Source organism: Caldicellulosiruptor bescii DSM 6725 (genome assembly GCF_000022325.1).
Lineage (GTDB): Bacteria > Bacillota > Thermoanaerobacteria > Caldicellulosiruptorales > Caldicellulosiruptoraceae > Caldicellulosiruptor > Caldicellulosiruptor bescii.
In genome coordinates this window covers 2257028-2372370 of sequence record NC_012034.1, presented here as the reverse complement: position 1 = coordinate 2372370, position 115343 = coordinate 2257028, and the positions used below count along the sequence as shown (strand labels likewise).

Genomic DNA, 115343 nt, shown 5'->3' with positions numbered 1-115343 from the left:
CTGCTGCAGCAGCTCAGCTTATGGCGGGGATTGAACAGTCAACTGCAGCTGTTGAAGAACTGAACAAAAATGTTGAGCAGCTTGCGGCTGCTGCAGAAGAGACAGCGGCTGCTGTTGAAGAATCAAAAACTGCAACAGATGAGATTAAAAAATCTGCAAACACAGCATTTCAAAATGCAATTGACCTTGTCGACAGGGCAAAGACGTTAAACATATCTGTTATGGACACAACTCGAAAAATTCAGGAAATTATTGAAGAAGTAAAGCTTTCTGCTTACAAAAAACTTCAGGCGAGCGAGTTTATGAAACAGCTGAACGAGTCTGCAAAGGATATAAATGATATTGTGATTTCGGTTGGAAAGATTGCTGACCAGATTAATCTGTTAGCGCTAAATGCTGCAATTGAAGCTGCAAGAGCTGGTGAGTATGGAAGAGGTTTTGCTGTTGTTGCTGATGAAATAAGAAATTTAGCTGAGGTTGTTGAAAAACTTACAGATTCAGTGAGAAAAAATGTCAATAAGATTAATGAAGAAATTCAGAATATAGATAATGAGATAAAAGAGTCTGTTGAATATGAAAATTCAAAAGCAGCAACAGGCGAGGAAATTCTCACAAAACTTTTGGAAACTACAAAGATTTTCGAAAAGGTTTTAACAAATGCGAATGAAATACAAAAATCTTCACAGAAAACTTCTAACTCTATGGATGAGTTTTTAAAACTTATGACAAATATTGCTTCAGCATCAGAACAAATAGGAGCTGCAATTGAAGAGATAAGCCAGACAGTAAATGAACAGGTGAAAGCATACAAGATTGCAAGTGAAAAAGCAGAAGATTTGAATCAGCTGGCAGAAGAGATGAGAGTTTCAACTGCTGTAGAAAAAGATGCAACAAAAATTTCAGCATCATCTGATGAGCTTTCCTCTGCTGTTGAAGAAATTTCTCAGTCTTTGAGCCAGATAGCCGAGGCATTTTCTCAGGTTGAGAGTGGTTCAAAAATTCAGGTTGAAAACGCTAACCTTGCAAGGAACAACATAAATGAAATAGTAGTAGAATCAAGAAAGAATAAAGACCTTTCAAATGAGTTAAATGATATAATCAATACATTTAATGACCAGATGGGTGAGGTAATTGAAAAAACTGTAGGTCTTATATCAGAGCTGTCAAATGTTTTAGAATCAAATAACAAGGTTTTGAAGTTTATTGAAAGTTTGGATAACTATATTGCTGATTTAGAAAAACTTATTGAGCAAATTTCTTTGGTAACTGTTCAGACAAATATGCTTTCTGTAAATGGATCAATTGAGGCAGCAAGAGCTGGAGAATATGGAAGAGGATTTTCTGTTGTTGCTAATGATGTGAGAAACTTAGCTTATGAATCTTCTGAAAATGCTCAAAAGATGAAAGATATAGTAAAAAGCACTCAAAGGAAGGTTTTAAGATTTACAAGCGATATAGAAAATTTAACTCTTTCGACATCAAATATGGTTGAAAGATCAAAACGAGACATAGGAGTTTTAGACCAAACAATGGGCATGATAAAGGACATGAAACAAGCAACAAATTCTATAAACATGGAGATACTGCAGATTCAATCTGCTTTAGAGCAGCTTACAAAAGGAATAGAGAATATTTCAGCAGCAGCACAAGAAAACCTTGCATCACTTGAAGAAGCAACAAGAGCTGTAAATGAACAAAGACTTGGTGCTGATGAACTACTTTCGGCTATACAGGATGTTGCAAGCTTGGCTGAAGAAATTTTAGCCATGTAGCGAAAGGATGATTGAGTATGAGCAAGATAGGAACACTTGACTTAAATGTAATTGTATTTCAGATAGGTAAGCAGAACTTTGCTTTTAGCCTTGACAATGTAAAGGAGATTATAAAGGTTCCATCTATCACTCCAGTTCCACTTACAAAAAGCCATGTTGCAGGACTTATAAATTTAAGAGGTGATGTTATTCCTGTTTTAAATTTAAGAGAAAAGTACAGAATAGAAAGTTACATTAAAAGTGAAGATGCAAGAATAATTATCATAGAAAAGAATAACGTAAAAATTGGTATGCTTGTTGACAAGGTTTTGAATATAAGCAGCATTGATCAATCGCAGGTAAACGAGTGTAAAGTTACAACACTTGAAGAGGTAAAGGCTGTTATTAAGCAGAAAGAAGAAGATAAGTTAATTACGTTCATTGACACTGATAAAATTCTTGAAGAGAACCTTGAACTTTCAGTTTTTCAGAAGATTAACATAGAATCGAGCATTTCAGAGACAGACGAGACTGAACAAAAAGTGTTAAAACAGGAAAGGTATATTTTAGTCCAGATTGATGGTCAAAACTATGCACTTAATATTGCCAATATTCAAGAAATAATACGATTTTCTGATTTTTCAACAGTTCCATCTGAGAGTGATGATGTTCTGGGTATTATAAATTTAAGAAACGAAATAATTCCTATTATTAACATTCAAAAACTTCTTAAAGCAGAAAGCAAAGAAATAGATGATGAAACAAAGATTATTATAGCATATAATTCAGGGTTTAAATTTGGATTTATAGTTGACAAAATTTTGTCTGTAATTTCAGTTAACGAATATGAAATAAAACCACTTCCAACAATTGCAAACTATAAAGATATTTTTACTGGAACAATTAAATCTGATGAAAGAATGTTTATTATTTTGAGTATAAACAAAATTTTTGAAAAAGTTAGCAGTGCTATTTATGAAGAGATTAAAAATCAGGGAGAAGAGGCTTTGGAAATGTTGAAGACCAGTGATGAAAAACAGGTTGTGCTGTTTGAAATAAATAATCAGAAGTTTGCAATAGACATTCAGAAGGTAAAAGAAATAAATCGAATACCAAGTATTGTTAAAGTGCCAAACGAAAAAGTGTATTTAAAAGGAATTGCAAATTTGCGCGGAGACATTATAGCTATTATTGACCTTGGCATACTTTTATACGGTGGAGAGACACAAATTAATGATTCATCCAGAGTAATAATTGTCGAGTTAAGAGGGGAAAGATTTGGAATTCTGGCAAAGAAGGTATTGAGTGTTTCAAAGGTTTCTGCAGAAAATATTATTGAAGTTGATAACTCTATTGAAAATGATCAAATGAAAGAAAAACTAAGCAACTTGGATATAAAATATATAAAAGCTATAATAAAACATAACGATGATTTAATTATCCAAATTGACCCTGAGATAATTCTTGATGAATAAAAAACTTGACAGGGGTTAAGGAGTAAGATTCATGATAAAAGTTTTAGTTGTTGACGACTCAGCTTTCATGCGAAAAAAGTTAACAGAGATTTTAGAAAGTGACCCTGAGATTGAAGTTATTGCAACTGCAAGGGATGGAGAGGATGCCATCAGAAAAGCTGAAGAGTATTTACCTGATGTGATAACTCTTGATATCAACATGCCAAGGATGGATGGGCTTACTGCACTGAGGATTCTGATGCAAAAAAAGATTGCACCAGTTGTGATGGTATCCTCTCTCACACAAGAAGGTGCTGAGATTACTTTAAAAGCTCTTGAAATGGGCGCATTTGATTTTGTTCCTAAACCTGGCGGAACTATTTCACTTGACATTGATAAGGTAAAAGAGGATATTATTGAAAAAGTCAAAGCTGCAGCAACATCTTCAAAAAAGTTTGTTGTCAGGAAAGAACTTGCCAAGAAAACCTTGTTTGATGTATCTGCAAGGCCGACAATATCAACTCAACATGAAGAACAAAAGCCATTTAAAGCTATTGTTATAGGTATTTCAACAGGTGGACCCAAAACAATTATGGATGTTTTGCCTTACCTTCCATCAAACTTGAACGCATGTGTATTTCTAATTCAACATATGCCGCCTACTTTTACTGCTCAGTATGCAAAAAGACTCAATGAAAACTGCCAGATTGAAGTTATTGAGGCATCAGCTGGTATGAAAGTAGAAAAGTCAAAATGTTATGTAGGAAAAGGCGGATACCATCTCACATTATACGGCACAAATATTGAAGATTTAAGGATAAGACTTACACAAAAACCAGAACATAGATTTATGCCATCTGTGGATGTATGTATGATGTCTGTGCTTGAGAAGTTTCAGGAAAATACAATTGGGGTACTTATGACGGGTATGGGTGATGATGGAGCTGATGCAATGGTGAAAATAAGACAAAGAGGCGGTATTACAATTGCAGAATCTGAGGAGACGGCAATTGTTTTTGGAATGCCGAGAGAGGCGATTTTGCGCGGTGGTGCTGATTATGTTCTTCCATCGTATAAAATAGCAGAAAAACTTATTGAGCTTGTTGGGCAAGAATATTAAAATAGGGAGGAGATAACAGTTATGAAAAGGATTATGATAGTTGATGATTCACCGATGATTCACAAACTTTTAAAAAAGGAGATAGAAAAATTAGGTCATGAAGTGTGTTTTTGTGCAACAAATGGGCAAGAAGCTGTTGAAAAGTATTTTGAACTAAAGCCAGACCTTATTTTCATGGACGTTACTATGCCAGTTTTAGAGGGTGATGCAGCGTACAATAAAATTATCGAAAAGGATAAATCATGTAAAGTTATATTTTTAAGTGCAATCGGGGATAAGGAACTTTTAAATGTGAATGACCCTTCAAATATAGTAGCAATTATAAGAAAGCCTTTCAAAAGTGAGGACATACAAAATGCTATAAATAAGGCGTTTGGGGGTTAGGCAAAAGTGATAGATGAAGCGTTGAATATAGCTGATGATGTTTTGAAAAAAATAATCTCAGAAAATTTTAATATTGAAGCAAATAACAAACAAGAGATTGTTCCTGAACTTGATGAATTTTGGCACTCTGGTGTTGTTGGAGTTTTGGGCATTATGGGGGAAGTTAAGGGGAGAGTAATAATAGGTATTGATTTTAAACTTTCTACATATTTTGTAAAAATGGTCTATGACCAGGATATTGTTACAAACAGTGATATCCTTGATGTTGCGTATGAGATTTTCAACATGATTGTAGGAAATACATTAGTTGAGTACAAAAAAAGCTATAATACTATCTTGCGACCAACTCCACCTTCAATTTTTCTTGGTGACAATATGTTGATTGTTTCACCCAAGATTCAAAGAAAGAAAATTGAGTATGCATTTGAGTATGGAAAAATGTTTATTGAGGTTGGTTTTGAAAGGGGTTTTAAATGGTGAATAAGAATATTATTGAAGCTGTAAAAAATGCAACCATTGCAATCCTGCAACAGTTTGGCGTAAGTGATATAAGGCTTTCTTATTATCAGCAAAAGGAAAATAATGAAAGTGACTATCCTGTAAATGTTACAATAGGATTTCTTGGGAAAATTAACGGATATGTGATAGTTGGATTGAATGAACACATAGCAGAAGAACTTGTTAGCATTATGACAGGTGGGTTTTTGAACACATTGGATGATCCCATGGCAAGAAGCACCATTTTGGAACTTGGTAATATGCTTTCTGCTTATATTGCAAATAATATGTCTGCTGAACTTGGTGGTGAAAAGGTGGATATAACACCACCCACACTTGTTATGGGGAATGAAGTCTATATAATGATGACAAGATATGAATCTGTTGACATAAAATTTTCGTCAGAAAAGGGTTCTATAGGTATTAATATAAGCATATGGGGGAAAGATTAGTATATGATACAAGATATTGATGCTGCTTCGATTGACAAAATAAAAAGGTTTATTCTTGATAAAACTGGGATATACTTAAACGACCAGAAAATTAGTATTGTATTGCAAAAGCTAAAAAAGCAAATAAATGAAGGTACTATAAAAGATTTGAATCATTTCTATTATAATCTTATGACAGATGAGAAAGTTCTTCAAGATTTTATAAATTTTTTGACAGTAAATGAAACATACTTTTTTAGAGAGTTTGAACAGTTAAAGGCTTTTGCAGAAGTGATACTACCTGAAGTTATAGAGTTTAAAAAGAAAAATGGAGAAGATAAAATAAAAATATGGGTTGCGGGATGTGCAACAGGTGATGAAGCATATACAATTTCTATAATTTTAAATGAATTTTTAGAAGATGGTATTAAGTTTGAGATTTTTGCATCTGACATTGATACAGAGGCATTAAAAATAGCAGAATTAGGCATCTATGAAATGAGAAATGTGAGATTTGTACATCATCATTATTTAAATAGGTACTTTGATATTACAAATGATGGTAAGTTCAAAGTTAAGGACCAAATAAAGAGAAATATAAAGTATATACATCACAATTTGATTGATTTTGCCAAATACTTTATTTTTTCAAAATCTGATTTTATATTTTGTCGAAATGTTCTTATATACTTTGGTGATGAGCAGAGAAAAAAAGTTATTGACAAGATGTATGAAATTTTAAACTGTGGAGGGTATCTTTTTTTAGGGCATTCAGAATCTGTTGGAAGGCTTTCTGACAAGTTCAATGTAAGAAGAATAAATGATTACTTTTTCTATTATAAAGAATGCGAAAGTGGATGGTGATTTGATGAAAGTTGTAGTAAAAGAAGATGAACTTGAGATATTGGATGATTTTTTATCTGAGTCGTGTGAGTATCTCAACAATATAGAAGCAGAAATTTTAGCATTGGAGGAAAGAGTTACCGATGAAGAGCTTGTGAATAGTTTATTTAGAAAATATCATTCTATAAAAGGATTGTCAGGATTTTTTGAAGGAATGAATGAATTTACAAAATTATGTCAGATTATTGAGGATGTGTTAGCAAAAATAAGAAACAGAACAATAAATGTTAGCAGTGACGTTATAGATTTTCTTCTTAAAGGAAGCGATGTCATAAAAAAGATTGTATTTGGTCTCAGTGAGATACGGAAAACCGGGAAGAGAAATATTGAGATTGAGGAAGAATTTAATTTAGAACTATTTGAAAAGGAAAAAGAAAGTCTTATAGAGACTGAAATTTTAAAGTCTAAGGTTGAAGAAAAAGAAACCAAGGATGAATATTTTGAAAAAGATTTTGAAGCAAAAGAGGAAGGCAAGGAGGAATTTTATGACAATATTGAAAGGAAAGATAATATTGAAAAGATTATCGAATCGACGACATCAGCACTTTCTTCTGAATTTAATGAGGTAAAAATTAGTTATGAAAAAATTGACGAAATGCTTGGGCTTGTTGGTGAGATTATAACAACTAAAAGCACGTTTTATTATCTTTCAAAAGAACTTGAAAAATATGATGCTGAACTTTCTAAAAAATTCAAAGAGCTTTTCCGTTTTATACATCGAACCTCTGAGATTCTTCAGGATAACATTATGAAGATAAGAATGATTCCTTTTGAGCTGGTTGTAAAAAGATTTAATAGACTTGTAAGAGAGACTGCTAAAAAGACAGGCAAGAAAGTTAAATTTATATTTACATGTAATGATGTGGTAATAGATAAAGGTGTTGCAGAAAAACTAAGCGAACCGCTTATGCACATAATCAGAAATTGTATAGACCATGGTATTGAAAGTGCTTCCGAAAGGAAAAAGATTGGCAAACCAGAGCATGGGAAAGTAGAGCTTATTTCATACTATAGGGGGCAGAACATTGTTATAGAGATAATTGATGATGGCAAAGGAATAGATGTTGAAAGAGTAACACGAAAAGCGATAGAAAAGGGAATTATATCTGATGAAAAGGCAAAAAGTCTCACAGCCGATGAAGTAATAAAATTAATTTTTGAACCTGGGTTTTCTACAAAGGATATTGCAGATGAAATTTCTGGCAGGGGAGTAGGAATGGATGTTGTAAAAAATACTGTTGAAGCGTTAAAAGGAAAGGTTGAAGTTAAAACAGAAAAAAGTAAAGGAAGTAAATTCATACTTGAAATTCCAACAACAGCTGCTGTTTCACAGGGTATTGTAGTTGTTTATAATTCGCAAAAGTTTATAATACCATTCGAATATATTGAAGAGACTGTAAAAATAAGTATGAAAAATGTATATGGGTATGTTGATAAACTTATTATTGATGTAAGAGATGAACCAATTCCCCTTTATCCCATTTCATATGTGCTTTATCAGGAAGATTCTTGTAGTGAAGATGTTGTTAAAAGATTTACAAAAGATGATGAAGTTTCAGTTGTAATTTTGAATATAAGGGGTGTAAAAATAGCTATATGTGTTGAAAAACTAATGCAAAATGAAGAATTTGTTTTAAAACCTCTTCCCAAGTTTCTGGAAAACAACAAACTTCTTTTAGGAACAACAATTGATTATGAAGGCAATGTGATACTTGTATTGAATCCAGAATATTTTAGGCTCTAAAAGAGAAAGAGCATTAAATTGTCCGCGTACAACTTTTTTTGCTCCTTCTCTTTTGTTCTTTTTGCATATATGATACTATATTTTTAAGAAACATGTATGCACAAGCAAAGGGGAAAAGGGGGATTTTTATGGCAAAGTTCAGTATAGGAATTGATTTTGGAACACAGTCAGGAAGGGCAGTGCTTGTTAATGTTGAGACAGGTGAAGAGGTTGCAACAAGTGTGAAAGAGTACACTCATGGAGTTATGGACGAGAGCTTGCCAGATGGTACAAAACTTCCTCATGACTGGGCACTTCAACATCCACAGGATTATATAGAAGTCTTGGCAACAACTGTTCCAGATGTCTTGAAAAAAGCAGGAGTTTCCAAAGACGATGTGATTGGAATAGGAATTGACTTTACAGCCTGTACAATGCTTCCTATCAAAAAGGATGGGACACCGCTTTGTGAGCTTCCCAAGTTCAAATCAAATCCTCATGCCTATGTTAAGCTGTGGAAACACCATGCTGCTCAAAAGTATGCAAATAGGCTAAATAGAATAGCTCAAGAAAGAGGAGAGAAGTTTTTACAAAGATATGGCGGAAAGATTTCATCCGAATGGCTATTCCCCAAAATCATGCAGATTTTAGAAGAAGCACCAGAAGTCTATGAAGAGGCAGACAAATTTATAGAAGCAGCTGACTGGATTGTGTTTAAGATGACAGGGGTTGAGAAGAGAAACTCATGTACAGCAGGATATAAAGCTATCTGGAGCAAGAGGGAAGGGTATCCTTCAAAAGAGTTTTTCAAAGCACTTCATCCAAGGCTTGAAAATGTTGTTGATGAAAAGCTATCACGCGAGATATACCCGATTGGGCAAAAAGCTGGTGAGCTCACAGAAGAGATGGCAAAGCTTATGGGATTAAATCCTGGGACAGCTGTTGCAATTGCAAATGTTGATGCTCATGTGTCAGTTCCTGCTGTTGGGATTACTGATATTGGCAAGATGCTGATGATAATTGGAACATCTACATGCCACATGCTTTTGTGGAATGAAGAGAAGATGGTACCAGGAATTTGCGGATATGTTGAAGATGGAATTTTACCTGGTTTTTATGGGTATGAGGCAGGACAGAGCTGTGTTGGAGATCATTTTGAGTGGTTTGTTGAAAACTGCGTGCCAGCTCAATATCACGATGAGGCAAAACAAAAAGGACTCAACATATATCAGCTACTCAAAGAAAAAGCAAAGGCTTTAAAGCCTGGCCAGAGCGGTCTTTTGGCGCTTGACTGGTGGAATGGCAACAGGTCAATTCTGGTTGATGCAGACCTCACTGGTATGATGCTTGGCATGACCTTGACTACAAAGCCAGAGGAGATGTACAGAGCACTGATTGAGGCAACGGCATATGGCACAAAGATAATAATTGATAACTTCAATGAGCACGGTGTTGAAGTAAGAGAGCTTTATGCGTGTGGAGGAATTGCTGAAAAAGATGAGCTTTTGATGCAGATTTATGCTGATGTGACAGGGCTTGAAATAAAGGTTTCTGCATCACCTCAAACACCGGCACTTGGTTCTGCAATGTTTGGTGCTGTTGCTGCAGGAAAAGAAAGAGGTGGTTATGATAGCATATTTGAAGCTGCAAAGAAAATGGCAAAACTTAAAGACTATTCTTATAAACCAAATCCGCAAAACCATGAGATTTACAAAAAGCTATACAGAGAATACAGAATACTTCATGACTATTTTGGAAGAGGAGCAAATGATGTAATGAAGAGATTAAAAGAGATAAAAGATGAAGTTTCGAAAATATAACAAATGCATTTAATTTGTAACTTGCAGGCTATTTTTAAAATTTTACAATTTCCGACAGCCTGCAGGTTATAATTATAGATTGATTTGAAAATTTAGAAATGGTATGATTAAAATAAACTTGTATATACAAGATGATGGTAAAATGAGTAAAACAAAATATGAATTGATAAAGGATTTCATAATTGAGGGTATTAATTCTGGTAAATTTAAAGAGGGAGAAAAGATTTATTCAGAGAATATGCTTGCAAGGAAGTTCAAAGTTTCGCGGCACACTGTAAGAAGAGCTATAATGGAGCTTGAATTTGAAGGGCTTTTGGTATCGCTAAAAGGAAGAGGCACGTTTGTTGCAAAAAAGAGTGCAGACAGTTCTAAATGCATTGCAGTTCTTACAACATTTATCTCTGACTATATCTTTCCACTAATTATAAGAGGAATTGAAAAGGTGATAGCACATGAAGGTTACGGACTTTTACTATTTTCAACAGACAATAGTTACGAGTTTGAAAGATACCACTTGGAAAGTATAATCAACAACCCCAATATTGATGCTGTTATAATAGAACCCACAAAAAGTGCGCTGCCTTCCAAAAATCTGGAACTTTACAAAAAGCTTATACAAAAAGACATACCTGTTATATTCATAAACACCATCTTAGAAGAAGTGGCTCAAAACTATATAATAACAAAAGACCAATCGGCTGTATATAAACTTACAACCAACCTTATAAAAAATGGGTGTAAAAGACTTTTTGGTGTGTTCAAAGGTGATGACCTGCAAGGAATAAAAAGGTACCGTGGGTTTGAAAAAGCCTGCAAAGAAGCCGATGTAGAATTTGATGTAATCTTTTTCACAAGTGAGGAATACAATTTTGTTCACAAAAGGGCAGCAGAGGTTATATCAAGAGGAAAGTTTGATGCAGCTGTCTGTTACAACGACAAGATTGCTCTTCCTCTTTGTGTAAAGCTAAAGGAAATGGGTTTTAGGATTCCCCATGATATATCTGTTACAGGGTTTGACAATTCACTTTTAGCAACATTAACAGATATAAAGCTCACAACAGTTGAACATCCTAAGGAAAAGCTTGGTGAGATGGCAGCAAAAGCCACTATTGCAATGATAAAGAAAAATAAAGTGCATGTAAGTGAAGAAATAGAGTGTGAGATTATTTACAGGAATTCCACAAGAGGAGGAATACAGGAATGCTTGAAAGCTTAAAAGAGATTGTTTGCAAATACAATCTTTATCTTCCAAAATTTGGTCTTGTCACATGGACATCTGGTAATGTCTCAGCACGCGACCCTGAGACAAACCTTGTTGTTATAAAACCCTCTGGTGTGATGTATGATGATTTGACACCTGACAAAATGGTTGTTGTTGACATGGACGGAAATGTTGTTGAAGGAGATTTAAAGCCGTCAACAGATACACTAACTCATCTTTATGTATACAAACACATGCCGCACATAAATGCTGTTGTTCATACACATTCAAACTATGCAACAGCGTTTGCAGCCTTGGGTCAGCCAATAAAGGTGTATTTGACAGCAATTGCTGATGAGTTCGGCTGTGAGATTCCGTGCGGACCGTATGCTCAGATTGGTGGTGAGGACATAGGCAAGGTGATAGTTGAGTATATAGGAGAAAGTCCGGCAATTCTTCTTCAGAACCATGGAGTTTTTACGATAGGCAAGACAGTTGATGAGGCTGTAAAAGCGGCTGTTATGGTAGAAGATGTGGCAAAAACAGTGTTTATTGCAAAGATGATGGGCGAGCCTATCGAGATTCCGCTTGATGAGGTAAAAAGAGCTCATGAGAGGTACATGACAAAATATGGGCAAAAATAAAAAATTACTTTTCCCCCAGCACAAGAAAGGGTTGTTAATACAACATAAGGCTGCCGTTTTCATGTGGCAGCCTTGCTTGTCTTTTACAGTCCAAATATTCTGGTTACAACCTCTTTTAGCTCTTCATCACTTATTGATGTATTTCTTCCATTTTCATATTGACTGTCTACCCACTCTTTGACCTTCTGAACCCTTGGGTCTTTTTTGTCAACCTGAATGTCAATGCCGCTATCTTTGAAATACCTATTTATCCAGATTACAATTCCTGCAATGCCTGAGTATGCATCTATAATCACCTTAGGAGGCTTCCCCAGAATCTTTCCTGTATCAAATATATTGTAAATCTCCTCATCTTTCATAAGTCCATCTGCATGAATTCCAGCCCGTGTTGCGTTAAAGTTCTCACCAACAAAAGGCGTCATTGGAGGAATTTCATACCCGATTTCTTTTTTGAAATACTCAGCAATCTCAGATATTACAGCAACATTCATGCCATCTGCGCTGCCTCTTATCTGAATGTATTCCATCACCATTGCCTCTAATGGGGTGTTACCCGTGCGCTCACCTATTCCCAAAAGTGATGTGTTTACCATTGAAGCACCGTACAGCCATGCCATTGTTGAGTTTATGACTGCCTTGTAAAAATCGTTGTGACCGTGCCACTCAAGCCACTCAGATGGCACTTCACCATAGTTGACAATACCATAGATTATTTGAGGCACACTTCTTGGGAGAGCCACACCCGGTATTGGTGATCCAAGCCCCAGCGTGTCACAGGCTCTGATTTTCACAGGCATATTTGCCTCTTTTGAAAGTTTCATAAGCTCATTAATAAACGGCAAGACAAATCCGTAAAAATCAGCTCTTGTGATGTCTTCAAAATGGCAGCGTGGTATGATTCCTGCCTCTAAAGCTGCCGACACAATTTCTAAGTATTGCTTCATTGCTTGACTTCTTGTCATCTTTAATTTTTTGAAGATATGATAGTCAGAACATGAAACCAAAATTCCTGTTTCCTTGATACCAAGGTTCTTTACAATCTCAAAATCCTCTTTTTTTGCCCGAATCCAAGCGGTGACTTTTGGAAAATCATAACCTTTTTCTAAACACTTTAAAACTGCTTCTTTATCCTGTTTTGAGTACACAAAAAACTCTGTGTGAAGAATAACGCCACTCCCATTGTCAAGTTCATGTAAGTAGTCATAAATTCTACAAATTTGATCAACAGTGTACGGTGAGCGTGATTGCTGGCCGTCTCTGAAAGTTGTGTCTGTGATGTAAAGCCGCTCAGGAACATTCATTGGCACAATTCTGTGGTTGAAAACAAGCCTTGGTACCTCATTGTAAGGATAGATGTTCCTGAAAAGATTTGGCTCTTCAACATCCCTGAACTGATACTCAATCTCAAGAATGTGAGTCTTTTGATTAAATTTTACATTCATAAAAAACAAACCTCCCTTTCAAAGCTTCGGGGGTTAGCTGACGGGTTCGGGCAGAAAGGGACGTTTGCCCTACAAGGCAAAAATGCCTTGATTCACCCCAAAAAATGGGTCCCCCCTATCCTGTGCTTTTTACACAGGAATTCAGCTTTTTTGATATTGTGATAACATTATGATACCAAAGAAAAAGAGAACTATCAAGAGATTCAAATTAATATCCTCAAATAGGTATGCAGAATATTTACCACAGCGAAAAAATGTGCGAAAATACTAAGGAGAAGGTTATAAAAAGAATTGAGGTTACCTCTATCCTGACATGAATATAATTAAAAAGTGTAATATACCATTCAAAAGAAACATTCATAAACTACCAGGATGGGAGGGTAGCCTACTATGAATATTTATATCTCATATCACGAAATAACAATCTGCTCAAAAAAGCTAAAGAATTAATTCGAAAAGTAACAGACCGCGAATAACAAAAACGTATCAGAAACTGCTAAAATATTAGGTGTATCAAGAGCTACTATAAGAAGAGCAATTTACGGTCCTCTTGAGGATAAATCCAGAAAGCCTAAAACTTGTCCAAGAAAACTTTCTTCTGAACTTGAAAATCTCATTATTGAGGAATCTAAATGAACTGGTATGAAAATACAGACGTCTTTCACTTTATTTGTTCAGAAAATATGGGGTTAAAATAAGCGAAAACACAATAAAGTCTATTCTCAAAAGAAATGCTGTTACCTAAGAAAAACAAGGAAGACAAAAAAGAGAAATTGGCTTTATGTTTATATCCTTGGTTGCTTTGTGACTAAGAACACATAGTGTGAGAACCCTAATAAAAATCCGATTGGATAATGGAGAAGAATTTTGTTGAGGAAGTGAAAGAAAGTTAAAGGAAGTAGTATAAGATTCTGTCACTTTTGGGAGTAGAATTAAACCCTATTGTAACAAAAGCAAAAAACTTAATGGGTATAATTGAAAATTCACATCGAGCAGATGACGAATATTTTTTAATGATTCATGCTGAGAGATGCAAAAACAAGGAAGAATTTATTCAGAGAGCTCAAACGTGGCAGGATACGTGGAACTTTTTTAGACTTCATAATGGTAAAGGAATGAGTGGGAAGACACCATTTGAAAAATTCATAGATTCGAAGTCTTTGGTCTCCTCTCATTTTTTTCAGTATTCTGCGTTACTTCTCAAAGAGATTCTGAAAAAAAATGAGTACTTTTTATTATCATTTCTGTAATAAATAATGTGGCAAATGTGTCTTCACTGAGTGTGATTTTAAATTAAAAAAATTTCAGTCTATATTACTTTTGTTGGAAATTGAACCAAAGTAGAGTAAATAATTTTTATAGGAGAATATCAGAAAGAGAGAAGTGGCAAGGCACTAACAATTAAATAAAAAATGTTATTGGGTGTTTATCGCTTTATATTATAATTTTTACTAATAAGTCGGTTTTATGCTTACACAGAATAATTTGAACTTTCTCAAAATAACACTATTATCCTGTAAATATATAGTTGACAGAAAAAAAATAAGAGTTATACTTGAGAAGAGATATATGAGTTATTATTTTTTGTTATTCAAGAGATATATGAAAGTATTTAAGTAAACATTAAAGTGAGAGGAGATTAGAAATAAAATGGTTACATTTACAAAATCTAAAGAATATGATGGTACTCCAATAGAAGGATTTATCTACGTTAATGGTATGGAGAATATTGGTGCCAATCTGCTCGATAGTGCAGCATATGGGCGTGCATTTACAATTATTCCATTAATAGTTGGGAAAATATATGAATGTGAATTTTATGAGTGGAACTACAGTGGACAAGCAGTTCATATTGGTGTCGGAATTAAAAACGAAAGTACAACAACTCCTGCATCAATTACAATTCTTAAAAAAGATGTACGAACAGGTAGTGGTTGCGGACCTATAATGACTACAGCTTTTATGCAAAGCAATTTCAATATCCCACTGAATATCCCTCCTCGAATAACAAGTAATCCTACCCAAGGATTCACAGATTTATTATCTACTCTTGTATCTAGTACAACGCTTGTAAATGGACGAGTTCGTTTTAAGGTAAATTCAGGAGAAAAGTTGTTTTTAAAAGTTTATGTTGTTAAAGATCAACCTAATTGGGAAAAATATGCAGGTTGGACAAATTTAATTTCCGCGGAAGATTTAAAAAAAATAGATCCAGCTACTGGCCAACCTTATGATAAAAGTTTGTCTCAAACGGGATTATATCAACACATTAGACGTCATGTGGATTTACCTGTTGGGAACAACACTGTGCGTTTTGCAATGGGGAAAATCGAAAATAACCAAGTAGTGGATAGATATAATATTGGTGAGTTTGAAAGTCCAATATATCCACTGCCGTTTTCAAATAATGGGAATCTAGGGAACTATGGAATTGTATATACCTTTTATTATCCTGAAGCTAATGCAAAATATGTTACAGTTACACCTCAGCAGGTAGATATACCTCAAAAATATACACTAAAAATTAATGGAATATGGCAAACAGTTACAGCCTCAAAATCAAATCCATTTTCCTTTGAGTTAATTGGCGGAAATTCTTTTTGGTTTGTATTACCAGGTGGATCATATGGTGATGTAGAAATATCATTTAAAACAACTTTGTGATAAATAGGTATTTGTTAAATAAATGAAATAAAGAGAAGTAATATAGTTTTATAGCACTTATCTTGAGCGTTGCTGAAAAAGATTAAGCTTTATCATAAAAAAGGATGATTTACAATGATGAGGATAATTAATAAAGAATTTGAAAAATTTACTATAATATTTACCATTTTTCTTCTGTTATTCTTTTATGGTGGAGTTGTAAATTATAATTGTAATGCAGCACAAAATGAAATTAGCAAATCAATAGCCTTGAGAATTGTCCCACAAGAGTTGAGGGGAGATTACCAAAAACCTATAACTCGGTTGGAGTTTTGTTACTTATTATGGAATCTTTTATGTTCTTTAGGTTTTGATTCAAACCAGATATTAAAGTCAAATTTTATACCAATTTTTTCTGATACGAATGATTATAAAGTAAGAGTATTAGCAACCTTAGGAGTAGTAAATGTAGAAGAAAAAGGAATGTTCTATCCAAATAAAACTATTACAAAACAAGAAGCTGCAAAAATGCTTTTTTCAACAGTCACTCTTTGTAAAAGAATACCGCAAATAAAACAATATTACAAGATTCAGCTTAAATGTCCCACCGAGACAGAAATTTTACCAGAAGATTTTTATGATGGTGTTAATATTCTGCCATCAGCAAGGGAAGCAATTAACTATCTTTATAGAATAGGTGTTTTTAACACCGATAGTAATGGATGTATTGAGCCAAATGAGAAATTAACGCGTGAAAAAGCAATTGAAGCAGTACTAAAATTATACAGAGCTGCTACTGGTGAAATAAAAAATCCAATTTCAGAAGAAAATCTCTATCCTTATATTTTTGCGAATAATAGGACAGATTCTAATATTGTATGGGGATATATAAATTCAAAAGGAGATTGGAAAATAAAACCACAATTTTATGAACCTTCTGGATTTAATTTTCAGGGATACGCCATTGCTCAGGATCCTAATTTTATTAAGGATTCATATATGGTTTTAGATAAGCAAGGTAAAATATATTTTAAATTTCAGCGCGTTGCAAGATTATATGGAAATCTTGCTGTTGTAGATGATGGAATTTATATATTGCCACAAAAGAAAAGATTATCCTCCAACATAGATGCGATAAGTGATGTTATTATTTACCCTCAAGGTGACTTTTTAGTGCCTGTAAAAGATGACAGAACAAATCTATATGGATATTATTCTTTTAATGGTAAGAAAATTATAGACTTTTACTACGATATGGCTTATGCTTTTCACAAAGGTAAAGCTGTTGTTAAAAAGAAAGGTAAATATTATTTGATAGATAAAACAGGAAAAGTATTAAAATTGTTCAAAATAGATGACAAGAAATATGATGTAAAATATTTTGTTGGTGAAAGTGGGTTGCTGTCATCCAGAGACAATAGCCAGTTTATCGGATATAATGCAAATACCGGTGCTCATTGTTTTAAAGCTCCACAAGCGATGTTAACAGAAGATGGATGGTTTATTGTAACAGATAATTCAGGTAGGAAGATTAAAAAGCTTTTTGATACAGATGGAAATATTGTAGCAAATGGAAAAGAAATCATTGATTTGGGTAATGGTTTTTATCAAGTGTGGGGAAATAATGATGAAAGATATATCATTACAAATACCAAAAAAGTAGTAATTCGATGTAATAATTCTAATATATACAATTGGGTGTATTGCAAAAGTGGCGGAGGGGTTGTAGCTATTTATTCTTCGGAAGATACTATTACCATTGTTGATGCATTTGGAACAATTTTTTCAAAAGTCAAGCTTCCTTCTAAAAATTGCAAAGTAGATTTTATCAATGGTCTTCTTCGAATCACAGATACTAAAACACTCATGCAATATTATTACAATCCTATAAATGGAAAGCAAGTTTTAAAATAATATTACTGCTAAAACAAGGGCCGCAAGTATAAAATTTTTTTGAATTAACCCCTGTCAAGTAGACAGAAAAAAATAATAAAAATTTTTTTCAGGTAACACTAACCGCAGTGGTTGGTGCTACCTATGTTATCGTGATATACCAGAAAAATAGTTGCAGGACTCCAAGGGTGACGAGCATTTTAATTGTTTTTGATACCTCTTTGTTGAGTTAAATTAAAGGGCACTAGAGGGATATAAATATAAAAAAGAAGAGTAAAGTTAAATATTATAAATTAGGTTGTTGAATAAAAAATATTACCAACAATACATAAAACAAACACAAATTATTGATTTCATTCATAAGGGGTGTGTAAATAATTTTGTGTATTTAAGATAAGCCGTCCTTCTTGGTAAGTAATCATTCAAAATTTAATTGCCAACTTTCTATTTTTTAGTATTTCCATTTTAATATTTTTTATGCATAAATTTTTAACTTCATGGAGAAAATTTAATACTGGGTTATATTATCTTTTTTTTTATTTGTTTTTTTAACTGCTTCTATAGAAGCAGTTAAAAAAACACGAACAAATGATTGCTTCTACTTTATATATTCTCTCAACCGCTCAGGATACATTATTAAAAGCTGGTTTAATATCATATCCCAGTTTCTGTATCTTTGCGTCCATTTTCTTACAACATTTTTAGTCGCAAGATAAAGCATCTTTTCTAAAGCTATATCATTTGGAAATACTGATTTTGACTTTGTAACTTTCCTAAACTGTCTGTGAACACCTTCTATAATGTTTGTTGTATAAATTATTCTTCTAATCTCTGGGGGAAACTTAAAAAACGAGGTCAGCATTTCCCAGTTGCTTTCCCAGCTTCTAAATGCATAAGGATATTGTTTCCCCCATTTCTCTTTTATTTGACAAAAATTCTCAAATGCCTCTTCTTCATTTGTTGCCTGGTATATTCTCTTGAAATCTTTTGAAAATTCTTTTATGTGTCTATACGAAACATACTTAAATGAATTTCTCAACTGGTGGATTATACATCTTTGAATATCACTCTTCGGAAACACTGCTTCTATTGCTTCTTTCAAACCAGTAAGACCATCAACACAAAACAGCAGGACTTCTTCTACTCCTCTTGTCTTTAAATCATTCAATCGACCTTGCCAGAATTTAGAACTTTCACTTTCTCCTATCCATATTCCTAAAACATCCTTATATCCCTCAATGTTAATCCCTAAAACAACATAGGTAGCTTTATTCACAATTTTACCCTCATCTTTTATCTTGTAGTGGATCGCGTCCATGAAAATAAACGGATATATCTTTTCCAATGGTCTGTTTTGCCATTCTCTTATTCTATGGTACTATTTTTCTGTAATTTTGCTTACCATCTCAGCAGATACTTCAATACCATAGATATCTTTTATTTGTTCATGAATATCTCTTGTTGTCATCCCTCTGGAATATAAAGCTATTATTTTATCTTCAATTTCAGAGATATCTCTTTTATATTTGGGAATTATCTTGGGTTCAAATTCACCTTCTCTGTCTCTTGGAATATCAATTTCCATCTCTCCAAATTTTGTTTTTACGGTTTTCTGAGTATATCCGTTTCGAGAGTTAGTAGTTTGTTTGTTTTTAATATCATATTTTTCATAACCCAGAGTTTCTTCAATTTCTGCTTCTAAAAAGCTTTGAAGTACATCTTTGAACAGGTCTTTTAAACTTTCGTAAATATCACTTACGCTCTGAATATTATTTTTTCTTATAAACTCTAAGAGCTGCTCTTTTGTTAAAACATTCTCCATAACAAAAAACCTCCTTCTTGGATATTTTTGTTATATTCTGATTCTTACCAAGAAGGAGGTTCTTATACTTTACACAAAATTATTTATAGTCTCTTCATAAGCGGAAGAAAACTTCTTGCCTTCTAACTTTCTGAGAGGTTGTTCAAATAGAAAAGTAATTAGTATCCAATCAATATACCTTTTATAATTTCTAAATCCCTTGAGCCTCACATTCTCAAGATTATATTCACCTTTTAATTTGCTAAATAACCTTTCAATCTTTGTTCTGTGCCTGTATAGCTTCTTACCTTCTTCAGTTTCTAAAAATCTTATATTCTTGCTTCTAAAACTATTGCTCACATTGTTTTTGTCTTTCATATTTCTTTTGTTTATCCCAGCAACAAACTTAACTTTAAGCTCATTTGCTATATTAAACCATCTGCTACAGTCGTATCCTGCATCTGCTAATACAATCTCACAGCCAAAGCCCCATGCCCTATACAAAAGCTCTTCTTGTCTTGAGTCATGTTCATTTGCCCCTGTTAAAATCCAGAAAAGTGGTATTACTTCTTCTTTACCTGCACACAAAAGATGTAATTTGTATCCCCTGAAAAATCCTATTGTAATATGTATATCTATTTTTGCTTCTGAATCATTTTTGGCACTTCTCAGCGGCGTAGAATCTACTATCGCTATACTAATATCAGGTTCTATTTCAGCTATTAGTATCTCTCTTATATCTTGCATGTATTTTTCTTCTATTTTTCTTAACAACTTTGCAAAATATGAATAGTTTGGACTTTCTTCTATACCTATTGCTCTTTTAAACTCTATGTCTTGATTTATTCGATATTCTAATTCTCTGAAACTTTTTATCCCCTTCTTAACTTTGTAAACCAGACAAGCTATTATTTGAAACAAATTAAATTTCCTTGAGCGTCCTCTTCTATTGTGCTTTATTCTCCTTGACAGAGCTTCAGCAACCTTTTTCACTACAAAAAGTAGCTTTAAAAATTTCTTATTTTGTGCTTTAATATTCATATGTATCTTTTCCCCCTTGTGTTTTGTTGTGGTTTTCTCTTAAATTAAATTATAATACAAGGTTTTTTTTCATTTGTTACTATGTTTACTTTATATGGTTATTTCTTTTATTCAACAACCTCGTTATAGGTTATCAAATACCAAAGTTATCATATAAAAACAAAAATGGAGTATGGGTTGCTGCACCAGATGTTATCCAGGGTAAGAGAACAATTGATATTATTCCTTCTGGATACGATAGTATTAGTGGTGCTGTTGAAGCATATTGTAGAGGTTATTCTGTTCCTCAACGCGCTACGGTAGATGGAATTCGCATATCCGGTCCAGAAAGCAAAGTTGTTCAAACTATCTATCCATGCAATCCACAGTTCCCTCTTCATTGTGAATAGAAGGGTGGCAAACAAAAATGAAAAAAATTCATTTGGTGATATTGGCGATATTGATTTTGGTGTTTGTGTTTATTACTATCATAAAGGGAAGTTTTTCAATTACGCTTTGGAGAGCAGGGTTCAGTTCTGCTAACATACAAACATTAGCGAGGAGTTTTGATGATAATGGCAATGAAATTAAAATCATAAAAACAAATTCGAAAAGGAGTGATATTGTGCTTGTTTATTTAGTTAAAAACAAATTTGGGTTTTGGAAGGTTGGATATTTTACACCATCTTCTTCTAATAAATTAGCAGTTATTGGATGGATGAGATGGAGTGCTGTGAGACGATTTAAGGCTGATGAGGATCATCTTTTTGAAGCTGAGTATCACAAAATTTATTATGGCAATAATGCCATAAAGCGTATAGAGTTTTTGCCAGGTCAAATTCCTGAAAACGTAGCCGTAAGTATTTGGCAAGCTGGTAAAGAATATTATATTCATCTTATTTGTTTTGGAACAGGTGATGCCAGTCCGTTAAATAGTATTGATATACATTCTCTATCACTTAAAAATAAATGTCTGGCAAATTAAAATAATTGAGAATGCATCCATATTTTATTTTCAGCTGCTATGTTCAAAAGTATTTATGAATCTTTCTTCAATAAAGTGGTTAAATAATATACACGTGAAACTCTACAAATTAAAAAGCTATATATTTTGTTAAAAAGGGGCTATCCATTCATTTTTTGGACAGCCCCTATTTTAACCTATTTTAATATGTTAGTTAAACATGTACCAGCTCATATTCTAAACTTCCAAGTCCAATCTCCTGAGCATGTTTTAGTGCTACTTGCCAGTCTGTGTCAGGATGAATACTCTTGAATCTGTCAATTTTACCGTCAATCTCAATATGTTTTGCCGTTTCAAATGCAGACCCAGCTGGTGTGAATGCAGAACTATTTACAAGGTCAACACATGCTTTGTCAAGTGCAACAGGGTCAAATGATGCTGCAATGCCAATGTCTGGTGCAATAGGAATATCATTATGTGACCAGCAGTCGCAATCAGGTGAAATGTTCATTATAAAGTTTATATGAAAATTGGGTTTGTCTTTTAAAACTGCATAGGTATACTCAGCAATCTTTTCACTTGCGATTGATGCTGCCTCATCCCATCTTACAGTTGCTGCGCCAAACTGACAAACTGCAACGCACTGACCACATCCAACACATTTTTCATAGTCAATGACAGCTTTTTTCTTCTCATTCAAAGTTATAGCAAGCTGAGCACAGCTTTTGACGCACATTCCGCAGCCAACACATTTTGATGTCTTTATAACCGGCTTTGAGGATGAGTGCATAAAAAGCTTTCCACCGCGAGAGCCTGAGCCCATTCCAATGTTCTTGATTGCACCTCCAAATCCTGTCATCTCATGACCTTTGAAGTGGTTCATTGAAATTATAATATCAGCATCTGCGATGGCAGAACCTATCTTTGCTTTTTGGGTGTGCTTGAGATTCACCTCAATCTCTCTGTACTCTGTACCTTTTAGCCCATCTGCAATTATTACATGACAGCCAAGCACAAGCGGGTTAAACCCATTTTCGTAAGCTGCTTGTAAATGGTCTAAAGCATTGCTCCTTCTTCCTGTGTAAAGTGTGTTTGCATCTGTTACAAAAGGCTTACCACCAAGACTTTTGATAAGTTTTACAATCCTTGCAACGTAGTTTGGTCTTATATACGCAAGATTGCCTGGTTCTCCAAAGTGGACCTTGATAGCAACAAACTTGTTTTTAAAATCTATTGTTTCAATTCCTGCTTTTTTCACAAGGTTTTCAAGCTTGTCAAGCATATTGTACCCCGGTTTGGTTTTAAAATCTGTGAAATATACCTTTGATTTTGCCATTTTCAATTTTCAACTCCTTTCAAAATTTTCAGGTAAGTAAAATTATAATCCTTTTTTGAAATTTGTGAATAGCTTTAATTTGGCAGAAGGTTGCAAAATATTGATGTGTGCCTTTGCAAGTTATAGTATAATAGTGAAAAGTAGAAGAGTACAAGAATGCACTTTTATGATATAAAGTATCAAAAAGGATACTGTGCAAAATGAGGTCTTTTTAAAAAAGAAGGGGTTACAATGAAAGTGCTGATTGTTGACAATTTTGATTCGTTTACGTATAATCTCTACAACTATTTTTTAAGACTCAAGGTGTCTACCACTGTGATAAACCGCGACAAGCTTACCATAGAAGATATTTACAAGCTAAACCCGACTCACATTGTTCTTTCTCCTGGACCAGGGCGGCCTTCCGACGATAAGATTTTGTTTGAGATCATAGAAAAGTTTAAAGATACAAAAAGTATTCTTGGTGTATGTCTTGGACATCAGGCAATTGGCATGTTCTTTGGGGCAAAACTTAAAAAGGCAAAAAGACCTATGCACGGGATAGTAGACACAGTATTTCATAACCAAAAAGGAGTATTTGAAAACCTCAAAAACCCTCTGCGCGTTGTGCGATACCACTCTCTTGTGATAGATGATGTTGACAGCACGCAGCTTACCATCACAGCAGTATCAAAAGAGGGAGAGGTTATGGGTATAAGACACAAAAGGTTTAAAATAGAAGGTGTGCAGTTTCATCCTGAGTCAATTGCAACTCAGCATGGACTTTTGATGCTTGCAAACTTTTTAAAAGGGTGAGAATTTAAAGTGCAGATTTTAGTTTATAACATAGTACCTGACCCATTTTTGATTTTTTGTCATTTGAAAAGTGATTTTTCAGTTTTGCTTGAGAGCAGTATGCTGAGCAAGAGGTATGGAAGATATTCTTTTTTGTTTTTAAAGCCCAAAGAAGTTTTTATCTGCAATGAAGATGATGATGTTTTTGAATATTTAAAGCAACTTTCAGACAAAGTAGAAAAAAATAAAGACACTTCTGATTTTGTTTTTAATGGTGGGTTTGCAGGATATTTTTCTTACAACTTTGGTGTTGACCTTTTTGAAATTGAAAGGAAAAAAGATACTTCTCCTATTCCCAAAGCGTATTTTGGATATTTTGAAGATTTTGTTGTTATTGACCACTTTGAAAAAAAGACATATGCTTCTTTTACATCTAAAGCTTTAGCACAAGAATTCGAAATGATCCTAATAAGTGAAAACCTTGCTCTGCCAAGCTTTAAAAGAACTTGCATTGAAAGAGCTTGGTGCAACTTTGAAAAGTCAGAATACATGCAAGCGGTGAAAAGAATAAAGAATTATATTTTTGAAGGTGATGTTTACCAAGTAAATCTTTCACAGCGCTTTTTTGTAAAAGGAGTATTTGACTCTGACTTTTTGTATTTTAACCTCAGAAAAAGAAACTATGGCTGTTACCATGCATATATAAAGCTTCCAAAAGCATCTGTAATATCAACATCGCCCGAACTTTTTTTAAGAAAAAGAGGGGATATCCTCATAACCAAACCAATAAAAGGTACATCTAAACGTGGAAAAACCCCAGAAGAAGATAGAATTTTAAAAAAGCAGTTATATAACGATATAAAGTGCAGGTCAGAGCTTTTGATGATTGTTGACCTTGAGAGAAACGATTTTGCAAAGATATGTTTGCCAGAGTCCATTGAGGTTGAAAAACTTTTTGATGTTGAAGAATACTCAACAGTTTTTCATCTTGTTTCAACTATAAAGGGAAAGCTTCTAAATGGTATGGATTTAAAAAGGATAATTGAAGCAACCTTTCCTGGCGGGTCAATAACAGGTGCACCAAAACTGAATGCTATAAAGATTATAGAGGAGCTTGAAAAGTGTCCGCGGGGGATATACTGTGGTTCTATTGGTTATATCTCAAACAATTTCAACATGGATTTTAACATTGCAATCAGAACGCTTGTTATAGAAGAGGACACAGTATACTTTAGTGTTGGGGGCGGAATTGTTTGGGACTCTCAAGAAGAGGAAGAGTGGTGGGAGACAATCCACAAAGGAAGACCATTTATAGAAATTTTAGGAATTAATTATTTTACATTTATGTAAAAAGGAGGCAAAAATTTTGGAAGAGTTTTTTCGGTCGTATAGCTTTGGATTGATTCCTTTTGAGACGGTTTATTTTGACAAAAAAGGTGTGCATTTTTTGTTTGAACACTTTAAAAGATTTAAAAGAGCCTTCTGGATACTTGGAGTTGAGTTTGATTTGGAGTTTGAAAAGTTCAAGGAAGCTATAGAAAGGTATATGGTTTTTTGTGGTAGAGATTATGGTGGGATAAGGGTTTTATATTTTGATGGCAATTTGATTTTGAAGCAAAAGGAAATAAGATATAGCAGAGCTCTTTTCCAAAAGGGATTTGAGCTGAAAATCGCACGCACAAGAAAGGATAAAGCCAATATACTTAACTACATAAAAACTACCAATATAGGTGTGAATTTGATAGAAGAAAAAAGTGCCAAAAAGAAAGGATTTGACAGCTGTCTTTTTCTCAATCAAGATGGTTTTATATGCGAGGCAGCGTTTGCCAATATCTTTTTTAGAAAAAATAATGTTATTTACACACCTCACATTTTGTGCGGACTGCTTCCTGGCATTGTAAGAAAACATGTGATAAGGGTATCTGAAAAATTAGGATATATAGTAAGAAAAGCTTTTTTGAAAGTAGATGATATCAAAGATATGGATGAGTGTTTTATTACAAGCAGCATAGCAGGTATTTTCCCTGTTTTGCGGATTGAAGATATAGAGTTTAAACAGCGAGGTTTTGCAGAGTATTTACTGAGCATGGATAAATTTAACCGTCCATGGGTGTGCTAAAAGATAAAAAACAACAAAAATGGGCTGCTAAACTTTCTTAATTTTGAGCAGCCCGTGTACTTTTAATTTTGTGCCCACAAAGGTTTCTTTTTGTCACAGAACAATCACCTCATTTGTCTTAATAATTCTGAAAGAGCTATCACACAGGGTAAACCTTTGTGCAAGCCCTGGTGTTATATATATTTCTCGAAAAGAAGTAGCAACCACTGCTTCAATAGTCTTGCTGTCCTGTATGAAATTTATGGCCTTTTTAAATCCCATTGCAAAAAGGGCAGTTGACATCGCATCTGCAAATGTTGAGTTTGTGTCAACAACGGTTATACTTGCAATGTCATCTTTTACAGGAAATCCTGTTTTTGGATTGATTATGTGTGAAAGTTTTTTGCCATCAATTGTAAAATACCTTTCATAACTTGCGGATGTTACAACTGAAGTACTACCAAGCTCTAAAAAACCCAGCACATCTTCTCTTGTTTTAAAAGGATGCCGAATTCCCACCTTCCAAAGGCTCTCATCATGTTTTTTCCCAACTGTCAGTATATGCCCGCCAAGGTCGACAATTGCTGAATTTATACCTTCCTGTTCAAAAATCTCACGTATTTTGTCTGCAAGAAAGCCTTTGGCAATAGCTCCAAAGTCAAGTTTGACTTTGTTTTTGAGCTTTACTCTATAGTTTGATAAAAGCTGTATGTTTTCTGAGCCTGAAAAAGTGAGAGCAAGTTCTATTTCTTCTTTTGACGGCATCTTATTTTTTTGTTTTGCTTCTTTCCACATATCTATAAGTCTTTTTACCGTTATATCAAAATAACCTTCTGAAAATAGGCTGTACTCAACCGACTTTTTTATAAGCTCATAAACCTCCGGGCAAACCTTTATGGGGATGTAATTTCCGTATCTATTTAATTTTGCTACTAAACTTTTTGGCTTGAAAACCGACAATTTATTTTCCATATCTAAAATGAGACTGTGGGCCCTGTCAAGTGCACTTTCAAAGTTTGATTGGTAAAAAATAAAATGAATGTCTGTGCCGAGTGCAAACATTGATTTTATAATCTTTGTCTCATTTGAAATCAAGGCTGTGTCCATCGCAGTTTTTTAAGCTCCTTCTGTGCAGTTTTTGTAATATCTATTATAAGGCAAAAAAAGAGATGGTGTGTGAACAAATTGTGAAAAGATTGTGAAAGGAGATTAAGAAATTGTGAAATTCAATTTTCAAGAATTTTTCGAATTGTGGACAAAAGAAGAGGTTTTACCTTTTCGATTGGAGCAGGCTCGTCATTTACAATACTTGAATAGGTGAGTGAGCTGACAAGTTCAAGTATCATAAAAACAACTATCTCAAGTTCTTCTTGGGTATAGTTTGTATTAAAATTTTTTAGGAACATTTCTTTTGCTCTTTTCAATTCTGCAAACTGTTCATTTTCGGTAATCTTTTTATAAAACACCCATGAAAAATCCTTTTTTAAGAATTTAAAAAGAACTCTGTTTCTACTTAAATAGTCAATAATATACTCAAGAAAATAAAGAAATTTGTCAACAGAAGACGAAAATTCTCTTGTAGATACCTCTTGCAATGCTTTTTTGACAATCTCACTACTTTTTTTGAGGATTAACTTTTCCAGGATATCCTCTTTATCTTTAAAATAAAGATAAAAAGTTCCCTTTGCAACGCCAGCTTTCTTAACTATTTCATCTATTGCAGTAGCTGTGATTCCTTTTTCAATAAAAAGATTGTATGCAGCCTCTAAAAGCCTGTTTTCTTTTATTATCTTTTTCTGTTCTCTTTTTCTTCCTTCTTTTCTAAGAAGCATTTGCAATCCCTTTCTTTTAAAGTTGAAAATGCGTTTTACTATCAAACATTATATCCTATAAACTCTATGCTTTCAAACCATTTTTCGCAGAGGTTTGTCCACTCTTTGACATATAAAGTCTCGCTGGCAAGACCAAGTCCGTGTCTTCCGTGAGGGAAAATGTGAAGCTCAAACGGTACCCCGTGTTTTTTTAGAGCCATTGCAAACAAAAGAGAGTTTTCTACAGGGACGCTACTATCATCGCTTGTATGCCACAAAAATGTTGGCGGTGTTTTGCTTGAAACCATGTTGTGGGATGAAAGTGTCCATACCAAAACTGGGTCGGGGTTTTCACCAAGCAGAGCTTTTTTACTGCCTTCGTGGGCATACTCAGCAAGGCTTATAACAGGATAGCACAGAACCATACAGTCGGGTCTGCTGGAAACTCTTTCAACAGGGTCGTTGTTTTTCTTGTCGCCACTGTCAAAATGTGTACCAACCAAGGATGCCAAGTGCCCGCCTGCAGAAAAGCCCAAAACACCAATTCTATTTGGGTCAATATTCCATTTTTTTGAAAAGTATCTTACAAGTCTAATTGATCTTTTGGCATCCAAAAGAGGAGCAGGGTGTTTGTAGGGCAAGACTCTATAATTTAGCAAAAAAGCTGAAATTCCTATGGAGTTTAACCATTTGCAGACAGGTTCGCCCTCATGCTGGGCTCTGTGGGTGTATCCACCTCCCGGAAATACAATTATACACGAGAGTTTGTTACTGCTTTCAAGTGTATAAGGTACAAGATGAGGAACAAACGGGTTTTCAGGATCGAAAAAAGGAATATCATCTTGGTTTTCCCAAAGAGGAATCATATTAATCATCCTTTCATATAAAGATATTTCAAAACACAAATTAATGTATTGCTCATGAGAAAATTATAATACTATTTTCTCTGTTTGAAAATTTTGATTGAAATTAAAGAACTTATTCATTATAATATAATTATATTCTTATACAATTATGAAAGGTGGAGAAAAATGAAAAGTATCATCAAAAACTTTTATCCGTCATGGTTTGTTGTTTGTATGGGAACTGGAATTATTACAAATCTTTTCAAAGCTGTTGGCTATAACTTTTTGTCTATTACTTTTGCCTTGATTAACATTGTATTTTTTGCAATAATCTTTTTAATCTGGTTTCTAAGATGGTTTATAGGATTTGAAAGTGTAAAAAAGGATATAGAAAATCCTCTTTTATCAAACTATTTTGCTACAATGCCAATTTCCCTTTTGATTGTAGGATTAAATATTTTAATTAACCAGCAGTTCTTTGGGAAAATTTTTTCAGCCGCTTTTGCAAGGTATTCATTCTATTTAGGAAGTTTTCTTATGATAATATTTTCAATAACAACATTTTTAGTTCATCTTTCTCACAGAGAAATACCAGGTTCACTCTTAAACTTTGCGTATTTTATGCCACCTGTTGGAAATATAATAGTACCTATACTTGGCAATGAAATCATAAACAGAAGTGTAGTTGATGGCAATGAAAAAAGCATAATAACCTTCATAAATTTGACTATGTTTGGAATAGGATTTATGCTATTTTTAAGTTATTTGCCGATTATCAAAGGAAGGTTTATTTTACAAGAACCTATTGAAAAAGGTCATTTTCCAACAATGTTTATTCTTCTTGCACCTGTTGGTGCCTCAATTGTTGCTCTAAAGGGCTTTGTGCAGAGCCTCAAACTTGCAGGGATAATTGATAATGCAGCTTTACCAGCTTTGATTAACGTACTGACAACAATACTCTGGGGATTTGGATTTTGGATATTAATGGCATTGGTTGTTTTACTGCTGAAAAATCTAAAAACAAAAATTCCATTTAGCCTTGCATACTGGGCATATATTTTCCCTGTTGGTATATTTGTTCTTGCAACTTTTAAAGTTAATTCAAGTTACAATTTTTTGTTGTTAAATCTTTTTGTAAAGTCTTTTGTCTGGATTTTGTTTGTTGTCTGGGTATATAACATTTTGCTGACTCTCAAAAATGTATTTAACAAGAAACTTTTAGTAAGATAAAAATAGTATACTGAATCTTATACAGAAAATAATTAGAGCCACAGGGGAAGATTTGAGCCCTGTGGCTATTTATACTCTTAGCAAATATTTTAGAAATTAATTGATACAAGTAAATTGCTTCCTATTATAATTAGAATTATAGAAAGTGTTATAGCAAAGTATATCAAATCTTTTTCAATCAAGAACATCAATAAAGACACAACGAGTCTTGCGAAGGGAGTAAGAAAAAGAATATAAAGCCCTGTTTTTATAATCAGGCTTCCTGCAGAAAGTTTTAGCACAATATGCAGAAAAAGTCCTGCACAGATAACAATTATACTCAGCAGCACTCCAGCTCTCAAAACAATACTTATTGTGTCTTCCATTGTGGTTATTTTTTTATTTTCCATCTAAAACAACCCCTTTTTTATCATCTCAATTGAGGTATAGATTAGAACTAAAGCAAATGCAACACGCAGATACTTTGATTTTATGTAAGGCATAACCTTTGCTCCCAGCAATGAACCGAAAAGCACACCTACTGCAACAGCTCCACATGCATCGTATACAATATCGCCTCTTGCAAGATATATGCTAATACTGGCCAGTGCAGTCACGCCCATCATGAAGTTGCTTGTTGCAGTTGATACTTTAAAAGGCAGTTTCATTATAGTGTCAAGTGCTAAAACCTTGAAAATCCCACTACCAATACCCAAAAGTCCAGAAAGTATTCCTGCAAAAATCATCATCGAAAAGCCACCTGCAATATTTTGTGCACTGTATTCTATTTCTCTGTTTTGGATTTTGTCAAAGTAGCTTCCGTAAAGTTTAAGCTTCTTTGCCCATTTGGAGATTTGAAGGCTTGATGGTTGTGGCTTTTCATCAGACTTTCTATTTTTTATCATCAAAAACGAGTTGTATAAAAGCAAAATTCCAAATATAAGTGACAAAACTTTTGCAGGCAGAATACCGCTCAAGATTGCTCCAAGTACACCTCCGATGACTGTTGCAAGCTGCAAGAACATTCCTATTCTGAGATGGGTAAGTTTATCTTTGACATATGCAGACGCAGCTCCAGACGATGTTGCAATGACTGACACAAGCCCGGCTGCAGCAGCCTGGTGCATATTGAACTTGAATACAATTGACAAAAAAGGGATGACAATAAGCCCCCCACCAATTCCCAGAAGTGAGCCTACAAAACCTGCAATTATTGATACAGCGAATATTTCGGCAATCACTGTATTCAGCTCCTTTGTCATTAGGTAGAACTTTTGGCTATAGAATATTTAAATATTATTATACCACAAATCTTAGACAATCTTTCTGTTACCAATGCATATATTTTGAGAAGTGAAGATTGCACGCCCCAAAAAATAGAAAATGGCGGAGAGAGTGGGATTCGAACCCACGGTACCGCTTTTGGCGGTACGCACGATTTCGAGTCGTGTGCCTTCGACCACTCGGCCATCTCTCCGCCTTTTTCATTTTGCAAAAACAATTATAATTCATCTTATCAGCATTTTCAAGTCAAACTTTTTCATATTATAATTGACAATTCCACAAAATAGAAGTAATATATTTATTAAAGCGTATATTGTGAACAAAATTGTGCACTATATAAGAATGTTTTAAATAGTATTCCAAATGCACAGCAGCATTCAAAGGAGGCGCATTCAAATTGAAAAAACCAGAACTTCAAGTTGGACTTAAATTTAAAATTGAGGAAGTAGTGAGCGATAACATGCTTGCTTCTCATTTTCAAAGCGGATTTTTGGATGTCTTTGCAACTCCTTCAATGATAGCGCTGATGGAAAATGCGGCACTTCTTTGTGTCGAAAATTATTTAGAAGAAGGTTATACCACAGTTGGAAGCAAAGTAGATGTTTTGCACTTAGCACCAACACCAAAGGGAATGAAAGTAAAAGCAGTTGCCCAGCTGATTGCCATTGAAGACAGAAAACTCACATTTAAAGTTGAGGCGTATGACAGCTTTGAGAAGATTGGAGAAGGGTTTCACGAAAGGTTTATTGTAAATCGCGAGAGATTTTTAAACAAAGCATATCAAAAGGTAAGGTGAGATTTGCTTATGAAGAGCATCTCAAAAGTAGAAGAAGTACTCGAACCCATATCCAAGATTGCAGAAAAAATAGGACTTGACGAAGATGAAATTGAGCTTTATGGAAAATACAAGGCAAAGATAAGTTTGGATATTCTTAAGAAAAAAGCACAATTACAAGAGGGCAAGGTTATTTTAGTGACATCTATTAACCCAACACCTTTTGGAGAGGGGAAGACGACAACTGCGATTGGTCTTTCTATGGCAATAAACAGGCTGGGGTTTAAATCTATCGTTACTTTAAGAGAACCTTCCTTAGGACCGTTTTTGGGTTTAAAAGGTGGGGCAACAGGTGGCGGCGCTTCTCAGATTTTGCCCTCAATTGATATAAATCTTCACTTTACAGGAGACATTCATGCAGTGACCTCTGCAAACAATCTTCTTTGCGCTGCTGTTGACAACCACATTTATCATGGAAATAGACTTGGAATAAATCCAAAGTCTATAACCATAAAAAGAGCAATGGATATGAATGATAGAAGTCTTCGGCACATTATAGTTGGACTTTCAAATGACCAGAAAGGTGCTATAAGAGAAGATGGGTTTGTTATCTCTGTTGCCTCTGAAGTGATGGCAGTTTTGTGTCTTTCAATGAGCTATGACGATCTAAAAGAAAAACTTGGAAATATATTAGTAGGTTTTACCTATGACAAAAAACCTGTGTATGCCAAGGATTTGAATGTCCATGGGAGTATGGCTCTTTTATTAAAAGATGCACTAAAACCAAACCTTGTTCAAACTTCTGAAAATACCGCTGCAATTGTTCATGGTGGTCCTTTTGCAAATATTGCACACGGGACAAATAGCATTGTTGCAACAAAAATTGCTCAAAAACTTTCTGAATATGTAGTTGTTGAGGCAGGTTTTGGGTCGGATTTAGGAGCAGAGAAGTTTATAAATATTGTTGCAAGAAAATCTGGAATATATCCACAAGCTGCTGTTCTTGTTGTGACAGTTAAAGCATTAAAACATCATGCGAAGATTGAAGAAAATAGTGGTTTACAAAGTGGTGTAAATTCTATTCAACAAGGACTTGAGAATTTAGAAAAACACATTGAAAATCTCAAAGTCATGGGGCTTGAGACAGTGGTGGCTTTAAATAAGTTTCCGGACGATAAAGATGAAGAGATTGAGCTTATCAGGTCTTTTTGTGAGGAAATGGGTGTAGAATTTTCAGTATCAAGTGCATATACTCACGGGTCAGAAGGTGTGCTTGAGCTTGCTGAAAAGGTTATAAGGTTGAGCGATAAAAGAAAAAGAATAAACTTTGTTTACCAAGACAGTGATTTTATCGAGGAGAAAATTAAAAAAGTTGCAACCATCATCTATGGCGCAAAAGATGTAAAGTTTTCTAAAGCAGCTTTGTCAAAACTTGAACTTATAAAAAACCTCAAGGTTGAACATTTTCCCATTTGTATGTCAAAAACTCAGTATTCGCTTTCTGATGACCCGAAATTACTTGGAAAACCAAAAGATTTTATATTAAATGTTACAGACATAGAAATAAAAAATGGGGCTGGATTTATAGTTGTCATGTGCGGTGATATAATTGCAATGCCAGGGCTTGGAAAAGACTTTGCAGCTCTTCATCTTGACATCGACAGTAGCGGAAATCCCATTTTTAAATAATTTTTTTAAGTTATATATGTACACAAAAATGTGTTCAGAAGGAGGTTGAAAAAAACATGATTGATACCACAAAATTTTCACTTGCTGATTTTATGAAGAGTGAAGATAAAAACATTATGGAGCTTGCAAAGGAGTTTTGGGAGTACAAGGAAGATTATGTAAGAAGAAGACATTATCAATACAGAAGAATTTCAATAACAGGGTCAGGACCAACAATGAAGATTATCGACCATTACACAGGACAGGTCAAAGAGATGATAAATCTTGCATCAAACGATTATCTCAATCTAACAAAACATCCAAGAACAATTAAAGCAGGGATTGAAGCTGTCAAAAAGTATGGTACAGGGGCTGGGTCTGTGCCACTTCTTGGTGGAACACTTGACATTCATGTAGAGCTTGAAAAGAAGCTTGCAAAGTTCAAAGGCTGTGAAGATGCTCTAATTTACACAAGCGGTTATGGATCCAATCTGGGGACAATTTCAGCAATTCTGCACGAAAAGGACGTTGCTATACTTGACATGTATGTGCACGCAAGCATAATTGATGGTTGTAGAAACACAAATGTAGAGTTTTTCAGACACAACAATATGGATTCTTTGGAAAAGGTATTGAAAAAGGTTAAGGATAAGTACAACACAAAACTTGTCATTGTTGATGGTGTGTATTCTATGGACGGTGACATTGCCCCGCTTGACCAGATTGTTGAAATAGCACATGCTTATGGCGCATTTGTCATGGTTGATGAAGCTCATGCTACAGGTGTAATTGGTAAAAATGGCAGAGGAACACCTGAACATTGCAATGTGGAAGGAAAGGTTGATATAGTTGCAGGAACTTTATCAAAAGCGCTTGGTGCTGTTGGTGGATTTATCGCAACAAACAAAGAGCTTGTAAACTATCTGCACTTTTATTCAAGAGCATACATGTTCTCAACAGCACCAACACCACAGGCAACAGCTTCTTTAATTGAAGCGTTGAATGTTATTGAAGAAGAACCAGAGCTTCGCCAAAGACTTTGGGACAATATCAGGTATTTTAGAGAAAACCTTCTAAAGCTTGGGTTTAATCTTGGTAATCAGCAAACTGCTATTTTTCCAATAATTATAGGGGATGATTACAAAGTAAAAGAGATGTGCAGAGAGCTTCATGAAGCAGGGATATATGTAAATCCTGTGTTTTATCCTGCTGTGCCAAGAAGACTTTCGCGAATTAGAATGTCTATTACAGCTGGGCATACAAAAGAGCATCTTGACAGAACATTAGATGTCCTTGAACACTTGGGTAAGAAATACGGTATAATTTAAATATGAGCTTTTAAATTACAAGAGGCTGCAAGGGGAGTGTGCAGCCTCTTAGAGTTTTTGGCAGAATTTTTGAGAGAAAGGAGATATAAAGAATGAAAGCAGTTGTGTTTGATGCAAATGTTGCAAAGTACATAAGAACTCTTTTGCTTGGTAAAATTTCCAAGAAGTTTTTTTACAATAGATTTTCATGTATTCAACTTAAAGACATTCCTGAACCTGAGCTTCCATCAGAGAACTATGTTAAAATAAAAACCACATACGCAGGAATTTGTGGTTCTGACTTAAATCTCATATTTTTACACGATTCACCCTCAACCTCACCTTTTGCTTCATTTCCTTTCGTCATAGGGCACGAGAATCTTGGAGTGATAGTTGAAAAGGGCAAAGCTGTTTCGGAGTTTGAAATAGGTGAGAGAGTCATTGTTGACCCGGTGCTTGACTGTGACGCACGAGAACTTCCAAGATGCAGCTCTTGTCAGGAAGAGGAATTTTCAACCTGTCTTAATATAACAGAAGGGAAGCTTTCACCTGGTACAATTATGGGAGCGTGCAGCACAACAGGTGGGTCGTGGGGAGAATATTTTGTTGCACACAAGTCGCAGGTTATAAAAGTACCTGCTACTGTCAAGGACCAAGAGGCGATACTGGTCGACCCATTAGCATCAGCTCTTCATCCTGTTATGAGAAATTTTCCAAAAGATAGCGAAAAGGTTTTGGTTTATGGAGCCGGAATAATTGGACTTTTAATTATTTGGAGCTTGAGAAAGCTTGGAAGCTCAGCAGATATTACGGCTATAGCAAAATATGATTTTCAAGCAGATTTGGCAAAAGAGTTTGGTGCAAACAGAGTGGTAAAGTCAAAAGAAGGATATTTAGATGAACTTGCCAAGATATCTGATGCTAAAATATTTAAACCAATGATTGGTGATAAAGTCTTGCTTGGGGGGTTTGACAAGGTCTTTGACTGTGTAGGGTCAAGAAAGACCATTAGGGATGGTATGTGGCTTACAAAACACCGAGGAAGCTATATTCTTGTGGGGCTTGCATCACTTGTAAAAGATTTGGATTTGACCCCTATTTGGTTTAAAGAACTGAATGTCAAAGGTGCTTACTGTTACAGCACAGAAAATATAAATGAATACAAGATGTCTACGTATCAGCTTGCACTGAGCCTTATTCAGCAGCACGGAATTCCGTATGAAAAGCTTATTACCCATTATTTTAGACTTGAGGATTATCAAAAAGCCATTGAAGTTGCGTCATCTAAGGGTAGAGAAAAGAGTATAAAGGTTGTGTTTAAATTTTTGTGAAATTTTACAATCAAAAAGTAGTTGCTAATACCGTTTAAATAATATTAAAATTGAATTAACATACAGGTATTTTGACAAAGAAGTACTAAACTTTTTGTGCATATATCTCAAAAATATGGGTATATATTTAAAAGAATACAAGAAAGGGATTGGCAGTTGGTGAGAAGTTTATGAAAGAAAAGTTTACAAGAGCGTATGGGATAGTCACATTTACAGAACTTCTGTTATTTTTTGGACTTGTTTTATATATTCAGCTTCAAACTCATACATATAGCATAGTTTCCTGGATTTTGATCTGTACAAGTTTAAGCTTGATTGTAGCTGCAGGATATGTTTTTGGGATTTTACCTATTGTAAATGAATTTGGTGGACGAGTTAAGAAGATAGAGGATGTTTTAAAGTTAATGGAGAGTAACTTTGAGTTTTTCAATGAAGATGATAAAAAATTTGAAAGTGCTGTGCAAACATTAAAGAATAAATTTCATTTAGTAAAAGAAGAAAGTGGGGCTGAAAACCAATTTATTTTTGATTACAAGGAAATGATAATAAGAAATATTCAGATTATATATGGAATAGCAGTTGAAAAAGGACAAAAGGAAATTGAAGGGTTAGCAAAGTCACTTTTAGACACCTTAGAAACAAGCGTGTATTCAAACCGCATATTTGTCCCGATGTGGTATGAGGTTACGTTATTTCAAACAATTCTTTCTGGTTGTGTTTATTCACTCAAGAACAATTTTGAAATAGTTGTAAACTTCCACGACGATAGTCTGAAAGAAAGATTTATACTTCATGGGACACTGAGTTTTATCGCAAAGCTTTTTACCAGTTGTTCAGAAAGACAGCTTCCAATTAAAAGTGTAATTCAGCTTTCAATATTTGAATTATCAGGAATGTTGAATATAAGAATATATTACAATGATGTCGTAAAAAACCGTGAGAAGATTGAAGAAGTGATGAATATTCTCAAAAACAAGTTTGCGCTATATTATCCTGAGGGTTCATATCTGATAAAATATTCAACTGGTGATAATCATTTTGTGATTGAGATGACATTGCCAGAAATAAAATCTTCTGAGAGCTAAAGGCAATCAAGCTTTTCAGTATAATTTGCAATTTTTCAGAATATTTGGTATTATTGAAATTAAACTTTAAGAGAATAAAGGTAAGAAAGAGTTGGGATGAGATTAAGATGGTAACTATTAAAGACATAGCAAGGGAAGCAGGTGTTTCACCTTCCACAGTGTCAAGAGTGTTATCTGGCAAAGCAAAAATTTCTCCCGAGACAACAAAAAGAGTGATGGAAGCGATAAAAAAACTTGGATATATCCCAAATGCAAGTGCGAAAAGTCTTGTTATGAAAAAGGCTTATTCGGTGGGCATTTTCATGCCAAGAAGGCTTGAGCAAACTCTGACTTCTACGTTTTTCGACCAAGTTGTATCTGGAATCTGCAGCTATATAAACAATACTGAATATGAAATAGTGCTTTCGATTGTGCCTCCAGAAAAGGAAAAAGAGAGTTTGGAGAGGCTTATTAAAAGCAAGAAAGTTGATGGGTTTATACTTCTGACGTCACGTATAAACGACTATGCAATAAAATACTTGCGAAATCTAAAATTTCCTTTTGTGCTGATAGGGTCGCCTGACAAGGATAAAGACTATGTAAACTGGGTTGACAACGACAACAAAAAAGCTGCGTTTGATGCAACAGAGTATCTAATTCGACTTGGACATACTCAAATAGGTTTTCTGGGTGGAATGGAAAATCTTGTTCTGACTCAAGATAGGCTTTCGGGTTACAAAAGTGCTCTTGCCAAATACAAAATTCCAGTTGAGAACCAATATATTATGTTTACTGAGTTTGATGAGCAAAGCTCGTATGAAAAGGCAAAACAGATGTTGCAATTACCCAACAGGCCAACGGCTATTGTGTGTATTGACGAGGTTGTTGCATATGCAGCAATAAGAGCGTGCAGGGAGCTTGATTTGAAAGTAGGGTATGACGTGTCTGTCATAGGGTTTAACGAATCAATTTTTTCTAAGCTATCTTCGCCAAGATTGACAACTGTAAATACCAATATATTTTATTTAGGATATTATGCAGCTGAGATGCTAATAAAAGAACTTGAGGAGCCTTACAAGACATACAAGAGACTAATTGTTGAGCACTCAATTGTTAAGGGGGAAACCTGCAGAGCAATATAAGAAGAAAATTTATTTGAATTTGATACAATTAAAGTAAATTAATTGGCGAGTATATTTTCTATTTATTAAATTATTAGCAACCCGTAAATTTATTTATAAGGAAATTTACTTAGATAAGAGAGCCTATAGTTTACTATTATGTAATGTAAAGGAATTATATAACTGTCAAGAGAAGCAGCACATATAATAAAGTTAATAGAATTAAGCTTTACTATAAAATAAAGAAAAGTAAACAATGTAAGTTAGTTTAAGTTGATAAAACAAATTGATCAATAAATAGAATTGATGCTAATATTTGCTACAATATCAAAATTAAAATGTGGATATAAATATTAGGATAAAAAGGATGTATTGAAGAAGAGGGGGAGATTACATGCCTGTCTTAAATGAAAAATTAAAATGGTTGCTTGAGAAACCAATTGCACATAGAGGACTTCATAGCAATAATGGCAAGTGTCCTGAAAACTCTATAAAAGCTTTTAAAAGAGCAATAGAGTATGGTTTTCCTATTGAGCTTGATGTTCGTTTAAGTAGAGATGAAAAGATAATTGTATTTCATGATAGCTCGTTAGAAAGGATGACAGGTGTTAGAAAGAGAATTTCAGATTGCGAATATAGTGAAATAAGAAAGTATAATCTGTACGATTCTGACCAAAAAATACCGCTTTTAACTGAAGTATTAGAAATTGTAAATAATAGGGTTCCTTTGTTAATTGAAATAAAAAATGAAAAATATCCTGGCAGATTGGAGAAAAATTTATGGGAAGTGTTAAGAGACTATGAAGGTCAGTATGCTATTCAATCTTTTAATCCTTTTACTATATTATGGTTTAAGAGAAAAGCTCCACACCTTGTTTGTGGAATTCTCTCATGTAGTTTTACAGAAGAAGACATGGTGTGGGTGAAAAAAATGATTCTAAAAAATATGTATCTAAATAAATTTATTTCCCCTGATTTTATTGCATATAATATTCATGATATGCCTAATAAAAGAATTATAAAATTCAAAGAAAAGGGATTTATAATTTTGGGTTGGACAGTAAAGAACAAAGAGGAAGAAAAATTTGCGAGAAAATACTGTGATAATATCATTTTCGAAGGGTACATGCCCTAAATTATTCTAATTATTTAAATTAAATGCGATTTTTAAAACATTAAACATTATAGATTCATATAAATTCGAAAAGTAGGCGTTTGCAAAATGGGTGGTGATTGAAGGTAAGAGATGCCAATACTAACATGAAATACAATCAAGATACAAAAAGAAAAGCAAAATGATAACCAAATATTATCAATACAAACAAAAATAATCAGTAAAAACATATGATAAAAATTAACAACTTTGAAAAAGACAATAGTATCCTAAGCCTTCTAAACTCTGAGCTTAGAAGGTTTCAGTAAAAACAAAACCATAAATTTTTTGTAAGAAATAGACTTAAAAAATAGTAGTTTTAAGCGATAAGTTTTTTGAGTTTGTTAAGCTTTTTGATAGTCAATAAAGAATCAATAGAGTTTGATATTGTGAGCGAGAATAAACAAGAGCGAAAAAGTAATGGCAGATAGCAAGAAATCAGAGAAAATAGAAATATGGTCATAAGGACAGAATAGTATCAGAGCCCATGTAGGATTTTAAGTGGAAAATAGTCTGCTCTACAGCGACACTTTTTTGTAGAGGTCTAAAAACTCTTGAGAATTTCTGCTCAGACCTGGGAAAGAGCGAAAATCGTCAGGATATATAAACTATTGCCCCCGATTTAGAGGTAGTACAAGGTTGAGGGCAAGAGCAGACACGTTTGCCATCTTTGTATTGCGACATAGGGCAAGTCCATTTAAGGCGCAAAGAGCGATTTTTACCCTGACATTTGCCTTTGGGTTTAAAAGGTTTATTGAACTTTTTGCAGATAGGGATACCATATCTTCAGATATAACGATATTAGGATCTGAAGTAGGTATAGTATTTTTAGAGGCTCTTGTATTTAGAGGAATAACTATTTTAGAGAAGTTGAAAGAATTTATTAAAGTGGAGTAGATGTTATGTGAATCCAAGGCGCTATCAGCGATGAAAGTAGAAAAATTTTTGGGAATATAAGAGAATAAAGTTTCGAGCGAAGGAATTAAAGCGGCAGAAGTCGGAGATAGCTTTTTCTTGATGTGGGTCAGAAAAAGTAGAATCAGAGTTAAACAGAGGAACTAATGCTAAAGGAATACCGAGAGCGCTTATGATGACAGCAAATTTCAAAGCCCAGCAGAAATGGTCATTTGTGAACATAAGGCGGATGTTAGGATTAGCGTTAGCACTTTTAGGCAAAGAAGAATAAACAGCAGAAGTAGATTTTATCAGAAGACAGCTCAGGATTAGCTTTTGATGTATTTTTCAGCAGTAGATGAATGAATTTTGGGTTATTTTCACGGACCTGTGGGACAATACCAGTTGTATCAAAGATTAAGATTGAAGAAGCTTGAGGGCATTGTTGGAGAGAAATATTGTGTGCGTGGATAGAGATATTTTGAAAGAGTTTGTGGATTTCACTGTTAAATAGTTTTCTGAAGCGAGAGAAAGTAGAAATAGAGGGGACATTGCCATTTAAGTTACAAAATAAACGGAGTTCATAAGAGTTAAGAAGAACAGCGCGAAGCGGTGTTAGGGTATTTAGTTTGAGTAATTTTTGGACAAGGAAGCACAGAAGCATAGATTCTAAGGAGAAGTATCTATGCTTGCCAAAGTGTTTATAGTAAGCATTTGTAGAAAGAAGAAGGTATATAATGTGACAAGTCGATAAATCTATTGAACAAGCCCAAGAGGGTATCAAGAGTTGTTAAGAAACCAAAGCCTTTAGGTGGGAAAATAAGTCTAAAAATGAAAGTTGTTTAGGTTTGGTGTTGAACATTTTGGAACCCTCCTCATAGTAGAAGATTTGTTTTATATAATCATATTTTACTACAATTATAAGGAAGGTGACCAGACTTTTTTGATTCTATGTAAAGCTTGATAACGCTCATCTTGAGCGTTTCTGCAAAAGGCTAATAAATTTGAAAAGTTTAAGGAGGTGCAGGATGCTAAGGTTTTTTTATACAATTTTTAAAGAGTATTTGATAAACATAGTATCGCAAGTAATAGTCACTATATTAATGTTTATATTTTTTAACAATAAAAATTTTAAAATTTGGTTTAGTAAAATAAAAAGAATACTTCTATATCAACTAAAGAAAAAAAAGTACGTATTAGTTTGGATTGATGACAGTAATAATATTGCTAAGAATATAATAACATCTTTAGAAACGAGTTGTCCAAATTATAATTATTATTTATTAAGGCATCCTAGAGAAATCCTCTGTTTTCCATTAAATCCTAAAGTATTACATATTGTAATTTTAATTGTAACTGATGTTACAAAATTATCAGAAAACGAAAATGAAAGAAATATTATACAAAACAAATTATGCGATTATGTAAAAAAAGGAGGATTTCTTTTAGGGACACATGACATAATTTATAGGCGAACCCGAAATAATGAATTAGAAGCGATATTTGGATGTACAATTACTAATTTTGAGAGATGCAAAGAAGCCGTAAGATATGAGATAAATCCTGAATATAGAAATCATCCATTGTTATCAAATTTGGAAGATACTTTTTATCTAGATGACGAAGAAATATGTTGGGGAGAATGGAATGAAGATGTTTTTGTGTTATGTAAAGGTAGAAACTCAAATTCTAAGGATGTACCGCTTTTTGTTTACAGGAATGTTGGGGAGGGGAAGGTTTTTTGGATAAATAGTGGAGACAAAAATGTAAATGTATGTAAGAGTATTTCAAAACCTCAGAAAGAGTTTGTAAAATTATTGACAAATATAATTAATTACGTTGGTGGAAACACAACTAATGTTAATATAAAGAGACCAGCTAATTAAAGTCAAGAGTTTTTTAAAAAATTTTTGATAACATTTTATGGTAAAAAATTCTTTTAAAAGGGTATAAGAAGGTAAGCCATCCATTAGAAGTTGACATAACATATGGAGGCTAGACACATATTATGGTTAACCAATGTTTCATTAATAAAACAATTATTTATACGCAATAAACAGCAGTCTTATTAAAGCATCTTTGAATATGTTCTTCAGGAGTTCTAAGTTCAAAAGGCTTTTTATCACGCATAACAGCAAAGATAATGCATATGAGCTTTCTCATAACAGCGAAAAATAGCAACTTTTTTGGGCTTTTGTTGGCACTTTTTCTGATAGTATTCGAATAGTACAGGATTACAAGGCTTAGAATCTCTTTTGGTTCTGATATTGGCAAGAGCAATTGTAAATAAGATTCTTCGCAAGATTTTAGAGCCACGTTTAGACATTTTGTTTGATGTAGAGACAAATTGCCCGGATTGATTTACGGAAGGATCAATGCCAAAGAAGGCAACAAGTTTATTAGGTTTTGAAAATTTTTCGAAGTCACCTATTTCAGCAAGGATAGTTGCAGCAGTGAGAAAACCTATGCCGGGGATAGATTGAAGAAGGTTAATATTTTCGGATATTGAAGGTTGAGTCTGTGAAGACTGCTGAACAAGCTGATTTATGGCTTCAAAAATTTTGTCGATGTTTTGTTGCAAAGTCAAGACCATGTTAATGTAGACTTTAAGCATAGTAACATTTGCCAAGTTGGAGATAGAAAAAGGCTTAAATTCTTTAGCTTTCGCGATGAGTAGATCATATTTTTCTTTAGCCCATTGGTAGCTTTTTTTAGAAGTTTGCTGAATGATGGAAATAAGTTTTTCACTGTCAGCGCTTAGGATATCGTTTGGAGTAGGGTAGTTTTCAAGTATAGCCAAAGATGTTTTAGAGCAAATGTCAGGGAAGACCTCTTTGAAGTTGAGCATAATTTGGTCGACGACAGAAGTAAGTCTGTATTTGTAAGAGGTCAACTCATCGCTGAGGTTGTAGTACTGACGGCATAGGTTTTTCAAGCAATCGAGGGTTTCAGATGAAGGTTGTGCTATAGCAGAGTTAGTAAGCCTGAAGGTTAAGGCAATCCACAGGGCATCATTTTTATCATTTTTTACTTTTACTTTCTCCCGCATTTTTGATAGAATTAGATTGTAGGGGTTTATAATAGAAACATCCCACCCCCGACAAGTAAAGAAGCGGGAGAGGATTTTGTGGTAATGCCCTGTGGCTTCCATGACGATGATAGGGCGAGCCGCGAAATCCTCTTCAACTTTTTTAAGGATTTCAATAGCCCTCTCAAAGTCAGCGGGATTATTGTGATGGATAGTCAAGCGTGCAAGTATTTCATTTGCAGGAGAGATAACCACCATTTCGCTGAAATATTTGGAGACATCAATCCCGGCAATAGGTTTTAAGTTCATAGCATAAGACCTCCTCGTAAGTAGTTTTAAAATCGAATTAGGGCTTGAGTTTTCCATTCCGAGCCAAGGTAAGTATACAACCTTGGGCAGTAGAACGAGGAACCAGCTTAAACTAAGATTTAAGCTGGCCTCAACCAGCTAAATAGTTTAGACTTACCTGGAATGGAATAATAGTCTCGTTTGCGGGTAAGCGGGATTTAAAAATCCGCACCCAGGGGGGTAAGGACATTAAATTCCATGCCCAGAAAGAAAGAATTATTCAAAGATAGCAAGGCTGGCAAGAGGCCAGCGTTAAAGATAGTGTTTTAAAAAGTGGCTAAAGATTAGAAGCCACAAGCAGCGAGAAGTGATTTTGCGCTGCTTTCCTCTCAAAGAGGAAGTATTGGAAATGTTATTTTAATAATGATACTCAAAATCTTATGTTAACCGAAACTTTGGTTGTTATTTTATTGGAATTTTTTTGATGTGTCTTACGAAAATAATTATACAAGCTGGGTATGGTAGAATAAAGCAATAATAACAATATCAAGAACAAAATTATTTGTTTCGATAGCGAAATTTAAAGAAATCGCGAGATATTTTGAGAAAATCAAAGGTATCTTGAGAGAGAAGGTATATCAATGTGCAGATATTTGTAATGGTTGTGAACATGGAAAAAATGCCATAAAGGTAAATGATATAAGAAGAGATTTGCTTTAGGACCGAGATTAGAGAATTGAAAGAAGAGGTAAGAGAAATATTATTGAGTAAAGGAGACAATTAGATTTAAGAAAAAGAAGTAGAAGTTGAGACATTATTTGGGATAATAAAGAACAATAAAGGATTTAGGAGGTTCCTACTCAGGGGTATGGAATATGTAAAGCTTAAAGTATAGCTTGGTTTGTATTGCCTATAACATAGAAAAATTAGTGAAGATAATAATAGAGGGCTAGGGGTAAAATGAACTGCCGCCCAATCCTCTTTTTGTGTGCCATATAGTACAATATTGGTATTTAATAACATTAAATACCCAATTATGGTTATTGAAAATTATTGTTTTGGGACAGCCACTTTTTTGTCACTCATATGTTTTCTAATGAATATAATAGAATAAAACCAGCTGTTGAAAGAATATATTTATGGTATGAGCAAGCATTTTTCGCACAAAAACAAAAAAAGGTTGGGTCTTGCACTGCTTCTCATTGGTATAGGGATTCTGATATCGCTACTGATGCCTCCATGGCTTTTAGCCTTTATAATCGCAGTCTTGTTAATAGGTGCAGGAATATATCTATTTTTGAAAGATGGGAGATGGAAGTAAAATGAGAATCATGGTGTTTAAAATGCCAAGGTTTTTGAGCAAGTTAATAAAAAAGCTGTTTAAAATAAGTGATGATAAATAAAGAAAAAAGTTCAAGATAAACTTTGATTGCTTATCTTGAACTTTTCTATTTTTAAGCACGGACAACCTTGCCAGCCTTTATACAACTTGTGCACACATATATTCTCTTTCTCTGACCATTCTGCAGAAGAACTTTTATTTTCTTTACATTTGGCTTCCATGTTCTTCTTGATTTCTTGTTTGAGTGGCTTACTTTATTTCCAAAAGCAACTTTTTTACCGCAAACTTCGCACATTGCCATCTCTGATTTCCCTCCCTTTTTCCAACAGAAGCTTAAAAACCACAAGATATTTTAACATAAAAAAGAGAAAAAGAGCAAGGATTAATTTTCCTTATAAAGTATAGCTTCGTTGTCTATATAAAGTTCACAATTAATAAATTCATTTTTAATGTCTACATCCTTTACAAGCTCAATCCTGTACATACTTGATGTGTACCAGTTGAGCTTTGGTTGAACATTTACAAAAGTAAGGCTACTCTCAAGCGATGGCAAGAGATAGTTCCAGTTTACATAATGATTGAAATTCTCAATGATGTCTGTAATAACCGCATTGAACTTGTTCAAAAGAAGTTTTTGAAATTCATGCCATTTTGAAAGTGAAGCTTCGATGTTTGTAAGACCAAAGTAGCCTGCACAGCCTGCACCTTTTAAGCTTGAAATTGTCCTTGTAAAGCAAAGGTCCAAAGCTTCAATTGTCTCAGGTGGATCTATTGTAAATGTGTCAAAGCTTTTTACAAAATCATCAGGAAGTTTGTTTCTAAAGTCATATTCAATAGCTTTGAGGTTTAAATTGTGTTCTTTTGCAGCCTGATTTATAAACTCAACAAGACGCTTATCTATCTCTAAAACTATGACCTCTTTTGGAAGTTTTGTTAGTGCTGCTGCGATTGACACAAGGTCATCGTCACCAAATACTATTAGCCTTTTTCCTACTAAATCGCCCTTCTTAATCATAAGAGCAATTCTTGAGAAAGCTGTCTCTTCTGTTACATAACCTTGGTCATATTCAACTATTGCATCAGGTCTTGTCTTGACAATCTCTTTAAACTTTTCATAAGCATCCTTGATTTCAGAAAAGACTATTCCTCTTCCTTCACAGTAGGAACAAGTGTAATTTTTTACAACGGGAATATTGTTAGCGCTTATAAATTCTTTTCCTTTTTCTGTTAATATCAAGTTACCCGATTCATCCGTCTTAACAAAATCTATTGAAATAAGATAGTTGATTGTTTCTCTTACCACAGCAAATGGTTTTTGTGAAAGGAAAATAACTTCCCAAAAATGGTTTGTGGAGTTCAGCGCCGACAATATTTTTTCTATATCTCTTTGGTTTACTTCAACCTTTGTCTTGTTCTGTACAAAATCAACAGCACCTTTTAATACATCCACTTCTACCACCTCCTCATAATATTTATTGTTACCCGATTTTTTCAGTAAAATAGTTTGTTGACAACAATATATAATGATATCATAATAAAATAAGGTGTCAATAAGAGTTTTGAAAAATTGTGGATTTTAAAGGGTGATAGTAGTTTGAAGATTAAGGTTTTACCAGAGGATTTTGTTGTGAGAGAAAAACTTAAGATTGAAATAAAACCGTCGGGCAAATACAAAATTTATCTTTTAACAAAAAGGCACTGGAACACTGTTGATGCTCTCAGGTTCATTTCAAAAGAAAACAAGATTCCACTTGAGAAGATTGGCTGTGCTGGGAGAAAAGATAGACACGCACTCACTTTTCAGTATATTTCTGTGCCAAGAGAATATACCATAAATTTTAACAAAGAAAATGTAAAGGCTCAGTTCATAGGGTATTCAGATGATTTTGTATCTCCTTTAATTCTCGAAGGAAATTTTTTTGAAATAACAATAAGAAAATTAAAAAATAAGGATGAAAAAATTTTACAAAGACTGAACGAAGTACAGCAGTTTGGTTTTCCCAACTACTTTGATGACCAGCGGTTTGGAAGCATCCAAAATGAAGATGAGTTCATAGGCGAAAAGATTGTTAAAAAACATTACAACGGTGCTCTCAAACTTTATTTTACAACCATTCATCCTGAAGATAAAAAAGAAGAAAAGGAGAGGAAGAAAAAAATTTCTGAGCTTTGGGGAGATTTCGAAAAGATACTGCCTCTTTGTAAAACGAAGGTAGAAAAGAATATTATAAAAACTCTCCTTAAAGGCAAGAGCAGACACTATTTAATTAGAGCGCTCAATCTTATTTCCAAAGAAGAGATGTCTATTTTTCTTTCTGCTTATCAGAGCTATATATGGAACAGGACATTGATTGCAGTTTTGCCCTATTATGTTGATTTGTTAAAACCTGTAAAGGGGAAAATTATGGACTATTTAATTTACCCTATACTTTCAACAAAGTCTTTAAATAACTTAAAAAACCTTCAGATTCCAACCGTCTCATCAAAAATACCATATGTGAGTGATATTGTAAATAACGCTATTTTAGAGATTTTAAATGAAAGAGGAGTAAAGCCTTCTGATTTTGATACCAAAAAGATCAGGAGCTGGTATTTTAAATCGTTTTTAAGACCTGCCATAGTCTTTCCAGAAAAGCTTGAAGTGTTCGACTTTGAAGAAGATGACTTTTATGAAGGGTATTATAAGCTTAGGATAAAATTCTATCTTCCTGCAGGTTCTTTTGCGACCATGCTTATGAAAAGTTTAACTGTTTAAAATTTGAAAAGTTATTTGTGAGGTGATTATAAATGATAATTCGCGAAATGAATCCAAATGATTGGTCAAAAGTCATATCTTTGTGGCAAAACACAGAAGGTATTGGCATTGGTAGAAGTGATACAAAAGAAGGTTTAGAAAAATTCCTCAATAGGAATAAAGGAATGAGCTTTGTGTGTGAAATTGACGGTAAAATAATAGCTACCATTATGTGTGGACATGATGGCCGGCGAGGCTTTATATATCATTTGACGGTTGCTGAAAATTTTAGATTACAAGGCATAGGGAAACGTTTGGTTGAGAAAGCTTTAGAAGAACTTAAAAACCAAGGAATACATAAATGTCATATTTTTGTAATGAAAAATAATGAAAAAGGGAAAAATTTTTGGTCAAAAATGGGTTTTCAGAAGAGGGATGATATAGAGGTATTTTCAATAGATATTTAACAAGAAAGAAGAGAGAGGTGTAAAAATGCACATTTCCATATAATTTCGAACATATAATCGCTATTGACTAACTGGACTGTTGCCTTTATAATATGATTTGCTTGTTAAAGAGGTGGTGGATATAGCTCAGTTGGTTAGAGCGCCAGGTTGTGGCCCTGGAGGTCATGGGTTCGAGTCCCATTATCCACCCCATTTAAATTATGTTGGGGTGTCGCCAAGCGGTAAGGCACAGGACTTTGACTCCTGCATTCCGGTGGTTCGAATCCACCCACCCCAGCCATTTTTGTTTTTAGAGAAGTATCATGGGTTACAACGCATTGTTAAAAATGTAAATTGGTAATTAAATCATCAAGTCCAGCAATGTTTTAAAGGAGCAGAACTTACAAAATGATATCAAAGCCACCGAACGCAAATGAGTGCGTGAGGTGGTTTTACTATGTCCAATAAGTTATCTTTCAATGTGCAGAGAAAACATATGAGAATTTAGGTTATTTGAGAGTTTAGAAGAAGTTTAAAATCCAAAAATTTAGGTTGTTTAAAAAACTTTCTTTGTGTCAATTCATTAATTGCATTTCACATATTTTTCCTTAGATTTATGGCTGTTATAGTAGTAAATAATTAGAATGCAAGAAATATACAAAAATAATCTACTTTCCCTAAGAAATATTGAAAAGAGAATTTTGTTGAGAAAAAAGATTCTCTTTTATTGCGCAGTTTAGGAATTTTTGATAAAATAATTCAAAGATACTTTGAATCACTATAGGAGAGAGTTGATAAAAAGTGAAACTCAAAAAAGGAGCACTCTCTTATCTACTGGGAGTTCTTATTATCTCATTTTTACTTATGTTTGTAATTGTGTTTGTATTTCAGCATTCTAACAGTCTTGGAACAGATTTTTTGTTGTCTTTGTTGGTTGCACATTATATCTGCAAGAGTATATTTTCGTTCGAAGATTAGTTGGTAAGTTATTGTATTACAATTTTTCTAAACTAAACTTAGAGGTAAGATGAGGGTAAAATAAAGTTTAAGTAGGATTAAAATTTAGTAATAGAAGGTGCTTAGAAAGTGATAAGAAGAAATAAAATTGATATTGATCATGCTAAAAAAGCTATTGAAGATTTGGAGGAATTTTTCAGCAGGTTTGGGAACAAGGTTGTTGCTGCTTATCTTTTTGGTTCATTTGCAATGGGCACATATACTCCACTTTCTGATATAGACATAGCAATTTTATTTGACAAGGAACTTTCCAAAACAATAGTGGAAGAACTTGAAAATGAGATTCTTGATGGGCTTATGAAAATATTTAAAACTGATGAAATTGATCTTGTTGTTCTCAATAGCGCACCTTTGTCTGTTAGATACGGAGTATTAAAAACTGGTAAGATAGTTTACTGTAGCAATACAGAAAAAACGGTTGACTTTCAAACAGAGGTCATTTCAAAGTATCTTGATATAAAGCCTTACAGGGAAGAATTTTATAGGGAATTTTTAAAATCTTTGTAAAGATTTATTGAAAGGAGTTTGTTTTTAGGATATGGACGAAAAAATATTATTTCATTTAAAGCTCTTGAAAAAATATACAGAGTTGTTGAAAGACATATCAAAAGTTGATTTTGAAGAATATATGGCAAATGAAATCTTAAAAGGTGCAGTGCAAAGGTATTTGCAAATTGTAATTGAAACATGTATCAACATTGGTAATCGAATAATTTCAATAGAACAAACAAAAGGAAAAAACATAAAAGCACCTGAAACGTATGCAGATATATTTTTAACATTGGCTCAATTAGATATTATTAATGACGAATTTAGCAGAAGGCTTTCTCAAATAGCAAGGTTTAGAAACAAACTGGTCCATCTTTATTGGGAAATTGATGATAGTTTGGTTTATAGGTTTATAAAAGAAAATATGCAAGATTTTGAAGAATATATTTGTTGTATAAAAAAGTATCTCCAAAATAATTGATATTTATTGTAAACTTTACAGCATAATCATTTTAAGTTAATTGTTCGTATATTGCGAACAAAAGTTTGGTATTGTAGAGTTAGCAGACATCAGCTATAATAACAATGCACCTTAAATATGGGCCATTAGCTCAGTAGGCAGAGCACCAGCCTTTTAAGCTGGGTGTCCCGCGTTCGAGTCGCGGATGGCTCACCATTTTCAAAAACATAAGCCCTTGAAAAAGGGCTTTTTTGTTTATTATTGAAAAAGAAATTAAGCTGTGATAAAGTTTTAATAAAAAAGGGAAAGGAAAAGCTATATAAAAAATGCTTGCAAAAGTTTTGACATCTTCTTACCTTGGCATAAAAGGTTATATTGTTACAGTTGAAACAGACATGTCAAATGGCCTTCCAAGTTTTGATATAGTCGGCCTTCCTGATGTGACTATTAAAGAGGCAAAAGAAAGAATAAGAGTAGCAATAAAGAACAGTGGCTTCGACTTTCCAAACAGAAAAATAATTGTAAACCTTGCACCTGCAAACACTAAAAAAGAGGGGTCATCTTTTGACCTGCCTGTAGCTATTTCTGTGCTAAAGTCGTCAGAACAGATAAACCCTAAAATTAGCCCTTATGAAATTGCTATAATTGGAGAGCTATCTCTTGATGGAAGTGTCAAAAGGGTAGATGGGGCTTTACTTATGACAATCTCAGCTTTGGAAAATGGTATCAAAAAGATTATTGTTCCTTATGAGAACAGGGCAGAATGTAGCATTGTGAAAGGAATTGATGTTTTCCCTGTAAAAACTTTAAAAGAAGCTGCTGAGATTTTAGATAATCCTCAAAATACTACACCTTATAAGGTTGAAATAGATGAGATGAATCTTCTTGATACATTTACATATGACGTTGATTTTTCAGAGGTAAAAGGTCAAGAATATGTCAAAAGAGCAGTTGAGGTAGCAGTGGCAGGAATGCACAACCTACTTTTGATTGGTCCACCAGGAAACGGCAAAACCATGATTGCTCAGCGCATACCCACAATCCTGCCTCCAATGACCTTTGAAGAGAGCTTAGAAGTGACAAAGATTTACAGCTGTGCAGGACTTTTGAAAGATGGTCAGGCGCTTATCACTGCAAGACCTTTTAGAAGTCCTCATCACACCTCTTCTTCGATTGCAATAATTGGTGGCGGTAGAGTTCCAAAACCTGGCGAGGTTTCTCTTGCACACAATGGAGTTTTGTTTTTGGATGAGTTTCCCGAATTTGATAAAAAGACAATAGAGGTTCTTCGTCAGCCCCTTGAAGATGGATATGTAACAATTTCGAGGGTCAACGCATCAATTGAATATCCTGCAAGGTTTATGCTTGTATGTAGCATGAACCCTTGCAAATGTGGTTATTTTTTGTCAGATGAAAGGGAGTGTACATGCACACCTGCTCAAATTAAGCAGTATCTGGGCAGGATTTCTGGTCCTATTTTGGACAGGATTGATGTTCAGGTTGAAGTAAAGCTTGTCAAGCTTGAAAACTTCAATTCCTCAATTTGCAAAGATTCAGCAGCTATGAGAAAAGAGGTAGAAAGAGCAAGACAAATTCAGCTTGAAAGGTTCAAAGGGCTTGGCATATTTTATAATTCTCAGATGAAAGGGTCGCTTGTGAATAAATTCTGTAAACTTTCGAAAAAAGAAAAGCAGCTGCTTGAAAGAGCATTTACTACTTTGGGGCTATCACTTAGAGGATATACCAAAATTTTGAAGGTTGCAAGAACAATTGCTGATTTGGAAGGAAGCGAAGAGATAAAGGCAGAGCACCTGCAAGAGGCAATCTCTTACAGGCTGTTGGAAAGAAGGCTTATTTGAAAGTTTTAACAAGCCTTCTTTTTCTTGCGATGTTAGTAATTTCAACTATAAAGAAAATTAATACAAATATCAAAACTGTTGATCCACCGGGAGGAATGTCAAAGTAATAAGAAGAAGTCAAACCACTTATTATAGCAATTAAAGATACTAAAAGTGAAACTACTTGAAGCATTCTAAAATTTTTTGAAAATCTTATCGCAATTGCTGTTGGGAAAACAATCAAGCTTGAGATTAAAAGACCGCCCACAATCTTGACCGAAACAGCAATTATTGTTGCTGAAATTATACCCAGCAAAAAATCAAGTAGTTTTGTGTTTATTCCTGAGACCATTGCGCTAACTTCATCAAATGTAGCAAGAATAAGTCTTTTTCTGAACATTGCTATAAAAGTGACTGTTACAAGGCATACTGCAAAGATAATCCATACATCTTCATTCCCAATTGTTACTATGCTTCCAAAAAGAAAGCTCATTAAATTGCTACTGCTTTTTAAAATTCCAAACAGAACTGAGGCAAGGCCAAGGGCGGTTATTGAAGTAAGAGCAAGGGATATTTCCTCAAACCTTTTAAATCTTGATTTGAAATACTCCATAGCCAAAGCAAATACAACTGTTGAGATAATTGCTCCAATGGTTGGACTAAAATTAAATAACAATGCTGCTGCAACACCAACAATTGCTGTATGTGAAAGAGAGTCTCCTATCTGTGAAAGTCTCTTTAAAACAAGAAAGTTTCCTGCAAGTGAAGTCATAATGCTAACCAGCACACCTGCTAAAAAAGCCCTTTGCATAAATTCATATTGAAGCATAATATCACATCCTGTTATTTTGTTATTTTTTAATATAAGAGTGCCTGTGCTCAATTTTCTTTATCTTATATTTGTACACACTTTCAAACTTTGAGGGGGAAAACTCTTTTGCTCTGCAAGCAGTGTAAATCATACCATCACCCATACAAATTATAGTATCAGCATGTTGAGTTACAGCATACACATCGTGTGTTACCATCAATATTGTGGTTCCTTCTTTCTTTTTCTCTCCAAGAATTTCAAAAAGAAGCTGCTCAGAGAGACTGTCTATCCCGACAGTTGGCTCATCTAAAAGAAGTATTTGTGGGTCGGATATGAGCGCGCGGGCTAAAAATACTCTTTGCTGCTGTCCGCCAGAAAGCTCACCAATGAGCCTGTTTTTGAGCTGCTTTATTTGAAGCTTTTCTAAAATGCTTTCGGCTTTTTCTAAGTCCTGTTTTGAAAATCTCTGGAGCAATCCCTTTTTTGGCACAAGTCCCAAAAGTACAGTTTCAAAAACGCTCAAAGGAAAGCTCTGGTTAAAATTTGTGACCTTTTGAGGAACAAAGGATATTTTCTGCCTATCCTGCAGCGTAAGATGCTGTTTGCCAAATATTAGTATTTTCCCACTTGTAGGGGTGTAAATCCCTGAGATTATATTCAAAAGTGTTGACTTACCAGAACCGTTTGGTCCGACTATGGCAGCAAACTCACCTTTTTGAACTTTGAGGTTTATGTCTTTTAGGATTCTTTTCTGATCAATATAAAAGTTTACATCTATAAGTTCAATCATTCTGGTTTTCTCTCCCACAACATTTATTTTAAAACCATCTCAAATGCTTTTATGTTCTTTTCCATAAGGCTGAGTATTGTCTCATTTTTTGCTTGAAATGAGTTTACAATTCCCATTCCATAGATGTTTACAATTTTGATACCAGTGTCTTTTGCGATTGTCTTTACAGCAGGCAAATTTTCATTTGGGTCAACAAGAATGTACTTTATGTTCTTTTCCTTTATAAGCTGAACAATCTCTTTCATTTTTTGAGCCGAGGGCTCTTCTTCTTCATTCACACCTGTAATTGAATACTGCTTGAGGCTGTAGTCTCTTGCTAAATATCCAAAAGAGGGATGGGCAATTAGAAATTCTTTTCTTTTTGAGTTTTTCACAACAGAAGAAAATTCCTTATTAAGTTTATCAAGACTTGCAATTAGCTTTGAAGCATTTTCTTGGTAATAACTTTTGTTTTTTGGATCTAAGCTTGTCAAGAAATTTTCAATGTTTCTTGCTATTTTCTTTAAAAGCCTCGGTGATGTCCATATGTGCGGGTCATTATCTACAAATCCTATACCTTCAGATGCTCTAAAGATTTTGACCTTTGTTCCCTCAAGAGGTTTTTTAACCCATTCGTCAACAAGCCCGAGATATATCACCGCCTTTGCTGATGTGATTTTGGCAATGTCACGTGAAGATGGTTCAAATGAGTGAATTTCCGCACCGTCCTTTACAAGCTTTTCAACTGTCAGTTTCTGCCCTGCTATAAGTTTTGTAATAGAATACAAAGGATAGATAGTAGTGTAGACTGTGCCTTTGGTGGTAGTTAAAGATTCATTTTTGCAGCTACTTAAGAAAACCATGAAGCTAATAAGAAGGGGTATAGTTAGCAGCTTTATCTTCTTCATTATTCTTTCCTCCCACAACATTTATCGCATATCCCATACACTTCCAAATTGTGATCCAGAATTTTGAAGTTCCTTTTATTTAGTTCCTCTTCAATTAGATTTATCTTACAGTCTACAATTTCGGCTTTTGCATTGCACTTTATACATACAAAATAGTGATGATGGCTACTTTTCTTTATCTCAAAAAAATGTTTTCTATTTATAGTAGATTTCACTGCAATTCCATTTTGAACAAAAAGTTCAAGATTTCTATATACAGTTGCGAGGTTAATTTTGAAATTTTTGTTTTTTAGCATATTGAGTATTTCATCAGCTGATAAACATTGATTTGAACTATTTAAAACCTTGTATATTTCAATCCTTTGCCAGGTAGCTTTGATATTGCGTAAATTTAAAATAGACTTAATGTCCTGGTTTATCATTCCTTCCACCTACTTGCAAATAGTTTGCAACTAAATATATTATACATAATATTTTAAGAAAAACAAGAGTTGACTAAGAGAAAGAAAGCAAAGTTTAAAAATATATTTGACAAATGAAGAACAAAAGCTTATAATAGTAATATCGCAAATATATCCAATAAGAGGTGATATGGTGCAAAAGAGGTATTTATCAGTTATAATAATTTTGATTGTATGTTGTGTATGTTTACTACCTTCATTTGCAAATACAAGTAGCTGGAGTTTTACAATGGATTATCGATACGTAAATGGAGCTGAAAATGGTATATATCATAAAATGGATGCTGGGGAAATGAGCATAAGTGGGAAAATATGGATTTATTCTAAAGATAGCTGGTTTGGTGAAACTCCAAATAGAATTAAGTATGAAGTTTGGAAATCAAGTTTTGGACTTGATGAAAATGTTGAAAGGGAGATGTTATACCACAATTACCTGAAGGAACAAAAGTCGAATTTTCCAAATCTTTTGGAGAACAAAAGTCAGGACAATATTATCTTGTATTTTACAAAATAGAAAATGATGGATACAATATAAAAGGTAGTGGAATTTTGAAGACAGAATAAACTATTGTTGGTGAAAGTGGTGGTACAGGATGTTAGACTTTGATATTTCTATATGGCTATTAGGAATACTCTTGTTGATAATGTACTGTGTTTATTTGAGAAAAAAAAGAAATGAGGAGTTCATCTCTGTTTTTTTCAATGCTTTGTTCTTTATATATATCTTACAGGTATTAAGATTTACTATATTCCCAATTCCTATCTTTTCACCAACCATTAGAGAAATATCTTCAAAAATAGATATTCTCTCAACAATAAATATAAAACCATTTGCTAATATTACTTTAAATAGACAATTTTATTATAACATTTTGCTTACAATTCCTTTTGGTTTTTTATTGCCACTATTAAGAAATAAATCAATAAAAAAGGTATTATTGAAAGGTATAACTTTTTCAATAAGTGTTGAATTACTTCAACTGCTTATTTCTTTTTTGATAAAATTCCCGTACAGAACATGTGATATAAATGATATTGTCTTAAATACCTTTGGTGTTTTTATGGGCTTTATTTTATGGAAACTGTTTACCGTTATTTTAAAAGCAATTACAAAAAAATCGAATTTGAAAAATGACAAGTTTATTAACTATATTTTGGGGCAAAAAATATTTAGATAAAAGTAGCTGACTAAAAATATTTTGAGTGCTTATTATTAATTATATTCAAACAAATATTATAAAGAAGGGACTACCCAACATCTTATTGGACAGTCCCTTTTTCTTTTTAATTTTAAAACTCGATTTTCAAATAATAATAAATAAAAAACTAAGTTGCAGAATAAAGTAACTTTAAATCATTCGCAAACATATCTACCTTTGCAAGGTCTTGAATGAGAGCTTTTAAAAATGGGTATTTTTCAAACACATCCTCTTTTATTGAATAGATTCTTTTTTGCGCATGGTTTCTGGCTTCTATAAGCCCAACATTTTTAAGATAAGCAAGGTGGCGAGACACTTTTGGCTGACTTTCCTGAATCAACTGAACAAGACTGCTTACATTTTGTTCGCGGTGGGCCAATATATTTAAAATTCTGAGCCTTGTTGTGTCTGAAAGAGCATACAGTATTTCATTCAGCCTTGTCATTTTTTGCTCCCCTTCGTTTAAGTTGTAGTTATGACAAGTATCATTATATCACGTTTTTGAAAAAAAATAAACATATTTATATACACATATGCATATATAACTATTGACACATTAGAAACAAGAGAGTTATAATTAAAGTCGAGCAAGAAAAAAGGGGTGATAAGTATATGGAACTTCCAAAGAAGATAATAGGTGAAGCTGTATTAAAGCAGGTAATAAGATATCTTGCGAACAATCCTGAAGAAAACATAGGCAAGATTTTAGACCTTACAGAAAAGATAGTAAGACGTGATAGAGACAAATGGTATATACAGAATGCTAAAAAGTATCTGCTTGACCCAAACAGCTCTTGGCATCACTATGCAATGAGGATTATTAAGGAGACAAATCCAAGAGTTCGAGAGAGGATTCTTATCAATTTCTTCCTGAATGCTGGTTTTATTGGTGTTCCAAAACAACTTGAACTCATTAAGAAATATGACATAAATATTCCATATGCAATTTTGATTGACCCGACAGCTGCTTGTAACCTGCACTGCAAAGGATGCTGGGCAGGAGAGTACCACAAAGCTGCAAAACTTGACTATGAAATACTTGACAGGGTTGTAAAAGAGGCTCAGGAGCTTGGAATTTACTTTATAATCTTCTCAGGTGGAGAGCCACTTCTGAGAAAAGATGATATCTTAAAGCTTTGTGAAAAGTACGAAGACACAGTATTCCTGTCATTTACAAATGCTACTTTGATTGACGATGATTTCATCGACAAGGTTGCAAAAGTGGGCAACTTGGCATTTGCAATTAGCATAGACGGATTTGAAAAGTCAACAGATGAAAGACGTGGCCAAGGTGTATTCAAGAAGGTTGTAACTGCAATGGAAAAGCTCAAAGAAGCAGGCGTTGTGTTTGGATTTTCAACCACGTATCACAGGTATAACGTTGAAGAGGTATCCTCTGATGAATATATAGACTTCTTGATAGAAAAAGGAGCAAAGTTTGGCTGGTACTTCACATATGTTCCTGTTGGCAAGGATGCGGATATATCATACATGGCAACACCAGAGCAAAGAGCTTACATGTATAGAAGAATAGAAGAAATAAGATGGTCAAAACCGATATTTGTGCTTGATTTCTGGAACGATGGTGAGCCTGCTGGTGGGTGTATTGCAGGCGGTAGAAGATATCTTCATATCAACGCAAACGGTGATGTTGAACCTTGCGCATTTATCCATTTTTCAAACGTCAATATAAAAGAATGTTCGCTTTTGGATGCTTTAAAATCTCCACTGTTTATGGCATACAGAAAGAATATTCCATTTAATGAGAACCATCTGCGACCATGTCCTATGATAGACAATCCACTCAAGCTCAAACAGATTGTTGAAGAATCTGGTGCGCACCCAACACAAATTGGTGGTGAGACAGAGACAGCTGAAGAACTTGCAAACAAACTTATTGAATATTCAGAGGCTTGGGGCAGGGTTGCAGATAAGCTTTGGGAGCAGAGAAAACAAGGTGTTCCTCAGAATAAGGTTGATTTGTCTGTTATTGAAGAGATTAAAAGATGAAATTGGTGAAAGAAATTTTAGTTAAAGCAAGCTATTTCCCCAGAAAGGAATGGCTTGCTTTTTTTATCGTATTTTTTATTGCCTTTATGATATCAATAGGAATAGACCGAGTCCTCAATTGACGATATGTTAAGAAGAGGCAAAGCATACTTAGAAATATTATGTCATTTGCATTGGTATTAAAAAGCACTGCAAAAAGTATTACAGACCATATTCCCAGGACTGTTCCTATGTTGTCTTTTCTGAACACCAAAAGTCCAAAAAAAGTGCCCAGACAGAAGAATATCACAGGCAAAACTCCATACAAAAATAGCAGGATTCCCATCGTGCTCGCGATTGATTTTCCCCCTTTTAGTTTAAGAAAAATTGAGTAAGCATGCCCTAACACCACCATGAAAGCACATACGTACACCGGTAATTTTTGGGGATAAAAGATTGTATTTGCGATGTATATGGTAAAGTAACCTTTTGAGATATCCAATATCAAAGATGGGATACCTGCTTTTATTCCTGCCACTCTGAATGCATTTGTGGCACCAGGATTATTATCATAAAAATGGGTAATGTCTTTATTAAAAAATTTCTTTGTGATAATATACGAAAAAGGAATACTTCCTATCAAAAAAGCAAAGAAGTAAAAAACAAACTCTTTCATTTTCAAAAATTGGTTTTCCCACAATAGTATTTAATAATATTTTAATGTATTTTGAGTTATCTATAAAGATTAAAAACCAAAACCGGTGGTGAAGTTTTTATGAAAAAGATAAGAGACGGTGTTTATACAAACGATTATGCCATATTCTTCATGACAGAAGAAATTTTAAAGGACCTTGACGAAGGGGTGCTCCAGCAGGCAAAAAACGCATCCCAAATTCCAAATGTAGAATTTTTGGGCTATACACCAGATGCACACATAGGCAAAGGTACTTCAATTGGCACAATAATCGTTTGGGACATGTCAAAGGCGTGGATTTCACCAACAATTGTTGGTGTTGACATAGGTTGTGGTATGAGACTGATTCTGACAGACAAGTTTGCAGATGATATAGATAAAGCACTTTTGAAGAAAATAATGGATGAGGTAGAAGATTTGATTCCAACAGGTGTTGGTAAGAAAAACAAAAAGATAGCTCTTTCCAAGACAAAGTATGAAGAGTATCTTCAAAATACAGAGATTGATAAGGACATTTCAGACAAGATGGTTCTCATTCATGAGTTTGACCTTGACACAATACCGGATGAGGCTCATGAGATTGGTAAAGAGCAATTTGCAACCTTGGGTGGAGGCAACCACTTTATAGAGTTTCAAAAACTTCATGTCATAGATAAAATTATTGCAGAAAAATGGGGACTTTTCGATGGGCAGTTTGTTGTGATGATACATTCTGGTTCGAGAAGGTTTGGAGCGGTCATTGGCGATTATTATCAAAAGAAATTTAAAGACGTTATGAAATCCAAGGGTATCACTACGCCAGACCCGCAGCTTACCTTTTTGCCAATTGACAACAAGGTTGCAAAAGATTATATTAAAGCTATGCAGTCAGCAGCTATTTATGCAAAAATAAATAGACATTATATGAGCAACTTTATAATATCAGTCTTAGAAAAACACTCAATTGACGCTTGGGTTTTATATGACGTTGCACATAACATTGCATACATGGAAAGATTTGCAAACAGAGAAAAGCTTGTTATAAGAAAAGGGGCAACAAGAGCATTACCGCCAAACCACTATTTGATTCCGAATCCTAAATTTGCTGAGACAGGACATCCTGTGATTTTACCTGGCAGTATGGGTTCAAGTTCATATCTTATGAGGGGAATTGAGGACAATATAATAAGTTATCATACAGTCAACCATGGAGCAGGCAGGGTTTTATCACGAACAAAGGCAAAAAAGACAATTTCCATTGAAGAATTTTCAAAAGCTTTAAAACAGGGGCAAAGCGGAGAGATTCTTATAAACACTAAAAACCTAAAAGATTTTTTAGATGAAAGTCCACAGAGTTATAAAGACATTGAACTTGTGATAAATTCAGTAATTACATCCAGGCTTGCTACTCCTGTTGCCAAAATGGAGCCGCTTGGGGTCATAAAAGGAAAAGATTAATAATATTACATGGTGTAGGATGAGGTAGAAAATGAACAGAGAAGAACTCATTTATTCTTTGTGGCTTTACAGCATAAAAGGGATAGGCCCTAAAAAGTTCAGGCAGATAAAGAATAAGTATAAAAGTCTAAAAGATGCTTATCTTAATAAAAAAGAGTTGGAAGTCGAAGGTATTATTGGCGCAGTAAAAGATGAAATAAAAAATTCTGACTTGCAGAGGGCTGAAAAAATTCTTGAATTTTGTGAGAAAAATAGTATAAATATAATACTTGAAGACGATGAGCTGTATCCAGATGAGTTCAAAGTTTTTGACCATGCACCAGTTATGCTCTTTGTAAAAGGGGATGCAAAGCTTCTTAAATTTCCGCGTAAAATATCAATGGTTGGAACACGAGAACCTACTTATTATGGCAAAAGAGTTGCAAAAGAGCTGGCAAGTCTGCTGGCTTCCTTAGGAATTTTGGTTGTTAGCGGAATGGCAAGGGGGATTGACAGTTTTTGCCATACAGGGGCACTTGAAAATGGGAAGACAGTAGCTGTTTTGGGTTGTGGAGTTGATATTGTATATCCAAAAGAAAATTTAAAGCTTTACCGTCAGATTATAGAAAATGGATGTGTTGTGTCTGAGTTTTTGCCAGGTACTCTGCCGGAGAAAATGAACTTTCCCCAGAGAAACAGAATTGTTGCGATGTTTTCACCTTGCTTGGTTGTAATTGAAGCATCAACCAAAAGTGGCACTTTTTCGACAGTTGACTTTGCTTTGGAGCAGGGGAAAGAGGTATTTGCTGTGCCTGGCAACATATTTTCGCAAAAGAGTAGTGGTACAAACAGGCTCATAAAAGAGGGTGCAAGGATTATATGTTCATATGAGGATTTTCTTGAGGACATAAAGGAGATTTATACTTTAAAACCTGCCCAGATAAGCTTTGATGCAAATGAAGATGAAGAAGAGCTGACAGATGATGAGAAAAGATTGATAAAGCTTTTAGATGAAAATGGTGAGATGCACGTAGAAAGTTTGATTGCGCTAACAGGATGGGAACCTGGCAAGCTTGCAAGTTTAATTACTTCGCTTGAGATAAAGTCCAAGGTTGTAAGAGGACGAGGAAACATAATTTCTAAACTTTAAAAGAATTCTGTTTACAGGGGGTAAAATTCTGTTGAAAAAACTTGTCATTGTAGAGTCACCTGCAAAGGCAAAAACAATTGCAAAGTATCTTGGTAAAGAGTTTAAAGTAGAAGCTTCAATGGGGCATGTAAGGGACCTTCCCAAGAGTGATTTGGGCGTTGATATAGAAAATGGTTTTGTCCCTAAGTATATAAACATCAGAGGTAAGGCAGATGTAATAAACAAGCTAAAAAAATATGCACAAGAAGCAGAGAAGGTATACCTTGCAACAGACCCCGACAGGGAAGGCGAGGCAATCTCATGGCATTTAGCAACTATTTTAGGGCTTGATACAAACGATAATGTGAGAATTACATTCAATGAGATAACAAAAAAGGCTGTACAGGAATCTTTGAAAAATGCAAGGCCAATTGACCAGAACTTAGTTAATGCCCAGCAAGCCAGAAGAATTTTAGACAGACTTGTCGGCTACAAGCTAAGTCCATTTTTGTGGGAAAAGGTCAAGGGTGGACTTTCTGCAGGAAGAGTTCAGTCTGTTGCAACAAGGCTTGTGGTTGAAAGAGAAGAAGAGATAGAAAATTTTAAGCCTGAAGAGTACTGGACCTTAGAAGCTGTATTTAAAAAAGATGTCCAAGAGTTTAAGGCAAAGTTCTATGGAGATAAGAAAGGGAAGATAGAGCTAAAAAATCAAGATCACGTTCAAAAAATTGAAGAAAAGATAAAAAATAAAGAATTCAAGGTTGTAAAGATAAAGGTGTCAGAGAAGAAGAAAAATCCGCCCCCACCTTTTATAACAAGCACACTTCAGCAGGAGGCATCAAGAAAACTGAGATTTACTCCTGCAAAGACAATGGCAGTTGCGCAGATGCTGTATGAAGGTGTTGAGATAAAAGGTGAGGGAAGTGTTGGACTTATAACATATATGAGAACAGATTCAACAAGGGTTTCTGAAGAGGCACAGCAGGCAGCAAGAAGTCTTATCGTACAGAAGTTTGGCAAAGAATATCTTCCTGAAAAGCCGAGGGTTTACAAGACAAAAAAAGATGCGCAGGACGCTCATGAGGCTATAAGACCTACTTATTTGGATATGGACCCTGAGAGTATAAAAGATTCTCTGACTCTTGATCAGTACAAGCTGTACAAACTCATTTATGACAGATTTTTAGCGTCGCAGATGGAAAGCAGCGTATATGAGGTTCTTTCAGCCGAGCTTGAAGTTGAGGGTTATATTTTTAAACTCACAGGTTCAAAGCTCAAGTTTGCAGGGTTTATGGAAGTATATGTTGAAGGTAAGGATACAGAAGATGAAGAGGAGGAAAATCAGCTTCCAGAAATTAGAGAAGGAGAGGCTTTAAAGCCCATAAAACTTGAGAGCAAACAGCATTTTACTCAACCGCCTTCTCGCTATACTGAAGCAACCTTAATAAAGGCTTTAGAAGAAAATGGGATAGGAAGACCCAGCACATACGCTCCAACAATCCAGACAATTCTGGAGAGAGGATATGTTGCCAAAGAAGATAGGTTTTTAAAACCAACCGAATTGGGCAGAATTGTAACAAATATACTTAAAGAATATTTCAAAGACATAATAGACATTGAATTTACTGCAGAGCTTGAGAGCAACCTTGACAAAATTGAGGAAGGAAAACTTGAGTGGACAGAGGTGGTAAAAAAATACTACCAGCCACTTGAAAAAGAACTTGAGATAGCACGAGCTACTTTGCTAAAGGTTAAGGTTGAGGATGAGGAGACAGACATTGTATGCGAAAACTGTGGAAGAAAAATGGTGATAAAAAAAGGTAGATACGGAAAGTTCTTGGCATGTCCAGGATATCCTGAATGCAAAAACACAAAACCTTATTACGATTACCTTGATGTGTTGTGTCCAAAGTGCGGCAAGAGGATAATAGAAAAGAAGTCCAAGAAGGGCAAGAGATATTACACGTGCGAGGGGTATCCTGACTGTGACCTAATTTTGTGGGAAAAACCAGTCAAAAACTGTCCGAAGTGTGGCAGTCTCATGTTTGAAAAGGGCAAGAAAGGGAATAAAAAGCTTGTATGTTCAAATGAAAACTGTGCTTACCAAGAAAAAACGGGGGAAAAAGGTGAGTAATTGATATGGAAATTGTAGTTATTGGAGCTGGGCTTGCAGGTGTTGAAGCAGCGAATGTAATCTCAAAGTTTGGAATAAAGGTAAAACTTTTTGAGATGAAACCCAAAAAGTTTTCGCCTGCGCACAAAATAGATAACTTTGCAGAGCTTGTATGCAGCAACTCTTTAAAATCTAAACTTTTGACAAATGCATCTGGGCTTTTAAAGGAAGAGATGAAGGTGTTCGGTTCGCTTGTGATGGAAGCAGCAGAGGCAACTTCAGTTGAGGCAGGACAGGCTTTGGCAGTTGACAGGTACAAGTTTTCAGAGTATATAACCCAAAGAATAAAACATAATGGGCTAATTAGCATAATTCATGAAGAGGTGACAGAAGTTCCAAGGGACAAGGTTGTAGTGGTCAGCACAGGACCTCTTACAACAGAAAGTCTTCTTTCTGATATTTCAAAGCTATGTAATAGCAAAAATCTTTATTTTTTTGATGCTGCAGCACCAATTGTGCTCAAAGACTCCATAGACTTTTCAAAAGCGTTTTTTGCCTCACGCTATAACAAAGGTTCAAATGACTATATAAACTGTCCAATGACCAAAGAAGAATATGAAAGGTTTTACTGGGAACTTGTAAATGCTGAAGTTATAGAAGTTAAAGATTTTGAAAAGGACCTGCTGTTTGAAGGCTGTATGCCGATTGAAGAGATGGCAAGACGTGGTATTGATACAATGAGGTATGGTCCGCTAAAGCCAGTTGGAATTATTGACCCAAGAACTGGTAAGATGCCTTACGCTGTTGTACAGCTGAGAAAAGACACCCAGGATGGAAAACTTTATAACATGGTAGGGTTTCAGACAAGACTTAAATGGAGTGAACAAAAAAGGGTTTTCAGGCTAATTCCCGGCCTTGAGAATGCTGAGTTTGTGAGATATGGTGTGATGCACAAAAATTCTTATATTAACTCACCTGAAGTGCTGACTAAATACCTTTTTCTCAAAAAATATCCAAACATATTCTTTGCAGGTCAAATAACAGGTGTTGAAGGGTATTTGGAGTCTGCATCAACTGGTATCATTGCAGGGATTAATGCAGCAAGACAGATTTTAGGGAAAGAGCCTATAAGTTTGCCACCAAACACTTGCATTGGAGCTCTTATAGAGTATATTACAACACCCAAAAAAGATTTTCAGCCCATGAACGCTAACTATGGTATAATATCAATTGATGATGAAATTTCAAAGATTAAAGACAAAGAGAAAAGAAAACTTTTGATTGCTCAAAAATCTTTAAACATTTGCAGAGAATTAGCCAACAAAATCTTTGAATAATTTAGAGTTTATGGAGGTTTGCTATGTTTCATGCAACAACAATAGTGGCTGTAAAAAAAGGCGAAAGTGTTGCCATCGCTGGTGATGGTCAGGTCACATTTTCCCAGAATATGATAATGAAATCTACAGCTAAGAAGGTCAGAAAACTTTACAATGGCAAGGTTTTGGTTGGTTTTGCAGGGTCTGTTGCAGACGCAATAACCCTGTGTGAAAAGTTTGAAGAAAAGCTTGAACAAAATAGCGGCAATTTGCAAAAGAGCGTTGTTGAGCTTGCAAAGGAGTGGCGGCAGGACAAAGTCCTAAGACGCTTAGAAGCCCTTATGGTTGTAGCAGACAAAGATCACCTTTTTGTGGTATCAGGAAGCGGCGAGGTTGTCGAGCCGGATGACAACATTGCTGCGATTGGTTCTGGTGGGCCATATGCCTTGGCAGCTGCAAGAGCACTTTTGCAGAGCACTGACCTTTCTGCCGCTGAAATTGCCAGAAAAGCTTTGGAGATTGCGGCATCCATTTGTGTGTATACAAACAACAATATTACAGTTTTGGAATTGTAGGTGATAAGATATGATGGAATTAACTCCTCAGGAGATTGTAAGAGAACTTGACAAGTATATAGTTGGGCAAGATAGGGCAAAAAAGTGTGTTGCCATTGCCCTTCGAAATAGGTACAGGCGCGCAAAGCTTCCTAAGGAGCTTCAGGATGAGATAACGCCAAAGAACATCTTGATGGTAGGGCCAACAGGTGTTGGTAAGACAGAGATTGCAAGAAGGCTTGCAAAGCTTGTAAATGCTCCGTTTGTGAAAGTTGAAGCAACAAAGTTTACTGAGGTTGGATATGTTGGAAGAGATGTAGATTCAATGGTTCGAGACCTTGTTGAAAATGCAATATCCTTAGTTAAAAGCGAGTACATGGAAAAAATGAAAGAAAGAGCAAAAGCTCTTGTTGAGGACAGAATTTTGGAGATATTAATTCCTGAACCTCAGGCAAGAAAAGCAGGATTTAAAAATCCGTTTGAAGCACTTTTTGGTGCCACCTCACAAGAGATGGAGCAAAGTTATCAGACAACAGATGATTACATTAGAACGCAAAGAGAGATTTTGCGTGAAAAACTTCGATCTGGTGAGCTTGAGGACAAGGTGATTGAGGTTGAGGTTGAAGATACTGTAAAACCTCCTTTTGAAATGATTATGGGGACAATTTCTGATGAGATGGGGATTTCTTTCCAGGATGTTATTGGGTCGCTCTTCCCAAAGAAGAAAAAAAAGAAAAAGATGACAATAAGGGAAGCACGAGAGGTTTTAGAACAGGAAGAGTACAACAAACTTATTGACATGGATGAGGTTATAAAGGAGGCTATCCAAAGAGCCGAGCAACATGGAATCATCTTTATTGATGAGATAGACAAGATTGCCGGAAAAGGTTCAAGTGTTGGTCCTGATGTGTCAAGAGAAGGTGTGCAAAGAGACATTCTTCCCATTGTTGAGGGAAGCACTGTTATGACAAAATATGGTCCTGTAAAGACAGACCATATTCTGTTTATTGCAGCTGGAGCTTTTCATGTTGCAAAGGTTTCTGACTTGATACCAGAACTTCAGGGAAGGTTTCCAGTTGTTGTAGAACTAAGTCCTTTGACAGAAGAGGATTTCAAAAAGATATTAACACAGCCAAAGAATGCAATTATAAAGCAATATATTGAGCTTATGAAAACAGAAGGTGTAAATATTACCTTTACAGATGATGCAATAGAGGCAATTGCAAAGGTTGCTGTGAAGATAAATGAGCAGAGCGAAAATATCGGTGCGCGAAGACTTCACACTGTTGTTGAAAAAATAATGGAAGACATTTCGTTTGAATATGCAAATGTTGAAAAACCAGTAGACCTTGTGATTGACAAGGATTATGTATATTCAAAAGTTTCGGATATTATAAAGGACAAAGATTTGAGCAGGTTCATAATATAAGCCAAGTATCTTCCATAGGAATTGGTGAAGGGAGATAAATGTGCCAATGCAACAGAGTCTTCTTGAAAAAGTTCGGAAACTCAACAGAGTTATCCAAAGTAAGGACAAAGAAGTCTTGGATTTTGAAAAGCTGTGCTCTGTTGTTGGTGATGTGACAGATTCGAGTGTATTTTTTATAGACAAGGATGGCAAAGTCATTTGCAAATACATCATGCCTTTTGTGAATGTGGATATAAAGCTTTCTGAAGAAAAAAAGATAGGTGATAATCTTCAAAAATTTTTCTGGTGGTTTGTGGATACAAGAGCCAATATGAAGTTTTCAGACATCACCAAGATTGCTGAAATTGAGAGCAAAGTTGGTAGCGAAAACGACCTGCTGTGTACATCTGTCCCTGTGATTGGCGGGGGCAGGAGATTCGGCACAGTTTTGGCGTTCAAAAGTTTTTCATCTTTTACAGAAGAGGATATAATTGTTCTTGAATATGCCTCTACTGTGCTTGGGCTTGAACTTTTGAATCTTTCCAAAGAAGAAGATGAAGAAGAAAAGAAAAAAAGAGAGATGATAAAATCTGCAATTGAGACACTTTCTATGTCTGAGCTTGAAGCACTTGTGCATATTTTTGATGAGTTAAAAGGAAACGAAGGGCTTTTGGTTGCAAGCAGAATTGCTGATAAAGTTGGAATTACACGTTCTGTCATTGTAAATGCTCTAAGAAAATTTGAGAGTGCAGGTCTTATAGAGACAAGGTCGCTTGGACTTAAGGGCACGTATATAAAGGTGTTAAATGAAATGATAAGGGATGAGATAGAAAAACAAAAAGAAAACCTAAAGTTAAAGTGAGGGGAAAGATGAGGATAGTAAGGGGATTTGTAAATTAAGTGCCTCTTGCTATCCTCTTTTTTTATGTAATTTTCAGTCTAAAAAATTTTGTATGGTATTTTTATCAAAAATTTTGTAAAATAAAATAAAAGATTGTCGAAAAATAGAGGGATAAAGAATGATAAATATGTTTGATAAAATTGACCTTTACAAAAAGGCACTTGACTGGGCGTGGGAGAGAAACAAAATAATCTCAAACAACATAGCAAATGCGGATACGCCTGGCTATAAGGCAAAAGACTTGAATTTTAGAGCGTTCTTGCAGAGAAGTTTGAACCAAGAAGAAAGTTTAGAACTTGTAACAACCAATGAAAGACATATAAAAGAAAGCAGTAGTAATCCAGACAATTCCTTAGAAGTGCTTGACAGCAGTCTGCAGATGAGACTTGACCAGAACACTGTGGACATAGAACAGGAGATGGGGAAACTTTTGCAAAATTCTCTGTATTTTGATGGTGTGTCACTTCAGCTTTCAAGGGAGATAAACAAGTGGAAGACGGTTATCAAGGAAGGAAGGTGATAAGGAATGGGAATGTTTGATGCAATAAATATTTCTTCGTCGGCTTTGAGTGCACAGCGTGTTAGAATGGATGTAATTGCCCAAAATATTGCAAACGCAAACACAACAAGAACAGAAAATGGTCAGCCGTACAGAAGAAAGGTTGTTGTTTTTGAGGAAAGAAAACTAAGCTTTGCTAACATATTAAGTCAGAAGATTGGTGAAGGCACAACTTCATTTTATGGTGGTGTTAGAGTAAAGGCTATTTTAGAAGACCCAAGCCCGTTTAAGAAGGTATATGACCCTACACACCCAGATGCTGACCAAAACGGTTATGTAAATTATCCAAATGTAGACATTGTCACAGAGATGGTTAATATGATTGAAGCATCGCGTTCGTATGAGGCAAATGTCACTGCTCTTAACATCACAAAGTCGATGATAACAAGAACGTTTGAAATAGGCAAATAATTAAGGGGGATTTGTTGACAATGGTGGGGAACATAAACTTTGATAGCATTACAAAAGCTTTTGAAAAGCAGTTTTCGAGCATAAATACAAACAGCGCAAGTACTCAAAATTCCCAGGTTTCGTTTGTTGATTTTCTCTACAAAGCGTTAGAAGGCGTGGATGGGCTTCAAAAAGAAGCAGATTATCAGAACAACCTATTTTTGCTGGGGCTTTCTACAAATCCGCAGGATGCAATAGTAGCCTCTGAAAAAGCTTCAATAGCATTGCAGCTTACCTTGCAGATTCGAAACAAGATTTTGGATGCATACAATGAGATTATGCGTATGCAGGTGTAACCCTTTTATTTCTTTGCGGGGAGGTATTATAGTTGCCTCAATTTTTAAATGATTATTTGAAAAGTATAAAAGAAAAATGGAGTAGCTTCTCCAAATCACAGAAGATAATGTTTGTTGTATCTTCTTCTATAATACTATTATCGGTCATTGTAGCCATTTACATTACTACAAGGCCTCACTATATCACAATCTTTTCTGGGCTTGACCCGAAAGAAGCAGCAGAGATTCAAAACATTTTAAGCGACCAAAAGATTGATTCAAAAGCTGCAAACGGTGGTACAACTATATTGGTAAGAGATACAGATGTTGACAGGGCAAAGATGGCAGCAGCTCAAGCAGGATATCCTAAAAATAGCAGTATCACATTTGAAGATGCGTTAAAACTTTCAAGCTCTATGACGGCAACAGAAGCCGATAAAAGAAGAACATTTATAAAACTTAAAGAAAGTGAAATTCAACAAGCTCTAAAACAAATGTCAGATTACATAGAGGACGCGGTTGTAAATTTGAGCATACCTGAGGACTACACTTTTGCGCTTAAAAGTGAAGCAGAAAAACCTACTGCAAGTGTAAAGCTCACTTTGAAAAAGAGTTTGAGCTCGGACCAAATAGAGGGTATTCAGAGGTTTGTTGCAGCTTCAGTTGAAGGACTTTTGCCAGAAAATGTAGTGATAATAGACAACAAAGGAAATTATCTTTCAGACAATTCGTCAGATACAACCGAAGGACTTTCAAGCAAGCAGCTTCAACTCAAGATTGCAACTAAAAATGAGATTGAGAAAAAGATAAAAGAGCTTTTAGGAAGCTATGTAAGTTCCCCTGAAGATGTGAAGGTGTCAGTGAATTTAGATATGAATTTTGATATGCAAAAAATAAGCGAAACAAAGTACTCACCTGTTTTAGAAGACAGTGGTATAGTTGTATCAAAAAAAACAACAAAAGAGGAAGCTCAGAGCACAAATTCTTCATCCAGCGGTGTTCCTGGGACTGATACTAATCCCACACAAAATGCACCACAGTATCCTATAACTTCTCAAGGAGGGCAGTCTACATATACAAAGACTGATGAGACTGTGAATTATCAAAATAATGAAAAAAAAATTGAGACTATAAAAGCACCTGGCACTATTAACTATGACAAATCTTCAATAGCAGTTGTGCTTTACAGATACGTTACATATACTCAGGAAGATTTTGAAAAGTCTGAGCAAGCAAAAAATATGAGCTGGGCACAGTTCAAACTCCAGAATCAGAACAATAAAAGGTCATTTTTGACAGACCAGAAAGAAGTGGAAACAATTATAAATCTTATAAAGAGTGCAACAGGTATACAAAACGTTACAGTAGAAGGGTATGAAATTCCAACCTTTGTTGACAAGCCTCAAAGACAAATTCCTGTTGATTACATTTACGTTGCGCTTGCGTTTTTGCTTTTGATGGTGTTTGCGGCAAGCGTCTTAATAAAGGCATCAAGGAGCAAGTCTAAAACTGTGGAACTTGCAGGAGTTGGGCCTTTAGAGATTTCAGAGGGAAAACCAACAGCTGAGGAAATTTTACACGAAGCTGAAAAAAGAAAAGAACCAGAAGTTGAAGAGATAAATGTTGAAGAGTTTGGTGTTAGCCAGTATGAAAAACAGATTGACAAACTCTTAAAAGAAAAACCTGAAATAGTTGCACAACTTCTCAGAAACTGGCTCAACGAAGATTGGGAGTGATGAATCTTAATGGCAAAAAGTAATATTTCAGGAAAGCAAAAGGCAGCTATGCTATTAATTGCGCTTGGACCTGAGAGGTCAGCAAAGATTTTTAAGCACTTAAAAGAAGAAGAGATTGAAGAACTGACATTAGAGATAGCCAATATAAGGACAGTATCGCCTGAGCAAAAACAGGCCATCTTAGAAGAATTTTATAACCTTTGTCTTGCGCAGGAATATATTGCCGAAGGTGGAATTGACTACGCAAAAGAGGTTTTAGAAAAGGCACTTGGTCCTGAAAAGGCAAGAGAGGTTATAGAGAAACTTACAGTCTCGCTGCAGGTAAGACCTTTTGACTTTATAAGAAAAGCTGATGCATCACAGATACTCAACTTTATTCAAAACGAACATCCGCAGACAATAGCACTTGTCATTTCGTATTTAAAGCCTCAACAGGCTGCTCAGGTGTTGGCCTCTCTGCCTCAGGAAAAACAGGCTGATGTTGCGCGAAGGATTGCGCTTATGGACAGAACCTCGCCTGATGTAATACGCGAGGTTGAAAAGGTGCTTGAAAAAAAACTTTCATCTGTTGTAATGCAGGATTACACAGTTGTTGGTGGTATTCAGGCTATTGTTGACATATTGAATGCTGTTGACAGAGGCACAGAAAAGAGGATTTTGGAAGCTTTAGAACTTGAAGATGTTGAGCTTGTTGAGGAGATTAGAAAACGCATGTTTGTATTTGAAGACATTGTTAAACTTGACAACAGGTCTATCCAGAGGATTTTGCGAGAGGTTGAGAACAATACATTGGCAATTGCACTAAAAGGCACGACTGAAGAGGTTCGAAAGGTTATCTTTAGTAATATGTCAAAACGTATGGCAGAGATGATTCAAGAAGATATGGAGTATATGGGACCTGTTAGAATACGTGATGTTGAAGAAGCTCAGCAGAAGATTGTCAATATTATAAGAAAGCTTGAAGATGCCGGCGAGATTGTAATTTCTCGTGGCGGGGGAGATGAGATAATTGTCTAATGTTATCAGAAATAACCAGGTACTGATTCAAAATCCAGTTGAAACAAACTACAAAGTGCTTCTCGAAAAGCTTATAAAGGCAAAGGCTGAGATTGAGCACTATGAAAGAAGATTAAAAGAGCAGGAAGAAGAGTTTGAAAAGCAAAAAAATAGAGCCGAGGTTCTTCAAAAAGAAGCTGAAGAGGTTTTAAAAAAAGCAAAGGAAGAAGCACAGAGAATAGTAGATGAAGCAAATGTTCGTGCACAGCTAATTTTGCAGCAGGCACAGGAAGATGGTTACAGAGAAGGGTTTGAAAAGGGTTTACTTGATGCTCAAAAAGAGTATGAAAAGATGCTTGAGGATATAGAAATTCAAAAGGCAATGATATTAAAAGAAAGAGAGAATATACTCAAAGACCTTGAGACCAAGGTTTTGCTCCTTGTACCTCAGATTTTAGAAAAGGTATTGGAAAGGGAGATAAAAGATAAAAGCTTTTTACAGCAGTATATTAAAAATGCTATTTTACAACTTTCTATTCGAAATAATTTAACTTTAAGAGTTAGCGAGGAAGATTTTGAATACGTAAATAGTAAACTTGATGAGATTTTACGGAGGATTGACGGGATTGACAAAGTAGATGTGAAAGTTGACAAAGCCTTGAGAAGTGGTGATGTAGTGGTTGAAACTCCATATGGTTTTGTCGAAACAGGTGTAAAGATGAGACTTGAAAAGATACAGGAAATAGTTTTATCTTTGATTGGTGATTGAGATGATTGAAAAACTAAAATCAAAGATTGAAAATACAAACTTTTACCAGTTCACAGGGTTTGTTAATCAGGTTATAGGTCTTACAATAGAATCACAGGGTCCGGCTGTTAGTATAGGGACTCTGTGCCGCATAAAAGCTGCAAAGACAGAGACCTTGGCAGAGGTTGTAGGGTTTAAAGAAAATAAAGTGCTTTTGATGCCGTACTCTGACCTTGTAGGTGTTTTTCCTGGCTGCAAGGTGATTGCACAGGACAGCATGTTTGAGGTGAAGGTGGGGAAAGAACTTTTGGGAAGAATCCTTGACGGTTTGGGTCAACCAATCGATGGCAAAGGCGAGATAAAATCTAAGATAAAATACCCTGTTGAAAACAGGGCGCCAAACCCCCTTGAAAGACCCAGAATAGACACCATAATGCCCCTTGGGATAAAGGCAATAGATACTCTTTTGACCATTGGCAAGGGACAGAGAGTTGGGATATTTGCAGGAAGCGGTGTTGGCAAAAGTACCCTTCTTGGCATGATTGCCCGAAATGCAAAGGCAGACGTCAATGTTCTTGCTTTGATTGGTGAAAGAGGAAGAGAGCTAAAAGAGTTTTTGGAAAAGGATTTGAAAGAAGAAGGGCTTAAAAGGTCTGTTGTAGTAGTTGCAACCTCTGACGAGTCGGCACTCAAAAGAGTTAAGGCAGCATATGTTGCAATGGCAATTGCAGAGTATTTTCGCGACCAAGGACTGGACGTTCTTTTTTTGATGGATTCACTTACAAGGTTTGCAATGGCCCAAAGGGAGATTGGTCTTGCAATTGGTGAGCCACCAGTGTCAAGAGGGTATACACCATCTGTGTTTTCCATCATGCCAAAACTTTTGGAGCGTGCAGGAAAGAACCAGAAAGGATCCATCACAGCTCTTTTTACTGTCCTTGTTGACGGTGATGATTTTAACGAACCTATTACTGACACAGCACGGGGTATTTTGGATGGTCACATTGTGCTGTCAAGAGCGATAGCTAATAAAAACCATTATCCAGCAATTGATGTGCTTGCAAGCATTAGCAGGGTGATGAACGACATTGTTGAGCCTTCTCACAGGGAGCTTGCGAACGAGACAAAACGAGTTTTAGCTGTGTACAGGGAAGCAGAGGATTTGATAAACATTGGTGCGTATACAAAAGGTTCAAATCCGGAGATTGATAGAGCAATTGAACTTGTGCCACGGATAAACCAGTTTTTAAGGCAGGATGTTGACGAGAGGTTCGAGTTTGAAGAGGAGATTGATATGCTAAAGGCTATAATTTCCTAACACACTTTTTGAAGGGTTGAAAAGAAAATGGAAAAGTTTAGATTTGACCAGCTTTTGAGAATAAAAACGCAGTTTGAAGAAATAAAAAAGAATGAGCTTGCCAAGCAAAATCAGATTTTGAATGAATACATTGAAAAAAAACTTGAACTGGAGGAAAATATAAAAAAGGCAAGAGAAGATCTAAAAAGTCTTTGTTTGAATGGTTTTTCGCCACAGCAGATGAAAGTCTATTCCCAGTTTCTCAGCATGCTAAAAAAGAGGATGGATGTTCAAAACCAGTTAATTTACTATCAGCAAATTAGAGTTGAGGAGAAGAAAAAAGAGGTAATAGAAAGCATGATTGAAAAGAAAAGGTTCGAAAAGTTAAAGGAAAAGTATTTGATAAATTTGATGAATGAGATAAAACAGCTTGAGAACAAGGAACTTGATAGAGTGGTATCATACAAAATCTACAAAGGTATAGGTGATAGAAGTGGCAGAGACTAAAGTTGTAGAGGATTTGACAGCTGAAAATAAGCCAAAAAAGAAAGAGAAGAAAAAGAGAAAGGGCTTATTAGTATTCTTGGCAATTTTTCTAATTTTTGCTGGAGCGTCATTTGCCACAGTGCATTTTAATCTTTTTGGTGCAAAGACCGCTTTAGATGGGATTTTAAAGAAGACTCCTTTTGCAAAAAGTACAAATAAGACACAGACTGTAGATATGCAAAAGGTTTATAAAAAGCAGATTGCTGACCTTCAAAAACAGAAAGAGGCTCTGCAATCAAAACTTTCTTTGCTGGAAAAACAAAATGCTGATTTGCAAAAGAGAATAGAAGATTTGACTATGAAAATCACAGACCTTACTTCAAAGCAGCAAGATATTCAAAACAGGACAAAATATTTTGCAAGTTTACTTCAAAATATGGACTCAAAAAAAGCTGCAAAGATAGTTGAGAACTTGTTAGACACAAATAGTCAGATGGCAAATGATGTGCTTTCAGCTATACCGTCTGAGACTGCATCGGAGATACTATCAAATATTGCACCTGAGAAGACGATAAAATTATTAGGGATTTCAAACTCAAATCAAAAGACAAATTCTGAAGATATCTCTATTTTGACAAACATCTATAAAAACATTGACCCGAAAGTTGCAGCGTCAATATTTGAAAATATGATGAGTGATAATACAAAATACACATTAGTGGTAAGAATATTAAAGTCACTTGATACAAAGACATCTTCGCAGATAATTAGTAATATGAGCGCTGAAAATGCTGCAAAGGTTACGTCCAGCCTTTCAGCGTTTAGATAATCTTAAAATTTGAAATTTTAATAAGAAAGGAGGGAGAAAAATAAGGTGGGCACACAGAACATTGTTAACACTAATATGCTGTTTTTAAAAACATTCTCTGCGACATCAAAGACAAAAGATAGGCAGGAAAACAGTATATCATTTAAAGATGTTTTCAAAAAGGCATCTGACATTGCAAAAGATACAGACAATAAAAGTAATAGTTTACAAAAAAATGCAGAAGAAAGCTACAGAGCAGCTATTGTAACTTCTAAAAGACAATTTCAAAATGAGAACCAAAACTTGCACGTAGATACACCTTTTTCTAAAGAATTGCCAGACGGTACAAACTCAGACTTAGAAAACAGGGCTGAAATTCAATCATTGCAAGCTCAGGTGATGGAATTTTTACAGCTAATTTTTAATTTGATACAAAGCGGTGAAAGCTTGGACAAGTTTAATTTAGACAAGCTTTTTCAGAATAGTAGCATCCAAGAGACAAACTTTTTAAATTCGCAGCTGCAATCACTAAAGATGGATGTGGATTTAGATCAATATTTAAATTTAAACATTAATCAAAGCAATAAAACAACAATTACGAAAATTTTACACAATATATTGCAAAAAATGGTTAAAGATACTCAAAATCAGCAAGTTCAAAATTTTATCTATGTGCAAGGAAGTGAAGTTAATCGAGAAAATATTTTTGAGTTGTTAAAAGAGGTCTTGCTTGAAAAAGAAGGGGAAAAACAGATATTTGATGTTAAATCGGATGATAGTTCATGGGTTAAAAGTTTTATAAATCTTTTTGCACAGGAAGGTCAAAGCTTCAAAGTTTTGTCTGAAGCAAGTGGTGGAAAAGAGATTTTAAAGAATGTTTTAAATGAGCTTGAGAATATTGCTAAAAGATTAAATGTGCAAAAAATAGTAGATAGTTTTAATATGGAGAGTCCAGAGAGAGTACAAATAGCCGAAAAAGGGAACAGCAATTTTAATGGTATAGGTTCAAATGATGGTGATTTTAACAAAGTTTTTTCAACCTTGTTGAAAAAAGATGAAGGCAGTAGCATAAATGACCAAAAAGGAGAAGTTAAAACCTTAGATTTGAGACAGCATGTTTTTGCTTTTCAGAACAAGGTAGAGAATATAGAGAACACAACACCTTCCCAAAATGACAGAATAATAAAAGATCTCAGAATGTCTATAATTAATCAGCTTGCAGAAAAAATTTCTGTAGTCAGTAGACAGAATTTGACTACATTGCAGGTGAGCATAAAACCTGAGTGGCTTGGAAGTGTTGTGATTGAACTGAGCAAAGATAGTAGCGGAAAGATTTTTGGGAATCTCATTGTAACAACGCCGCATGTTAAAGAAATCATAGAAGGGTCACTGAATACTCTTCTTACTATACTCAAAGACCAGGGAATAAATATATCACAACTTAATGTAAGCTTGGGAGGAAATTTTACTGGTCAGCAGAATCAAGAACAGCAGAGGTTTTCTCAAAGAAAAAATTTGATTGTTCAAGGTAATGAGGAGAGTATCAGAAGTATAGAGAGTTTGATTTATGAGATAAATGAAAGTATTCTTAACTTGAAAGCTTGAGGTGAAAAAGAGATGTCCAACTTAATTGTAAGTAATAATACAAATATATCAAATTCAACTCAAGGTTCAGCTACATCATTGGGTAAAAATGTTCTTGGCAAACAGGAGTTTTTAAATCTTTTAGTCACACAACTAAGGTATCAGGACCCATTAAAACCAATGGAGGACAAAGAATTTGTTGCTCAGCTTGCTCAGTTTTCTGCGCTTGAACAGATGCAAAACTTGAATGAGTCATTTGAATTTTTGAAAGCTCAGAGCATGATAGGAAGATATGTTGTAGCGACAAATCCGGCAGACACATCAAAGACCATAGAGGGGAGAATTGACAGTATAAGAGTAGATGGTAGCAAGGTATATTTAAAAGTAAACGGCACCGAAGTACTTTTTGATAATGTAAAAGAGGTTTATCATTCTTATTTTGAGGAGGTTATATCAAGTCTTCTAAGTAAAGTACCTTCAAAGGAAGACCTGCTTGAGATACTAAGCTCCTTGCAAAAGGGAGAATGAGAAGGATGACAGTAAATAATAATATAAAAGGTATTACTGGTGGGAAACTTGAAGGTTTTGTTTCAACTAATCCAAAGAAAGCAACAGAAAGTTTTGCAAGTATTTTTTCTCAAACGCTTAAAATCTCAAAACATGCAAGCGAAAGGTTAAAATTTCAGAATATAAATTTGGATGAGGTTACCTTAAGCAAGATTGAAGAGGCTGTGAAGAAGGCTGAGCAAAAAGGTCTTAAAAATGATGTACTGGTTTTAGATGGGAACAAGGCGTATATAGTAAATATTAAAAACAAGGTTGTTGTAACTGTAAAAGATATGTCAGGCTTGAAAGATAACATATTCACAAATATTGATGGTGTGCTGATGATTTAAAATTGACAATGGGGGATGGACCTGAAAATAGGAGGTCCCCCAATTAAAGGGCCTTTCTGACTGACAGAAGGAAGGCCCACAAAAAGGATGCAATTTCAGATGAAAAGGGGGATTTTATTAAAGCCATGATGAGGTCAATGTTTTCATCTATCTCTGCTCTCCGCGCTCACCAGACAAGAATGGACGTTATTGGTGATAACATCGCCAATGTAAATACAGTGGGGTTTAAGTCAAGCAGAGTGACATTTGCCTCTGTATTTGCTTCTGTTTTAAAGTCAGCGTCAGCACCAGATACAGCGTCAGGTCGAGGCGGGTCAAACCCTATGCAGATTGGTCTTGGTGTGTCGGTTGCCTCTGTTGATATGAACATGACAAGAGGAAGCCTTCAGAGAACAGATAATCCAACAGACCTTGCAATTGAAGGTGATGGATTTTTTGTTGTGGGAGGGGACGGAAAAGCTCCGCGATTCACCAGAGCGGGGAATTTCAGTTTAGACAAGATGGGGAATTTAGTGACCGCAACAGGATTAAATGTTCTGGGATGGATGTATGATCCTGTAAACAATCAAATTGATACAACAAAATCGCCTTCAAAGATCAACATACTTGCATTTCCAACTTTACCTCCAAAGGCAACAGATAAGATTAGTTTTGACGGGAACCTAAGCGCGGATACAAAAATATATTCAGGTCAAATAACAAAATTTGAAGATTTATTGAACGTGCCTGCCGATAGCAAATATTCAACAAGTTTTAAGATTTTCGATTCACAGGGCAAAGAACACACGTTACAGCTCACTTTTATAAAAACAGGCGATAACACATGGGAATGGTTTGTGGATGCTCCGAGGGTAAAGAAGAATATAGGTACTGCCCAAAATCCACAAGAAGCATATGTATATGTTGATGATATGATAGAGGCAAACAATGACTATGACAACTTTATTGCAAGAGGAACAATAACATTTGGACAAGCAGGAAAGGTGCTTGATGATGAAAATACACCTGATGTAGAAGGAATTGCTATAACGGGTGGAAGGTTTATTAATACACAAAACGGTACATTTACAATTAATTTCAAGAACAATGTTGTGAATCCTGTTACATTAAAAGTTAATAGTTCTCAGTTTGATGTGAATGATGCCACAAACATTGCCTTTTTCTTGAAGAATATAACTCAATTTGGTAATATGGAAAGTTCAATAAGAGTTGCGCAGATGACAGGGTACAGTGCAGGAAGTCTTCAAGGATTTAACGTTGATGCATCAGGTAAGATAACAGGTGTATATTCAAATGGTTTGAACCAGCTAATTGGTCAGATTGCGATTGCAACATTTGCAAACCCTGCAGGACTTCAGCGAATAGGCGATAATCTTTATATAAACACAGTAAACTCAGGTGACCCTGAGATTGGAACACCTGGGTCTGGCTCAAGAGGTACAATATCTCAGGGAACGCTTGAGATGTCAAATGTGGACTTAGCAAAAGAATTTACAGACATGATAGTAACTCAGAGAGGGTATCAGGCAAACGCAAGGGTGATAACTGCATCAGATGAACTTTTGCAGGATTTGGTCAATATTAAAAGGTAAATAAGTGAAAAGTAAGGGAAGGAGAAAAAGATACAGTGTAATATCTTTTCTCCTTCCCTTGCAAAAAGACAGATGTATTTTTTCATTTCAATATCTTTAAGAGGTTGATTGTGTATGATAAAATTGAGAAGGATAAACAACAAAGAGTTTGTGGTAAATGCAGATTTTATAGAGTTTGTGGAATCCACACCAGACACTGTTATAACTCTCACAAACGGTGTAAAACTTGTTGTGAAAGAGTCTGTAGATGAAGTTATTGAAAAGGTTATTGAATATAAAAAGAGAATTTTTGAGGGTATTATATTTAATATACAACCTATGCAAAAGGAGCATGAAGGATGAAAGGCGAAAAGATGAACTCAATAATTCTTATTTTACTTGTTCTGCTTCTTCTAATGATGGTGGGGATGGGAATAGGATTTTTGACTGTTGTGAAAAATCTATCACCTACTTCGTCAGCTGCAAAGACTACTACAGTTGAGAAAAAACCAGAAAAGCTTTATACATACGATGTTAACGATGGTAAAGCTCTTATGAGCAACCTGCAAGATACTCAAACAAATGCAGGAAGAATTATTAGAGTGACAGTCCAACTTGAGGTGACAGACAAGAAACTTCCTGAGACTATGAAAGAGAAAAACATAGTAATTGCTGATATAATCGACAGTGTTTTGAGAAGCAAGACAGCAGATGAGCTTTTAAAACCTGAGGGGAAAGAAAAGGTCAGAAAAGAAATTAAAGACAGGTTAAATGAGATATTTGGGAATAAGGTATACAATGTAAACTTTGGTGAGTTTATAATCCAGTAAATAAGGTGGTGAAAGTAAGAATATGGGCGATATACTGTCTCAGAGTGAAATAGATGAGCTTTTGCGTTCTCTTACATCTGGTGAACTTTCAATCGAAGAGATTCAAAAACCAAAACAAGAAAAGAATGTAAGGGTATATGATTTTAAAAGACCAAGTAAGTTTGCAAAAGACCATTTGAGGACCCTTCAAATGATATTTGAAAACTACGCCCGGATTGTCACCACCTTTTTATCTGGGTATTTAAGGACAGTTGTTCAGATGGACATTTTGTCGGTTGAACAACTGACATATTATGAATTCAGCAATTCTCTTTCCAATCCAGTTGTGATGGGTATTGTAAATTTTTCGCCATTAAAAGGAAGTATTGTATTTGAGATGGCACCAGAGATTGCGTTTGCCATGATAGATAGAGTCCTTGGAGGGTTTGGCAAAGGAATAGATAAAGTGAGAACTTTTACGGAGATCGAGCTTGCACTGATAGAAAGGCTACTTCAACAACTCATCAATTATTTCCAAGAAGCGTGGGAGAATATTGTTGATCTTAGACCACGGCTTGAAAAAATAGAAACAAATCCACAGTTTACCCAGATTGTATCACCTAATGAGACAGTAGCACTTGTTACAATTGCCATGAAAGTTGGCGAGGCAGAAGGGATGGCGAATATCTGTCTTCCGCATATGGTGATAGAGCCGATAATGCCAAGGCTTTCAACAAAGTTCTGGTTTTCAACATCTGCAAAAGAGTCATCAGAGGAGACAAAAGAGTATTTACAGAAAAAAATTGAAAGAACGAGGGTTACAGTGAAAGCGGTGCTTGGCAGAACACAGATTACAGTCAGAGAATTTTTAGAGCTTCAGGTGGGTGATGTACTGAGGCTTGACAGAAGAAAGAACCAGGAGATAGAAGTTTTTGTCGGGAACAAATTAAAATTTTATGGTGTTCCAGGACGAAAAGAAGGCAGGATTGCAGTAAAGATTACACGAGTAGAAGAGGGGGAGGATTTTAGATGAGCGATTTGCTCTCTCAGGATGAAATAGACGCTCTTTTGCGGGGAATGAGCGAAACATCACCATCATCACCTACAATATCTGACCAAGACAAAGATGTTTTAGGCGAAATTGGAAACATCTCAATGGGCACAGCAGCCACTACGTTAAGCATTTTACTGAACCAGAAGGTAAACATTACAACACCAGTTGTGAGCATTTTAAAATGGGATGAGCTTCCCAAGGAGTTTCCTGTACCGTATGTTGCAATAAAAGTTGTTTACAAGGAAGGGCTTGACGGCGTAAATCTCCTCATTCTTAAAAAAGAGGATGTTGAAATTATTGCAGACCTTATGATGGGCGGTACAGGTCAAATTGAGTTTACTGATGAGCTGACAGAACTTCAGCTTTCGGCAATACAGGAAGCAATGAACCAGATGGTGGGTTCTGCTTCCACATCGCTTTCTTCCATGCTAAATTTAAAGATTGACATAAATCCACCCGAAGCCTTTGTGATTGACTTTGCCCAGAATGCCGAAGAGATGATACCTGAGCTAAAAAGAGCTGACGAGATTGTCAAGGTAGCTTTTCGGATGACCATAGGAGATTTGATAGACAGCCAGATTATGCAGTTGATACCTGTTGACTTTGCAAAACAGCTTGTGGATGCTATGCTCAAAAATACACTTGGTACACCTGCGCAGTCAGAAACATCAACACAAACTCAGCAAGAGACTGTGAAGGAAGAAGTATTAAGACAAACTTCTTCTCAGACTACAAAGAGTCAGAAGAAAGCATCACAGCCTCCTTACACACCGCCACCACAGAGGAAAGAGCAGCCGCAACAAGTTTATAATGTTTCGCCTGTGCAGTTTGAAAGTTTTGATGAGGAAGAGGAAAGAAGGTATCCTGAGAACATTGAACTCATTTTGGATGTGCCGCTTGAGATAACTGTCGAGCTTGGAAGGACACAGAAACTTGTAAGAGAGATTTTGGAATTTTCAACAGGGTCAATTATTGAGCTTGAAAAGCTTGCAGGTGAGCCTGTTGACATTTTGGTAAACGGCAAAGTCATAGCAAAAGGCGAGGTTGTGGTAATTGATGAAAATTTTGGTGTGAGGATAACTGATATTGTCAACCCATCAAATAGATTATAAAATATAAATAAGTTATTTTTTCGTGTTCAAGATTTAAACTTTAAAACTACAATTAAAAAAAAGAACTACATTGAAAAGGAGAGAGATTGATGGCAAAAAGGATTCTGATAGTTGATGATGCAGCTTTTATGAGAATGATGTTAAAAGATATTATTACAAAAAACGGTTACGAGGTTGCAGGAGAGGCAGAAAACGGGGCTAAGGCTGTGGAGATGTACAAAGAACTAAAACCTGACCTTGTCATGATGGACATCACAATGCCTGAAATGGACGGGATTCAAGCTGTAAGAGAAATAAAAAAGATAGACCCACAAGCAAAAATAATCATGTGTTCTGCTATGGGTCAGCAGGCAATGGTTATAGAATCTATTCAAGCAGGTGCACGTGATTTTATAGTAAAACCGTTCCAGGCAGAGAGAATTGTTGAAGCAATCAAAAAAGTGCTTGGGTAAAAATAGATTTTTGAGGAGATAAAAATATAAAAATGGAACTTGGAATTAGGATAGTTTTTGCACTCGTAGTTATATGTGTTCTCATATACATTACCTACTATGTACTTAGGATTGTGAACAAAAAGATGCTTGGCAGGAAAGGGGAATACATTAAGATAGTTGACCTTCTTCCCCTTTCTCAAGATAGTATGCTTGTGCTTGTTGAGATTGGTGACAAGGTTATTTTGCTTGGTAAGACACAAAAGAGCATAACATTTTTGAAAGAGTTCAGCAAAGACCAACTGTTCAATTTAGGTGAACAACATCACAGTTTTAAAAACATAATTGATAATCAGATAAACTCTTCTTTTGACTTGAAGAACAAGGTATTAAACCTTTACAACCTAATTAAAGACAGTGAAGGTAAAGAGGATGATGAAAAAAAATAAATCTCTTTATATTATATCGACACTACTTTTAATTTTGATAACCACATGTGCAAAAAAAGAGATAGCCTTTGCAGCAGCAAGCCTTAATATAAATCTTGGTAATTCGCAAAATCCAAATGATGTATCGTCTGCCCTGCAACTTATAATATTTCTTACCATCCTAACCCTGGCACCGTCTATTCTGATAATGATGACATCATTTACGCGCATACTTATTGTTCTTGGATTTATTCGAAATGCGCTTGGTACCCAGCAAATGCCGCCGAACCAGATTTTGATTGGGCTTGCACTGTTTTTGACCTTTTTTGTAATGGCGCCTGTGACAGATAAAATTTATATTCAGGCTTATCAGCCATACATAAATGGAAGAATAACATCCCAAGAAGCTCTCAAAAGGGCAGAAGAGCCTTTAAAGGAGTTTATGTTAAAAAATACGCGCAAAAAAGACCTTGACCTTTTTGTAAAGCTTAGCAATGTAAATCCAAATACAAATGTAAAAGACCTTCCACTAAGAGTTGTAGTTCCTGCTTTCATAATAAGCGAGCTCAAAAGTGCGTTCGAAATGGGGTTTTTAATATATGTGCCATTTTTAATAATTGATATGGTTGTAGCAAGTATTCTGATGTCAATGGGAATGCTTATGATTCCACCTGTTATGATATCACTGCCATTCAAAATTTTGTTATTTATTTTAGTTGATGGTTGGAATTTGGTTATAGAGTCGCTTGTGAGAAGTTTTAAATGAAAGAAAAGTGAGAAGATGTAAAGATGGATACAACGGTTGTGCTTGAGATTGCAAGACAGGCAATTTTAACAGCATTTTATGTTGCGGGGCCTATTTTGCTTATATCAATGGTAGTAGGTATAGTTATATCAATTTTGCAGGCAACTACTCAGATAAACGAACAGACACTTACTTTTGTGCCAAAACTGATTGCAATTGCACTTTCGCTTTTGATTTTCGGACAGTGGATGCTCACAAAAGTGATAGAATTTACGAGATATTTGTGGACAAATATTAACCAGTTTGTAAAGTAAATCTTTTTAAGGAAGAACTCTTATGACAGATATTATTAACGCTTTTTTAAATAGTTCATATATATTTTTTCTTGTACTTGCAAGGATGAGTGGTCTTTTTATAGTCTCACCAATATTTGGTAGAAGAAATATACCTGCGTATTTTAAAATTGGTTTTGCTTTTTTCTTAAGCTTACTTGTTGTCTCAACTTACAGATTTTCTTACAGTGCACCTTCCAATTTGCTGGAGTATATATTTGTAGTGATTAAAGAATTCATTGTTGGGCTTTTGATAGGGTATATATCATACATGATATTTTCAGCTATACTTTTGGCGGGTCAAATCATTGACAATGCAATAGGTTTTGGTATGGCAAACGTCATTGACCCTATGAGTGAGGTTCAGGTTCCTCTTTTAGGAAACTTTTTATACCTTTATATGCTTGTTGTCTTTTTTGGAACAGACGCTCATCATCTTCTTATAAGAGCTGTAATTTATAGCTACAAGCTTGTACCTATTGGATATGAAGGTTTTAGAAGAGAATTTACTTGGAATTTTTTTAGATTTTTTTCAGAGCTTTTCTTGATAGGGGTTGAGATAAGCCTGCCAATTTTAATGAGCATGCTTATTGTGGACATAATTTTAGCTGTGTTGTCACGAGCAGTTCCACAGATGAATGTGTTCATGGTAGGGCTTCCTATAAAGATTGCAATTGGTTTTTTGGTGCTTGTTATAATTTTTCCTTTCATGAACAAGATGATATTTGTACTAATTGACAAAATAGCTGTATATACTTTTGAAACCTTGAGAGGGGGTATCAGGTGAAGTTAAAATTTGATATCCAGTTGTTTTCTGAAGCAAGTGCTAAAACTGAAAAGGCCACCCCCCGAAAACGTCAGGAAGCAAGAAAACGTGGTATGGTAGCAAAAAGCAGAGAGGTTACCTCTGCTTTTGCTTTATTGATAAGTGTACTTTTTTTAAAGTTTGGATATTCTTTAATTATCGTTCCATTGCAGCAAGGAAGCAAATATTTTTTTAGCAATTTGAATTATAGTTTAGAAGATATAAGCGATGCAAGCAAACTTTTGAGTTTTATAATTACAACTTCTTTGAAGATAGTTCTTCCATTCTGCGTTACAATTATGTTTGTGGCAGTAATTGTAGAGTGGGCACAAAGCAGTTTTCTCATTACAGGGCAGTCGCTTAAAATGAGTTTTCAAAAGATTAATCCTATTGAAGGATTTAAAAGAATATTTTCAATTAATTCGGTTGTTGAACTTATAAAGTCTGTACTAAAAGTTCTGATAATAGGATACACAGGTTATTTCTATACACAGACTTTTGCTAAAAAGCTTTTAGAGATGTATGAGATGAATGTGTTTACAATTGTCAGGTTTTCATTTGGTTCAGCTATTAATTTGATTTTATGGATGGCAGTAATGTTTTTTGGAATAGCTGTGATAGATTTTATTTTTCAGCGCCAGCAGTATGAAAAAAAGCTAATGATGACAAAGGAAGAGGTAAAGGAAGAGTTCAAACAGACAGAAGGGAATCCCCAGATAAAGTCCAAGATAAGAGAAAAGCAGAGAAGGATTTCTCTTCAGCGTATGTTTCAGCAGCTTCCCAAGGCAGATGTTGTTATAACTAACCCCACACACTATGCGGTTGCTCTTTTGTATGAACCTGAAAAATTTGACGCACCAAGAGTGATTGCAAAGGGTAAAGATTACATAGCCCAAAAGATAAAACAGGAGGCAATAAAACACAGGATTGAAATTGTTGAAAATAGAGAGCTTGCAAGGGCTCTTTACAATATGTGTGAGGTTGGCGATTTCATTCCGCCAGAACTTTATCAGGCAGTTGCAGAAGTCTTAGCATATGTATACAGTCTTAAAAATTACCAGAAGGTGAATACAAGATGAATTTTAAAGGTGCGACTTTTTCTGTATTTGCGATAGTAATAGTATTGTCGATGATACTTCCCATACCACCGAGTTTGCTTGACGTTTTGATTGCTGTCAACCTTTCACTTGCACTTGTTATATTCTTAAACAGCATAAACATAAAAGAAGCTTTAGATTTTTCAGTATTTCCATCACTTCTTCTATTTACAACATTGCTCAGGCTTGCTTTAAATATCTCCACAACAAGACAGATATTAACTGGGCAAGGTGAAAATGTTAGGATAGTATATACTTTTGGGAATTTTGTTATAGGTAGCAACATTGTTGTTGGTGTAATAATATTCTTTATTATAATCATCATCCAGTTTATAGTGATAACCAGAGGTGCTGAGAGGGTATCAGAGGTTGCTGCCAGATTTACACTTGATGCAATGCCGGGCAAACAAATGGCTGTGGATGCAGACCTCAATGCAGGGATAATAACTGAAGATGAAGCAAGAGAGAGGAGAAAAAAGATTCAAAAAGAGGCAGACTTTTATGGTGCAATGGACGGTGCGAGCAAGTTTGTCAAAGGTGACGCTATTGCGGCAATATTAATTACTTTTATCAACGCGCTTGGCGGACTTATAATTGGTGTTGCTATGAGAGGAGAAGATGTCACCGAGGCTATACAAAAATATCTTCTTTTATCTGTAGGGGATGGAATTGCAGCTCAGATACCCGCACTTCTTATTTCAACTGCTACAGGAATTGTTGTGACAAAAGCAGCAGATGAGAGCAAGCTCTCAGAAAGTCTTATAAAACAGTTGTTTGAGTTTCACCCAAAAGTGCTCTACACTGTGGGAGGTATTTTAGCAGTACTTGCTTTAATTCCAACAATGCCAAAACTTTCGTTATTTTTCTTATCTGGGGCTATGTTTGCTATGGGGTTTAGAATGAATAGTAGTCTGAAAAAGATAGAGAGTATTGAAGAAAAACAGGTTGAACAGAAAGAGGTTGAAGAACTAAAGAAACCTGAAAATGTTGTAAATCTTTTATATGTCGACCCTATTGAGGTTGAGTTTGGATATGGAATAATTCCTCTTGCTGACAAAGAACAGGGCGGAGACCTTTTAGAAAGGGTTGTTATGATAAGAAGACAACTTGCGCTTGAACTTGGGATTATTGTTCCCACAATCAGGCTCAGGGACAACATGGCACTAAAACCTTACGAGTACAGGATTAACATAAAAGGTGTTGAAGTGGCTAAAGCAGAACTTATGAGTGACAGTCTTCTTGCAATAAATCCTGGTTTTGTCACAGAACAGATAGAAGGTATACCAACAAAAGAGCCTGCGTTCGGGCTTGATGCACTATGGATTCCATCTTCAATTAAAGAAAGAGCCGAGATGGCAGGATACACTGTGGTTGATCTTCCATCTGTTATAGCAACTCACCTTACAGAGATAATAAGACGCTATGCTCATGAGCTTTTGACACGGCAGGATGTACAAAAGCTGATTGACAATGTCAAGGAAATAAATCCTATTGTAGTTGATGAACTCATTCCAAAACTAATGACAGTTGGGGAAGTTCAGAAGGTTTTGGCAAACCTTTTAAAAGAGCGGATTTCAATAAGGGATATGGTTACCATATTAGAGACACTTGCTGACTGGGCCCCAACGACAAAAGATACTGATATTTTGACAGAATATGTGCGTCAGGCAATGTCAAGGTATATCACTAAAAAGTATGTATCTGGTAATGTACTCGAAACGGTTACTCTTTCTCCTGAGGTTGAAGATATGATAATGAATTCTATCCAAAAGACTGAACAGGGAAGTTTTTTAAACCTTCCGCCTGATTATATTCAAAAACTTATAAACAATCTCAGCAATATTTTAGAAAAGCTGGTAAGCATGTCATCACAACCAATTGTTATTTGTTCGCCGATAGTTAGGATATATTTTAGGAGGCTTATAGAAAATATATTTCCTGATGTTGTAGTACTTTCGTACAATGAGATACTGCCCAGTGTGCAGATTAAAACAGTTGGGATGGTGGAAGTTTAAAGATGAGAATCAAGAGGTATTTGGCACATGATATGCAGGAAGCATTAATAAGAATAAAAGCAGATTTGGGTAAGGATGCAGTTATACTTTCAACCAAAAAGGTAAGACAGAAAGGTCTATTTGGTTTTTTCAAAAGACCCTTAATAGAGGTTACAGCTGCATGCGAGGATGAAAAGATAGTCAAAAAAGAGGAGGAATCTATAAAACAGGAAAGTTTGGCATTGGGCTTCCAACTGACCCAGATAAAAGAACTTGAAAGAAAGATTGATTCTCTTGAAAAGGTTTTAAAAGAGGTTATAAAGAAAGAGCAGGAAGAAGATATTAGTCAGACAAAAGAACTTAGTAAGAAAAATTTTATTGATGTTATGAGAGAAAATTTAATAAAAAATGGCGTGGAAAGTGAAATTATAAATATGCTGTTTTCAAACCTAAGCGGAGAAGCTTCAATAAACAACGTAGTAAACAATATATACAAGGGAATAAAGAATATGCTCGGAGTGGCAGCACCGCTTTCATTCAACTCAAAAATTCCAAAGATTGTGTTTTTTGTAGGGCCAACAGGTGTTGGCAAGACAACCACAATTGCCAAGATTGCTGCTAAACTCATGTTTGAGGATGGGAAAAAGGTAGGATTTATTACAGCAGATACATACAGAATTGCTGCGGTTGAACAGCTTAAGACATATGCTGAGATTATGAATATCAAGACCAAGGTGTGGTATGAGGTGGACGAGTATGATAGAATAATTGAAAACTTTTCTGACTCAGATGTAGTTCTTGTTGACACTGCGGGAAGAAGTCACAAGAATCAGGAACATATGGACGAACTAAAAGCGTTTGTCGCCAAAGCAAATCCAGATGAAGTGTTTTTGCTTCTTAGTGCAACAACCCAGCCGTCGGTGTTCAAAGAGGTGGTGAATACCTATTCATTTTTAAATGATTATAAAGTTATCGTAACCAAAGTAGATGAAGTATCAACTTATGGGAACATATTAAATATCCGCTACTTTACACAAAAGCCAATTGCGTATATAACGACTGGTCAAAATGTACCTGATGATATTGAACAGTTTAACCCTGAACAATTTGCAAAACTTATCATAGGGAGTAAGGTTTTATGAGAGACCAGGCACAGGGGCTGAGAAACCTTGTAAGAAAAGCTGAAATTAGTACAAATATTCCTGCCTATCAAGGTACGCAATCAAAGGTTGTGACCATTACAAGTGGTAAAGGCGGTGTTGGCAAGACAAATCTTACTGTTAACTTGGCAATTGCTTTGAAAAAGATGGGTAAAAGAGTGCTCATAATTGACGCTGATTTAGGACTTTCAAATGTTGAAGTTTTGCTTGGAACGTCTCCCAAATACAATGTAAAAGATGTCTTGGAAGGCAAGAAAGATATATTTTCAATTGTGGAAGAAGGGCCGCTGGGTATCAATTTTATATCAGGTGGTTCAGGGATAGTTGACCTTGCCAATTTGGATGAGGAGAGGCTTTTGAGGTTAATTGAGTGTGCCCAGCTGATAAATAAATCTTTTGACGTAGTTCTCATAGATACAGGTGCGGGGATTTCAAGAAATGTTATGGAGTTTGTAATGATGTCAGATGAGGTGATTGTAATTACAACTCCAGAACCTACCTCTATCACAGATGCTTATGCTATAATAAAGGCAATTATTGCGAGGGATTTTAATCATAAAATAAACCTTTTGGTAAACCGGGTAAATGGGGTCAAGGAAGCAGAAGAGATTTTTTTTAGACTAAATAGCGTGATTAAAAGGTTTTTGCAAAGAGAAGTAGAATATATAGGGTATATAGAAGAAAATAGTATTGTTTCAAAATCAGTTATCAAACAGGTACCATTTATGATATCATATGAAAAGAGCAACATTTCACGACAGGTTGAAAATGTGGCAATGAAACTTGTAAAATCTTCTGAGAATGTTGAGGAAAAAAATCGGGGTGGTTTTTCGCGGTTTATTGACTCAATTATCAAAAGACTTCGTGAAAAATAAAAGAGGGGGCTTTTTATGCAAAAGATTTTCAAAGTAGGTGATAAGATTGAAATTGTCAGAATAGACAGACGCACGTGGGAAGAAAAGGATGTGCAGTATATTTCCAAAATTGCCGATATAAAAGATGAGTATTTTTATATCTTCACGCCCATAAAAGAAGGAGTTTATGTAACATTTTACATTGATGAGATTTTGAGGGTGTACAAGGTTTCAAGCGACGGTGTGTGGATGTTTGATGGAATTGTTGAGGAGAGGTTTAAAGAACCAGAATACATAGTAAAAGTCAAGCAGATATCTGATGTTAGGAAAATCCAGAGAAGAATGTTTTTCAGACTTCCAATAAATTTAGATATATTTGTTAAGGTTTTAAACTCTGATAAAATATCAAAGGAAAATACACAAGAAGATTGGGCAGCAGATGACTTTTCAGAAGGGAAAATTGTAAAAGCCCTCACAAAGGATATCAGTGGTGGAGGTGTTTGTTTTATAGCACAAGAAGAGTTTGAAATAGGTGAGCTAATCTTGGCCAAGATACCAATTCAACAAGAAGAGCTTATCTTAAAAGCACAGATACTTAGAAAAGAAAGGGTGCAACACCCGACGTACAGGTTTATGTATGGTTGCAAGTTTGTTGAGGCAAGACAAAATGAAATAGACAAAATAGTGAGGTTTATTTTTGCTCAGCAACAAAAGATGAGACAAAAGGGTCTGCTTTAAGAATTAATACCCAAAAAAGCTTTTTGTGCAAAAGAAGGAGAGTGATGAAAAAATGGATATGTCTCAGTATCTTGGAATGTTTATAGAAGAGGCAAGAGACCACATTCAAAGCCTTAACGACAATATGCTAAAACTTGAAGAAAACCCGGAGGATTTGCAAATTGTAAATGAGATTTTCAGGTCAGCCCATACTTTAAAAGGCATGGCCGGCACAATGGGATTTGTCAATATGCAAAAGCTTACACATGCGATGGAAAATGTTCTTGCTGCTGCACGCGATGGCAAGTTAAAAGTAAATCCTAATATCATGGATATTCTTTTCAAGACAGTTGATGCGCTTGAATCATACTTAGATGTTATAATTGCAACAGGTACAGAAGGACAAGAGACAAATTTGCATCTTGTCAATGCTTTAAATGCTATTTTAGGGAAACCTGCCGAAGATGTGGCGGTGTCTTCAGCAACAAAAGCAGGTAAGAAATATGAATATGATGAGTTTGTTGTAAGAGCAATAGAACGTGCTTGGGACCAAGGGTTTAATGTTTACAGATTTGATGTTGAGCTTGACCAGAACTGTCTTTTAAAATCTGCACGTGCATACCTTGTTTTCAGAGCGGTTGAGGAACTTGGTGAAATTATTCATTCTAAACCCTCGGTTCAGGACATTGAGGATGAAAAGTTTGATTTTGAGTTTTCTATTACCGTTATAAGCAAGCAGCCGATTGAAAAAATAAGAGATAGAATTCTTTCAATTTCAGAGATAAGAGAAGTAAAAGCGCTTGAGATAAAGTCTGGCGAAGTAAGTATGGCAGAAGAAAAAGAGGAGATTGAAGAGGTACAGCAAGAGACACAAGTACAGGAAACTGTAAAGGTTGTAAGGCAGCAGAAACAAGAATCTTTGCAGAAGACAAGCAAAACAGTTAGAGTTGACATTGAAAGATTAGATGTTCTTATGAACTTGGTGAGCGAGCTTATTATAATCAAAAGCCGAATAGAAGGACTTGCAAAAAAGTATAACGATAGACAATACGAAGAGTCTATTGAGTATTTGGAAAGAATTACAACAAGTTTACACGATGCTGTAATGAAGGTACGAATGGTCCCGGTTGAAAGGGTATTTTCACGTTTTCCAAGGATGATGAGAGATTTAGCAAGAGAACTTGGAAAGGAATTTGAGCTTGTAATGTCTGGTGAGGATACTGAGGTTGACAGGACTATTGTGGACGAGCTTGGAGATCCTCTTATTCATCTTCTGAGAAATGCTGCCGACCATGGAATAGAAGACCCTGATGAGAGGGTCAAAAACGGCAAACCAAGAAGTGGGCTTATTAAACTTTCGGCTTATCATGACGGGAACAATGTTGTCATTGAGGTTGAAGATGATGGCAAAGGAATTGATTTAGAAAAGGTAAAGCAAAAAGCTATAGAAAAGGGGCTTTTGAAAGAGGACCAAATAGAATTGACAGAGCAGGAAATAATAGATTTTCTGTTTATGCCAAGCTTTTCAACAAAAGACAAGGTTACAAACCTTTCTGGACGTGGTGTTGGACTTGATGTTGTAAAGACCAAGATTGAACAGCTTGGTGGAATGGTTGAAGTGAAGACACAGAAAGGAAAAGGAACAAAGTTTGTTATACGACTTCCGTTAACTCTTGCTATCATTCAGGCATTGCTTGTCACTGTACATGATGAGATATATGCAATTCCTGTTGCATCAATCAGAGAGATTGTGGATGTTGCAAAAGAGGATATAAAGGTTGTTCAAAAAGGAAAGGAAATAATCATGCTGAGAAATCAGGTGATTCCAATAAAACATTTACATTCTATTGTGGGGTTAGAGCCAGTTCTTGACAAAAAGAAATTTACAGTTGTGATAGTAAGACGTGGCGAAAAACTGACAGGAATCATTGTTGACAAACTTTTAGGACAACAGGATATTGTTATAAAATCGCTTGGAAAGTATTTAGAGGGAGTTAGACTCATATCAGGTGCAACAATCCTTGGCGATGGGTCTGTTGCAATGATACTTGATCCTAACATGCTTACAGTGTAAAAGAAAAAAGTATAGAGGTGAAAAAAGATGGAACAATATTTAGTTTTCAGGCTTGCGGATGAGCATTATGGACTGAATGTGAACAATATAGAGAATATTGAAAAACTAATGCCAATAACCCGTGTACCTCACACAAAGCAGTATGTAAAAGGAGTAATAAATCTTCGTGGTGAGATTGTACCAGTGATAGACCTTCGTGAAAAGATTGGTGTTGAGAAAGAGGAGTTTGGTGAAGAGACAAGAATTTTGATTGTTAACTGGAAAGGTGAGTTCAAGGTAGGACTGATAATTGACGAGGTTTTAGATGTGGTATATCTTTCTAAAGAGGATTTTGACCAAGCAACGAGAGACAGGAATGAGTTTAAATTTTCGATTGCAAAGTACAATGGGATGCTCATAAACATCATAAACCTTGAAGATGTGCTTTTTGAGAAAGCCGAGGAGGTTTAATTTTTATGAATTTGTCAAATAACGAAATGAACGAAATGTATTTAGATGTATTAAAAGAGCTGGGGAACATAGGAACAGGTAACGCGGTGTCAGCTCTTGCCATGATGATAGGCAGGAAAATAAACATGAAGGTTCCTGTTGTAAAGATGGTAAACCTCCAAGAAGTTCCAGAAATACTTGGCGGGGCAGAGATTCCTGTAGTTGGAATCTTATTGAATGTAGAAGGCGATATAGAAGGATTTATCATGTTTGTTATGTCTCAATCATCTGCCCACCTTCTTGTAAACATGTTATTGGGCACAACTTTGAATGGGTACAGTGAATTTACCGATATAGAAAAGTCTGCTTTGATGGAGATAGGAAACATTTTAGCAGGGGCGTATTTAACAGCACTATCAACTCTCACAGGTTTTAAAATGATTCAGTCTGTTCCGCAGCTTGCTGAAGACATGGCAGGTGCAATTTTAAGTTTTCCAGCCATTCAGTTTGGTGAAACTGGTGATACTGCGCTTTATATCGAAACAGAGATTTTTGAGGAAAGCAATAGAATTGTTGCTGATTTTTTTCTTATACCAACAATAGAGTCATATCAAAAAATGTTAAAAGCACTGGGAGTAGCATAAAAGATGATGGAGATTATAAAGGTAGGCATGGCAGATTTGAATGTTACAGGCTATCCGAACGCTCTTACCACCCTTGGACTTGGTTCTTGCGTTGGGGTGTGTATATATGACACAAAGACAAAGATAATAGGTATGATACATATTATGCTTCCTTACAGCTGGGGTGTAAAAAATAATACCAATCCTGCAAAGTTTGCAGATACAGGTATACCACTACTAATAGAGAAGATGGAAGAACTTGGTGCTGCAAAAAAGAATATGTTTGCCAAACTTGCGGGCGGAGCTCAGATGTTTGAGGTAACACGTTCTGAGTTTATGAACATTGGAAAAAGAAATGTGGAGGCTGCTAAAAAAGTTTTACAGGAACAAAATATACCCATTGTGGCAGAAGATACTGGAGGAAATTATGGTAGAACAATCATATTTTACTCAGAAGATGGTAGGCTTGAAATAAAGACAATAGGCAAGGGAACAAAAACAATTTAAAGGAGAAGACTTGAAAGTTGAAAGGGGAGCAACTATTACCTGAGATTTTAGCACTTGTAGGTGGAAGTATTGTTCTTGTTGCATGTCTTGTTACAAGAAAATCTGGAGAGTACACATTTTTTGCAACTGCTTTAGTGTCGATTATAGGTTATGTGTTTGGAAGTATAGTTAAAGATATATTGAATGACAACAAGGACCATAATCCTTAAATAGCTGAGAGGTACGAATAGGTATGGATGATGCACTTTTGTGGGAAAAGTTTACAAAGACAAAAGACCCTAAAATAAAAGAACAACTTATAATAAAATACATGCCACTTGTAAAGCTTGTGGCTGGCAGGATGGCCATTTATTTTGGTGGTAATGTTGAGTATGATGACTTGGTAAGTTATGGTTCAATTGGTCTTCTTGATGCAATCGAAAAGTTTGATAGTCAAAAAGGAGTCAAATTTGAGACGTATGCATATACAAGAATAAAAGGAGCAATAATTGACTGTGTTAGAAGCCAGGACTTTTTGCCACGAAGCATTCGACAGAAAGCAAAAGAGATAGAAAGGGTTTACATTGAGATAGAAAAAGAAGGTAAAACCCCGACAAATCAAGAAGTTGCTAAGAGAATTGGAATTTCTGTAGAGGAACTTCAGAAACTGCAAGACAGGATATCCAGTGGGATGATTATTTCACTGGAAAGTTTTTTAGAACAAAATTATGAAAGCAAAATTGGCGGGCTTGAAGATTTTGTGTCCCAGCCAGAACATTTTATAGAGAATGAAGAGCTTAGAGAAGTGTTGAGGCAGCAGATAGATAATCTTTTGGAGAATGAAAGGATGGTGATAGTACTTTATTACTATGAAGAACTTAGCATAAAAGAGATAGCAAAAGTTCTGGGCGTATCTGAATCACGTGTAAGTCAGCTTCACACGCGAGCGCTTTTAAAACTCAGAAGTGCATTACAAAAGTATTTGGAAAAATAATATTTATTTTTTTGCGGGGAAAGGGGAAAGATTGAGATGTTAAGTGAACAAAAAGTTGATATAAAGGTTATGGTAACATCTGATAGGCTAAAAGCAAGTGTGGTGCTTGTACAAAATCAAAATGGTGTGGATTTGACGTTTGAAAATGTGATGAATAAATTGAGGGAAAATAAAATTACGTTTGGGATTGATGATGAAGCTATAAAAAAACTTGTTGAAAATCCCATTTTTGGAACACCTATTGTGGTTGCGCAAGGGAAACCACCTGGCAAACCTGTTGATGGAAAACTCATATATCATTTTGATATCAAACGTGAGATAAGGCCCAAAGAACTTCCTGATGGAAGAGTAGATTACAAAGACTTGGGAATTGTTCAGAATGTGCGAAAAGATGATGTTCTTGTTACAATGATAGACCCTGTTGATGGAGAAAATGGTATGGATGTTTTTGGAGGGGTGATAAGAGGGCAAAAAGGGAGAAAGTTAAATCTTCCAAGGGGAAAAAATACATACATAGATTCTGATGGGCATACATTAAAAGCTGCGTGCGATGGTCAGGTGTGCATCATTGAGGGCAAGGTAACAGTTTTAAATACATTGGAGATTAACTCTGACATAGACAATTCAACAGGTAACATAAACTTTGTTGGCAATGTTCATATAAAAGGGAGTGTGCTATCTGGTTTTAAGGTTGTTGCTGAAGGAAATGTAGAAGTAGATGGTATTGTTGAGGCAGCTGAAATTGAAGCAAAAGGGAATGTAGTGCTGCACAAAGGGATTACAGGTATGGGCAAAGGTAGAGTTGTTGCTGGCAAGAGCGTTTTTGCAAAGTTTATTGAGAATGCTACTATTGTTGCTGGTGAAGATGTTCAGGCAGAAGCAATTGTTCACAGTGACGTAAAGTGCGGGAATAAACTTATTCTTGTTGGCAGGAAAGCTTCTATTGTTGGTGGGTCTTGCAAGGTTGGCAAAGAGGTTGAAGCAAAGGTAATAGGTTCGTATCTTTCCACCGCTACTGAGATAGAAGTTGGGGTTGACCCTCTGATGGTGGAAAGATACAGAGAGATAAGGAGAGAGATGTCAGAGTTAAGAGAAAATATAAAAAAATGTGACCAGGGAATTGAGGTTTTGAGGAAGATAGAAGCAGCAGGTCTTTTGACAGACGAGAAAAGAGAAATGCTTCAAAAGTTTACAAGGTCAAAGATTACGGCATCAGAAAAATTAAAAGAATTGCAGAGTGAATTTGAGGAAATTGAAAAAAGACTTGAGGAGAGAAATGAGGGGATTGTTAAGGTTCAGGATACCATTTACCCCGGGGTTAAGATAACCATAGGAAATGTGTGCAAACTTATAAAGGAGCCAGTAAAATATTGCAAGATTTACAGAGAAGATGCTGATATAAAGATAGCGCCGTATGCTTAAAGTTGAGGATTTTTATTGCTTTTGTAGATAAGAAGGAGATGATGAAAGATGAATATAAGACCAATTGATGTAAAGATTTTGTATCCCAAATCGACAGAGGTGTCGCAGGTTGTGCTTGGTGAGCAGCAAAAAGAGAATATGCTAAGGCATATAAATAGCCAGAAAAACCAGGCAAAAGTAGATGAAGATTTGAGAAGAGTAAGGGAAAAGGACAATGCATCTGAGATTAGACTTTCTCAAAAACAAGAAAGAGAAAAACAGGAACCAAAAAAATCTAAAAAGCAACAGAAAGGGTTTGATATTAGAATATAAAGTTCTGTAGAGGAGAAGATAAGAAGAAAATGGACGCCTATGTAATTTTGTTTATATTTTTTGGGTTAATTATAGTATTGTGGTCGTTGAGGTCGATAAAAAAGGATATAGAAAGAGGCGGGAAGATTTTACATGAATCGGAAAAGGTTCAAAAAACTCTATCACAGCTTTTGAGTGAAGCCATTGAGACAGTTGAGGAATTGGACAGTTTTGGAGAATATATTATTGAAAGAATAGAAAACAAGGTAAGATGGGCAAAAGGTGAGATTTTAGATATTGAAAAAGCACCAGTCAAGGGAGATGCTGAACATCTAAACACTGAGGAAAAAGTTGAAAAGTCAGATCAGATAAAATCTTATGCAGGAAAAGAAGATTTTATTGAACCTGGCAAGGATATGCAAAGAGATGAAGGCAAGAAACATTCAAAAGAAGAACTTTACAGAAAGGCGGTTGAGCTTTACAAACAGGGGTATACAGTAGATGAGATTGCATCGAGCTTAAATATTGGCAAGGGAGAAGCAAAGCTTGCTATAAGGATAGTTGGGAGGGAGAGAAGCTGAAGTGGTATAAGTTTTTTCTATTGGGGATAGGAGTTGGATGGGTACTTGGTGTTTGTGCAATGTATTTTGTTACTATTTCAAATGCTAAAGAAGTTTTACCAAATCTCAATAATACGGTGGACATTTATATTGACAATATTGATAACATTGCAGATGTTCTTTACCAAAATGGAGTTGTTCAAGATAAAGAGTCGTTTGAAAGGTTTATAAAAAGCAAAAATGTGAATTCTAACTTATTGGTAGGTCAAAGGATAACATTTTCAAAAGCAATGACGTATGAAGAGATTTTTGAAGCAGTATATAAAAGTCATAAGTAGAACAAGCGGGGTTGGAAGATGATAGAAGCAATTAATAAAATTCTGCCCGTAATAGTAAAGACGCTTGAGAGAGTTCATGATAATAGTTGGAAAATGGATTACAATATTCATGATAGTTATGAACTTATATTCATAAAGAAAGGAAACATTGATTTTTGGGTAGAGGAAGAAAAAATTGATCTAAAAGCTGGTGACCTTTTGATAATAAAACCTTTTACAAAGCACAAGTTCGAGGTTATAGGTTCAACTAAGGCTGAGTTTATTGTAATTGGATTTTATTTAAATCCAGAGAACAAGGCAAAGGTAAATGATCTTAAAGAAATTTATGGTTTTTTAAAAGTTTTAGAAAACATAACAAATAAATTTTATTTTTTTCATGTTAGAAAAAGAAGCAATATTTTCTTTTGCTTAGAATCTATTCTCCGTGAGGCAAAAGAAAGCAAAAATAGTATTCTTCTTTATATAAAATGTTTAGAGCTTTTCATATATATAACACGAGAAGTTGATAGTCTTGAGATGATAAAAAATTACGATTATTCGCTGATTGCAAAACATATTAAAGAGTATATTGACAATAACTACATGGAAGACATAAAAATGGGTGATGTTGCAAAGAGATTTTTCATGTCTGAAAGTAGTCTTTCGAGGATATTTAAAAATCATTTTGGGATTTTGCCAAAAGAATACCTACTTTCAAAGCGTATAGAAAAGGCAAAAGAGTATCTAACCATCTCAAATCTAAAGATTAGCAATATTGCTATGATGTGTGGGTTTTCTTCACTTCAGCGGTTTAACGACATTTTCAAAAAGTACACAGGTCTGAGTCCTACCCAGTATCGAAAGCAAATTTTACAGGATTTTAAGTGAATAGCGGGATATAAAAATAAGAGCAGTAAAGAGAAAACGAGAGTTTGAAGAAGATATTTTAATATTTTCCCATCAAATTCAGCGAAAATTGAATATAGTGTGCTTTTTTTGGGTAAAATCAGACTTGATTAGAAAAGGAAGAATATACTATAGTATTTATTGTGATTAGCACTCATTGAAAGTGAGTGCTAACAAACTTGAAAAAGGAGGGGAAGTTCAATGAAGATAAGACCAATTGGCGATAGGATACTCATCAAATTCAAGGAAAGAGAAGAAGTAACAAAGAGTGGCATAGTTCTTCCAGATACTGTAAAGGAAAAACCACAGATTGCTGAAGTAATCGAGGTTGGTCCTGGTGGAATAGTAGATGGTGAGAAGGTTGAAATGGTTGTAAAGAAAGGTGACAAGGTAATTGTAAGCAAATATGCTGGAACAGAAATTAAGATTGATGGTGAAGAATACACAATAATCAGACAAGATGACGTCTTAGCAATTATTGAAGACTAATTTTGAATTGAAAAAAGGAGGTAGATGTAAAGATGGCAGCAAAGATGATATTATTTGACGAAGAGGCAAGAAGGGCTTTAGAGCGTGGTGTTAACAAGCTTGCAGATACAGTTAAAGTAACACTTGGGCCAAAAGGAAGAAACGTTGTTCTTGAAAAGAAATTTGGTTCACCACAGATTGTAAATGACGGTGTTACAATTGCAAAAGAGATAGAGCTTGAAGACCCATTTGAAAACATGGGTGCACAGATTGTAAGAGAGGTTGCATCCAAGACAAACGACATTGCAGGTGATGGTACAACAACTGCAACAGTTCTGGCACAGGCAATGATAAGAGAAGGTCTTAAGAACATTGCAGCTGGTGCAAACCCAATGATTTTAAGGAAAGGTATCCAGAAAGCAGTTGATGTTGTTGTAGAAGAAATTAGAAAAATGAGCAAGAAGGTAAGAGGAAAAGAAGACATCACATATGTTGCTTCAATCTCAGCAGGTGACGAAGAGATTGGCAAACTTGTTGCAGATGCAATGGAGAAAGTAACAAATGACGGTGTTATCACTGTTGAAGAGTCAAAGACAACAGAGACAACTCTTGAGATAGTTGAAGGTATGCAGTTTGACAGAGGTTACATCTCTGCATACATGGTAACAGACACAGAGAGAATGGAAGCGGTACTTGACGACCCGTACATCTTGATTACAGATAAGAAAATCTCAACAATCCAAGACATTCTGCCGCTTCTTGAACAGATAGTTCAGCAGGGAAGAAAACTTTTGATAATTGCTGAAGATGTTGAAGGCGAAGCATTGGCAACACTTGTAGTAAACAAGCTCAGAGGAACACTCCAGTGCGTTGCGGTAAAAGCACCAGGATTTGGTGACAGAAGAAAAGCAATGCTTCAAGACATTGCAATATTAACTGGTGGTCAAGTAATTTCTGAAGAGCTTGGTCTTGACTTAAGAGAGGTAAAACTCAGCCAGCTTGGTCGTGCAAGACAAGTAAAAGTTCAGAAAGAAAATACAATTATTGTTGACGGTGCAGGCGACCCAAGCGAAATCAAGGCGAGAATTCAGTCAATCAAAAAGCAGATTGAAGAGACAACATCTGACTTTGACAGAGAAAAACTTCAGGAAAGACTTGCAAAACTTGCTGGTGGTGTTGCAGTAATTCATGTTGGTGCTGCAACTGAGACTGAACTTAAAGAAAAGAAACTCAGAATTGAAGATGCTCTTGCTGCAACAAAGGCTGCAGTAGAAGAAGGAATTGTACCTGGCGGTGGTACAGCTTTAATTAATGCAATTCCAGCCCTTGATAAGCTTATTGAAAGCCTCACTGGCGATGAAAAGACAGGTGCAATGATTGTAAGAAAAGCTTTGGAAGAGCCACTCAGACAAATTGCTGAAAACGCAGGTTTAGATGGTTCAGTTATTGTTAACAAAGTAAAAGAAAGCCCAGCTGGTGTTGGATTTGACGCACTCAACGAGAGATTTGTTGACATGTTCGAGGCAGGTATTGTTGACCCAACAAAGGTTACAAGAACGGCTATTCAGAACGCTGCATCGGCTGCTGCTATGCTTCTGACAACAGAAGCAGTTGTTGCTGAAAAACCTGAAAAGGAAAAGAATCCACCAGCTCCAGCACCTGATATGTATTAATTCTGAAAATAAAGGCTGCCATGATTGGCAGCCTTTATTTTTTTTTGATATAATAAATTGTAACAAATTATCTTTAAAATTTATTAAAATAGGTGAAGGCAAAAGATGTATAAACTTATTGCAATTGACCTTGACATGACGCTTTTGGACAAAAATAAAAATATCTCTTCAAGAAACAAAAGGGCTATTGAACTTGTAAAACAAAAAGGTGTTCAGATTGTTTTGTGCTCAGGAAGAATCCTCAAAGGAGTGATGTATTTTGCAAAGGTTTTGGGCCTTTATGACCAAGTTATTGTTGCCTGCAACGGAGCGATTGTAAGAGACCTGAAGAAGAACAATGATATCTATTATATTGGACTTGAAAATTCAAAAAGTTTAGAGATTGCCAGAATTTGCAAAGAAAATGACATCTATTATCATTATTATTTTCAAGATACAATGATAGCAAGAAGGCTTGATTATTCCTCTAAATTTTACTACGAAAAGAATAAGGAACTTCCTGAAGAAGAGAGAATTAATATCATAATTGACGATTCTGAAAATACTATTAATGCTTGCGGTGATTTAATCACTAAATTTGTCATTATTGATAAAGACTTAGAAAAAGTAAATTATGTAAGAAAAATAATAGAAAGGGAGATTCCAGGTGTTGAGACCACAAAATCAGACATTAATATTTTAGAAGTTATGAAAGAAGGGGTTAACAAGAAGAGAGCACTTGAATTTGTAATATCATATTTGGGGATAGCACCTGAGGAAGTGATGGCAATAGGTGACAATGAAAATGACCTTGAGATGATAGAGTTTGCCGGGCTTGGCGTTGCAATGGGGAATGCTATTGAAGAGCTCAAAAAAATAGCCGATTATGTGACAAGCTCTTACGAAAACGACGGGGTGGCAAGAGCGATAGAAAAGTTTGTTCTGGGGGAAGCGGTAAATGTGTAAAGTAGCAATTGTAAAGTGTGATACATATGAAGTGCAGGATGTAAAAGAGGCAATTTTGAAGGGTATTAATCTAATAGGGTATGAAATTCCAAAAAAAGACTGCGTGCTTGTAAAACCTAATCTTCTTATGAAAAAAAACCCTGAGGATGCTGTTACCACTCATCCTGCTGTTGTTCAGGCAACTGTGGAAATCATTAAAGAAAAAGCAAGCAAGATTATAATAGCTGACAGTCCAGGTGGACCGTATACCAAAAAGAGGCTTGAAAGTATATATCAAGCTGCAGGAATTAAAGTGCTTGAAAAGCTTGAAAATGTTTATTTGAACTATGATACATCTTACAAAGACCTTAGTATTGAAACTACAACTTTTAAAAAACTTTCGTTGATATCCCCATACTTTGAAAGCCAGGGGATCATAAATCTTCCAAAACTTAAAACCCATCAGATGGCAGTCTATACAGGTGCTGTAAAGAACTTATTTGGGCTTATTCCAGGTGGGCAGAAAGCTGAGATGCATTTTAGATTCCAAGAAGTCAGAAGGTTTATGGAGATGCTACTTGAAATCTTAACGGTAGCAAAGCCAATGCTAAATATTATGGACGGCATTGTTGCAATGGAAGGGGAAGGACCGTCAGCAGGAAAACCCAAAGAGCTTGGTATTTTGCTAATATCCGAGGATGCAATTGCTTTGGATTATGTGGCTTGTAAGATCATTGGGCTTGACATAAAAGATGTTCCTCTTTTGGAGGTGGCAAATGAAAAAGGACTTTTAAATCCTGATAAGGTTGAGATTGTTGGTGAGAGGATTGAAGATGTTGCTCCATCAAATTTTGAACTTGTCTTAAGACCCGAGATATCTTTTGTGAAAGGAAGGCTTCCACAATTTTTGGCAAGGTTTTTGGATAATTTTCTTTCACCAAGACCAATTTTCGACATAAATATTTGTATAGGTTGTGCAGAGTGTTTCAATGCATGTCCTGCTCAGGCTATTGAGATGAGAAGCAGGAAAGCATATGTTGATTTGAAAAAGTGTATAAGGTGTTATTGCTGTCATGAACTTTGTCCTTCAAAGGCTATAAAAATCAAAAGATCATTTTTATTTGAGAAAGTATTAAAATGATGAAAGGGGGAAAGTCTTGTATTCTGCCAAATAAAGTGGCAGGGTGACAAGGCAAATAAAATGGCAAGTGTAAATGTTGAGTACATCAATCCGTTTATTCAGGCGAGCCAGCAAGTACTAAAACAGGTCGCAAACATTGAATTTAAGCTTGGGAAAGTGTACATTAAAGAACCCACTTACAAAGTTGATCAGGTTGTTGTTATAATTGGAATGACAGGTAATATTAAAGGACAGGTAAACTTCTGCATGTCAATTGAGACAGCAAAAAAAATTGCGTCAATGATGATGGGAGGTTTTCCTGTATCGGACTTTGATGAACTTGCAAAAAGTGCGATTGGCGAGATGGCAAATATGATTATGGGTAACACTTCAACACTGTTTTCACAAAAGGGACTGAAGGTTGAGATAACACCCCCTTCAATTTTAATAGGTGAGAACATGACGCTCAGCACATCAAAAATGATAAACATATGTGTGCCACTTTTACTTGACAACGGTGATAAAATTGATATGGATGTTGCGTTCATGGAAAACTAAATTAAAAAGGGGGGCTTTTTCTCTAATATCATGCCAATAAACATAGTACTGCATGAACCTGAAATTCCATACAACACAGGAAACATTGCGAGAACGTGTGCATGTACAGGAAGCAAGCTCCATCTTATAGAGCCTCTTGGTTTTTCATTGGAAGACAAGTACTTGAAAAGAGCAGGGCTTGACTACTGGCAATATTTGGATGTGAAAATCTACAAGGATTTAAACGAGTTTTTTGAGAAAAATAGAGGAGCAAATGTATTCTATTTTTCTACCAAAGGCAAACAATATTATACCCAGGCGCCATATGAAGACAATTGCTACCTTATGTTTGGGAAAGAAACAGCTGGTCTTCCTCAGTGGCTTATTGAACAGAACATACACAGGACTTACAGAATACCTATGATAAGCGATGTAAGGTCTTTAAATCTTTCAAATTCGGTTGCTATTGTTTTATATGAAGCTCTTAGACAGCTTGGTTTTCCTAATCTGGTGTAATCCACAGATATAAAAGGGGGATTTTGGATGGGTGTTACTATAGTTACAGATTCGACATGCGATTTGAGTCCTCAGATGCTAAATGAATTTGGTATCAAAATGGTACCATTAAAAGTTTTTTTTGAAGATGAAGTTTATAAAGACTGGGTAGAAATTACACCTGAAATGTTTTACAAAAAATTAGCATCATCAACAGTTCTTCCAAGAACGTCTCAGCCAAGTCCGGAAGAGTTTTTGGATGTATTTAAACAAGAGATTGAAAATGGTAATGAAGTTGTGTCAATTCATCTTTCTTCAAAATTATCAGGGACTTATAATTCTGCTTGTTTGGCTAAGGATATGTTAGATCCTCAAAAGATTTTTGTTATTGATGGAAAAAGCGCATCGATTGGTACAGGAGTTTTAGCTATTTTGGCTAAAAGGTTAGCAGAGAAAGGTATGCCAGCAAAAGATATAGCTTCATTGATAATACAAAAAACAAATACTATAAGACATATTTTTGCAGTTGAAACCTTAGAATATCTTAAAAAAGGTGGAAGAATATCGCCTGCGAAAGCAACGATAGGAAATATATTAAACATAAAACCTATACTTCACATAGTTGATGGAGTTGTTGAGCCGTTTGACAAAGTAAGGGGCATGAAAAGAGCTTTGCCAAGAATAATTGAAGAAGTAAACAAAAAAGGATTAGACCTTAAAAATCAGGTTTGTGGTTTTTGTTATGCTGGTGATTTAAGTGAAGCTGAAGAACTTATAAATATGATAAAACAAGAACTTTCGCCTGGAGAACTTATAGTAACTCAAATAGGTAGTGTAATAGGCACATATGTTGGACCAGGGACGTTTGCGTTTATTTTCTTTGAGGAATAATAAAATTTAAGATTTTAAGCTTTTCAGCTACAGGGTAGCCTGTAGCTTATTGTATTTTTAATATAAAGAAGAGGTGTAAGACAAAAGTGATTGTAAAAGACAAGGTATTTAAACTGCTCTATGATGTTGAAAAACCGGGAAGATATATCGGCAACGAAATAAATATGGTAAAAAAAGATCCTGAAAAGGTAGATATAAGGTTTGCATTTTGCTTTCCGGATGTGTACGAGATTGGTATGTCTAACTTGGGTCTCAAAATTTTGTATCATCTTTTGAATGAAAGAGAAGATGTATACTGCGAAAGAGCTTTTATGCCATGGGTAGATATGCAGAAGAAGATGAAAAAAGAGGGAATAAAACTATTTTCACTTGAAACTTTTACTGAACTTGATAGATTTGACATAATAGGATTTTCTCTTTCATATGAAATGAGCTATACAAATGTTTTGAAGATGCTTGAACTTGGTGGTCTTCCTCTTGAAAGTCAAAAAAGAGAAAAAGGTATGCCCATTGTGATTGCAGGAGGTCCATGCACGTATAATCCAGAACCGCTTTGGGAGTTTATAGATGTGTTTGTAATTGGTGAGGGCGAAGAGGTCATTTTGGAGATTATTGACCTTTATAAAAGATATAAATTTTCTAATATGACAAAGGAAGAGTTCTTACATGAATGTGCGGCTATTGAAGGATGTTACGTTCCTTCACTTTACAATGTAGAGTATAACACCGATGGAACTATAAAGTCTATAGTACCTGTATCAGAAAATGTACCAGCAAAAGTAAAAAAGAGAATTGTAAAAGATTTAGATACAAGCTATTTTCCAACAAAGATGATAACACCTCTTATAGAAGTTGTTCATGATAGAATAACCTTGGAAATTTTCAGAGGTTGTGCAAGAGGGTGCAGGTTTTGCCAGGCAGGTATAATATACAGACCTGTTAGGTTCAGAAAGGCAGAAAAGGTTTTACAGTATGCAAAAGAACTTGTTGAAAATTGTGGGTGTAATGAGATATCGCTTGTATCCCTCAGTACAAGTGACTATCCGAATATAGATGAACTTGCAAGGGAAATTTTGAAGTTTGCAGAGGACAAAAAGGTAAACATTTCTTTGCCATCCTTGAGGCTTGACTCAACATCTTTAGACCTTTTAAAAGAAGTTGAAAAGGTAAGAAAACCTACACTGACCTTTGCACCCGAGGCAGGAACACAGAGACTAAGAGATGTTATAAATAAAAATATAAAAGAAGAAGATATATACTCTACAGTCAAGCTTGCGTTTGAAAGAGGATTTCAGAACATAAAACTCTATTTTATGCTTGGCCTTCCTCTTGAAGAAGATGAAGATGTTCTTGGGATATATACAATAGCAAAGAATATAAGGGAGATATACAAAGATCTTGGGCTTAAAAAGAAGGTTAGAATAACAGTGTCCACATCCTTTTTTGTGCCAAAACCACACACGCCCTTTCAGTGGGAAGCGCAGGATAGCATTGAAAACATGCAAAGAAAGATGAAACATTTGAAGGAGAATCTCAAAAAAGTAAAGGATGTTGAGTACAGCTGGCATGACTTTTATCTTAGCAAGCTTGAAGCGGTACTTTCACGGGGAGACAGAAAACTTTCAAGGGTAATTAAAAGAGCAGTTGAGCTTGGCTGTCAGTTTGATGACTGGGGCGAGTTTTTTGACTTTTCAAAATGGGAAAAAGCGTTTGAGGCAGAAAATATAGACTGGAAATTTTACTCTGACCGAAAAAGAAACTTTAACGAGGTTTTGCCATGGGACATTATCGACACAGGTGTGACCAGGGAGTTTTTAAAGAAAGAGTGTCTTTTGGCATATGAAGCAAAAACCACAAGTTCGTGTTTTGAAAGATGCATAGGTTGCGGTGCAGCTTCTTTTCGAGGGGGAATTTGTGTTGGCAAATAGGTACAGGTTTTACTTTTCGCGTGATTTGCCTGCAGCGTTTATATCCCATCTTGACATGACAAGGTTATTTGAAAGGTTATTTAGAAGGTTGAATATAAAGCTTAAGTTCACACAAGGATTCAATCCTCACCCAAAGATAGTTTTTATTCTTCCAATGCCAGTTGGACTTTGTTCGAAAGAAGAGATATTTGAAGTTGAATGCGAGAATGAACTTGAAAGCAGTATCATTGAGAATCTCAATAAAATCTTGCCAGAAGGATTAAAAATGTTGAAAGTTGAGCTGGCTACTGATAAAATACAAGTAAGTGATATGTATTATCAATGTTTTGTTGAAGCTGAGGAAGAATTTTGCAAGTACTTTGATGAGTTTATGAAAAAAAGTCCTGCTATAAAGAAAGAGAAGGAAGGCAAGGTAACAGTAAAGAAAATTTCTGATTTTATTTTGAGCTATGAATATGAAAAAGTGGCTGGGAATATAAAAATAAGTTTTCATATAAATGTTGTGAATGGAAGTTATATAAAACCAGAAGATATATTAAGAGAATTTTGTCAGGAGTATAATATTGAATGTAGGATTGTAAAGGTTGAAAGGGTAAAAGTTAACTATAAAAGGGTGATATAATGCAAAGTGAGATTATAGTTGATGTAAGTTTTAACCAAACAAGGGTTGCTGTTTTGGAAGACAAAGAACTTGTCGAGATTTACATCGAGAGGGAAGACAGTCAAAGCATAGTAGGAAATATCTACAAAGGGGTTGTTGAAAACATCCTGCCTGGTATGGATGCAGCTTTTGTCAATATTGGTCAGGAAAAAAATGCTTTTTTGTACCTTGGCGATGTGAACAGGCTTGAATTTGGAGATACTGATGAGTATTATGAAATAAAAACAAATCCGCTTGCCCTAAGGTGTGGCCAGGAAATAGTTGTGCAGGTAATAAAGGAAGGGTATGACCAGAAAGGTCCAAGGGTTACCACAAACATAACGTTGCCAGGAAGGTACTTAGTTCTTTTGCCATGCACAGAATATGTTGGTGTTTCAAAAAGGATTGAGAGTGAAGAAGAAAGGCAGAGACTTAAAGAGATAGCCTGCAGGATAAGACCTGAGGGAATGGGTTTGATTGTCAGAACTGCGGCAGAAAACAAGAGCGAAGAGATTTTAAAAAGCGAACTTGAGTTTTTAAAGAATATGTGGAAAAAAATAAGACAGAAAAGCTGTCAGAGCGCTCCTGTTCTTCTTTACAAAGACTATGACCTTGTGTTCAAAGCTGTAAGAGACATGTTTACTAATCAGGTTGACAGGTTTGTTATAAACGATAGGAAAAAATATAACAAGATAATAGAGTTTTTATCCTCTTATGCCCCGAGCTTGAAGAGTAAAGTTGAGTATTTTAACCTTGCAACAAATATATTCGAATATTTTCAGATAGAACAAAAGCTTTCAAAAGCTTTATCAAAAAGAGTGTGGCTCAAAAGTGGTGGGTATATAGTAATAGATGAGACAGAGGCATTGACTGTAATTGACGTCAACACAGGAAAGTATGTTGGCAAGACTGATGTTGCAGAAACAATCTTAAAGACAAATCTTGAAGCTGCACAGGAGATTGCAAGGCAGCTAAGGCTCAGAGATATTGGCGGAATAATCATAATTGACTTTATTGATATGAAAAATCCAGATCATCAGAAGATAGTTTTAGATGCTTTGAAAGAGGCTCTCAAAAGAGACAAGACAAAAACAGTGGTTGTTGACATAACGCCTCTTGGGCTTGTTGAGATGACAAGAAAAAAGGTAAGACAACGACTTTCATGTGTTATGCAATCAAACTGTCCTTACTGTGAGGGTACAGGTAAGATTTTATCTCCTGAGAGCGTCGCGTTTAAAGTTTTGAAAGAGATTGAGTGGTATTGCAAAAACAAGGTAGAAGACAAGTTCTTTGTTGAAATACACACAAAAGTATGTGAGATTTTAAGAAAGGGTGAAATTGACAGGATAAAAGAACTTGAGCAGAAGTACAAAAAGAAAATCTATATCAAAGCTTCTTCAAATATTCACATAAATAAGTTTACCATATGCCCTGTAAAGGATGAGGACCATTACATGGCGTTGTGTGGTTGGCTTTGTGAAGGAGATGAAGTTTTGGCGTTTGTTGAGGAGGAAGACAGGTTCAATCCAAAAAATGCGGTTGGGTATGTAAACCAGAATAGAATAGAGCTTGATGATGCATCTGACCTTGTTGGCAAGTACATCTATGCAAAGGTTGAAAAGGTGTATGGAACACTTTCAAAAGGAAAGATTTTGGATGTGTATGAGGTTGATAAAGAGGATGTAAAAGAGTGTTAATTTGGTTGAAAAAAATATGTTTTTTTTGATAAAATAGAAGAGCAAAATTTTAAATCGGAGGGAAGCTGATGGTTGAGGCAGGCGATTTTCGAAGAGGATTAACAATAGAGTATGATGGTCAGATATTTCAGGTAATTGAATTTTTACACGTAAAACCTGGCAAGGGTGCAGCTTTTGTTAGAACAAAACTTAAAAATATAAAGACAGGTGCTGTGATTGAAAAGACGTTCAGACCGGATGAGAGAATGCCTCTTGCTCACATTGAAAGAAGAGAGATGCAGTACCTTTACAACGACGGTGAGCTTTACTATTTCATGGACACACAGACATACGAGCAAATTGCGCTAAATCAAGAGATGGTTGGCGATGCACTCAAGTTTGTAAAGGAAAATATGACAGTTACAGTTCTTTCTCACAATGGAGTTGTATTTGGGGTTGAACCACCAAGATTTGTGGAGCTTGAGGTAATTGATACAGAACCGGGCTTTAAAGGTGATACTCAAACAGGTGCAACAAAACCAGCGAAGGTTGAAACAGGCGCTGTAATACAGGTTCCACTTTTTATAAATGTTGGCGATAAAATTAAGATTGACACATCAACAGAAGAGTATCTGTCACGAGTGTAATTGATTTGACATTTTTCAATTATATGCTGTGTGTATAAAGTGATTTTAATGGGTAAATATTAAGTATAGATAAGGTTTATTCTGTATTGTAGGAGGATACTTTAATGGAAAATTTATATGAAAAGGTTGCATACTTAAGAGGGCTTGCAGAGGGTCTGGGCATAAATGAGGATTCAAAAGAAGGAAGGCTTCTTCTGAGTATCATTGATGTGCTTGACGAGTTTGCAGATGCGATAAACGAACTTGACGTCAAGCAAGCAGAGCTTGAAGATGTTGTTGATTCAATTGACGAGGATTTGGAAAAGTTAGAAGATGAAGTGTATGAAAATTATGATGAGGATTATGATGACTACTATGATGATGAAGATGACGAAGACTTAGTGGAAGTGACCTGTCCAAACTGCAAGGTAACATTTTATTTAGAAGAAGACGAGTACTTAAACGAGGATGAGATTGAATGCCCCAACTGCAACGAAATAATATATCTTGACGAACTTGAAGAAGAGTTTGACGATGAAGAAGACGATGATGAGTATGAAGACGAAGTAGATGATGAGGACAAAAAAGATAAATAAAGATTATATCAATAAAGAAGGTTTTAGCCGGTGCTTCTTACCGGCTTTTTGTTTATATTACCAATTATTTGTTGCAAGGGGTTGTTATAAATAAACAAAAACATCCTGCTTTTTTATGTTTAAAATGTATAATAATAAGATTGTCAAATTATTGACATTGTCACACGCATTAGATATAATCAACTTAAAACAAATTGAGTTTGTTTGAAAGGGGTAGAAGAAAGAATATGAGAAAACCAAAACTTTTGATGACACCTGGTCCAACTCCGCTTCCACCTGAGGTTATCTCTGCCATGTCACAACAGATTATTCACCATCGCACAAAAGAATTTGGTGAAATCTTTTCAAGAGTGAATGAAAACTTAAAAAAGGTGTTCCAGACAAAAAACAATGTTTTAACATTTGCAGCATCAGGAACTGGTGCAATGGAAGCAAGCGCTGTCAATTTCTTTTCTGAAGGCGACACCGTTTTGGTTGTGTCAGTAGGGGTCTTTGGGGATAGGTTTATAAATATATGCAAGACGTTTAGTCTAAATGTAATTGAGAAGAAGTATCCTTATGGTGATGTTGCAAATATTGATGAGGTAATTGAAATTATTGAATCTAATAAAGACATAAAAGGTGTATTTATAACACACAACGAGACATCAACAGGTGTTACAAATCCTATTGAAAAGCTTGCAAGGTATCTTAAGAATACAGACAAGATCTTAATTGTTGATGCGGTAAGCTCGCTTGGAGCAATTGATTTGAAGACTGATGAATGGGGCGTTGACGTTGTTGTTACAGGCTCTCAGAAAGCCTTAATGTCCCCTCCAGGACTTGCTTTTGTCTCTGTATCAGAAAAAGCATGGGAGTTTTACAAAACATCAAAACTTAGAAAGTTTTACTGGGACTTTAAAAAGTATCAGGACAACCTTTTAAAAGAAAGCCAGGACACTCCTTTCACGCCAGCTGTTACCTTAATCAGGGCTGTTGATGCAGGACTAAAACTAATTTTAGATTATGGACTTGAAAACAATTTTAAACGTCACACCCGTCTTGCGCATCTTACCCAGCTTGCAGCTGAAAAACTCAATTTAGAGCTTTTGCCAAAGAAAGAATACTCATCTGCAGTCATCACTGCAATCAAGTCACCAGAGGGTGTGGATATAGAAAAGGTAAGAAAGATAATGAATCAGAAATATGATATAATGGTAACAGGAGGACAGTCTACTTTAAAAGGGAAGATTATAAGAATTGGTCACATGGGATATGTTGACGAGTTTGACCTTCTGAAGACCATCGAGTGCTTTGAACTTGCGCTTTTAGAAGTAGGATACAAAAACTTTGAGGTTGGAGAGGCAACAAAAGCAGTCCTTCAGGAAATTGCTAAGGAGGTAAGGTAAATAAAATGAAGGTCTTGGTGACTGAAAGAATCGCAAAGGAAGGTATAGATATTTTAAAAAATGAAGGAATTGAAGTGGATGAGAAGGTAGGACTATCTCACCCAGAAATTTGCGATATAATTGGTGAATATGATGCTTTAATTGTCAGAAGTGCAACAAAAGTAAACGAAGAGATGATAAAATGTGGCAAGAACTTAAAAGTGATTGCGAGAGCCGGTGTTGGTATTGACAATGTGGATGTAGAGGCAGCAACAAAACAGGGGATTATTGTTGTGAATGCTCCAGATGGCAACATTATGGCAGCTGCCGAGCTCACAATTGGTCTTATATTTAGCATATTCAGGTACATCCCACAGGCGTACATGTCTTGCAAGCAGGGCGATTTTAGAAGAAACAAATTCAAAGGTGTTGAGCTTTATGAAAAGACAGCGGGAATAATCGGGTTTGGCAAGATAGGAGCGCTTGTTGCAGAGCGACTCAAAGCTTGCGGGATGAGAGTTATTGCATACGACCCATACGTTTCTGATGAAAAGTTTAAAAAATATGGCGTTGAAAAGGTAGACTTTGATACTCTCTTGAAAGAGTCTGACTTAATTACTATTCACACACCAAAGACAAAAGAGACGTACAACCTCATTTCAGAAAAAGAGTTCAAAAAGATGAAAAAAGGTGTCAGAATTGTAAACTGTGCGCGCGGCGGTGTTATAAACGAAAATGACCTTTACATTGCGATAAAAGAGGGTATAGTGGCAGCAGCAGCACTTGATGTTCTTGAAAAAGAACCAAACTTTGAGCTTGAAAAGCAAGAATATCATAACCCTCTTTTAGAACTTGACAATGTGGTAATAACACCTCATCTTGGAGCATCGACACAGGAAGCTCAGGTAAATGTGGCTGTATCTGTTGCGAAAGAGGTTGCAGCGGTGTTAAAAGGCGGCATTGCTAAAAATGCTGTCAATCTTCCTGCGTTTGAAAAGGAAAAGCTTGAAGAGATTATGCCATATTTGGAGCTTGCTGAGGCAATGGGCAAGATTTTTATCCAGGCAGAAAGGGCTTTTGCCAATAAAATCGAAATTGTGTACAGCGGTCAGATAGATGAGAAAGCAACAACATGGCTCACACGTGCACTTTTAAAAGGCTATCTTGAATTTTCTGTACAGGACAATGTCAACTATGTAAATTCCCAGCTTTTGGCAAAAGAACAGGGAATTGAAGTTATTGAGAGCAAAAAAGAAGAGAGCGGAAAGTTCAAGAACATGATAACCGCAAGGTTTACAACCAGTGAAAAAGTTTTAGAACTTTCTGGAACGGTTTACAACAACGAGGGTAGAATCATAGATTTCTTTGGCTACAAGGTTGATTTCAAGCCAGAAAAATATATGCTTCTTATTCAGAATATAGATAAACCTGGTATGATAGGGAAAATTGGTACAATTGTCGGTGAATATGGAATCAATATTGCTACAATGCAAGTGTCCAGAAACAAAAAAGGCGAGAAAGCTGTTATGGTATGTGAGATAGACGGTGAGCTACCTGATGAGGCTATAGAAAAGTTAAAAAATACGGATGGTATTTTAAGAGTAACAATGGCAAAGCTGTAATATGGTTTTTGTATGGAAATGGAAAATATAAAGTAGAAAGGGTTATGGAGAAGGATGGCTAACATCAAAGGTTTTAGAGGTTTGAGATATTCGCCTGAAATTGAACTTGACAAGTGCATATGTCCTCCTTATGATATTATTTCTGAAGAGGAAAGAGAGGAACTCTACAGAAAAAGTGAATACAACATAATCCGAATTGAGTTTGGGAAAGAGTATGAGAATGATAACCAGGAAAATAACAAGTTTACCCGTGCAAAAGAATATTTGGATAACTGGATAAAACAGGGAATTTTAAAATTTGACTCAAATGATTGCATTTATGTTCTTGAACAGGAATTTGAGGTGGATGGAAAGAAATATGTTCGCACAGGACTGATTGTGGTTCTTGAACTTGTTGAATTTGAAAAGGGTATAGTTATACCTCATGAATTTACACTTTCAAAACCTAAGCAAGAAAGACTTGAGCTTATGCGAAAGACACATGCTAATATCAGCAGCATATTTGGGCTTTATGAAGATAAGACAAAAGAAATTAAAGAGATTCTGGATAGAATAAAATCGAAAAAAGAAGATGTTTCTTACAATGGTATTGGCACATTTGAAAGAATGTGGGTTGTATCTGACAGTGATACAATTGAAAAATTGAGGCAGCTTTTTTATGATAAGAAGATATTTATTGCAGATGGTCACCACAGGTATGAAACAGCCCTTGAATACAAAAAAGAGATGGAACAAAAAGAGTGCAAACGAGATGATGCAGATTATAACTACATAATGATTACACTTACAAGCTTAGAAGACCCGGGAATAGTTATTTTACCCACACACAGGATTGTTCTTTCAACAGATATTGAAGAAGATATATTCGTGGAAAAGTTAAAAGTAGATTTTGAGGTTGAGCAAGGAGATTACAAAAGATTAAAAGAGAAGTTAGAAATAAAGAAGAAATATGCATTTTTGGTTTACACATATAACCATAACTTTTACCTAATAACTTTAAAAGAACCTGAAAACTCCTTAAGAGAAATTGAGGGAAGTAAAGCTTATAAAAATCTTGATGTTGTGATATTGCAAAAACTTGTTTTAAATAAAGTACTTGAAATTACAGATGAGCACATTCTTTATCAAAGAAATATAAAGTATACCAAGTCTGATAAGGAACTAATAGAAACAGTAAACAAAGGCGCCAAATACGGTTTTATTTTGAATCCAACCCTTGTTGAGGAATTAAAAGATGTATCTTTAAGTGGCGAAAAAATGCCTCAAAAGTCCACATACTTTTATCCAAAACTTATGACAGGAAATGTAATGTATGTTCATTTAAAGTAAAAGTTTTTATAAAACAAAAAGGGTTTGGGTGTTGATATCTTGAACAGCAATGTTCAGGTTTCAATATCCAAACCGTTTTTTGTATTTTTTCATGAATAAAGAAAGGAGAAATTAAAAGATGATAAAACTTGTAGCAACAGACCTTGATGATACGTTGCTGTCAAAAGACTTAACAATAACTGAGAAAAATTTAAACGCTATAGAGTTTTTAAAGAAAAACAATATTATTTTTATATTAGCTTCAGGAAGACCATACCCTTCTATTAAAAATGTGGCATATGACCTTCAAAATTTTTACCCAATGATAACATACCAGGGTGCACTTGTTTATGACCCAAAAAATGACAAAAAGCTTTATGGCTGCGAAATTAAGCCAGAGGACGCAAAAGAACTTGTAAGGCTTGCAAAAGATGAAGGAATTCATGTTCATATTTACATTGACAATGTATGGTATGTTGAAGCTATGAACGAAAAGACTGAATACTATAGAAATCTTACAAAGCTTGAACCCCACATAGTTAAAAATTTACTTGAATTTATCGACAGACCTGTCACAAAGGTTTTGTTTTTTGATGAACATGAAAGATTAAAAGATTTGAAAGAAAGTCTTCCAGATGATTTTTCGAAGAAATTCAACATAATGTTTTCAAAACCCTTCTTCTTGGAATTTACAGATATCAATGTTTCAAAGGGGAATGCTCTTAAGTTTTTAACCGAGTACTACGGTTTGAAA

113 protein-coding genes, 4 tRNA genes, 5 pseudogenes and 1 riboswitch (2 of these 123 running past the window's edge) are annotated in these 115343 nt (G+C 35.3%); of the genes and pseudogenes, 102 read left to right on the top strand and 20 right to left on the bottom strand.

The features are described from left to right. The 11 genes from ATHE_RS11265 to ATHE_RS11215 form a co-directional block, all read left to right on the top strand. On the top strand, window positions 1-1772 hold the 3' portion of the coding sequence (locus ATHE_RS11265; protein WP_015908569.1) for a methyl-accepting chemotaxis protein. It extends 124 nt beyond the left edge of the window; 1772 of the gene's 1896 nt are visible here — the last part of the coding sequence; its start codon lies off the left edge, out of view; its stop codon occupies window positions 1770-1772. A gap of 17 nt (window positions 1773-1789) precedes the next feature. Then, window positions 1790-3226 carry a chemotaxis protein CheW gene (locus ATHE_RS11260; protein WP_015908568.1) on the top strand — a complete coding sequence of 479 codons (1437 nt, stop codon included), beginning with the start codon at window positions 1790-1792 and terminating at the stop codon, window positions 3224-3226. Window positions 3227-3257: 31 nt separating this feature from the next. After that, window positions 3258-4325: a protein-glutamate methylesterase/protein-glutamine glutaminase gene (locus tag ATHE_RS11255; RefSeq protein ID WP_015908567.1), complete on the top strand. Its 1068-nt coding sequence runs from the start codon at window positions 3258-3260 to the stop codon at window positions 4323-4325. 21 nt (window positions 4326-4346) lie between these two features. Continuing rightward, window positions 4347-4709, top strand: a complete 363-nt coding sequence (locus ATHE_RS11250; protein ID WP_013429468.1) for a response regulator — start codon at window positions 4347-4349, stop codon at window positions 4707-4709. A gap of 6 nt (window positions 4710-4715) precedes the next feature. After that, entirely contained in the window at window positions 4716-5189 is a 474-nt protein-coding gene (locus ATHE_RS11245; protein ID WP_015908566.1) for a chemotaxis protein CheX, read from the top strand. After that, window positions 5183-5659, top strand: a complete 477-nt coding sequence (locus tag ATHE_RS11240) for a chemotaxis protein CheX (protein ID WP_015908565.1) — start codon at window positions 5183-5185, stop codon at window positions 5657-5659. Before ATHE_RS11245 ends, ATHE_RS11240 begins: the two co-directional genes overlap by 7 nt. A gap of 3 nt (window positions 5660-5662) precedes the next feature. Then, window positions 5663-6502 (top strand): CheR family methyltransferase, encoded by an 840-nt coding sequence (locus ATHE_RS11235; RefSeq protein ID WP_015908564.1) that lies wholly within the window; start codon window positions 5663-5665, stop codon window positions 6500-6502. Window positions 6503-6506: 4 nt separating this feature from the next. Continuing rightward, entirely contained in the window at window positions 6507-8285 is a 1779-nt protein-coding gene (locus ATHE_RS11230; RefSeq protein ID WP_015908563.1) for a chemotaxis protein CheA, read from the top strand. Window positions 8286-8413: 128 nt separating this feature from the next. After that, window positions 8414-10084 (top strand): ribulokinase, encoded by a 1671-nt coding sequence (locus tag ATHE_RS11225; protein ID WP_015908562.1) that lies wholly within the window; start codon window positions 8414-8416, stop codon window positions 10082-10084. A gap of 103 nt (window positions 10085-10187) precedes the next feature. Continuing rightward, entirely contained in the window at window positions 10188-11300 is a 1113-nt protein-coding gene (locus ATHE_RS11220) for a GntR family transcriptional regulator (protein WP_015908561.1), read from the top strand. Then, window positions 11285-11929, top strand: a complete 645-nt coding sequence (locus tag ATHE_RS11215) for an L-ribulose-5-phosphate 4-epimerase (protein ID WP_015908560.1) — start codon at window positions 11285-11287, stop codon at window positions 11927-11929. Before ATHE_RS11220 ends, ATHE_RS11215 begins: the two co-directional genes overlap by 16 nt. Before the next feature lie 83 nt (window positions 11930-12012). Here ATHE_RS11215 and ATHE_RS11210 read toward each other — a convergent pair whose 3' ends face one another. Beyond that, window positions 12013-13371: a beta/alpha barrel domain-containing protein gene (locus ATHE_RS11210; protein WP_015908559.1), complete on the bottom strand. Its 1359-nt coding sequence runs from the start codon at window positions 13369-13371 to the stop codon at window positions 12013-12015. A gap of 6 nt (window positions 13372-13377) precedes the next feature. Further along, a riboswitch (cyclic di-AMP (ydaO/yuaA leader) is annotated at window positions 13378-13528 on the bottom strand. A 233-nt stretch (window positions 13529-13761) separates the two neighbouring features. Here ATHE_RS11210 and ATHE_RS11205 point away from each other — a divergent pair. From ATHE_RS11205 to ATHE_RS11195, 3 genes and pseudogenes are all read left to right on the top strand, one after another. Next, a pseudogene (locus tag ATHE_RS11205) lies at window positions 13762-14628 on the top strand (IS481 family transposase). A 393-nt stretch (window positions 14629-15021) separates the two neighbouring features. Next, a complete protein-coding gene (locus ATHE_RS11200; protein ID WP_015908558.1) occupies window positions 15022-16035 on the top strand; it encodes a hypothetical protein in 1014 nt (337 codons plus the stop codon). 114 nt (window positions 16036-16149) lie between these two features. Continuing rightward, window positions 16150-17928 (top strand): S-layer homology domain-containing protein, encoded by a 1779-nt coding sequence (locus ATHE_RS11195; protein WP_231503369.1) that lies wholly within the window; start codon window positions 16150-16152, stop codon window positions 17926-17928. A gap of 577 nt (window positions 17929-18505) precedes the next feature. Here the strand turns inward: ATHE_RS11195 and ATHE_RS14355 are convergent. Together ATHE_RS14355 and ATHE_RS11180 are read right to left on the bottom strand one after the other, a co-directional pair. After that, a pseudogene (locus tag ATHE_RS14355) lies at window positions 18506-19729 on the bottom strand (IS256 family transposase). A 69-nt stretch (window positions 19730-19798) separates the two neighbouring features. Beyond that, window positions 19799-20749, bottom strand: a complete 951-nt coding sequence (locus ATHE_RS11180) for an ISNCY family transposase (RefSeq protein ID WP_015908556.1) — start codon at window positions 20747-20749, stop codon at window positions 19799-19801. 406 nt (window positions 20750-21155) lie between these two features. On the opposite strand from ATHE_RS11180, the gene ATHE_RS11175 reads away from it, so the two are divergent. Continuing rightward, complete coding sequence (locus tag ATHE_RS11175) at window positions 21156-21713, top strand: hypothetical protein (RefSeq protein ID WP_015908555.1); 558 nt, start codon at window positions 21156-21158, stop codon at window positions 21711-21713. 193 nt (window positions 21714-21906) lie between these two features. Here the strand turns inward: ATHE_RS11175 and ATHE_RS11170 are convergent, their stop codons facing one another. Next, on the bottom strand, window positions 21907-23028 hold the full coding sequence (locus ATHE_RS11170; RefSeq protein WP_015908554.1) for a DUF362 domain-containing protein: 1122 nt from the start codon (window positions 23026-23028) through the stop codon (window positions 21907-21909). 231 nt (window positions 23029-23259) lie between these two features. Here ATHE_RS11170 and ATHE_RS11165 point away from each other — a divergent pair, with 231 nt between their 5' ends. From ATHE_RS11165 to ATHE_RS11155, 3 genes are read left to right on the top strand one after another with little or no spacing between them, the layout of a single operon-like run. Then, entirely contained in the window at window positions 23260-23823 is a 564-nt protein-coding gene (locus tag ATHE_RS11165) for an anthranilate synthase component II (RefSeq protein WP_015908553.1), read from the top strand. 9 nt (window positions 23824-23832) lie between these two features. Further along, window positions 23833-25152: an aminodeoxychorismate synthase component I gene (gene pabB, locus ATHE_RS11160; RefSeq protein ID WP_015908552.1), complete on the top strand. Its 1320-nt coding sequence runs from the start codon at window positions 23833-23835 to the stop codon at window positions 25150-25152. Window positions 25153-25168: 16 nt separating this feature from the next. Beyond that, the gene (locus ATHE_RS11155) at window positions 25169-25921 is read left to right on the top strand and encodes an aminotransferase class IV (RefSeq protein ID WP_015908551.1); all 753 of its coding nucleotides are present in this window, start codon (window positions 25169-25171) and stop codon (window positions 25919-25921) included. A 93-nt stretch (window positions 25922-26014) separates the two neighbouring features. On the opposite strand, the gene ATHE_RS11150 is transcribed toward ATHE_RS11155, so the two are convergent. The 3 genes from ATHE_RS11150 to ATHE_RS11140 form a co-directional block, all read right to left on the bottom strand. After that, window positions 26015-27007: an FAD:protein FMN transferase gene (locus tag ATHE_RS11150; protein ID WP_015908550.1), complete on the bottom strand. Its 993-nt coding sequence runs from the start codon at window positions 27005-27007 to the stop codon at window positions 26015-26017. Window positions 27008-27126: 119 nt separating this feature from the next. After that, entirely contained in the window at window positions 27127-27732 is a 606-nt protein-coding gene (locus ATHE_RS11145) for a TetR/AcrR family transcriptional regulator (RefSeq protein ID WP_015908549.1), read from the bottom strand. 41 nt (window positions 27733-27773) lie between these two features. Continuing rightward, entirely contained in the window at window positions 27774-28577 is an 804-nt protein-coding gene (locus ATHE_RS11140; protein WP_015908548.1) for an alpha/beta hydrolase, read from the bottom strand. Between the two features lie 165 nt (window positions 28578-28742). Here ATHE_RS11140 and ATHE_RS11135 point away from each other — a divergent pair, with 165 nt between their 5' ends. Continuing rightward, window positions 28743-29786, top strand: a complete 1044-nt coding sequence (locus tag ATHE_RS11135) for a TDT family transporter (RefSeq protein ID WP_015908547.1) — start codon at window positions 28743-28745, stop codon at window positions 29784-29786. Between the two features lie 89 nt (window positions 29787-29875). Here ATHE_RS11135 and ATHE_RS11130 read toward each other — a convergent pair whose 3' ends face one another. The 3 genes from ATHE_RS11130 to ATHE_RS11120 all read right to left on the bottom strand — a co-directional run bounded on the left by ATHE_RS11130 (window position 29876) and on the right by ATHE_RS11120 (window position 31242). Further along, window positions 29876-30175 carry a DUF1634 domain-containing protein gene (locus ATHE_RS11130; RefSeq protein WP_015908546.1) on the bottom strand — a complete coding sequence of 100 codons (300 nt, stop codon included), beginning with the start codon at window positions 30173-30175 and terminating at the stop codon, window positions 29876-29878. Continuing rightward, on the bottom strand, window positions 30176-31006 hold the full coding sequence (locus tag ATHE_RS11125; protein WP_015908545.1) for a sulfite exporter TauE/SafE family protein: 831 nt from the start codon (window positions 31004-31006) through the stop codon (window positions 30176-30178). A gap of 143 nt (window positions 31007-31149) precedes the next feature. Further along, a tRNA-Ser gene (locus tag ATHE_RS11120) sits at window positions 31150-31242 on the bottom strand. A 204-nt stretch (window positions 31243-31446) separates the two neighbouring features. Here ATHE_RS11120 and ATHE_RS11115 point away from each other — a divergent pair. The 7 genes from ATHE_RS11115 (at window position 31447) to ATHE_RS11085 (ending at window position 39450) form a co-directional block, all read left to right on the top strand. Further along, window positions 31447-31845, top strand: a complete 399-nt coding sequence (locus tag ATHE_RS11115; protein WP_015908544.1) for a thioesterase family protein — start codon at window positions 31447-31449, stop codon at window positions 31843-31845. A 9-nt stretch (window positions 31846-31854) separates the two neighbouring features. Further along, the gene (locus ATHE_RS11110; RefSeq protein WP_015908543.1) at window positions 31855-33513 is read left to right on the top strand and encodes a formate--tetrahydrofolate ligase; all 1659 of its coding nucleotides are present in this window, start codon (window positions 31855-31857) and stop codon (window positions 33511-33513) included. Between the two features lie 56 nt (window positions 33514-33569). Further along, the gene (locus ATHE_RS11105; protein ID WP_015908542.1) at window positions 33570-34820 is read left to right on the top strand and encodes an aminotransferase class I/II-fold pyridoxal phosphate-dependent enzyme; all 1251 of its coding nucleotides are present in this window, start codon (window positions 33570-33572) and stop codon (window positions 34818-34820) included. Between the two features lie 92 nt (window positions 34821-34912). After that, window positions 34913-36130 carry a zinc-dependent alcohol dehydrogenase gene (locus tag ATHE_RS11100; protein WP_015908541.1) on the top strand — a complete coding sequence of 406 codons (1218 nt, stop codon included), beginning with the start codon at window positions 34913-34915 and terminating at the stop codon, window positions 36128-36130. A gap of 170 nt (window positions 36131-36300) precedes the next feature. Next, window positions 36301-37215, top strand: a complete 915-nt coding sequence (locus ATHE_RS11095) for a hypothetical protein (RefSeq protein WP_015908540.1) — start codon at window positions 36301-36303, stop codon at window positions 37213-37215. Window positions 37216-37322: 107 nt separating this feature from the next. Next, the gene (locus ATHE_RS11090) at window positions 37323-38336 is read left to right on the top strand and encodes a LacI family DNA-binding transcriptional regulator (protein ID WP_015908539.1); all 1014 of its coding nucleotides are present in this window, start codon (window positions 37323-37325) and stop codon (window positions 38334-38336) included. Window positions 38337-38709: 373 nt separating this feature from the next. Beyond that, the gene (locus ATHE_RS11085) at window positions 38710-39450 is read left to right on the top strand and encodes a glycerophosphodiester phosphodiesterase family protein (RefSeq protein WP_015908538.1); all 741 of its coding nucleotides are present in this window, start codon (window positions 38710-38712) and stop codon (window positions 39448-39450) included. 337 nt (window positions 39451-39787) lie between these two features. Here the strand turns inward: ATHE_RS11085 and ATHE_RS14350 are convergent. Then, a pseudogene (locus ATHE_RS14350) lies at window positions 39788-41224 on the bottom strand (transposase). A 166-nt stretch (window positions 41225-41390) separates the two neighbouring features. Between ATHE_RS14350 and ATHE_RS11075 the strand changes: the two are divergent. Beyond that, on the top strand, window positions 41391-42248 hold the full coding sequence (locus ATHE_RS11075) for a ThuA domain-containing protein (protein WP_015908537.1): 858 nt from the start codon (window positions 41391-41393) through the stop codon (window positions 42246-42248). Between the two features lie 157 nt (window positions 42249-42405). Here the strand turns inward: ATHE_RS11075 and ATHE_RS11070 are convergent. After that, window positions 42406-43699, bottom strand: a pseudogene (locus tag ATHE_RS11070) (IS110 family RNA-guided transposase). Window positions 43700-44305: 606 nt separating this feature from the next. Between ATHE_RS11070 and ATHE_RS15485 the strand changes: the two are divergent. Further along, window positions 44306-44792, top strand: a pseudogene (locus ATHE_RS15485) (transposase); the annotation flags it as partial. A 9-nt stretch (window positions 44793-44801) separates the two neighbouring features. After that, window positions 44802-44999, top strand: coding sequence for a hypothetical protein (locus ATHE_RS11065; protein WP_041727199.1), 198 nt, complete (start codon window positions 44802-44804; stop codon window positions 44997-44999). 133 nt (window positions 45000-45132) lie between these two features. Here the strand turns inward: ATHE_RS11065 and rpmB are convergent, their stop codons facing one another. After that, window positions 45133-45321 carry a 50S ribosomal protein L28 gene (gene rpmB, locus ATHE_RS11060; protein ID WP_013291240.1) on the bottom strand — a complete coding sequence of 63 codons (189 nt, stop codon included), beginning with the start codon at window positions 45319-45321 and terminating at the stop codon, window positions 45133-45135. 81 nt (window positions 45322-45402) lie between these two features. Then, window positions 45403-46470, bottom strand: a complete 1068-nt coding sequence (locus ATHE_RS11055) for a bis-aminopropyl spermidine synthase family protein (RefSeq protein WP_015908535.1) — start codon at window positions 46468-46470, stop codon at window positions 45403-45405. Window positions 46471-46587: 117 nt separating this feature from the next. Here ATHE_RS11055 and truD point away from each other — a divergent pair, with 117 nt between their 5' ends. From truD to ATHE_RS11015, 9 genes are all read left to right on the top strand, one after another. Continuing rightward, complete coding sequence (truD, locus tag ATHE_RS11050; RefSeq protein ID WP_015908534.1) at window positions 46588-47775, top strand: tRNA pseudouridine(13) synthase TruD; 1188 nt, start codon at window positions 46588-46590, stop codon at window positions 47773-47775. Between the two features lie 32 nt (window positions 47776-47807). Next, window positions 47808-48221, top strand: coding sequence for a GNAT family N-acetyltransferase (locus ATHE_RS11045; protein WP_015908533.1), 414 nt, complete (start codon window positions 47808-47810; stop codon window positions 48219-48221). Window positions 48222-48336: 115 nt separating this feature from the next. After that, window positions 48337-48413: transfer RNA gene (locus ATHE_RS11040), tRNA-His, on the top strand. 12 nt (window positions 48414-48425) lie between these two features. Further along, window positions 48426-48501 (top strand) — tRNA-Gln (locus ATHE_RS11035). Window positions 48502-49001: 500 nt separating this feature from the next. Continuing rightward, a complete protein-coding gene (locus ATHE_RS14800) occupies window positions 49002-49178 on the top strand; it encodes a hypothetical protein (RefSeq protein ID WP_179121865.1) in 177 nt (58 codons plus the stop codon). 108 nt (window positions 49179-49286) lie between these two features. Then, on the top strand, window positions 49287-49724 hold the full coding sequence (gene mntA / locus ATHE_RS11030) for a type VII toxin-antitoxin system MntA family adenylyltransferase antitoxin (RefSeq protein WP_015908532.1): 438 nt from the start codon (window positions 49287-49289) through the stop codon (window positions 49722-49724). A gap of 31 nt (window positions 49725-49755) precedes the next feature. Next, window positions 49756-50187 carry a type VII toxin-antitoxin system HepT family RNase toxin gene (hepT, locus tag ATHE_RS11025; RefSeq protein ID WP_015908531.1) on the top strand — a complete coding sequence of 144 codons (432 nt, stop codon included), beginning with the start codon at window positions 49756-49758 and terminating at the stop codon, window positions 50185-50187. A 119-nt stretch (window positions 50188-50306) separates the two neighbouring features. Then, window positions 50307-50382 (top strand) — tRNA-Lys (locus ATHE_RS11020). A 110-nt stretch (window positions 50383-50492) separates the two neighbouring features. After that, the gene (locus ATHE_RS11015) at window positions 50493-52025 is read left to right on the top strand and encodes a YifB family Mg chelatase-like AAA ATPase (RefSeq protein ID WP_015908530.1); all 1533 of its coding nucleotides are present in this window, start codon (window positions 50493-50495) and stop codon (window positions 52023-52025) included. Here ATHE_RS11015 and ATHE_RS11010 read toward each other — a convergent pair. From ATHE_RS11010 to ATHE_RS10995, 4 genes are read right to left on the bottom strand one after another with little or no spacing between them, the layout of a single operon-like run. Continuing rightward, on the bottom strand, window positions 52018-52833 hold the full coding sequence (locus ATHE_RS11010) for a metal ABC transporter permease (RefSeq protein WP_015908529.1): 816 nt from the start codon (window positions 52831-52833) through the stop codon (window positions 52018-52020). The two genes, ATHE_RS11015 and ATHE_RS11010, sit on opposite strands and share 8 nt — an antisense overlap. Before the next feature lie 22 nt (window positions 52834-52855). Then, on the bottom strand, window positions 52856-53605 hold the full coding sequence (locus ATHE_RS11005; RefSeq protein WP_015908528.1) for a metal ABC transporter ATP-binding protein: 750 nt from the start codon (window positions 53603-53605) through the stop codon (window positions 52856-52858). Window positions 53606-53628: 23 nt separating this feature from the next. Beyond that, a complete protein-coding gene (locus tag ATHE_RS11000; RefSeq protein ID WP_015908527.1) occupies window positions 53629-54492 on the bottom strand; it encodes a metal ABC transporter substrate-binding protein in 864 nt (287 codons plus the stop codon). Beyond that, window positions 54492-54914, bottom strand: a complete 423-nt coding sequence (locus tag ATHE_RS10995; protein WP_015908526.1) for a Fur family transcriptional regulator — start codon at window positions 54912-54914, stop codon at window positions 54492-54494. The genes ATHE_RS11000 and ATHE_RS10995 overlap by 1 nt, the downstream gene beginning before the upstream one ends. A 106-nt stretch (window positions 54915-55020) precedes the next feature. Between ATHE_RS10995 and ATHE_RS10990 the strand changes: the two genes are divergently transcribed. After that, window positions 55021-55467: a hypothetical protein gene (locus ATHE_RS10990; RefSeq protein WP_041727196.1), complete on the top strand. Its 447-nt coding sequence runs from the start codon at window positions 55021-55023 to the stop codon at window positions 55465-55467. 79 nt (window positions 55468-55546) lie between these two features. After that, the gene (locus ATHE_RS10985; RefSeq protein ID WP_015908524.1) at window positions 55547-56131 is read left to right on the top strand and encodes a VanZ family protein; all 585 of its coding nucleotides are present in this window, start codon (window positions 55547-55549) and stop codon (window positions 56129-56131) included. A gap of 148 nt (window positions 56132-56279) precedes the next feature. Here the strand turns inward: ATHE_RS10985 and ATHE_RS10980 are convergent, their stop codons facing one another. Next, window positions 56280-56597, bottom strand: coding sequence for an ArsR/SmtB family transcription factor (locus tag ATHE_RS10980; protein ID WP_015908523.1), 318 nt, complete (start codon window positions 56595-56597; stop codon window positions 56280-56282). A 167-nt stretch (window positions 56598-56764) separates the two neighbouring features. On the opposite strand from ATHE_RS10980, the gene ATHE_RS10975 reads away from it, so the two are divergent. Continuing rightward, entirely contained in the window at window positions 56765-58162 is a 1398-nt protein-coding gene (locus ATHE_RS10975; protein WP_015908522.1) for a radical SAM protein, read from the top strand. 31 nt (window positions 58163-58193) lie between these two features. Here the strand turns inward: ATHE_RS10975 and ATHE_RS10970 are convergent, their stop codons facing one another. After that, on the bottom strand, window positions 58194-58817 hold the full coding sequence (locus tag ATHE_RS10970; protein ID WP_041727429.1) for a glycerol-3-phosphate acyltransferase: 624 nt from the start codon (window positions 58815-58817) through the stop codon (window positions 58194-58196). 99 nt (window positions 58818-58916) lie between these two features. On the opposite strand from ATHE_RS10970, the gene ATHE_RS10965 reads away from it, so the two are divergent. The 61 genes from ATHE_RS10965 to ATHE_RS10665 form a co-directional block, all read left to right on the top strand. Further along, window positions 58917-60272, top strand: coding sequence for an RtcB family protein (locus ATHE_RS10965; RefSeq protein ID WP_015908520.1), 1356 nt, complete (start codon window positions 58917-58919; stop codon window positions 60270-60272). Between the two features lie 31 nt (window positions 60273-60303). Beyond that, a complete protein-coding gene (dprA, locus tag ATHE_RS10960) occupies window positions 60304-61401 on the top strand; it encodes a DNA-processing protein DprA (RefSeq protein ID WP_015908519.1) in 1098 nt (365 codons plus the stop codon). 31 nt (window positions 61402-61432) lie between these two features. Next, window positions 61433-63514 (top strand): type I DNA topoisomerase, encoded by a 2082-nt coding sequence (gene topA, locus ATHE_RS10955; RefSeq protein ID WP_015908518.1) that lies wholly within the window; start codon window positions 61433-61435, stop codon window positions 63512-63514. A gap of 5 nt (window positions 63515-63519) precedes the next feature. After that, the gene (trmFO, locus tag ATHE_RS10950) at window positions 63520-64830 is read left to right on the top strand and encodes a methylenetetrahydrofolate--tRNA-(uracil(54)-C(5))-methyltransferase (FADH(2)-oxidizing) TrmFO (RefSeq protein ID WP_015908517.1); all 1311 of its coding nucleotides are present in this window, start codon (window positions 63520-63522) and stop codon (window positions 64828-64830) included. Window positions 64831-64853: 23 nt separating this feature from the next. Beyond that, a complete protein-coding gene (gene hslV / locus ATHE_RS10945; protein WP_015908516.1) occupies window positions 64854-65384 on the top strand; it encodes an ATP-dependent protease subunit HslV in 531 nt (176 codons plus the stop codon). A 10-nt stretch (window positions 65385-65394) separates the two neighbouring features. Then, window positions 65395-66792, top strand: a complete 1398-nt coding sequence (gene hslU / locus ATHE_RS10940; RefSeq protein ID WP_041727193.1) for an ATP-dependent protease ATPase subunit HslU — start codon at window positions 65395-65397, stop codon at window positions 66790-66792. A gap of 46 nt (window positions 66793-66838) precedes the next feature. Continuing rightward, window positions 66839-67633, top strand: coding sequence for a GTP-sensing pleiotropic transcriptional regulator CodY (gene codY / locus ATHE_RS10935; protein ID WP_015908514.1), 795 nt, complete (start codon window positions 66839-66841; stop codon window positions 67631-67633). 157 nt (window positions 67634-67790) lie between these two features. Beyond that, entirely contained in the window at window positions 67791-68192 is a 402-nt protein-coding gene (gene flgB, locus ATHE_RS10930) for a flagellar basal body rod protein FlgB (protein ID WP_015908513.1), read from the top strand. A 6-nt stretch (window positions 68193-68198) separates the two neighbouring features. Beyond that, window positions 68199-68642, top strand: a complete 444-nt coding sequence (gene flgC, locus ATHE_RS10925; protein ID WP_041727191.1) for a flagellar basal body rod protein FlgC — start codon at window positions 68199-68201, stop codon at window positions 68640-68642. A 20-nt stretch (window positions 68643-68662) separates the two neighbouring features. Further along, on the top strand, window positions 68663-68977 hold the full coding sequence (fliE, locus tag ATHE_RS10920; protein WP_015908511.1) for a flagellar hook-basal body complex protein FliE: 315 nt from the start codon (window positions 68663-68665) through the stop codon (window positions 68975-68977). A gap of 32 nt (window positions 68978-69009) precedes the next feature. After that, window positions 69010-70692 (top strand): flagellar basal-body MS-ring/collar protein FliF, encoded by a 1683-nt coding sequence (fliF, locus tag ATHE_RS10915; protein WP_015908510.1) that lies wholly within the window; start codon window positions 69010-69012, stop codon window positions 70690-70692. 9 nt (window positions 70693-70701) lie between these two features. Continuing rightward, the gene (gene fliG / locus ATHE_RS10910) at window positions 70702-71709 is read left to right on the top strand and encodes a flagellar motor switch protein FliG (RefSeq protein ID WP_013429519.1); all 1008 of its coding nucleotides are present in this window, start codon (window positions 70702-70704) and stop codon (window positions 71707-71709) included. Continuing rightward, window positions 71702-72457, top strand: coding sequence for a FliH/SctL family protein (locus ATHE_RS10905; RefSeq protein WP_015908509.1), 756 nt, complete (start codon window positions 71702-71704; stop codon window positions 72455-72457). Before fliG ends, ATHE_RS10905 begins: the two co-directional genes overlap by 8 nt. Window position 72458: 1 nt before the next feature. Next, on the top strand, window positions 72459-73754 hold the full coding sequence (fliI, locus tag ATHE_RS10900) for a flagellar protein export ATPase FliI (RefSeq protein ID WP_015908508.1): 1296 nt from the start codon (window positions 72459-72461) through the stop codon (window positions 73752-73754). 27 nt (window positions 73755-73781) lie between these two features. Continuing rightward, window positions 73782-74240 (top strand): flagellar export protein FliJ, encoded by a 459-nt coding sequence (fliJ, locus tag ATHE_RS10895; RefSeq protein ID WP_015908507.1) that lies wholly within the window; start codon window positions 73782-73784, stop codon window positions 74238-74240. Next, complete coding sequence (locus ATHE_RS10890) at window positions 74227-75048, top strand: MotE family protein (RefSeq protein WP_015908506.1); 822 nt, start codon at window positions 74227-74229, stop codon at window positions 75046-75048. The genes fliJ and ATHE_RS10890 overlap by 14 nt, the downstream gene beginning before the upstream one ends. A gap of 45 nt (window positions 75049-75093) precedes the next feature. Next, on the top strand, window positions 75094-76632 hold the full coding sequence (locus tag ATHE_RS10885; protein WP_015908505.1) for a flagellar hook-length control protein FliK: 1539 nt from the start codon (window positions 75094-75096) through the stop codon (window positions 76630-76632). A gap of 12 nt (window positions 76633-76644) precedes the next feature. Then, a complete protein-coding gene (locus ATHE_RS10880; protein ID WP_015908504.1) occupies window positions 76645-77139 on the top strand; it encodes a flagellar hook capping FlgD N-terminal domain-containing protein in 495 nt (164 codons plus the stop codon). 5 nt (window positions 77140-77144) lie between these two features. Further along, window positions 77145-77507: a TIGR02530 family flagellar biosynthesis protein gene (locus tag ATHE_RS10875; RefSeq protein ID WP_015908503.1), complete on the top strand. Its 363-nt coding sequence runs from the start codon at window positions 77145-77147 to the stop codon at window positions 77505-77507. A 125-nt stretch (window positions 77508-77632) separates the two neighbouring features. Further along, entirely contained in the window at window positions 77633-79099 is a 1467-nt protein-coding gene (locus ATHE_RS10870; RefSeq protein ID WP_015908502.1) for a flagellar hook protein FlgE, read from the top strand. 114 nt (window positions 79100-79213) lie between these two features. Next, entirely contained in the window at window positions 79214-79441 is a 228-nt protein-coding gene (locus tag ATHE_RS10865; protein WP_013429528.1) for a flagellar FlbD family protein, read from the top strand. After that, window positions 79438-79908: a flagellar basal body-associated FliL family protein gene (locus ATHE_RS10860; protein WP_013429529.1), complete on the top strand. Its 471-nt coding sequence runs from the start codon at window positions 79438-79440 to the stop codon at window positions 79906-79908. The genes ATHE_RS10865 and ATHE_RS10860 overlap by 4 nt, the downstream gene beginning before the upstream one ends. A gap of 22 nt (window positions 79909-79930) precedes the next feature. Further along, complete coding sequence (gene fliM / locus ATHE_RS10855) at window positions 79931-80920, top strand: flagellar motor switch protein FliM (protein WP_015908501.1); 990 nt, start codon at window positions 79931-79933, stop codon at window positions 80918-80920. Beyond that, on the top strand, window positions 80917-82053 hold the full coding sequence (gene fliY, locus ATHE_RS10850) for a flagellar motor switch phosphatase FliY (RefSeq protein WP_015908500.1): 1137 nt from the start codon (window positions 80917-80919) through the stop codon (window positions 82051-82053). Before fliM ends, fliY begins: the two co-directional genes overlap by 4 nt. Before the next feature lie 89 nt (window positions 82054-82142). Further along, entirely contained in the window at window positions 82143-82505 is a 363-nt protein-coding gene (locus tag ATHE_RS10845) for a response regulator (protein ID WP_013291202.1), read from the top strand. A gap of 32 nt (window positions 82506-82537) precedes the next feature. Beyond that, window positions 82538-82933, top strand: coding sequence for a FliO/MopB family protein (locus ATHE_RS10840; RefSeq protein ID WP_015908499.1), 396 nt, complete (start codon window positions 82538-82540; stop codon window positions 82931-82933). Beyond that, window positions 82917-83678: a flagellar type III secretion system pore protein FliP gene (gene fliP / locus ATHE_RS10835; protein WP_079504034.1), complete on the top strand. Its 762-nt coding sequence runs from the start codon at window positions 82917-82919 to the stop codon at window positions 83676-83678. Before ATHE_RS10840 ends, fliP begins: the two co-directional genes overlap by 17 nt. 23 nt (window positions 83679-83701) lie before the next feature. Continuing rightward, a complete protein-coding gene (fliQ, locus tag ATHE_RS10830) occupies window positions 83702-83971 on the top strand; it encodes a flagellar biosynthesis protein FliQ (protein ID WP_015908497.1) in 270 nt (89 codons plus the stop codon). A 22-nt stretch (window positions 83972-83993) separates the two neighbouring features. Continuing rightward, window positions 83994-84776: a flagellar biosynthetic protein FliR gene (gene fliR / locus ATHE_RS10825; protein ID WP_013429535.1), complete on the top strand. Its 783-nt coding sequence runs from the start codon at window positions 83994-83996 to the stop codon at window positions 84774-84776. Beyond that, a complete protein-coding gene (flhB, locus tag ATHE_RS10820) occupies window positions 84773-85873 on the top strand; it encodes a flagellar biosynthesis protein FlhB (RefSeq protein WP_015908496.1) in 1101 nt (366 codons plus the stop codon). Before fliR ends, flhB begins: the two co-directional genes overlap by 4 nt. After that, window positions 85870-87906, top strand: coding sequence for a flagellar biosynthesis protein FlhA (gene flhA / locus ATHE_RS10815; protein ID WP_015908495.1), 2037 nt, complete (start codon window positions 85870-85872; stop codon window positions 87904-87906). The genes flhB and flhA overlap by 4 nt, the downstream gene beginning before the upstream one ends. Window positions 87907-87908: 2 nt before the next feature. Next, window positions 87909-89027 (top strand): flagellar biosynthesis protein FlhF, encoded by a 1119-nt coding sequence (gene flhF, locus ATHE_RS10810; protein ID WP_015908494.1) that lies wholly within the window; start codon window positions 87909-87911, stop codon window positions 89025-89027. Then, complete coding sequence (locus tag ATHE_RS10805) at window positions 89024-89920, top strand: MinD/ParA family protein (protein ID WP_015908493.1); 897 nt, start codon at window positions 89024-89026, stop codon at window positions 89918-89920. The genes flhF and ATHE_RS10805 overlap by 4 nt, the downstream gene beginning before the upstream one ends. A gap of 15 nt (window positions 89921-89935) precedes the next feature. Next, a complete protein-coding gene (locus ATHE_RS10800) occupies window positions 89936-90637 on the top strand; it encodes a flagellar brake protein (RefSeq protein ID WP_015908492.1) in 702 nt (233 codons plus the stop codon). A gap of 52 nt (window positions 90638-90689) precedes the next feature. Beyond that, window positions 90690-92690, top strand: a complete 2001-nt coding sequence (locus tag ATHE_RS10795; protein ID WP_015908491.1) for a chemotaxis protein CheA — start codon at window positions 90690-90692, stop codon at window positions 92688-92690. 27 nt (window positions 92691-92717) lie between these two features. Then, entirely contained in the window at window positions 92718-93140 is a 423-nt protein-coding gene (locus ATHE_RS10790) for a chemotaxis protein CheW (protein WP_015908490.1), read from the top strand. A gap of 5 nt (window positions 93141-93145) precedes the next feature. Further along, window positions 93146-93763 carry a chemotaxis protein CheC gene (locus ATHE_RS10785; protein WP_015908489.1) on the top strand — a complete coding sequence of 206 codons (618 nt, stop codon included), beginning with the start codon at window positions 93146-93148 and terminating at the stop codon, window positions 93761-93763. A 3-nt stretch (window positions 93764-93766) separates the two neighbouring features. Further along, the gene (locus ATHE_RS10780) at window positions 93767-94249 is read left to right on the top strand and encodes a chemotaxis protein CheD (protein WP_015908488.1); all 483 of its coding nucleotides are present in this window, start codon (window positions 93767-93769) and stop codon (window positions 94247-94249) included. Window positions 94250-94266: 17 nt separating this feature from the next. Next, window positions 94267-94458, top strand: a complete 192-nt coding sequence (locus ATHE_RS10775; RefSeq protein ID WP_015908487.1) for a hypothetical protein — start codon at window positions 94267-94269, stop codon at window positions 94456-94458. A gap of 23 nt (window positions 94459-94481) precedes the next feature. Then, window positions 94482-95222: a FliA/WhiG family RNA polymerase sigma factor gene (locus ATHE_RS10770; RefSeq protein WP_015908486.1), complete on the top strand. Its 741-nt coding sequence runs from the start codon at window positions 94482-94484 to the stop codon at window positions 95220-95222. Between the two features lie 36 nt (window positions 95223-95258). Beyond that, the gene (locus ATHE_RS10765; protein ID WP_015908485.1) at window positions 95259-96644 is read left to right on the top strand and encodes a DUF342 domain-containing protein; all 1386 of its coding nucleotides are present in this window, start codon (window positions 95259-95261) and stop codon (window positions 96642-96644) included. A 48-nt stretch (window positions 96645-96692) separates the two neighbouring features. Further along, on the top strand, window positions 96693-96956 hold the full coding sequence (locus ATHE_RS10760) for a hypothetical protein (protein WP_015908484.1): 264 nt from the start codon (window positions 96693-96695) through the stop codon (window positions 96954-96956). Window positions 96957-96985: 29 nt separating this feature from the next. Continuing rightward, window positions 96986-97516 (top strand): DUF6115 domain-containing protein, encoded by a 531-nt coding sequence (locus tag ATHE_RS10755; protein ID WP_015908483.1) that lies wholly within the window; start codon window positions 96986-96988, stop codon window positions 97514-97516. A gap of 20 nt (window positions 97517-97536) precedes the next feature. Next, the gene (locus ATHE_RS10750) at window positions 97537-97833 is read left to right on the top strand and encodes an MltG/YceG/YrrL family protein (RefSeq protein WP_015908482.1); all 297 of its coding nucleotides are present in this window, start codon (window positions 97537-97539) and stop codon (window positions 97831-97833) included. 18 nt (window positions 97834-97851) lie between these two features. Beyond that, a complete protein-coding gene (locus tag ATHE_RS10745) occupies window positions 97852-98700 on the top strand; it encodes an AraC family transcriptional regulator (RefSeq protein WP_015908481.1) in 849 nt (282 codons plus the stop codon). A 219-nt stretch (window positions 98701-98919) separates the two neighbouring features. Continuing rightward, window positions 98920-99207: a co-chaperone GroES gene (locus tag ATHE_RS10740; RefSeq protein WP_011916829.1), complete on the top strand. Its 288-nt coding sequence runs from the start codon at window positions 98920-98922 to the stop codon at window positions 99205-99207. Window positions 99208-99239: 32 nt separating this feature from the next. After that, the gene (gene groL, locus ATHE_RS10735; RefSeq protein WP_013402565.1) at window positions 99240-100859 is read left to right on the top strand and encodes a chaperonin GroEL; all 1620 of its coding nucleotides are present in this window, start codon (window positions 99240-99242) and stop codon (window positions 100857-100859) included. Between the two features lie 105 nt (window positions 100860-100964). Further along, complete coding sequence (locus tag ATHE_RS10730; protein ID WP_015908480.1) at window positions 100965-101804, top strand: Cof-type HAD-IIB family hydrolase; 840 nt, start codon at window positions 100965-100967, stop codon at window positions 101802-101804. Beyond that, window positions 101797-102924 carry a DUF362 domain-containing protein gene (locus ATHE_RS10725; protein ID WP_015908479.1) on the top strand — a complete coding sequence of 376 codons (1128 nt, stop codon included), beginning with the start codon at window positions 101797-101799 and terminating at the stop codon, window positions 102922-102924. Before ATHE_RS10730 ends, ATHE_RS10725 begins: the two co-directional genes overlap by 8 nt. 60 nt (window positions 102925-102984) lie before the next feature. Continuing rightward, window positions 102985-103461 carry a chemotaxis protein CheX gene (locus tag ATHE_RS10720; RefSeq protein ID WP_015908478.1) on the top strand — a complete coding sequence of 159 codons (477 nt, stop codon included), beginning with the start codon at window positions 102985-102987 and terminating at the stop codon, window positions 103459-103461. Window positions 103462-103491: 30 nt separating this feature from the next. Continuing rightward, entirely contained in the window at window positions 103492-103956 is a 465-nt protein-coding gene (trmL, locus tag ATHE_RS10715) for a tRNA (uridine(34)/cytosine(34)/5-carboxymethylaminomethyluridine(34)-2'-O)-methyltransferase TrmL (RefSeq protein ID WP_015908477.1), read from the top strand. A 27-nt stretch (window positions 103957-103983) separates the two neighbouring features. Beyond that, window positions 103984-104826, top strand: coding sequence for a DegV family protein (locus tag ATHE_RS10710; RefSeq protein WP_015908476.1), 843 nt, complete (start codon window positions 103984-103986; stop codon window positions 104824-104826). Window positions 104827-104912: 86 nt separating this feature from the next. Continuing rightward, window positions 104913-106754, top strand: a complete 1842-nt coding sequence (locus ATHE_RS10705; RefSeq protein WP_015908475.1) for a TIGR03960 family B12-binding radical SAM protein — start codon at window positions 104913-104915, stop codon at window positions 106752-106754. Continuing rightward, entirely contained in the window at window positions 106741-107376 is a 636-nt protein-coding gene (locus ATHE_RS10700) for a TIGR03936 family radical SAM-associated protein (RefSeq protein WP_015908474.1), read from the top strand. Before ATHE_RS10705 ends, ATHE_RS10700 begins: the two co-directional genes overlap by 14 nt. Then, window positions 107376-109091 carry an Rne/Rng family ribonuclease gene (locus ATHE_RS10695; RefSeq protein ID WP_015908473.1) on the top strand — a complete coding sequence of 572 codons (1716 nt, stop codon included), beginning with the start codon at window positions 107376-107378 and terminating at the stop codon, window positions 109089-109091. The genes ATHE_RS10700 and ATHE_RS10695 overlap by 1 nt, the downstream gene beginning before the upstream one ends. A 68-nt stretch (window positions 109092-109159) precedes the next feature. Beyond that, window positions 109160-109717 (top strand): elongation factor P, encoded by a 558-nt coding sequence (gene efp / locus ATHE_RS10690; RefSeq protein ID WP_013402574.1) that lies wholly within the window; start codon window positions 109160-109162, stop codon window positions 109715-109717. A 104-nt stretch (window positions 109718-109821) separates the two neighbouring features. Next, complete coding sequence (locus ATHE_RS10685; RefSeq protein ID WP_015908472.1) at window positions 109822-110292, top strand: CD1247 N-terminal domain-containing protein; 471 nt, start codon at window positions 109822-109824, stop codon at window positions 110290-110292. Window positions 110293-110519: 227 nt separating this feature from the next. Further along, window positions 110520-111680: a pyridoxal-phosphate-dependent aminotransferase family protein gene (locus ATHE_RS10680; RefSeq protein WP_015908471.1), complete on the top strand. Its 1161-nt coding sequence runs from the start codon at window positions 110520-110522 to the stop codon at window positions 111678-111680. A gap of 5 nt (window positions 111681-111685) precedes the next feature. Further along, a complete protein-coding gene (serA, locus tag ATHE_RS10675) occupies window positions 111686-113281 on the top strand; it encodes a phosphoglycerate dehydrogenase (protein ID WP_015908470.1) in 1596 nt (531 codons plus the stop codon). A 54-nt stretch (window positions 113282-113335) separates the two neighbouring features. Next, window positions 113336-114610 carry a DUF1015 domain-containing protein gene (locus ATHE_RS10670; protein WP_015908469.1) on the top strand — a complete coding sequence of 425 codons (1275 nt, stop codon included), beginning with the start codon at window positions 113336-113338 and terminating at the stop codon, window positions 114608-114610. 118 nt (window positions 114611-114728) lie between these two features. Next, on the top strand, window positions 114729-115343 hold the 5' portion of the coding sequence (locus ATHE_RS10665) for a Cof-type HAD-IIB family hydrolase (RefSeq protein ID WP_015908468.1). It continues 186 nt past the right edge of the window; the window shows 615 of its 801 coding nt (coding positions 1-615); the start codon lies at window positions 114729-114731; its stop codon lies beyond the right edge, outside the window.

What these genes read in the sequence shown, in the direction of transcription:
- ATHE_RS11260 (WP_015908568.1), top strand. Translation starts at nt 1,790, where the DNA reads ATGAGCAAGATAGGAACACTTGACTTAAATGTAATTGTATTTCAGATA.
- ATHE_RS11255 (WP_015908567.1), top strand. Translation starts at nt 3,258, where the DNA reads ATGATAAAAGTTTTAGTTGTTGACGACTCAGCTTTCATGCGAAAAAAG.
- ATHE_RS11250 (WP_013429468.1), top strand. Translation starts at nt 4,347, where the DNA reads ATGAAAAGGATTATGATAGTTGATGATTCACCGATGATTCACAAACTT.
- ATHE_RS11240 (WP_015908565.1), top strand. Translation starts at nt 5,183, where the DNA reads ATGGTGAATAAGAATATTATTGAAGCTGTAAAAAATGCAACCATTGCA.
- ATHE_RS11235 (WP_015908564.1), top strand. Translation starts at nt 5,663, where the DNA reads ATGATACAAGATATTGATGCTGCTTCGATTGACAAAATAAAAAGGTTT.
- ATHE_RS11230 (WP_015908563.1), top strand. Translation starts at nt 6,507, where the DNA reads ATGAAAGTTGTAGTAAAAGAAGATGAACTTGAGATATTGGATGATTTT.
- ATHE_RS11225 (WP_015908562.1), top strand. Translation starts at nt 8,414, where the DNA reads ATGGCAAAGTTCAGTATAGGAATTGATTTTGGAACACAGTCAGGAAGG.
- ATHE_RS11220 (WP_015908561.1), top strand. Translation starts at nt 10,188, where the DNA reads ATGATTAAAATAAACTTGTATATACAAGATGATGGTAAAATGAGTAAA.
- ATHE_RS11215 (WP_015908560.1), top strand. Translation starts at nt 11,285, where the DNA reads ATGCTTGAAAGCTTAAAAGAGATTGTTTGCAAATACAATCTTTATCTT.
- ATHE_RS11210 (WP_015908559.1), bottom strand. Translation starts at nt 13,371, where the DNA reads ATGAATGTAAAATTTAATCAAAAGACTCACATTCTTGAGATTGAGTAT.
- ATHE_RS11200 (WP_015908558.1), top strand. Translation starts at nt 15,022, where the DNA reads ATGGTTACATTTACAAAATCTAAAGAATATGATGGTACTCCAATAGAA.
- ATHE_RS11195 (WP_231503369.1), top strand. Translation starts at nt 16,150, where the DNA reads ATGATGAGGATAATTAATAAAGAATTTGAAAAATTTACTATAATATTT.
- ATHE_RS11180 (WP_015908556.1), bottom strand. Translation starts at nt 20,749, where the DNA reads ATGAATATTAAAGCACAAAATAAGAAATTTTTAAAGCTACTTTTTGTA.
- ATHE_RS11175 (WP_015908555.1), top strand. Translation starts at nt 21,156, where the DNA reads ATGAAAAAAATTCATTTGGTGATATTGGCGATATTGATTTTGGTGTTT.
- ATHE_RS11170 (WP_015908554.1), bottom strand. Translation starts at nt 23,028, where the DNA reads ATGGCAAAATCAAAGGTATATTTCACAGATTTTAAAACCAAACCGGGG.
- ATHE_RS11165 (WP_015908553.1), top strand. Translation starts at nt 23,260, where the DNA reads ATGAAAGTGCTGATTGTTGACAATTTTGATTCGTTTACGTATAATCTC.
- ATHE_RS11150 (WP_015908550.1), bottom strand. Translation starts at nt 27,007, where the DNA reads ATGGACACAGCCTTGATTTCAAATGAGACAAAGATTATAAAATCAATG.
- ATHE_RS11145 (WP_015908549.1), bottom strand. Translation starts at nt 27,732, where the DNA reads ATGCTTCTTAGAAAAGAAGGAAGAAAAAGAGAACAGAAAAAGATAATA.
- ATHE_RS11140 (WP_015908548.1), bottom strand. Translation starts at nt 28,577, where the DNA reads ATGATTCCTCTTTGGGAAAACCAAGATGATATTCCTTTTTTCGATCCT.
- ATHE_RS11135 (WP_015908547.1), top strand. Translation starts at nt 28,743, where the DNA reads ATGAAAAGTATCATCAAAAACTTTTATCCGTCATGGTTTGTTGTTTGT.
- ATHE_RS11130 (WP_015908546.1), bottom strand. Translation starts at nt 30,175, where the DNA reads ATGGAAAATAAAAAAATAACCACAATGGAAGACACAATAAGTATTGTT.
- ATHE_RS11110 (WP_015908543.1), top strand. Translation starts at nt 31,855, where the DNA reads ATGAAGAGCATCTCAAAAGTAGAAGAAGTACTCGAACCCATATCCAAG.
- ATHE_RS11105 (WP_015908542.1), top strand. Translation starts at nt 33,570, where the DNA reads ATGATTGATACCACAAAATTTTCACTTGCTGATTTTATGAAGAGTGAA.
- ATHE_RS11100 (WP_015908541.1), top strand. Translation starts at nt 34,913, where the DNA reads ATGAAAGCAGTTGTGTTTGATGCAAATGTTGCAAAGTACATAAGAACT.
- ATHE_RS11095 (WP_015908540.1), top strand. Translation starts at nt 36,301, where the DNA reads ATGAAAGAAAAGTTTACAAGAGCGTATGGGATAGTCACATTTACAGAA.
- ATHE_RS11090 (WP_015908539.1), top strand. Translation starts at nt 37,323, where the DNA reads ATGGTAACTATTAAAGACATAGCAAGGGAAGCAGGTGTTTCACCTTCC.
- ATHE_RS11085 (WP_015908538.1), top strand. Translation starts at nt 38,710, where the DNA reads ATGCCTGTCTTAAATGAAAAATTAAAATGGTTGCTTGAGAAACCAATT.
- ATHE_RS11075 (WP_015908537.1), top strand. Translation starts at nt 41,391, where the DNA reads ATGCTAAGGTTTTTTTATACAATTTTTAAAGAGTATTTGATAAACATA.
- rpmB (WP_013291240.1), bottom strand. Translation starts at nt 45,321, where the DNA reads ATGGCAATGTGCGAAGTTTGCGGTAAAAAAGTTGCTTTTGGAAATAAA.
- ATHE_RS11045 (WP_015908533.1), top strand. Translation starts at nt 47,808, where the DNA reads ATGATAATTCGCGAAATGAATCCAAATGATTGGTCAAAAGTCATATCT.
- hepT (WP_015908531.1), top strand. Translation starts at nt 49,756, where the DNA reads ATGGACGAAAAAATATTATTTCATTTAAAGCTCTTGAAAAAATATACA.
- ATHE_RS11015 (WP_015908530.1), top strand. Translation starts at nt 50,493, where the DNA reads ATGCTTGCAAAAGTTTTGACATCTTCTTACCTTGGCATAAAAGGTTAT.
- ATHE_RS11010 (WP_015908529.1), bottom strand. Translation starts at nt 52,833, where the DNA reads ATGCTTCAATATGAATTTATGCAAAGGGCTTTTTTAGCAGGTGTGCTG.
- ATHE_RS11005 (WP_015908528.1), bottom strand. Translation starts at nt 53,605, where the DNA reads ATGATTGAACTTATAGATGTAAACTTTTATATTGATCAGAAAAGAATC.
- ATHE_RS11000 (WP_015908527.1), bottom strand. Translation starts at nt 54,492, where the DNA reads ATGAAGAAGATAAAGCTGCTAACTATACCCCTTCTTATTAGCTTCATG.
- ATHE_RS10995 (WP_015908526.1), bottom strand. Translation starts at nt 54,914, where the DNA reads ATGATAAACCAGGACATTAAGTCTATTTTAAATTTACGCAATATCAAA.
- ATHE_RS10985 (WP_015908524.1), top strand. Translation starts at nt 55,547, where the DNA reads ATGTTAGACTTTGATATTTCTATATGGCTATTAGGAATACTCTTGTTG.
- ATHE_RS10980 (WP_015908523.1), bottom strand. Translation starts at nt 56,597, where the DNA reads ATGACAAGGCTGAATGAAATACTGTATGCTCTTTCAGACACAACAAGG.
- ATHE_RS10975 (WP_015908522.1), top strand. Translation starts at nt 56,765, where the DNA reads ATGGAACTTCCAAAGAAGATAATAGGTGAAGCTGTATTAAAGCAGGTA.
- ATHE_RS10970 (WP_041727429.1), bottom strand. Translation starts at nt 58,817, where the DNA reads ATGAAAGAGTTTGTTTTTTACTTCTTTGCTTTTTTGATAGGAAGTATT.
- ATHE_RS10965 (WP_015908520.1), top strand. Translation starts at nt 58,917, where the DNA reads ATGAAAAAGATAAGAGACGGTGTTTATACAAACGATTATGCCATATTC.
- dprA (WP_015908519.1), top strand. Translation starts at nt 60,304, where the DNA reads ATGAACAGAGAAGAACTCATTTATTCTTTGTGGCTTTACAGCATAAAA.
- trmFO (WP_015908517.1), top strand. Translation starts at nt 63,520, where the DNA reads ATGGAAATTGTAGTTATTGGAGCTGGGCTTGCAGGTGTTGAAGCAGCG.
- hslV (WP_015908516.1), top strand. Translation starts at nt 64,854, where the DNA reads ATGTTTCATGCAACAACAATAGTGGCTGTAAAAAAAGGCGAAAGTGTT.
- hslU (WP_041727193.1), top strand. Translation starts at nt 65,395, where the DNA reads ATGATGGAATTAACTCCTCAGGAGATTGTAAGAGAACTTGACAAGTAT.
- codY (WP_015908514.1), top strand. Translation starts at nt 66,839, where the DNA reads ATGCAACAGAGTCTTCTTGAAAAAGTTCGGAAACTCAACAGAGTTATC.
- flgB (WP_015908513.1), top strand. Translation starts at nt 67,791, where the DNA reads ATGATAAATATGTTTGATAAAATTGACCTTTACAAAAAGGCACTTGAC.
- flgC (WP_041727191.1), top strand. Translation starts at nt 68,199, where the DNA reads ATGGGAATGTTTGATGCAATAAATATTTCTTCGTCGGCTTTGAGTGCA.
- fliE (WP_015908511.1), top strand. Translation starts at nt 68,663, where the DNA reads ATGGTGGGGAACATAAACTTTGATAGCATTACAAAAGCTTTTGAAAAG.
- fliG (WP_013429519.1), top strand. Translation starts at nt 70,702, where the DNA reads ATGGCAAAAAGTAATATTTCAGGAAAGCAAAAGGCAGCTATGCTATTA.
- fliI (WP_015908508.1), top strand. Translation starts at nt 72,459, where the DNA reads ATGATTGAAAAACTAAAATCAAAGATTGAAAATACAAACTTTTACCAG.
- fliJ (WP_015908507.1), top strand. Translation starts at nt 73,782, where the DNA reads ATGGAAAAGTTTAGATTTGACCAGCTTTTGAGAATAAAAACGCAGTTT.
- ATHE_RS10880 (WP_015908504.1), top strand. Translation starts at nt 76,645, where the DNA reads ATGTCCAACTTAATTGTAAGTAATAATACAAATATATCAAATTCAACT.
- ATHE_RS10875 (WP_015908503.1), top strand. Translation starts at nt 77,145, where the DNA reads ATGACAGTAAATAATAATATAAAAGGTATTACTGGTGGGAAACTTGAA.
- ATHE_RS10870 (WP_015908502.1), top strand. Translation starts at nt 77,633, where the DNA reads ATGATGAGGTCAATGTTTTCATCTATCTCTGCTCTCCGCGCTCACCAG.
- ATHE_RS10865 (WP_013429528.1), top strand. Translation starts at nt 79,214, where the DNA reads ATGATAAAATTGAGAAGGATAAACAACAAAGAGTTTGTGGTAAATGCA.
- ATHE_RS10860 (WP_013429529.1), top strand. Translation starts at nt 79,438, where the DNA reads ATGAAAGGCGAAAAGATGAACTCAATAATTCTTATTTTACTTGTTCTG.
- fliM (WP_015908501.1), top strand. Translation starts at nt 79,931, where the DNA reads ATGGGCGATATACTGTCTCAGAGTGAAATAGATGAGCTTTTGCGTTCT.
- fliY (WP_015908500.1), top strand. Translation starts at nt 80,917, where the DNA reads ATGAGCGATTTGCTCTCTCAGGATGAAATAGACGCTCTTTTGCGGGGA.
- ATHE_RS10845 (WP_013291202.1), top strand. Translation starts at nt 82,143, where the DNA reads ATGGCAAAAAGGATTCTGATAGTTGATGATGCAGCTTTTATGAGAATG.
- ATHE_RS10840 (WP_015908499.1), top strand. Translation starts at nt 82,538, where the DNA reads ATGGAACTTGGAATTAGGATAGTTTTTGCACTCGTAGTTATATGTGTT.
- fliP (WP_079504034.1), top strand. Translation starts at nt 82,917, where the DNA reads ATGATGAAAAAAAATAAATCTCTTTATATTATATCGACACTACTTTTA.
- fliQ (WP_015908497.1), top strand. Translation starts at nt 83,702, where the DNA reads ATGGATACAACGGTTGTGCTTGAGATTGCAAGACAGGCAATTTTAACA.
- fliR (WP_013429535.1), top strand. Translation starts at nt 83,994, where the DNA reads ATGACAGATATTATTAACGCTTTTTTAAATAGTTCATATATATTTTTT.
- flhA (WP_015908495.1), top strand. Translation starts at nt 85,870, where the DNA reads ATGAATTTTAAAGGTGCGACTTTTTCTGTATTTGCGATAGTAATAGTA.
- flhF (WP_015908494.1), top strand. Translation starts at nt 87,909, where the DNA reads ATGAGAATCAAGAGGTATTTGGCACATGATATGCAGGAAGCATTAATA.
- ATHE_RS10805 (WP_015908493.1), top strand. Translation starts at nt 89,024, where the DNA reads ATGAGAGACCAGGCACAGGGGCTGAGAAACCTTGTAAGAAAAGCTGAA.
- ATHE_RS10800 (WP_015908492.1), top strand. Translation starts at nt 89,936, where the DNA reads ATGCAAAAGATTTTCAAAGTAGGTGATAAGATTGAAATTGTCAGAATA.
- ATHE_RS10795 (WP_015908491.1), top strand. Translation starts at nt 90,690, where the DNA reads ATGGATATGTCTCAGTATCTTGGAATGTTTATAGAAGAGGCAAGAGAC.
- ATHE_RS10790 (WP_015908490.1), top strand. Translation starts at nt 92,718, where the DNA reads ATGGAACAATATTTAGTTTTCAGGCTTGCGGATGAGCATTATGGACTG.
- ATHE_RS10785 (WP_015908489.1), top strand. Translation starts at nt 93,146, where the DNA reads ATGAATTTGTCAAATAACGAAATGAACGAAATGTATTTAGATGTATTA.
- ATHE_RS10780 (WP_015908488.1), top strand. Translation starts at nt 93,767, where the DNA reads ATGATGGAGATTATAAAGGTAGGCATGGCAGATTTGAATGTTACAGGC.
- ATHE_RS10770 (WP_015908486.1), top strand. Translation starts at nt 94,482, where the DNA reads ATGGATGATGCACTTTTGTGGGAAAAGTTTACAAAGACAAAAGACCCT.
- ATHE_RS10765 (WP_015908485.1), top strand. Translation starts at nt 95,259, where the DNA reads ATGTTAAGTGAACAAAAAGTTGATATAAAGGTTATGGTAACATCTGAT.
- ATHE_RS10760 (WP_015908484.1), top strand. Translation starts at nt 96,693, where the DNA reads ATGAATATAAGACCAATTGATGTAAAGATTTTGTATCCCAAATCGACA.
- ATHE_RS10755 (WP_015908483.1), top strand. Translation starts at nt 96,986, where the DNA reads ATGGACGCCTATGTAATTTTGTTTATATTTTTTGGGTTAATTATAGTA.
- ATHE_RS10745 (WP_015908481.1), top strand. Translation starts at nt 97,852, where the DNA reads ATGATAGAAGCAATTAATAAAATTCTGCCCGTAATAGTAAAGACGCTT.
- ATHE_RS10740 (WP_011916829.1), top strand. Translation starts at nt 98,920, where the DNA reads ATGAAGATAAGACCAATTGGCGATAGGATACTCATCAAATTCAAGGAA.
- groL (WP_013402565.1), top strand. Translation starts at nt 99,240, where the DNA reads ATGGCAGCAAAGATGATATTATTTGACGAAGAGGCAAGAAGGGCTTTA.
- ATHE_RS10730 (WP_015908480.1), top strand. Translation starts at nt 100,965, where the DNA reads ATGTATAAACTTATTGCAATTGACCTTGACATGACGCTTTTGGACAAA.
- ATHE_RS10725 (WP_015908479.1), top strand. Translation starts at nt 101,797, where the DNA reads ATGTGTAAAGTAGCAATTGTAAAGTGTGATACATATGAAGTGCAGGAT.
- ATHE_RS10720 (WP_015908478.1), top strand. Translation starts at nt 102,985, where the DNA reads ATGGCAAGTGTAAATGTTGAGTACATCAATCCGTTTATTCAGGCGAGC.
- trmL (WP_015908477.1), top strand. Translation starts at nt 103,492, where the DNA reads ATGCCAATAAACATAGTACTGCATGAACCTGAAATTCCATACAACACA.
- ATHE_RS10710 (WP_015908476.1), top strand. Translation starts at nt 103,984, where the DNA reads ATGGGTGTTACTATAGTTACAGATTCGACATGCGATTTGAGTCCTCAG.
- ATHE_RS10695 (WP_015908473.1), top strand. Translation starts at nt 107,376, where the DNA reads ATGCAAAGTGAGATTATAGTTGATGTAAGTTTTAACCAAACAAGGGTT.
- efp (WP_013402574.1), top strand. Translation starts at nt 109,160, where the DNA reads ATGGTTGAGGCAGGCGATTTTCGAAGAGGATTAACAATAGAGTATGAT.
- ATHE_RS10685 (WP_015908472.1), top strand. Translation starts at nt 109,822, where the DNA reads ATGGAAAATTTATATGAAAAGGTTGCATACTTAAGAGGGCTTGCAGAG.
- ATHE_RS10680 (WP_015908471.1), top strand. Translation starts at nt 110,520, where the DNA reads ATGAGAAAACCAAAACTTTTGATGACACCTGGTCCAACTCCGCTTCCA.
- serA (WP_015908470.1), top strand. Translation starts at nt 111,686, where the DNA reads ATGAAGGTCTTGGTGACTGAAAGAATCGCAAAGGAAGGTATAGATATT.
- ATHE_RS10670 (WP_015908469.1), top strand. Translation starts at nt 113,336, where the DNA reads ATGGCTAACATCAAAGGTTTTAGAGGTTTGAGATATTCGCCTGAAATT.